Below are 114,348 nucleotides of genomic sequence, written 5' to 3'. Positions count from 1 at the left end.
CCGACGTGTAAGCATGCCATGGACCGACAGTGAGGTGAACTCCTCCGGACCGGCGATTCAGTCCCATCGCTGGGACCGCCCGGCGCGGCCCTTCAGTTGATCAGATGGTCGAAGTCCCCGTCGCGGGCGCCGAGCACGAAGGCGGCGATCTCGTCCACTGTGTAGATCAGCGCCGGACCTTCCGGATGACGCGAGTTGCGGACGGCGATGCCGGCCCCTCCCGGCAGTTCGGCGAGTTCGACGCAGTTGCCGCTCGGGTTGCTACGGCGACTCTTCTGCCAGGTCAGATGGGGCAACTGAGGGATCGGAACGCCATTGGGTGGCTGCTGCATGAGAGGCGTCTTTCTGCTCACGAGCCCGCCGGTGCCCGTGGGAGGAGCGGTGACGCGGCGAGGGTGCGGTATCGGGGTCGGACCGTATGCACGTGCATCTGCTATTGCATCTGCACCGGATGGCGAGCATGATAACGCACGTGATCGGTGCTTATCCGTTCACTTTGCGTTACCCCGAGCGGGGTGATGACCAGGGAAAACTGACACCGACGCGGCAGGCGCGCCGCGCAGACCGGAGGCGGGAGGCGGTCGCGGCGATGGGAGGTCTCCTGCCGGATCCGATGAGCGTTGCCTCCGGCGTCTGTGCGGCGGGTGCCCTGCTCTCCTCCTGGCAACTGCGTCGCCGCGCCGTACGCGCCGAGGCCGAGATCGAACACCTCCAGGCCGAGCTGGCCGCCGAACGCCACGCCGCCAGCCACGACCCGCTCACCGGGCTGCCCAACCGCCGCGCCTTCTACCGTCTCGCGGCCGCCCTGCTCACCAACGCCGACGGTGAGCCGCTGATCGCCATCGTGCTCGACCTCGACGACTTCAAGCAGATCAACGACCGGTACGGGCACGCCGCCGGCGACCAGGTGCTGATCAGCGTCGCGGAACGACTGGCCGGGTTCGCGGGCGACAACCTCGTCGCCCGCCTCGGCGGCGACGAGTTCGCGGGGCTGCTCGCCAGCCCGACCGTCGACCGACGCTGGATCGAGCACGCCACCCGACGCCTCAGCGAGACCGTCGCCGCGCCGATCCGGCTGACCGGGTGCAGTGTCCGGGTCACCGCGTCGGTGGGGCTCGCCCCGGTGACCTGTCCGGCCCAGCTCACCGACGCGCTCAGCCGCGCCGACGCGGCCATGTACCAGGCGAAGAGCCTCTCCGGCCCGCGGGCGCCGCGACAGCTCGTCGACAGCGCCCGCTTCGTGGAGTAGCGGCTCAGGTGGCGCTCGCGCCGAACCACCGGCGCAGCTGACCCACCAGGTCGGTCTGATCGTCACCGACCCACGCCACGTGGCCGTCCGGACGCAGCAGCACACCGGGTACGTCGAACCCGTCACCGACGTCGACGACGTGGTCGACCCGGTCCGCCCAACCGGCGGCCGAGAGGCGACCGGTCGCGTCGAGCAGCAGCCCGCGGCCGGCGCGCATCAGTTCGTAGAGACGTCCACGGGTCAGCCGGACGTCCCGCAGGTGCCGCCCCAGCAGCTCGTGACCCGCGCCGAAGTCGTAGCGGACCCCGATCGCGGTGACCTTCTCGATCAGGTACCGGTTCACGTCCTCGAAGTCCATCAGCTCCGCCAACAGGTGGCGTACCGCCTGCGGCCCCGGATCCGGTGACAGCAGGAACATCTGCGCACGGGTGTTGACGAGGACGTCGGCGGCCACCGGGTGCCGCTCGGCGTGGTAGCTGTCCAGCAGCCCGTCGGGCGCCCAGCCGGCGACCTCGGCGGCCAGTTTCCAACCGAGGTTGACCGCGTCCTGGATGCCGAGGTTGAGGCCCTGCCCGCCGGTCGGTGGGTGGATGTGCGCGGCGTCGCCGGCCAGCAGCACCCGGCCGACCCGGTAACGCTCGGCCAACCGGGTCGCGTCACCGAAGCGGGACAGCCAGCGCGGCGAGTGCACGCCGAAGTCGGTGCCCGCGTACGCCCGCAGTTGCTGTTGGAACTCCTCGATGGTCGGCGGGACATCGCGGTCCTCGGCCACCCCCTCGGCGGGCACGAGGACCCGGTACACGCCGTCTCCGAGTGGCCCGAGACCGAAGCGGAGGTGGGTCCTGCGCACCTCGGCGACCACGTCCGCCACCGTCTGCGGGGATACCCCCACCTCCATCTCGCCCAGCAGCGAGTCGACCCGGCTGGGTTCACCGGGGAAGTCGACGCCGAGCAGCCGACGGACCGTGCTCCGGCCGCCGTCGCAGCCGACCACGAAGCGCGACCGCAACCGCGTCCCGTCGGCCAGCTCCACCGTCACCCCGTCGTCGTCCTGGCGCAACCCGACCACCTCGCTGCCGCGCCGGACCTCGACGCCGACCTCCACGGCGTGCTCCGCCAGCAGGCGGTCCGTGGTGGTCTGCGGGATGCCGAGGACGTACGCGTGGGCACTGTCGAGGCCGCCCGGCGGCGGCTTGGGGATCGCCGCGAAGTAGCCCCCGAGCGGATGCCGCGTACCCAGGGCGAGGAAGCGCTCCAGCAGTCCGCGCTGGTCCATGATCTCGATGCTGCGCGCGTGCAGGCCGAGGGAACGGACGAAGCGGGTCGGCTCGGCATCCCTTTCCAGCACGACAACGCGTACGTCGTGCAGTCGCAACTCACCGGCGAGCATCAGACCGGTCGGTCCGCCGCCGGCAATGATGACATCGATCACGATTCCCCCCGATTTTCCCAGGTTTGGGCTTCGGGTGACGATTCTGCGGCACGACGGGGGTCTTGCCGCAAGACCCCGGGTGCGATATACGTTAGAGGTGGCAGGGAGCCGGATCCCCCTGCCGTTTCGCGTTTCCGGGCCGCTCAGCGCCGTTCGTCGAGGTCACGCAGCGCGGTGTCGGCGAGGGTGACCAGGCCGACCGGCGACACGAGCCCACGGACGATCCGGGCGGCCGTCGCGCGATCGTCGGGGCCGCCGGTGGGGTCCAACGCCTGGCGGGTCCAGTCGCTGAGGTCGTCGAGCGCGCGTACCGCGAGGAACCAGGCCAGCCGCGCCGCGTCGATGTCGACCGCGCCGTACCCGGCGAGCACGGCCCTCTCCTGCCCGGGGGTGATCGGCGCGAAGGCGAGCACCCCGCCCACGACGAACATCAGGTCACACTCGCGCGGGGCGAGCACGGCGTCGTCCCAGTCGATCAACCAGACCTGGCCGTCCGGGCCGAGCAGCAGGTTGCCCAGATGGGGATCGCCGTGGCAGACCACCGCCGACCCCGACCGGTGGGCGGCGAGTCGCTCGACCCCGGCGAGCAGGGTGGACACCCGGTCGGCGTTCGCCGCCCAGCGTGCCGCCAGGTCGGCGACCAGCGGATCGCCCGAGTCGACCTGGTCACGGAGCCGTCCGGCCACGTCCCTGGTCGCGGCCACAATCGAGGGGTACGCGTCACCGCCGCCCGGTAGCAGCCGTTCCAGTTCGCCGGTCACCGGGACCGCGTGCACGGCGGCCAGCAGTTCCCCGTACGCACGCCAGTGCGCCTCGCTCATCGGGCCGTCCAGCGCCCGCAGGTCGGACACCCACGGGACCACGGAGAGGCGTACCCCGTCACGCTCGGCGTACAGCCGCCCGGCACGGGTGCGGACCGGCGCCGCGACCCCGGGCACGCCCCGCTCGGCCAGGTGCGCGGCCACGATCAGGCCGGCCGGCGTACCGCCACCGCTGACCTTGACGGCATACCGCCCACCGTCGCCCGTCCCACCCCGCCACAGCCGAGCCCGCACATCAGCCCCGTGCGGGATCTCGTCCACAACGGACAACCGAAGCCCAAACGCCTCCTGAACCCACTCCACAACCCCCACACCCCACACCCCACACCCCACCCGTGTTGATCAAGAGGTTCGCGTCACGATCGGCTCGTATTCTGACGCGAACCTCTTGATCAACGTGGTCCGGTCCGTCAGTGCAGGGTGGACAGGTGCCGGTCTAGGGCCGCGTACGACTCGGCGGTGCCCTGCGCCATGCCGGCCTCGACCATGCCGTCGCGCTGGGCGGCGGTGTCGAAGCGAGTGGTGCTGGTCAGCAGCGTGCCGCCGTCCAGCTCGGCGAAGACAAGCGTCTCCACCGCCACCTGGCCGGGCATGCCCTCGAACTCGAAGGTCTGCACGATCCGCTCCGGCGCGGTGATCTGCCGGAACTCACCCCGGAAGGCGTAGTCGTTGCCGTCCGGAGCGTGCTCGACGATGCGATAGCGGCCACCCTCGCGGAAGTCGATCTCGACGTCCGCCGGATTGCCCCGGCACCACCATCGCTTGAGGTGCTCGGCCTGGGTGTGCGCGGCGAAGACGAGGTCTCGCGGGGCGTCGAACGAACGGACCGTCGTGATGTCCCGCTCGGAGGACACGTCGACCGTCAGGTCACGGGTCTCGGTCATGGCTGGTCTCCTTCAGGTCGTGTAGATAGTCGTCGAGGGCGTCGTAGCGTTCGGCCCAGAGCCGGCGGTACTGGTCCACCCACTCGGCGACGGTGCGCAGCGGCGTCGGATCGAGGCGGCACCGCCGCCACTGGGCGTCGCGGGTCCGCACGATCAGCCCGGCGCGCTCCAGCACCCCCAGGTGCTTGGAGATGGCCTGGACGCTGATCGGGAACGGCGCGGCCAGTTCGTTGACCGTCGCCTCACCGGTGGCGAGCCGGGCCAGGATGGCGCGGCGGGTCGGGTCGGCGAGCGCGCCGAACACGGCGCTGACCGGGTCCGCTGTCATGTCGCTTTCAACCACCTAGCTAATTAACCGACAGGTTGAATCTACAGCTCGACCGCCGACTGTCAACGGTTTCACCGGACCAGGACCGTGATTCGACCCGACACACGGGTACGGGGAGAACAGCCCGATACGACCGACGAGAGGAACCCCTCGTGGTGAGCGTCCGCGCCCTGGTACTCAACTGCACCCTCAAGCCGTCGCCGGCCCCCTCCAGCTCAGAGCAACTGGGCCGGGAGGTGCTGGCCGAACTGGCCCGTCAGGGCGTGGACGGCGAGATCGTCCGGGTGGTCGACCACGACGTGCGCTTCGGGGTGTCGACCGACGAGGGCAACGGCGACGGTTGGCCCGCCATCCGCGCCAAGCTGCTCGACGCCCAGATCCTCATCATCGCCACGCCCATCTGGCTCGGCCAACCCGCGAGCGTCACCAAGATGGTCCTCGAACGCCTCGACGCCGAGCTGTCCGAGACCGACCACGAGGGACGACTGCTCACCTACGGCAAGGTGGCCGGCGTCGCGGTCGTCGGCAACGAGGACGGCGCGCACCACACCATCGCCGAGGTGCAGGGAGCGCTCAACGAGGTGGGGTTCACCGTCGCCGCCGCCGGAGCGACCTACTGGGTCGGTGAGGCCCTGCACAAGGTGGACTACCGCGACGCCGGCCCCAAGACCGACACCACCGGCCGCACCACCAAGGCCCTGGCGCTCAACAGCGCCCACCTGGCCCGGTTGCTCGCCGAACAGCCGTACCCGCCGCCGGACGCGCAGGGCGCCGCGGTCGGTCCGAGCCGCGAGCCGGCCTGACGGTCCGTCCGGCCGCCGAGGGTACGGTCAGCGCCAGCCGTAGCCGGCGCGCAGCGCCTGCCCGACCCGGTCGAACCGGGGCCGATCCAGCACGGCGCCCTCGCGGCGGATGCTGTCCTCGCGCATGGTGAGCACCCGGTCCAGCCGGACCCAGCTCGGCCGCTTGTCCCGGTCCCACTCGCCGGGGCCGAGCGCGAACCAGTGCCGCTGCCCGTCCCGCTCGCTCTGACTGGACAGCATCAGCCCGAACAGCGTCCGGCTGTGCCGCCCCACCACCAGCACCGGGCGGTCCTTGCCCTGGCGGGGGTCGTCCTCGTACGGCACCCACGTCCAGACGATCTCACCCGGGTCGGCCTGGCCGTCGACCTCCGGCGCGTAGCTCAGCTCGCGCCGCTGCAACGCGTTCACCTGCCGGGGGCGGGCCACCCGCGCCGGTGACGGCCCGGTACGCCGGGGCGACGGAATTGCCGCGCCCACCCGGGAGATGCGTTGCGCCACGTTCCTCAACAGACCAGCCACGGCGGGCAGCCTACCGGCCCCCGCGCGGTCCCCCGGAGCCGGAGCGCTGCGGCAGACTGAGCCGATGGACCACCTACCCGACGACCTGCCGATCCTCGAACGGCGCGCGGTGCGCGTGGTCGTCATCGACGACTCCGACCGGGTGTTGCTGTTCCACACCCGCGACCCGGACCACCCTCGGCTCGGCACCTGGTGGGAGCTGCCCGGCGGCGGCATGGACCCGGGCGAGACGTACCGCGAGACCGCGGTGCGGGAACTGCGCGAGGAGACTGGCATCGTCGTCACCGCCGACCAGGTGGGCGCGCCGACCTGGCGACGGCGGGCCAGCTTCCTGCACCGCCAGTTGCGCCACGTCCAGGACGAGGTGATCGTCGCCGTACGACTGACCGGTCCCGGCCCGGACGTGGACGAGACGGACCGACTCGACTACGAGCGGGAGGACTACTTCGGCTTCCGCTGGTGGCCACTTGCCGACGTGGTGACCAGCGCCGAACGCTTCTATCCCGGTCAGCTCCCTCGGCTGATCACGCCCCTCCTTGCCGGTGAGCGGATCGACGAGCCGTTCGAGCTGTGGTCGTGACCGGGCCGGTGCGGATGCCGGACCGGGTCGCGCCGGGCAGAGTGGAGGCATGACGACCGACCTGCACGGCCCGCTGTCCGCGTACGCCGAACGGCTGCACGCCGCCATCGGCGATCGGCACCACGTCGCCTCCCCGCTCGGCGCCTGGCTGCTGCTCGCCGTCAGCGCCGCGACGACCGAAGCCGCCCAGGCGACCGGCCTGCACACGGCCGACGCGGACGCGGCGAGCGGGCCAGAAGCGGTAGCCGGGTCAGACGCGGCGGCCCGGTACGCGACGGGCGAGCGGCTGGCGGCGGCTCTGGGCACCGATCTGGCCAGCGCGGCCGACGTGGCCCGCACGCTGCTGGACGCGCCGCACCCGCTGGTCGCGTCCGCCACGGCGTTGTGGCTGCGAGCGGTTCGAGGAGTCGACGAGCCGGCCGGATGGCGGGCCACGCTCCCCGCGACGACCGAGGTCGGCCCGCTCCCCGACCAGGCCGGCCTGGACGCCTGGGCGCGCGAGCACACCGACGGCCTGATCGAGACGTTCCCCCTGAAGGTCCGCCCGGACGTGGTGTTCGCCCTGGCCAGCGCGCTCGCCACCCGGATCTCGTGGGCCGAGCCGTTCGACGTCACCGACGCCCGCGCGCTGGGTCCCGGTAGCGCCTGGGCGGGCGACCTCCGTCAGGCGTTGCGCAGCCCGAGCCACGGGCACCAGGGGGCCATCGTCACGACCGAGCGGGCCGGCGACGTGATCGTGCACGCCGCCCGCGCCCAGGCAACCGACGGCGCGGGGCTGGTGGTCCTCTCGGTGGCCGCCGCGCCGCACGTGCCGGCGGGCGATGTGCTCGCCGCCGCGTACCGACTCAGCGTTGGCGCGGCCGACGGCGCGCAACCGACGGGTCGGCGGTCACTGTTCGACCTGCCGCTCGGCGAGACCCCGCTGTGGACGCTGCGCGAGGAGCGGGTCCGGACCCGCGCGCGCGACGGCCGCGAGGAGCGGCATCAGGCGGTACTCCCCTGCTGGTCGGCGCGGAGCGAGCACGATCTCATGGCCGCGACGCTGGGCTTCGAGGCCGCGGCCGGCACACTGGCTCGGGCACTCGGCCAACCGGTCCAGGGCTTCGAGGCGGGTCAGGTGGCGATGGCCCGGTACGGCCGGTACGGGTTCGAGGCGGCGGCGGTGACCGGGATGTTCGGCACGGTCAGCCTGCCCCCGGAGGGAGTCGCCCGTACTGCCGAGCTGCGCTTCGGCCACCCGTACGCCGTGGTGGCCGTCGCCACCGACAGCAGGGCCGACGGGACCACCGGCCCGTGGCACGGGGTGCCGGTCTTCTCCGCCTGGGTCACCGAGCCCGAGGAGCTGCCCGACGCCGAGAGCTGACGCCGTCGATCCGCACCGGATATCACCAATCGCTCGTCGGCCAGGCGGGATCGGGCTCGCTCCCGTCGCGGGGCAGTCGGGCCACCATCTCGTGGAACTCCCGTACGGTCACCGCCTCGCGCAGGGTCGCGAAGACGGCGCCCGTGCCCAGCCGTGCCGTGGCCGCGTCCACTCCGGCACGCTGGCTCACCCGGCGTAGGAAGTCCACCGGACCGGCGTCCATGGGCGGCGGCGTGGCCGGTCCGCCGACGACGAGACCCACCCCGGCGTCGAGCCCGTCACCGTCGGTCGTCACGGCCGGGACCGGGTCGGTCGGGTGGGCGTCCGGGGCGAAGTCGTACAGGTAGCCGTCGACCTGGTCGGGGAGGTGCCCGGCGGGGTCGGGCGAGGCACCGGTGACGCGTTCCGCCATCGTGGTGAGCACCGCGCGGGCGAGAGCGGCAGCCTGCCCGGTCGGTAGGCCGGAACGCCGGGACACCGCGTCGATGAAGTGCCCAAACCCGTCGCCGCCCGCGCTGTCGGTCACGCCGGGGCGGTTACCCGCGCCCGACGGGGGCAAACAGCGCCGGATGCGGGCCGGCGACCCTCATCGCAGCAGGTCGGCCGCCACCAGGTGGTCGAAGATGAGCTGGTCGACCGGGGAGGTGCGGTGCCGGTCGGCGTACCCGAGCCAGGCCATCTCGGCGATCTCGCTGGCCGGCCGCAACCGTCCCCGGTATCCGGCCTGGTAGCAGGTCATCCGCACCGCGACGCCGGCCGCGTGCCCGTGCGCCTGCGCGGTGAACGTGCCCAGGTGCGTCGCCCCGCGCACGTCCACCTCGACGCTCAACTCCTCACCGATCTCCCGGCGCAGGGTCTCCAGATCGCTCTCCCCGGGCTCGCGCTTGCCGCCGGGCAGGTACCACACGTCCTTGCCCTGCGACCGGGTGCTCAGCACCCGCCCGTCCTCGATCAGGATCCACGCCACCTTGTCGATCTCGCGCACGCCGCCTCCCGCCTCGCTGGGAGCGCGCACGCTACCACCTGACGCCGGCGGGAACATTCACGCGGCGAGCAGGTCGAGCAGGAGCGCGGCGGTCCAACCGAACGCCGGTGAGCCCAGCCCGGCCCCCGTGTCGGGATGGAAGTACTCGTGGCAGCCCGCGCCGGCCACCAGATCGATCATCGAACGGCGAAGGCCGGCGGCCAGCTCCGGGTGACCGTGGACGGTCAGCCCGCGCCGCACCAGCCAGCCGATGTTCAGCCAGCTCGGCCCCCGCCAGTAGCGCAGCGGCTCGAAGTCGGGCGCGGTGCGGTCGTAGCTGGGCAGCGGCCGATCCATTCGTTCGGCCACCCCGAAGCGCGCCGACGTCGCCTCGACGACGAGCGCGTCGACCTGCCGGGCAGGCAGGTTGGGCAGCAGCAACGGCGCGAGCCCGAGCACGGTACGCGCGCCGATGAGCCGTCCGGCGCGCAGGTCGCGGGGCTGGAACGTGCCGGTGACCGGGTCGTACAGCCGTCGTACCAACGCCTCGGTGACGCGGTCCGCGCGGAGCCGGTGCGGGCCCGGGTCGAAGCCGGTCAGCCTGGCGATGTCGGCCAGCGCGTGCTCGGCGGAGCCGAACGCGGCGTTGAACAGCGGGCACTCCACCAGGAACGGATGGTCGTCGGCCAGGTGACGGTCGGCGTAGCCGTGGCCGCGGTAGGCCGCGACGATCGCCAGGTAGCGCGCGTAGTCCAGGTCCGTGGGGCGGTGCGCGGCGTCGGCGTGCGCGGTGTCGTGGCGACGGTACGCGCGCATCACGGCCGCCTCGGCGTGGACCGCGGCCATCGGCTCGTCCCAGGCGGGGCTGTTGTCCAGACCGGACTCCCACGGGTGTACGACGCACACCAGCCCGTCGCCGGCCACATCCCGCCGCTCGGCCAGATAGCGCTGCTGGGCGACCAGCGCCGGGTAGAGCCGGCGCAGCGCGGCCAGTCCACTCTGGTCGGGCACCCGCCGATAGGCCAGCAGCGCGGCGAGCGCGTGCACCGGCGGCTGGACCAGGCCGGAGGTGTCGACCCCCGGTGCGCCCGGCACGTCGGCCGAGCGCCACAGGTCCGGGCCGGGGAAGTACGCGCCGACCCGCAGCGCCGGATTGAACACGATGTGCGGTACCCGTCCGTCGGCCCACTGCGCCCGGAACAGACTCGCCAGCTCCCGCCAGGCCCGCCCGGGCCGGACGTGGGCCAGCCCGATCGCGATGAACGCCGAGTCCCAGCTCCACTGGTGCGGGTAGAGCGTGCGCGACGGCACCGTGTGGTCGTGCTCCCAGTTCGCGTCGAGGGTGGCGACGGCCAGCCGGCTCAGCCCGGCCGGCTCGGCCGTACCACCGATGCGGGCCGGTACGGCGTCGGCGGTCATGCGGCGGCCCGGCGGGGCAGCGCGTGCCGCAGCACCGTGACGGCCTCGCCGAGGGCGCGGACGGGGTCGCCGCGGAGCCGGCACTCGAGGGACAGCCAGCCCCGGTAGTCCAGCTCCAGCAGGGTCCGTACGAGCCCGGTCCAGTCGAGGTGCCCGGCGCCCGGCTGGTACCGGTTGGAGTCGCTGACCTGCACGTGCCCGAGGTACGGGGCGGCGGCCCGCAGCGCCCGGTGCACGTCGTCCTCCTCGATGTTCATGTGGAAGGTGTCGGCGACCACCCGGACCGAGGGCAGCCCGAGGGCGGCGCACAGGGCGACCGCCTCGTCGAGCCGGTTGACCATGTGGTCCTCGTACCGGTTGAGGGGTTCGAGGAACAGGGTGACCCCCTCGGCCCGAGCGTGTTCGCCCAGCTCGCCGAGGGCGTCCAGGAGCACCTGCCGGTCGCCGGCCGGCGGGCGTGGCGGTTCGAAGGGCGGCAGCCGCCGGGAGAACATCCCCCAGGCGGCGGGGGTCATCACCCCGATGCCGCCCAGCTCGGCGATGACCGAGAGCTGGGAGCGCAGGTTGCGGACCGCGTCGGCGGACCGGTCGGGGTCGAAGTCGCCGATGAAGTGGGTCATCTCGACGCAGACGGTGGGCATCACCACGCCGGCGGCGCGGGCCCGGCGCAGTTCGGGCAGGCGGCGGGCGAACGCGAGGTCACCGCGACCGCGCAGCTCGATGCCCTGGTAGCCGAGCGCGGTGGCGAGGGCGTACTTCTGGATCAGGTTGGTGCCCGGCAGGAGTTGTTCCTGGCAGGCGAGCGCGATGGTGGTCATCTAGAACCTCAACACCACTTGGAGGACGTCACCGGCGCCGCGGTCGAGCAGCGCGAGGGCGTCGGCGACCGCGCTGGCGTCGACGATGTGGCTGACCAGCGGCAGCGGGTCGACGCTGCGGTCGGCCACCAGCTCCATGAAGGTCTGTGCCACCCGGTCACCGGTCCACCGGCCGGCCATGCCCGGCGCGGGGGTGGGCCCGGAGACCTGGGCGGCCACCAGCTGGATGCGGTTGTGGTGGAACTCCTCGCCGAGGCCGAGCCCGTCGGCCTGGCCCTGGTAGAAGCCGGCGGCCACGACCCGGCCGGCGTGCGCGGTGGAGCGGATCGCCTCGTGCAGCGCCGGGTACGCCCCGGACAGCTCCAGGCAGACGTCCGCGCCCCGGCCGCCGGTGGCCTCGCGCAGCACGGTGGCGGCGGACCGGACCTCGGCGTCCACGGTGGTCCGTGCGCCGTAGTGGGTGGCGTGGGCCAGCCGGACGGGCACCCGGTCGACAGCCACCACCCGGGCGCCGGACAGCGCCGCGAGGCGGGTGGCGAGCAGCCCGATGACGCCCTGCCCGAAGACGCCGACCCAGTCGCCCAGGTGCAGGTCGCCGGCGAGCACGGCGGTCAGCGCGATGGCGCCGGGCCGGGCGAAGACCGCGGCGAGCGGGTCCAGCCCGACGGGCAGGGGTCGGACCGCGTCGGCGGGGAGCACGGCCTCGGCGCGGTGCCCCCAGATGCCCCACACGAGCTGGCCCGGATGCCGGTCGGCGACCTCTGCGGCCACCTCGACGACCTCGCCGACCTCCTCGTAACCGAAGCCGACCAACGGGTACGGCACGGGGGCCTGACGGGGGACGAACATGCGGGCGGTGTCGTCCCAGTCCTTGCGGAGCCGGGGATTGCTGCCCCGGTAGAGGGTCAGCTCGGTGCCGGCGGAGATGCCCGAGTAGCAGGTGCGGACCCGGACCTGGCCGGGACCGAGCGAATCTGGCGGGCAGGGCTCGAGACTGATCTGTCGAGGCCCGGCGAGGGAGACCACCCAGTTGCCCATGTGTCACATCCCGGTAGCACTGGGCTCCAGGATAGCCAAAAAATAGCCATATGTCTTGCTATTGATCAATCGAAGGTGTTGGATCCCTCTTGTACCCTTCGAGAGGAGTGCCACCGATGTCAGCACCTCCGAGGCGGATACTCGCCACCACCCTGATCCTGGCACTGGCCACGTCCACCCTGCTGGCCTGCGGAGACGACGGATCCGACAGCAACAGCAAGAAGATCACCGTGTGGAGCCTGGAGGACGTCGCCGACCGCGTCACCGCCACCAAGGCGATAATCGCCGACTTCACCGCCAAGACCGGAATCCAGGTCGACCTCGTCACCGTCAACGAGGACCAGTTCCCCTCGCTGATCGCCGCAAACGCCGCCGCCGGCGAGCTGCCCGACGTGGTCGGCTCGGTCTCGCTGGCCGGCATCCGTACGCTCGCGGGCAACGAGCTGCTGCACGCCTCGGCGAACGCGGAGGTCGTCGACGCGCTGGGCCGGCAGACGTTCTCCCCCCGGGCGTTGGAGCTGACCTCGGACGACGGCAAGCAGCTCTCCGTGCCCAGCGACGGGTGGGGGCAACTGCTCGTCTACCGCAAGGACCTGTTCGACGCCGCCGGCCTGCCCGCCCCCGACACGTACGAACGGATCGCCGCCGCCGCGACGAAGCTGAACACCGGCGGGGTCGCCGGCATCACCGCCGCCACCTCGGCGAGCGACGTGTTCACCCAACAGACCTTCGAGCACCTGGCCCTGGCCAACGGTTGCCAGCTCACCGACGACTCCGGCGCCGTCACCCTCGACTCCCCGCAGTGCGTCGAGGCGTTCCGCTTCTACGGCGACCTCATCCGCACCAGCTCCGTCAAGGGCGCGCAGGACGTGGACACCACCCGGGCCACCTACTTCGCCGGCAAGGCGGCCATGGTGATCTGGTCGCCGTTCATCCTCGACGAGCTGGCCGGGCTACGGAACGACGCCAAGCCGACCTGCCCCCAGTGCCAGGGCGACCCGGCGTTCCTCGCCAAGAACAGCGGGTTCGTCACCGCGATCAAGGGTCCGAACGGCACCGAACCCGCCCAGTACGGCGAGATCAGCTCGTGGGCGGTGCTGGACGGCGCGGTGACCGACCCGGCCAAGTCCTTCGTGGAGTTCATGCTCGGCGACGGTTACCCGCGCTGGTTCGGCATGTCCCCCGAGGGCCGCTTCCCGGTGCGCAAGGGAACCCCGGCCGATCCGGAGGCGTTCCTGACCGCCTGGACCACCAGCCCGGCCGGCGTGGACACCAAGAAGCCCCTCACCGACGTGTACGGCGACGACGTGCTCGCCACCCTTCGCCGCAGCCCGGACACGTTCGGGCGCTGGGGGCTCAGCCAGGGCCAGGGAAAGCTGGTCGGCGCGATGCTCGGTGAACTTCCGGTGCCCAAGGTGCTGGCTGACCTCACCGCCGGCAAGTCCGACGCGGCGGCCGCCGCCGGTCGGGCCAAGAAGGACGTCGAGGCGATCAAGGCGGGCGTCAATTGACCACCACCGCGCCCGGCCGCTCCCCCACCGAAGAGCGGCCGGAGCGGGCGCGTCGTCGACCGCTGACGCTGCGCCGCCGAGAGTCCCGCGCCGGGCTGGCGTTGGTCGCGCCGACCCTGCTCGTCACCATCGTCGTCATCGGCATCCCGATCGTCTGGACCGTGGTGCTCGCCTTCCAACGGGTACGGCTCGCCACCCTGCGCAAGACCGGCCTGTTCGGCGAGCTGACCCTGGACAACATCGACCGGGTGCTACACACCCCCGGCTTCGCCGACACGCTGTGGGTCACGCTGCTCTACAGCGTCGGCGGCACCGTCGGGTCGATCGTGCTCGGCCTGATCGCCGCGCTCGTCGTCCGCCGGCCGTTCCGCGGTCGCACCCTGGTACGGGCCTCCATGCTGCTGCCGTACGTGGCGCCCGTGGTCGCGGTGACCTTCGTCTGGCAGGTGATGCTCGACCCGCAGCTCGGCATCGTGAACCACTGGGGGCAGCGCCTGTTGGGCTGGGACGCGCCGGTGCCGTTCCTCACCCAGGAGTCGACCGCGCTGGCCACGGTCATCACGTTCGAGGCATGGCGGTACTTCCCGTTCGCGTTCCTGTTCCTGCTGGCCCGACTCCAGGCGGTGCCCGGCGAACTGGAGGAGGCCGCCCGCGTCGACGGGGCCACCCCCACCCAGCGGTTCCGGCACATCCTGCTGCCGCAGCTCCTGCCGGTGATCGCCCTGCTCGGCGTGCTGCGCTTCATCATGACGTTCAACAAGTTCGACGACGTCTACCTGCTCACCGGCGGGGCCGCCGGCACGGAGGTGGTCAGCGTCCGGGTCTACGAGTTCCTCACCGCCCGTACCGACGTCGGGGCCGCCGCCGCGCAGGCGGTCGTGCTGGCCGTGGTGCTCATCGTGTTCGTGCTGATCTATCTGCGCTTCTTCGGACGGAGGGTCGGCTGATGGACCGGGACATGGTCGAGACGGTGAGCCTGCGCTGGCTGCGCCGCCTGGTGATCGCCGCGTTCCTGGTGGTCACCGTCTTCCCCTTCTACTACATGCTGGTGCTCTCGGTACGCCCCATCGAACGGCTGCTGCTCGACCCGGGCGCGCTGGTCGTCGGCTTCGGCGAGCTGACCGTGGCCACGTACGCCGAGGTCCTCAAGGCCACCGACGACGGCGGCCAGGGATTCCTCACCTTCATCCGCAACAGCGCCCTGGTGGCGGTCGCGGCGACCGTCCTCACGCTGCTCGTCGCGATCCCCGGCGCGTACGCGGTGGCCCGGCTGCGGTTCTTCGGTCGGCGGCAGGTCGACTTCCTGTTCCTGGCGGTCTACCTGTTCCCCTCGATCGTCATCGCGATCCCGCTGTTCGTGGTGTTCAGCCTCGCCGGGCTGCGCGGTTCGCTGTTCGGGCTGGTGCTGGTCTACGTCTCGCAGACCCTGCCGGTATCGGTCTACATGCTGAAGAACTACTTCGAGACCATCCCGGTCAGCCTGGAGGAGTCCGCGGCCATCGACGGCGCCGGCCGGCTCGGCATCATCCGCCGGGTCAGCCTGCCCCTCGCGATGCCGTCGATCATGGCGGTCGCGCTCTACGACTTCATGATCGCCTGGAACGAGTTCCTGTTCGCCCTGCTGTTCCTGGTCGACAAACCCGACCGCTGGACGGTGTCGCTCGGCCTGTCGCTGCTCTCCGACGGCGTGGAGGTGCCCAAGACGGTGCTGATGGCCGGGTCGGTCGTCCTCACCCTGCCCATCGTGATCCTCTTCTTCGCCAGTGAACGGCTGCTGACCGAGGGCCTGACCAGCGGCGCGGAGAAGGGCTGAGCCGCCACCGATCGGCGCACCCGCCAGCCCGGCCCCGGCCGACCCGGTTACCGTGGGCCGTATGGCCAACCCGACCCGCTGGGCGACCGACACCGGTCCGGAGCACTCGCAGTGGTACGTCGACCGGTTCCGCAAACTCGCCGCCGAGGGCGCCGACCTGGCCGGCGAGGCCCGACTGGTGGACACCCTGGTCGAGCCCGGGTCACGGATCCTCGACGCCGGCAGTGGCACCGGTCGGGTCGGCGCGGCCCTGGCCCAGCGCGGGCACATCGTCGTCGGGGTGGACGCCGACCCCGTCCTGGTGGAGGCCGCCCGCGCCGATCATCCCGGTCCGCGCTGGCTCGTCGCCGACCTGGCCGACCTGGACCTGCCGGCGATGGGAGAGGGCGAGCCGTTCGACGCCGCCGTGCTCGCCGGCAACGTGCTCGCGTTCGTCGCCGTCGGCACCGAGCCGGAGGTGCTGCGCCGCCTCGCCGGGCACCTGCGCCCGGACGGCGTCCTGGCGGTGGGCTTCGGCACCGAACGCGGTTACCCGCTGACCGCGTTCGACGCCGACGCGGTCGCCGCCGGGCTGCGCCTCGAACACCGCTTCGCCACCTGGGACCTGCGCCCGTGGCGGGACGACGCGCCCTTCGCGGTCAGCGTGCTGCGCCGTCCGGCAACCTGACGCCGGGGCAACGTTGGGACGGGGCGGCGAACGGCCCGAGCGGCGTCAGGACGGGGCGGCGACGGCCCGCGCCGCGGCCGGATCGAGGGTCGCGCCCGCCGGCACGAGACTGACCAGGCCGGCGGGCAGCCGCACCGGTCGCACGTCGCGATACCCGAGCATCGGCAGCACCTCCCGGTCGGCCAGCACGTACCGCCGGCCCAGGTCGGTGACCACCGACACCGCCCCTCCGGACGCGCCGGGCGCCGCGGCGGCCTCGACCACCGCGCCGCCACCGGGCTGCACCACCACGTGGTCGGCCAGCGCCGCGCCGCCGGACGGCGCGGTCCGCGGAACGGCCGCCAGGTCCGGCAGGTGTACGCCCCAGCGCACCTCGCCCGCGTCGTCGTCGCCGACGCGGGTGCAGATCGCCGCCTCGTCGGTGGCGGCGAGCCGGGGCGGGGCGGGCGGCGGAGCGGTCGGGCCGCTCGGGGCGAGGTCGGGCATCGTGGGCAGCGCCGCGAACCGACCCAACGTCATCGGCTCCGACTCCCCCTGCCCGGTACGGGCCAACAGCAGCCCGGCCTGCAACTCGGTGATCCCGGCCAGCCCGTCGTCGAGCGCCACCGCGTACTGCCGGCCGCCGCCGGAGTTGCGGACCAGGTAGACCTGCCCGATGGTGGCGCCCGGCACCCGGGCGGAGGGCCGGCCCTCGCCGGGCAGCGGCGGCGGGGCCAGGTCGACCCCGGCGGGGAGGGCGTTGAGCAGTGCTGGCGCGACGGGCACCGCCCGCGTCCGGGTGGTCGCCAGCGCGGCCAGCACCCGGTTGGGATCGCGGATCAGGTAGCGACGCTGGTGCCACACGAGGTGCAGGTCGCCGTCCGGATGGCGGAGCAGCAGCGCCTCGTCGCCGAGTGGCCGGCCGCCGTCGGGGTCGACGCCGATGAGCAGGGCCGAACGGGCGTCCGCGCCGGCCGTCGTCGAGCAGACCGTCCAGGGCGACTTCGCGAGGCGACCCGGCGCGGGCAACGAGTCCGGCGCGTCGGCGATGCCCAGTGGCAGGCCGCGCGGCACGCCGTCGATCGACCGCCGGGAGACCAGTACCGTCTTCGACCGGTCCGCGCCGACGATCAGCAACGCCGAGGCGTAGTTGAGCACCGGGTGCAGCTTCTGCTCGCGGTACACGAACCGGGCACCGGACTCCTTCTCCACGATCACCGCGCCCGGGTCCCGCCAGCGGGTGCCACCACCGGCGAACAGGCCGTACAGCGCCGCGCCCCCGAGCCCGATCACCGCGACGAGGACGCTGGCCAGGCCCGCGCCCGCCAGCCGTCGGAACGGCGACTGGGCCGGGTCGGTCTCCCGCATCACCAGCGCGGCGACCGCCCGCTGGACGCTGAACTGGTAGGAGTGCAGCTGATCCTGCCGCGACGGCATCGGGTCCCTTCCGCTGGTTCGACCGGGCACAGGATATGCGCTGCGTCGATGTCCCGTGGACCCTGCGTGGCGGGGCGGAACCCGGTCGGTACCATTCGGGGACGAATCCGGCGGCGAGAGGGCACCGTGGGCGCGCGTTTCGAGGAACTGGCCTGGCGGGAGACACCGATCGGCGCGATCAGCCTGCGGCGGCGTCGCGACCCGGCGCTCCAGGTCGAGGTGTACGAGGTCAAGCTCGACGACGAGTACCTGATGTCCAGCCTCTTCCCCGTCGCCGAGATCGAGCTGGCCCGCCTCGGCCTCGCCGAACTGGCCGGCGACACGCTCGACGTGGTGGTCGGTGGCCTCGGACTGGGCTATACGGCGTGCACCGCGCTGGCCGACCCACGGGTACGGGCGCTGCTGGTGGTGGAGGCCATCGAGGACGTCATCGACTGGCACCGACGAGGGCTGCTGCCCTTCGCGGCCGGGCTGGCCGAGGACCCTCGGACCCGGTTCGTCCGGGCCGACTTCTTCGCCGCCGTGGCCGGCGACGAGGGGTTCGACGCCGAGGCCCCCGGGCGGCGCTTCGACGCGGTCCTCCTCGACGTCGACCACTCGCCGCGCAACGTCCTGCACCCGAGCCACGCGCCGTTCTACACCCCGGACGGCCTCCGTCGGCTCGCCGCGCTGCTCCGTCCGGAGGGTGTCTTCGCGCTCTGGTCGGACGACCCACCGGACGACGCGTTCACCGCGGCGCTCGGGAAGGTGTTCACGACCGTACGGGCGCACGTCGTGCCGTTCGCCAACCCGCTGACCGGTGGCCAGTCCGCCAACACCGTCTACGTCGCCCGGCGCTGACGCGCCCTCGCCCTCGCCCCCGCCCTCGCCCTCAACCCCTCGCCGATCTTGCAGATTCTGTTGGTGATATGCGGGCCGAAGTCCTTTTTGCCGGGACAGAAAGTGCAAGATCGCGCAGGGGTGGGCGTCCGGGGGGTGTTTGGGTTTCGCGGGGGCGGGAAGGTGGGGCCCGGGGTCGCCGCATCTCGCGCCGCGACCGAGTTACGGGAGGTCGCGATGCGTGCCCTGCTCTGGGTCGTCGGCGTGGTGGCTGGCGTGCTGATTCTGCTCGGGCTGATCCTCGAGGCCGTCCGCTGGCTGATCATCATCGGTCTGATCGCGCTGGTGATCGTGATCGTCCTGGGTGTGGTCAAGGGGCGGCAGGCCATGCACCATCAGGGCCGTCGACGGTGACGGTCAGAACCAGTCCGCGCGCATGTCGAGCGCGGAGCGGTCGAGGCTGTCCAGCAGGTCGAACTGGGGTCCCGTGCGGGGCAGTTCGACGCTGAAGAAGTAGCGGGCGGCCTGCCGCTTCCCGGCGTGGAAGGAATCGGCGCTTCCGGTGGGCGGCAGCGCCAGCACCTGTTCGAGCCAGATCCAGGCGATCACCACGTGCCCGACCGCCTCGAGGTACGCGCTGGCGTTGGCCAGGGCGAGCACCGGGTCGCCGCCGGCCCAGAGCCGCCGGGTGACGGTGGTGATCCGTCGCACCGCCGTGTCCAGCCGCTCGGCCAGTTCGGCGGCCTCGCCGCCGGCCACCCGCGCCCGCGCGACGGTGTCCCCCATCGTCTCGGTCAGCAGGAGCAGGCCCGCGCCGCCGTGCATGGTCATCTTGCGCCCCAGCAGGTCCAGCGCCTGGATTCCGTGGGTGCCCTCGTGGATCGGGTTGAGCCGGTTGTCGCGGTAGTGCTGCTCCACGTCGTGGTCGCGCGTGTAGCCGGCGCCGCCGAGAACCTGGATGGCCAGGTCGTTCGCCGCCAGGCACCACTGCGACGGCCAGCTCTTGGCGATCGGGGTGAGCACGTCCAACAGCAGGTGCGCCCGCTCGCGGTCCGCGTCGGTCGGCGCGGTCTTCTCCTCGTCGAGCAGCCGGGCGCAGTAGAGCACCAGGGCCAGCGCCCCCTCCACGTAGCTCTTCTGCGCCAGCAGCATCCGGCGTACGTCGGGGTGGTCGATGATCGGCACCTGCGGCGTGGCCGGGTCCTTCGCGCCGACCGGTCGGCCCTGCGGCCGTTCCCGGGCGTACGCCAGGCTCTTGAGGTAGCCGGTGTAGCCCAGCGCGGTGGCGCCGGCCCCGACGCCGATCCGGGCCTCGTTCATCATGTGGAACATCTGGGCCAGTCCCTGGTGGGGCGCGCCGACCAGGTGGCCCACCGCGCCGGGCTGGCCGCCCGGGGTGTGTCCGCCGTCGCCGAAGCTGAGCAGCGCGTTGGTGGTGCCCCGGAACCCCATCTTGTGGTTGAGCCCGACCAGCGCCACGTCGTTGCGCTCCCCCAGCGAGCCGTTCGGGCCGACCAGCACCTTGGGTACGACGAACAGCGAGATGCCCCTCACCCCGGGCGGGCCGCCGGGTATCCGCGCCAACACCAGGTGGACGATGTTCTCGGCCAGCTCGTGGTCGCCACCGGAGATCCACATCTTGGTGCCGAACAGGCGGTACGTGCCGTCGGGCTGCGGCTCGGCCCGGGTGACGATGTCAGCCAGTGAGCTGCCGGCGTGCGGCTCGGACAGGCACATGGTGCCGAAGAACCGGCCCTCGAGCATCGGCCGGACGTAGGTGTCGACCTGCTCGGCGCTGCCGTGAGCCAGCAGCAGGTTGGCGTTGCCCAGGGTCAGCAGCGGATACGCGGAGGTGGCCACGTTGGCCGCCTGGAACCAGGCGAAGCAGGCCGCGGCGACGGCGTGCGGCAGTTGCAGACCACCGACGGAGTCGTCCATCGCGGCGGTGAGCAGGCCCGTCTCGGCAAAGCTGCGCAGTGCCGCCTCGATCTGCGGGATCGTCCGCACGCGGTTCCCGTCGACCGTGGGCTCGGCGAGGTCGGCGGCCCGGTTGTGCGGGGCGAACTGGTCGGTGGCCACCCGCTCGGCGAGGTCGAGGGCGTCGTCGAAGGTCTCCCGGGAGTGCTCGGCGTAGCGGGGACGCTCGACGAGGTGCGCCACCCGCAACCAGTCGTGCAGCAGGAAGTCCAGGTCACGGCGGGAGAGCAGGGTGGACGGCACGGAACTCCTCGGCAGGGCTGGGGTGTGTCGGCTCGGGGCGGCGGCCCGGCGTCGCCCGGTCCCATCCTGACCGATCAGTCGGGAGCGCACCACCGGCGGCCCGGGGCGGTGTGGCTGGCGTACCCGACCCGGTGGCGGGGGCGGTGTTTCGCCGGGGCCGGCACGGGGATACCGCGCCAACGGTGGCGGACCATCGACGGTACGGCGGTGTCGCCCGTCGGGTGAGGAGCGGGCCGATGTCCATGCTTCCCACCGAGGAGGATCCTCGGTTGACACCGGTACTCGTCGAGGACCGGGTCTGCACGGGCGTGACCACGCTGCGGGGGCGCGTCTTCCTGAGCTACCCGTCGGCGGACGGGCCGGGTGTGCAGGTGGTCGAGGCGCTGCCGGACGGCCGTCGCAACCCGTACCCGGACGCCGCCTGGAATGCGCGGGACCAACCGCCGGACGGGACGTTCGTGCACGTCAATGGATTGCGCGCCGGCCCGGACGGTCGACTGTGGATCGTCGACTCCGGGTCGCCCCAGCTCGGCGGCGACCAGGTGCCCGGCGGGGCGCGGTTGATCGTGGTCGACGTGGACGGCGACCGGGTGGACCGGGTCTACCACCTCGACGGCGCGGTGCGTCCGCACAGCTACGTCGACGACGTCCGGTTCCACGACGGCACCGCGTACGTCACCGATGCCGGCGCGCCCGGCCTCGTCGTCGTGGATCTCGACTCGGGCGCGTGCCGACGGGTGTTGGACGGGCACCCGAGCACGGTGGGCAGGCCGGTGGTCGCCGACGGCCGGGCGCTGCGGGATCCCAGCGGGGCCGAGGTGTGCCTGCACACCGACCAACTGGAGGTGTCGCCGGACGGTCGGTGGCTGTACTACCAGCCGGCCTCGGGTGGGATGTCCCGGATCGGCACCCGGTGGCTGGACGACCCGACGCTGTCGGACGAGGAGTTGGCCCGGCGGGTCGAGCCCTGGTCGGACACCCCGAGCACCGGCGGCACGGCCATCGACGCGCGCGGCACCATCTACGTCAGCGATGTCGAGAGCCGCCGCATCCTCGCGGTGGGGCCGGACCGCAGCGTGCGTACGCTCGTCGCGGACCCACGCCTGAACTGGGTGGACGCGATGTGGCTCGACACCGACGGGCAGCTCTGGCTGCCGGCGGCCCAACTGCACCTGACGGCCGGGTTCAACGGCGGGCATCCGGCCGTCGCCTACCCCATCCGGATCTACCGGATGCCGGTCGACGCCGGCCCGCCACCGACGGACCACGCCTGACGGCGATATTCCCTCCCTACCCGCTGCCGGCCCAGATCGCCGCTCACCTCGGCGCGACCAGCACAGGGTAGGAATCGTCGATATCCTGCCTCGCATGCATCGAAGCCGTGTGTACGCGTTGCTCATCGACGCGCCCGAGGCGGAGGCCGCGCGGGCGGCGGAGTTCTGGTCGGCGGCCCTGGGCGTCGGCACCCGGTCCCACCCGGAGGAGCCGCAGTTCGTGGGGCTGCACGAGGCGGTGCCGGGCCTGGTCACCGCCGTCCAGGCCGTCGACGACGCGCCGCGCTACCACCTCGACATCGAGACCGACGACGTGGCGGCCGAGACCGCCCGGCTGGTCGGCCTGGGCGCCACTGAGGTGACGCGGTGGATGGAGTGCCGCATCCTGCGGGCGCCCGGAGGGCACCTGCTCTGCGTCCTGCCGGTCGAGAGTCCACCCGAGGTGTTCGACGCCCAGGCCCGGACCTGGTCGTGACGCGCGCACCTGTCGCAGGGCCGCAGTAGGGTTCCGGCCATGGCTGATCTGGTGTTGGTGGCAGGAGCGTGGCTGGGGTCCTGGGCGTGGGACGAGGTGACGCCGCCCCTGCGGGCCGCCGGCCACCAGACCTTTGCCCTGACCCTCTCCGGTCTCGCCGAGAGGCAGGGAGTGCCGGCCGGCCAGCAGACCCACGTGCGGGACATTGTCGACGAGATCGAACGCCGCGACCTGCGCGACGTGGTGCTCGTCGGGCACAGCTACTCGGGCATCCCGGTGGGGCAGGCCGCCGAGCGGATTGGCGACCGGTTGACCCGGGTGGTCTTCCTCGACTCGGAGGTGCCGGTCGACGGCGGGTCGTTCGCATCCGGCTGGTGGCAGGGGCAGGCGGCGTTCGAGTCGGTGCTCGCCGCCAACGGCGGCGACTGGCCGCCGCTCGCCCCAGCCGAGTTCGACGGTCAGGGTCTCACCGACGAGCAGATCGCGCGGCTGGTCAAGGGCGCCACCCCGCATCCGGGGCGCACGCTGACCGAGCCGGCCGTGCTGAGCGGTTACCTGGGCGACCTGCCGGCGACGTACGTCAAGTGCCTGCTCGACGGGCCCGAGCCCAACGACACGGTGGCGGCGCTGCTCGCCAGCGAGCGCTGGCGGCTCCTCACGATGGCCACCGGCCACTGGCCGATGTTCTCCCAGCCCGCCGAGTTGGCCGCGCTGCTCGCGGCGGAGGCGAGCTGACCGGCGGCCGGTGCCGGCACGCCGTCAAGGTCGGCTCGGGGGCATCGGTGCCATGAGCGTGATGCCTGTGAGTCATCAAGATGACTCACAGGCATCACGCCTCGGGAGGCAGTTGCCTCCAGTCAGGAGCGGCACAAGCCGGGCGACGGCCAGCCAGGAGCGGCACAAGCCGGGCGACGGCCAGTCGGGACGGTCACGGCGTGACGGTGTCGAGGGTCCTGATGTGGCGCACCGGGGACGCGAGCAGCCACAGCACGGCGAGCACACCGCCCACTCCGGCGACGACCAGGGTCGGCCGCAGTCCGAGGGTGGTGCCGAGCACGCCGCCGACCAGCGCGCCGAGCGGCCGGATGCCGTAGTTGACGGCGCTGTACGCGCCCGCTCGACGACCCCGCGCGTCGTCCGGGGTGACGGCGGCGAGCAGGGCGTTGAGGTTGACGTCCATCAGCATCACACCGACGCTGGACACCAACTCGATGGCCGCCAGCATGGCCACCTTCGCCCAGGTCGGGCCGTTGATCAGCGCCGTCAGCGCGAGCGGGGCGGGGAACACCACCGCGCCGATCATCGCCGTACGACCGAGCCCGATGGCGCGCGAGATGCGGGGTGCCAGGGCCGCTCCGGCCAGGCCACCGAGCGCTCCGACGCCGAACGCGACGCCGATCGCGCCGGCCGACAGGCCGAGTTCCCGGTTGGCGTAGAGCACCAGCAGCGCCGACGCGATGAAGGTGAAGAAGTTGACGGTGCTGGTGCAGCCGAGCGCGGCGCGCAGCACCGGATGGCGCAGCACCAGCGCCATGCCCTCGCGGACCATTCCGAGGGTGGACGTCTGCCGTGGCGGTGGCGGGGGTTCGGTGACCGGGATACGACGCAGCAGCAGCGCGGACGCGAGGAAGGACACCGCGTCGACGAGGATCGCCACCGGCGCGCTGAGCGCCTGGACGAGTCCTCCGCCGACGGCCGGGCCGACGATGAACGACAGGGACCGGCTCACGCTGAGTTTGCTGTTGGCCTCCACGTACGCCGAGCGTGGCACCAGGGAGACGAAGAACGCCTGCTGCCCCAGGGCGAACAGCACCGCTGCGGCGCCGGTGAGCAGCGCCACCAGGTAGAGCTGGGTCAGGCTGACCGCGCCGAACAGGTACGCCACCGGGAGGCTGAGCAGCACGGCGGCGCGGACCAGGTCCGCGATGATCAGGAGGCGGCGTTTGTGGGTGCGCTGGTCGACCCACGCGCCGAGGAACAGGCCCAGCAGGTTGGGCAGCCAGATCAGCGCGGTGAGGACACTGACCTGCACGGGCGTCGCGGCGAGCAGGGCGACGGCGATCAGGGGCAGGGCCAGCTCGCTGATCCGGTCGCCGAACGCCGTGATCGTCTGACCGATCCAGAAGGTACGGAAGCGCCGGTCGCGGTGCCGAACCGGCGCGGCCGGGGCGTCGACGACGGTCATGACGCGGACTCGTCGTCGGCGGCCTCGGGCAGCAGGTAGCGCAGCATCCGGACGACCTGCGCGTCGGCCGGCTTCGTGTCGTCGTCCTTGCGCCGCACGTACGGGGCGAGCAGCTCCTCGATCGCCTCCTCCAGCTGGCGCAGCTCGTCGGGGGTGGCGACGAACCGGGTGTCGGCCACCCCGGCCAACGCGCGCCAGGTGTCGTCGAGTCGGGGTTCCTCCTGCAACAGCCACTGCTGCGGCGTCTCCGCGATCCGCGCGAACATCTCGCCGCGGAGCTGCCGCGCCGCGGCCTGCCCCTCGGCGTCGTCCGGCAGGCTGAAGCGGAACCCTCGCGCGGTCGCCTGCCACCAGCGCTCCCGCTTGCTGGTGCTTCCGTCGGCGTCGGCGACCAGGCCGAACGTCGCGAGGTGACGCAGGTGCCAGCTCACCACCGACGGCGTGGCCCCGACGTGCGGCGACAGCCCGGTGGCGGTGGACGGGCCGTGTCGCTGGAGCCGGTCGAGGATGGCCAGGCGGACGGGGTGCGCCAACGCCCGCAGGGCCTGCGGCTCGGTGATCTCGAAATCCCCGTACGGATTCTTGAGAGACATGTTTCGAAAGTAGTCTCTCAAGTCCCTCCGGGCAACCCGGTCAGCTCACCCCCAGGCGAGCGAGCGGCTCGACCAGTTCCCGCTCCTCGTAGCTCAGGTGCGACAGCAGGGCGTCGGTCAGCAGGTTCACCGCGGCGCGCAGCTCGGCCAGCCCGTCCGGCGCGCCGACGTACGCCACCAGCGCCTTGTCGACACCCTCCAACACCTCGTGGATGACGTGGTGCTCCTGCTCCAGCCGGTCGACGACCGGGCGCAGCCGTGGGTCGGCCTGCCGCAGGCGCGGAAAGAGCGCCTGGTCCTCGATGGTGTGGTGGGTGGTGACGATGCGGCAGTAGGACTCGCAGTACGCCCCCAACGTCCACCGGTTCTGCCGCATGGTCATCGTGTTGATCTGCGACCGCGCCGCGCCGGCGTCGATCTCGCCGGCCGCCACCTGCTCGATCAGGTCGTGGATCTGCGCCAACTCGGCGCGCAGTCCGTCGTGCACCTGCACCAGGTGCTGGCCGGTGGCCTGCTCGTGCGCGGTGTAGGTGCGGGTGGGATCGGGCGTCGGCCCGGTGGGGCGGGCCGCCTCGTCCCAGACCTGCCGGTCGCTGAGCCGGCGGCCGTCGTCGGGTGTCGGCACCACCGCGAAGGCGCCGGCGCTCACCCGCGCCCGGGCCCGCGGCGCGGAGGGCGCGACGACCGCCGCCGGCTGCGTGTCCGCAAGGACCTCGGCGGGGGTACGCACCGACGCAGCGTCCCGGTCGCGCTCGGTCGCCACCAGTTCACGCACGGCGGGCGCCACCTCACCGGCGAACCGGCGCAGGTCGTCGGGGTCGTCGCTGGCCAGGATGAACGTGCCGATCCCGTCCCCCAGCGCCAACTCGGTCAGCTCCCGCACCCACTGCTCGACGGGTCCGTGCAACGGGCCACGGCCCACCGTGGCGAAGGTGCCGGAGATGTTGAGCAGCCGGCGGACGTCGGCGGGTGAACGGCCGGCCTCGCGGGCCGCGTCGTCGATGACGGCGTTGCCCCGGGCCAGGTCACCGGGTTCGAGGTAGCCGAGCGAGGGCAGCCAGCCGTCGGCCCGACGACCGGTGAGCGCGAGCATGCGCGGCTTGTACGCCCCGAGCCAGATCGGCACCGCGTGGGCGGGGGCCGGACCGCGCTTCGCGCCGATGACCCGGTGGAACTCGCCGTCGACCCGCACACCGCCGCGTGCCTGCGCGTCCCACGTCTGCCGGAGGACGTCGATGCCCTCCTCCAACGCCCGGACGCCCTGCCCGGGGGTCAGCCGCCGCCCGCCCATGGCCTCGATGGCATCCCAGAAGGCGCCCGCGCCGAGGCCCAACGCGACCCGACCTCCGGTGAGCAGGTCGAGGCTGGCGACGCTGCGGGCGAGCACGGCGGGTGGGCGCAGCGGCAGGTTGGTGACGTTCGCGGACAGGTGCACCCGGTCGGTCCGGGCGGCGATGAAGCTCAGCAGCGTCCAGGTGTCCAGGAACCGTGGCTGGTACGGGTGGTCCTGGAAGGTGACCAGATCCAGCCCGACCTGCTCGGCCAGGACGGCGAGCCCGACGGTGCGGTCCGGGTCGTCGTTGCCGGGCGTGGTGAACGAGCCGAAGACCAGGTCGTGGCCGTAGTCGCTCATGTGCGAGCCTCCTGTCGTACGCGCCGCGTCGCGCGATGCGTCGCGACGCCAACCTTATGTCAGACAGAACATCTGTTGCCAACATGGTCTGTGACTTCGGCTATCGTCGGGGTATGACGGGTGCCACCGACCGGCCGGACCGGCCCGATCCGCTCGACGACGATCTGGGCTGGATGCTGGGGATCGTCTTCCGTGGCTACGTTCGGGCGGCCGAGCACGCGCTGACCGATTTTCCCGGCGGCCCGCGCGGCTATCAGGTGCTCACCGCCTCGGTCACCGGCCCGGGTCGCAATCAGGGCGCGATCGCCGAGGAGTTGGGGATCGACCGCACGGTGCTGACGTACCTGATCGACGACCTCGAACGCCCCGGCTTCGTGGCCCGGCGGGCCGACCCGTCCGACCGGCGCAGCCGACTGGTGGACGTCACCGACGCCGGGCGGGCGGCCTGGGAGCAGCGACGCGAGGCGCTACGACGGGTGGAGGCGCACCTGTTGGGGTCGCTCACGCCGACCGAGTCGACGACCCTGCGCACCCTGCTGCAAAAAGTGGCCTGCTCAACCCAGGCCACCGACCCCCTCCGCAACCTCTGCGAAGCGGTGACCGAAATCCACCCCGCCCCACCCGCAGAACGGCGTTGATCAAGAGATTCGCGTCAGGATTCCGGCCTGCGGTGACGCGAACCTCTTGATCAACAGGGAGGGTGGGGCGGGATCAGCGGACGTGCACGAACACCGGGTTGGAGTAGAACCACAGGTCGTCCCACGGGCTCTCGAGACCGTCCGCGAGGGGCTCGGCCTCGTCGGTGCTGGTGCCGCGCACCCGGGCGTACGTGTCGGCCTCGACGTTGCGCAGGGTGTGCCGGATGACGTAGTCGTGACCCTGCCGACGCCAGTCGCGCGGGCCGAACCGGGCCACCACCTTGGTGGTGGGGTTGGTGTCGGCGTCCAGGTTGGCGCTCGGCCCGGTGATCTGGCCGACGATCAGGTCGACGCGACGGACCTCGGGACGGACCCCGTTGCCGTTCACGCCGTCCTGCGGGCGGAACCGGATCTCGATCTCGACGTCGGTGCGGCTGCGACGGTTGACCGTGATGGTCTCGCCGACCTCGGCCGTCTTGCCCTGCGACGTGGCGGTCACGTCGAGGCTGCGGATCAGGTCGCCGGTGGTCACCCAGATCCGGCCGTTGCGCAGGCCGTCCATGATGTCGCCGTAGTCCTGGCGCGCGTACACGTAGGTCTTGCTGTACTCCCCCGGCCAGAAGTCCGAGCCGCCGCGCGTCCAGTGCACGTGCGAGTCGGACGTCGCGGTGATCCACCAGCGCCGACCCTCGCCGAGGAGCGAGTCCCAGAGGCCACCGACCCGTGCGGTCATCTGGTCGAAGCCGCCGTAGGTGGGGTGGTTGCCGTACCCGCCACGCTTGCCGCCGTTGAGCGGACCGGCCTGGTGACCGGGCGCGCCCTCGAAGCCGATGTACACGTCGGGCGCGGCGTTGTTGCCGTTGCGGAACTCGCGCGGGGTGTCCTGGCCGTAGACGCCGAGGCCGGGCGCCGAACGGGAGGCGTGGTGGGCGATCACCAGCGGCTTGTGCGGCATACCCCGGGCGACCTTGAGGAACTCCACCATTTTGGCCTCGGTGTCGCGGGCCGGGTCGGTGGGGAACGCGTCGTACTTGGCGAAGCGGCTCTCCAGCTCGAAGAGCTGCTTCGCCTCGTCGTCGTGGCGCGGGATCATCAGCGTGTGGTGGTCCAGCGAGGGCGCGTCGAACTCCATGCCCCAGAACTGGAGCACCTCGGGGACGAGCTTGCGCGAGCGCAGCAGGTCGGGGTACGCCTGCTCGATGTTGACCTTCGAGTGCGTCGGTCCACCGTGGTCGGTGCACATCGCCCAGGTCAGGCCGAAGTTCTTGGCCATGATGGCGTTGGTGACGATCGGGTAGACCGCGTCCGCGCCCTTGTGGAAGACGATCGGGCTCCGGGTGGTGTCGAACTCGCCGCTGTACTCGGAGTGGACGTGGTGGTCACCCGCGCGCCACGACCGGTTCTTGACGCCGCCCCGGTCGCCCTCGTCATCGCCGGGCCGGCGCTCCTCGTCGGCCCACGCCGCGCCGCCGCCCACCAGGGGACTCGCGGCGGCCAGCGTCGCGCCGACACCCGCGTACTTGACCAGCTTGCGCCGCGACAACTGCGCGCGCTCGACCTCTTCGGCTTGCTTGTCTCTCACGTCAGAGCCTCTCCTCGATCAAGCGAATGCTCTTTCGATCAAGGAGCCTCGGAGAGGTCGGTGAACGCCCGCCGTACGGCGGACGGGTACCCGGTGAACTCCCCGGCCGAGCCCGTTGAAGGGCACGGCGGCGCGGCGCTGGGTGACGAAACGACAGCGGGGCGACAGGATCAGGGGCGTTGGCGCCCCCGCTCCACCCGTGCCGATTCGGCCGTCGACGGCGCGGCGGGCGCGGTGACCAGCGTCGGCGCGACGTCGACGGCGGGCAACCCGGTCCGACCGGCGACCGGCAGGACCAGTTCGCTGCGCCCGAGGTCGACCCGGACGGTCGCGTCCCGGTCCTCGGCCATCGTGAACTCCGGGTCGCTCTGACCGAGCACCAGGCCGAGGACGTGCCCGGCCGGCACCACCGCGTCGTACGCGTTCAGCGGCACGGTGACCGTGTACCACCGGTCCGCCCGCAGCGGCGTGGTGAACCGCAGCGAACGATGGTGCGCGGCGTCGAGCCAGCCCCGGGCCAGCACCGCGTGGTCGGAGACCTCGGTGATCTCCTCGGTGTCGTGGTAGCAGGCGTCGTCGGCCTGGGTGGACGCACCCCAGCAGGACTCGGTGTCCAACGTCCGCACCGCCCCGAACCAGCTCCGCTCGGCGGTGCCGTAGTCGACCAGGCGGGCGCTCAGCTGCGTGGTCGGCCGATCCACCCGGACGCGCAGTCGCACCGACGCGCTGCCGGAGATCCGCAGCGCGGCGTCCAGCGGAGCGGAGAGGAAGACCAGCCGGCCGGCGGTCGCGCTGTTCGGCTCGGCGACCACCGCGTCCTCGGTCAGCGCCTCGTCGACGTACTCCCGCTCCTGGCCCGGCCGCGCGGCGCGGCCGCCGAGGGTACCGGTGACGCCGTCCCCGACGCCGAGGTGAACCCGCATCTCCCGGCTGCCGGGCGCGGGCCAGTCGCGCTGCGTCGTCCACCTGCCGGGCGCGGTCTCCAGGTCGACCCGCGGTTCGCCCATCACCCCGTTCGGCAACCCCTGCAACCAGTAGTCGAACCAGCGGTGCAGGGTCGCCACCCACTCGGCGCGTCGCACGTCGAACGGATCCTGGTGGCCGGCCTGGGAGAGCCACAGCTTGCGGGGTACGCCCCGCTCGGCCAACTCCTGCCACCAGCGGGCGAACTGGTTCGTGGTGACGTTCAGGTCGTTGAGACCGTGTGCCACGAAGACGCTGGCCCGCACCCGATCGGCCGACGGTCGGTAGTCGCGCTGCGCCCAGAACCCGTTGTAGTCGCCGGTCTGCTCGGCGCTGTCCGCCCGCAGCCGGGCGAGCACTGTCGCGCAGGCGGACTCGGGGCGGCTGCTGACGTCCGAGTGCAGCCAGCCGGGATAGTCGGTCGACACCAGCGTCCCCTGGTATCGCATGTAGTCGTACCAGCTCGAGATGGCCGAGACCGGCACGATGGTGGCCAGGCCCGGCACGCCCGTGGCGGCGACCCCGTTGGCGACGGAGCCGTCCCACGACTTGCCGATCATGCCGACCCGGCCGGTGCTCCAACCGGCGTCGACCGGTCGTCCGTCGGCGGTGTACGCGCGGGCCCGGCCGTTGAGCCAGTCCACCACCGCCCTGGCGCTGCCCACCTCGACCGGGCCTCCGACGTCCTCGCACCCGGTCGAGCGGGCGGTGCCGGCGAGGTCCACGGCGAGGAAGGCGTAGCCGCGCGGGACGAAGTAGTTGTCGTAGAACAGGGGCACCGAGGCGATGACGCCGGACGCGTCGTACGCCTTGAGCTCGCCCTCGTTGCCCCGGCCGCAGCAGAGGTAGTAGGGCGACGCCTCCATGATGACCGGTACCCGGATCCCTGCGGCGGCGGCCTCCCGGGGCCGGACGATGTCCACCGCGACCCGGTCGCGGACGCCGTCGCCGTCGCTGTCGGCGCGGGTCTCGACCCAGACGCTCTTCCGGATCGCCCTGGCGTAGGAGTAGGCCGGGACCGTACCGGTGCCGACGACGTGGGGTGGGGTCGGACGATGCCGGTCGGTCGGGTCGGCGGTGGCGGGCGCGGCGGCGAGCGCCGCGACCAGTAGGCCGGCCAGGGCGGCGGCGCTTCGTGCGCGGGTTCGGGCGGTCGGCATCGGTGTCCTCCCGGGTGCGGCGCGTCCAGGACATTCCATCGTATCGATGCCTCTTTGCCCAGTGGCCACGGCGGCGCGCCGTCCTCAGATCCGGGCGCGGGGCAGCCAGCCCAGGAAACGGTGTCGCGCGTTGGGCAGAGGCAGCGTCGGCAGGTCCTGGGCGGCGGCGACGAGGCACGAGCCGAGGTAGACGGCGAGGGAGGCGCGCGCCCCGCCGAACTCGGCGAGCAGTTGGCTCTGCTTGGTCGCGCAGGGCCACTCGCGGCCGCAGCCGGTACACGTCCAGCTCGGCGGGTTGGGCAGGTGCTCGGGGAGCTTGGCGCGGCGATAGCGGCCCACGACGCTGTTGTCCGCGCGGACGTCGCGTCGCCGGCGCTCGGGCCCTTCGTTGCGTCGTCCGGGTGGCCGGGCGGCGGGCAGGTAGCGCCGGACGGTGCCGAGGAGCGCCCCGACGCGTACCAGGGCGTCCGGCCCGACGTGGTGGGCCAGCAATGCCGTGAGCAGGTAGTGCCCGAGCAGGTCGAACGAGTCGCGGTTGAGCCGTAGGTCACGGCACAGGTCGACGAACTCGGGCGTGGTCAGCGGGACGCGGTCGTCGAGCGCGCGGCGCAGCACCTCCCGCAGCGCGACGCCGAGGCTCATCAGCGCGTCGCCCTCGCCCAGTCCCAGGCTGTCCTCGTCCGCCACCCGCGCCAGCGCCTCGGCCACCGCCAACCGTACGACGCGGTCCGGATCGGTACCGTCCAACGACTCACCCCCGCCTGTCGGCCGGATCTCCGGCTGTGGCCCGGACGTCGGGACGCCCGGGGGATCATGAACAAGATTTCGCTGCCGCACCGGAGGCGACTAGGACAGCGGGCGCAGGATCGCCGCGTGCGCTAGCCGGAAAGCGAAGTCGGCTCGGCAAAACGGCGGATCGACGGACGTGCACGGCCGGTTGCCGTATGGTGGAATTCCCATCAATGGATATGTGATTTGCTGGGAATGACGCCACCACCACCGCCGAACCCGGTCGGCTACGCGCCGCGATCACCGGCACGTGCGCCCAGCCACGTCCCGACCCCACCGCCGGCCCCGATCCGACCGGCGGTCTCCTCTCGGACGGAGACAGCGGATGACGTCACCAGTGCAGGCCCGAGCATTCGAGAGTCACGACCCGGCGGCCATCCACCGCTTCCTGGCCAGCACGTACACCGCGGACCTGCGTATCCACGCGGGCGAGACCGGCTACCACCTCGTCCACCAGCGCGTCGACGCCGGGCCGTTCGCCCTCGCCACAACCGGCCAGAGCGCCCATCTCGACATCGAGGTGGGCGACATCGACGGGCTGATCGTCTGCCGTACCCGCAGCGCCCTGATCAGCCGTACCGCTCAGGGGGAGACCCACCGCTTCGGCCCCGGCGACGTGTTCCTGACCAACCGGCCGGGCGAGCCGTTCAGCCTGCGGTGGGAACCCGGCGAGGTGGAGCTCTGCGTTCTGGACCTCGGGGTACTGAGACAGGTGGCGACCGCCACGCCGGCTCGGCGGCCCGGCCCGATCCGTTTCACCGACCTCGGCCCCGTCGACGCGACCCTCACCCGGCAGTGGCGACGGACCACCAGGTACGTGAACGACGTCGTCCTGAACAGCCCGACCGCCAGCGCCCAGCCGCTGGTGATCGGCAGCGCCGCCCGCATGCTCGCCGCGGCGGCGCTCGCGATCTTTCCCAACACGGCGTTCACCGACGAGACCGCCCGGGACCGCCACGACGCCAGTACCGCGACCCTGCGTCGCGCCATCGCCTTCATGGAGGAGAACGCCGACCGGGACATCGGCGCCGCCGACATCGCCAACGCCGCCGCGGTCTCCCTGCGCGCGGTGCAGCTCGCCTTCCGTCGCCACCTCGGCACCACACCGATGGCGTACCTGCGCCGGGTCCGGCTCGACCGGGCGCACCACGACCTGGTCCGGGCCGACCCTCGACGGGAGACCGTGTCGGCCATCGCCAGCCGTTGGGGGTTCGCCAGCCACAGCAGGTTCACCGCCTGGTACCACGCCAGCTACGGGGTGCCGCCCCGCGAGACGCTGCACGCCTGAGGTCGCCCCGGCGCCGACCTTGTGAACACGTCCTGGTGGCGACGAAAATCGATGCTGTGAGGCTTCCGTCGAGGTTCGCCCGGCCGCTTGTGTGCCTGCTGCTCCTCACCGGCTGCGGCACCTCGCCCGGGACCACCGACGGCCCTACGGGCGACCCCCCGTCCCCGTCCCCGTCCCCGTCCCCGTCCCCGGCAACCTCCGTCTCCCCCGCCGCCTTCGACAAGGCGCTGCACGACGAGTTGATCGCGATGCTGGAGCGCGACCAGGCCGACCGTGCGGGCACCCCGCAGACCGAGTCCGACCAGGCGCGCACCCTCCGGCTGAAAGAGATCATCCGTACCCACGGCTGGCCGACCTTCGCTCTCGTGGGCGAGGACGGGGGCAACGCCGCCTGGGCCATCGTCCAGCACTCCGACCTGGACCCCGCCTTCCAACAGGAGGCGCTGGACCTGCTGCGCGCGGCCGTCGCCGCCCGCCAGGCGTCGCCGGGCAACCTCGCCTACCTCGAGGACCGCGTCGCTGTGGCAAAGGGCGAGCCCCAGGTGTACGGGACACAGATCCGCTGCGGGCCGGACGGTCCCGTCCCGGCGACCCCGATCAGGGACGAGCCGGGCGTCGAACGCCGCCGCGCCGAGGCTGGCCTGCCTACCCTCGCGAGCTACCTCGCCGAGATGACCACGATCTGCGCCCAGGACACCAACTAGGCGGGTGCCCGTCCAGCGCGTGACGGCCCCTCAGGGCCGCTCCCGCTCGCGGGCGGCCCGCACCTCGGGCACCGAGGCTTCCAGCAGGTCGGCGAGGCCACGGAGCTGCTCGGCGACCCGGACACCGAGCGGGGTGAGCGTGTACTCGACGCGCGGCGGGATCGCGGTGAGCACCTCACGGGTGAGCATCCCGTCACGCTCCAGCGTCTGCAGGGTCTGGGAGAGCATCCGCTCGCTGACCCCTTCGATGCGCCGCCGCAGGGCGTTGAACCGGTAGCTGCCCTCGCCGAGCGCGAGCAGGGCGAGCGAGGCCCACTTCGACGTGACGTCCTCGAAGGCGGCACGGGAGGCGCAGCTCCGCGCGAAAACATCGCTGACGAATTCCTGGGTAGGCCCCGCCGGGTCGTGGGCCGGCACGTCGGTCACGTCACCAGCCTACCCGAGGCTTACTCAACGACTTGTGCTGTAGGTTCGTAAGTGCTTACTAGAAGTAACCGCCCATCGGAGGTCCCCATGCCCACCTATGCCGTCACCGGCGCCACCGGCCGTCTCGGCCGGCTGGTGATCGAGCACCTGCTCGACGCCGGTGTGCCCGCCGCCGAGATCGCCGCCGTCGTCCGCAGCCCGCAGAAGGCCGCCGACCTGGCCGCCCGCGGCGTCGAGATCCGGCAGGCCGACTACGACGACCCCTCGACGCTGCCCGGCGCCGTGGCCGGCGTACGCCGCCTGCTGCTCATCTCCGGGGACACCCCGGGGCAGCGGGTGCCCCAGCACACCGCGGTCATCGACGCCGCCCGGCTCGCCGGGGTCCAGCGCCTGGTCTACACCAGCATCCTGAAGGCCGACACGACCACGAACCCGCTCGCTCCCGAGCACAAGGCCACCGAGGAGGTGCTGGCCGCGTCGGGCCTGTCGTACACGGTGCTGCGCAACGGCTGGTACACCGAGAACTACACCGATCAGCTCCCGCAGTACCTGGCGAGTGGCACCATCCTCGGCGCCACCGGCGGCAGCAAGGTCTCGGCCGCTCCCCGGACCGACTACGCGGCCGCCGCCGCGGCGGCGCTGACCCGGGACGAGGGCGGCAACGCCGTCTACGAGTTGGGCGGCACCGCGTTCACCTTCGACGAGCTGGCCGACGCCGTCACCGAGCTCACCGGCACGACCGTCGTGCACCGGGACATGTCGACCGCCGAGCTGGCCTCCGCGCTGCGGAACGTCGGGCTCGACGCCGGCACCGCCGGGTTCGTGGCCGCGCTCGACCACTCGATCGCCATCGGCGAGCTGGCCACCGACAGCGACGACCTCAGCCGGTTGATCGGTCGACCCACGACCGGGCTCCGCGACGCCATCCGCGCCGCGCGCGCCTGACTCGGGCCCGGGTTCGTTGTGCTGGCGGGCGACGAGGGCACGCCCTCCGTCGCCCGCCCGTTCAATCGGCGGACGCCGGCGTCAGCAGGCCGGTCAGCAGGCTGCGCAGCGTCCGCTCGAAGAGGTCCGTCGGGGGCGTCGGCGGCCCGACCCGGCCGAGGGCCGCGACGAGATGTGGGTACGCCCCGAGGTCGACGCCCGCGAAGCCGGGTGACCCGGCGGCGGCCTCGCTGCGGGCGAACAAGCTCACCACGCCGGTCAGCACGGCGATCGCCTCGAACTTGGCGCTGACGGCGCAGCGCACGGGTTCCAGGATCCGGATGCAGTTGTCGAACCAGGCCAGACTCTCGGGACCGACGCCCGACGGCCGTTGGATCACGTCCACCAGCCACGGGTGGGCGCGGAACAAGCCCAACTGCCGGCGGGCAACCAGCAGCATCTCGTCCCGCCAGTCGGCCTGCTCCGGCGGGTACGGCCGCAGCTCCCCCACGACCCGGTCGGTCATCAGGTCGAGCAGGTCGTCACGGGACGACAGGTAGCGGTAGAGCGATCCGGCGCCGGTGCCCAGCGCCGCGGCGACGGCCCGCATCGACACCGCGGCGAGCCCTTCGGTGTCGGCCAGGGTGATCGCCGCCGCGACGATCGCCTCCCGGCTGTGCGTCGGCGCGGGGCCACGGGTTCCCCGTTCGGGTCTGGCCCAGATCGGCTGCCGGCCGGCCTCGCGGTCTCCGGACCTCCCGGCTGCGTCGGTCACCGACCCACTCTAGAGCCGCTGACGGGGTCCGCCCGGCAGGCGCCGCGCGGGGTCGCGCGGTGGGCCACTCCTTACGCGGGGGTTTCTCGGGCCGGAACCCGACCGCTACCGCTACTCCCAGAACCGACGAATACGAATGCGAATGTCAGTCCGATCGGACAGATCGGCTTGGGTTATTGTCCCAATTATCCCTCATTGGACCATTTGACGTGATGTGGTGGTCAGCGCGCTTCATCGGCGTCATTCAGGCCGTATCACGCAGGACGCCACTCGTTGGACGTCTCCTGCGAGTAGTACCCACGGAGGGTGTTCTGTGACAGCTAAACCCAAGAATTGGCTACGGCGGCGGGTGGTCCTGCCGTCGCTCGCGACTGGCGCAGCCGCCACGGTGGCAGCCAGCCTGCTGCTCTTCAGCTCGACCGCAGCAAACGCGCAGGAAGCACCGGTCAACCTGGGGACGGCGGCCGACTTCTCCGTCCTCGCCGGAGCGGAGCCCACCAACACCGGCCCCAGCTTCCTGGCCCAGAGCCTCGGGCGCTTCCCCGGAAACACCGCGTCCGGCTTCGGAACGGCCACCATCGGCGGGGAGGTGCACCTCGGCGACGCGGTCGCGCTCCAGGCTCAGAGCGACCTGACCACCGCCTTCAACGACGCCGCCGGCCGGACCCCGTTCACCAACCTCCCGGCGGAGCTGGGTGGCAACACACTCAACGAAGGGGTCTACCGGATCGGGGCCGCCCAACTGACCGGAACGTTGACGCTCAACGGCCAGGGCGACCCGTCGGCCGTGTTCATCTTCCAGGTCGACTCCTCGCTGACGACGGCGTCGAACAGCAGCGTCGTCCTGACCAACGGGGCGTCGGCCTGCAACGTGTTCTGGAAGATCGGCAGCTCGGCGACGATCGGCACCGGCACCACCTTCGTGGGCACCATCATGGCTCAGGCCGCGATCACGATGGCCACGGGCGCGACCCTCCAGGGCCGCGCGCTGGCGCGCACCGCCGCCGTCACCCTCGACACCAACGTCATCAGCGCACCGATCTGCGCCGGGCCGACGGGCCCGCCTGGACCGACCGGCCCACCCGGGCCCACCGGCCCATCCGGCCCGCCCGGCCCGTCCGGCAGCCCCGGAGCACCGGGGAGCCCTGGCGCACCCGGCAGTCCTGGAGCACCCGGCAGCCCTGGAGCACCGGGGAGCCCCGGCGCACCCGGCAGCCCCGGAGCACCCGGCAGCCCCGGCGCACCCGGCAGCCCCGGAGCACCGGGGAGCCCTGGAGCACCCGGCAGCCCTGGCGCACCCGGCAGCCCTGGAGCACCCGGCCCGTCCGGCGCACCCGGCAGCCCCGGAGCACCCGGCAGCCCTGGAGCACCGGGGAGCCCTGGCGCACCCGGCAGCCCTGGAGCACCGGGGAGCCCTGGCGCACCGGGTAGCCCCGGCGCACCCGGCAGTCCTGGCGCACCCGGTAGCCCCGGCAGACCTGGTGGGGGCGGCGAGCAACCCATCCTGCCGGTCACCGGCGGCGGTGCAGTCCCGGCCATGACCGGCGTCGGAGGTGTGATGGTCGTCCTGGGCGCGGTCGCGTTCTTCCTCGCCCGGCGTCGCCGCCTGGAGTCCTGATCGGTGGGCCCGGCCGGTGTGATCCCGGCCGGGCCACCTCCCGTTGTCGGCCCGCTCCCCACCAGGGGCGGGCCGACGACGTGTTCGCCATGGACCGTCAGCCGGTGAGCCTCAGCTCGCGCATGAGGGCGTCCTCGCGCTCGTGCGGGAGGTAGCGCAGAATCCGTGGCGGTCGCCGTCGCAGCGCACCAGGTAGGTCTGGGCGAACTGCGGGCTGCCGGCCCTGCCCTGCGGCGTCGCGAAGTCCAACGTCCACTCGGTCGGTACGAGAACGTACCTTCGGTGCGAGATCGAGAACGTCCAGGACCGTCACCTGGGCTCCGGTAAGCCCAGCTGTCAGTCGTTCCAGGCCACCGTCACTATCACCGCGCTACGCCAATGGTTGTGGACCTTTGAAAACGCGGCCTAGGGTGGTCGCCATGCTTCCGCGCCGCCACCACGACCAAGGGTGGGTCTTGGCGGTGACCCTGGCACGTTCCGACAGATCGGCCGCCTGGTGAGCGGTGCGCCCGCTCCCGCGCAGCGAGGTGATCGGTCACGCCCCGACCGTCGCCGGCCCACGGTCGCCGACGCCTGCGCGCGGCTCGCCCGGTCGCGTCCCTTCGAGATCGGCATCGTCGTCGTCATCCTCGCCAACGGGATCGTCCTCGGTGTGGAGACGTACGAGGGGCTGTTCCCCGCGAGCGGCGCGCTGCACGGGCTGGAGCTGTTCTTCCGCGCCGTCTTCACCATCGAGATCGGCGTCCGGTTGGCCGCGTACGGCCGGCGTCCACAGGACTTCTTCCGGCACGGTTGGAACGTCTTCGACTTCCTCGTGATCGCCGCCATCTTCGTTCCGGGCCTGCACGGCGACGCGGCGCTGTTGCGCGTGGTGCGGGTCGCCCGGATGGTCCGGCTGGTGCGGTTCTCGCCGGGCCTGCGGACCATCGTCTCCGCGCTGTGGCGCAGTCTGCCCGGCGTCACCGGATTCCTCGCGCTGGCCGTGGTGACGCTCTACGTGTACGGGATGGCCGGCTGGCTGATCTTCGGCGACCGGTATCCCGACGAGTACGGGGACATCGGCAGGTCGTTGCTGACGCTGTTCGTGCTGCTGTCGCTGGAGACGCTGCCGGACCTCATCGAGCAGGGGCTGGCCATCTCGCCGTGGACGCTGCTCTACTACGTCAGCTACGTGGTGATCACCGTCAACCTGCTGCTCAACATCCTCATCGCGGTCATCGTGAACTCCATGGAGGAGGCCCGTCGGCTGGAGATGACCGAGCGGTTGGCCCCCGGCTACGACGAGGACGGTGACGGCATCCCCGACGAGGTGGACCGCATCGCGCTCACCCAGCGGCTGGACGACCTGCGCGCGGTCATCGGCGCGTTGGAGCGGGAGTTGCGGATCGACCGGGAGGACGCGCACGGCCGGCCGCATCGCGTCCAGGCGCGCTCCGAACGCTGACCCCGCGATCGTTCCCCGCGCGTAGCGTGGAACCGTCATGGACACCGACCCCAGCGCGATTCGTGCGGATCTGCACCGTCGACGCGACGAGACCACCGCCGAGATCGCCGCGCTCGAGGGCGACCTGCGGAGCCTGTTCGAGGCGTCCCGGTCCTCGAACGCCGACGACGAACACGACCCCGAGGGCAGCACGATCGCGTTCGAGCGGGCACAACTGAGCGCCGTGCTGGCCGCGGCCCGTCGACGCGTCGCCGAACTGGACGAGGCGCTGAGCCGCGTCGCGGCGGGCACCTACGGCGTCTGCGAACGGTGCTCCCGCCCGATCCCCGCCGAACGGCTCGCGGCCCGCCCGTCGGCGCGTACCTGCGTCGCCTGCGCCAGCCGACGGTGACGGTGGCGACGCCCGCGGACCCGGTGCCCGGCGGACGCCGCGGGGGTGTCCGCGCACGGACGGGTTCCGGTCAGACGACGGTGGGACTGCGGCGTTCCAGCAGCACGACGTCACGCCAGCGGTCGCGGTGGCGGCCGATCCGTTCGCGTACGCCGATGACCCGGAAGCCGGCCCGGCGGTGCAGGGCCAGGCTGGCGGTGTTCTCGGGGAAGATGCCGGACTGGATCGTCCAGATGCCGGCGCCCTCGGTCGAGGTGATCAGCGCGTCGAGCAACAGCCGGCCGACCCCGCGCCCCTGAGCCGCCGGGTCGACGTAGACGGAGTGCTCGACGACGCCGGCGTAGACCGGACGGCTCGACGTCGGCGTGACGGCGACCCAGCCGAGGACGAGGCCGTCGGCGACCGCCACGAACCGGTGCGCGGCGATCCGGCTGGCGTCGAACGCCGCCCAGGTCGGTGCGGTGACCTCGAAGCTGGCGTCGCCGCCGTCGAGGCCGAGTTGGTAGATCGCCAGGACGCGGTCCGCGTCGCCGGGGCTCATCGGTCGCAGGGTCGTCTCGGCCACGGGTGGGCTCCGATCTTCTCTCCATGATGTCGCGGGTCTGGTGTGTCAGACAGTTGTACCGTGCGGGGACACCGGCCTTCCGCCGCGCTCACCGGCGTCCCGCACGTCCCGGCGTCCGCTCGTCGAAAGATGTGATGTATCGATTCGATGGTGGCAGCTCGCCGCGTCGGTTCAACCGGCCGCGATTGTGAACGTCGAACCTTCCCCGCAACTCGCAGGTTCCCTTACCGCAACCGGACCGCAACGGCGTGAGCCGCCGGGAGCAACCGGCGCGGTCCGTCGCGGAGAGCGCGAGGAAACGTTGGATGTCTATGCGTATAGGCCCGACGGCGTCGTTGACGCATCCAAACCGCCCTCCGTATACTCCGAATGATCATCTGATCTTTAGCCGAGCCGGGCGAGGAGCGCATGCCGCAGATCACTGGCGTCACCGTCGAGGACGTCCGCTTTCCCACCTCGCTGACCGCTGACGGGTCCGACGCCATGAACAAGGACGGCGACTACTCGGCGGCCTACGTCATCCTGCACACCGACGGCGTCGACAGCGCCGGCGTACCGCTGGCGGGTCACGGCCTCACCTTCACCATCGGTCGGGGTAACGACATCGTCGTGGCGGCGGCGGCCCACCAGGCCCACCGCCTGGTCGGCCTGGACGTCGCCACGATGGCCGCCGACATGGGCGCGGTCTACCGCCTGCTCACCTCCGATACCCAGCTGCGCTGGCTCGGCCCGGAGAAGGGCGTCGTCCACCTGTCCCTGGCGGCCGTGCTGAACGCGGCCTGGGATCTGGTCGCGCGACTGGCCGACAAGCCGCTGTGGCGGCTGCTCACCGACATGTCCCCCGAACAACTCGTCGACATCGCGGACCTGCGTTACCTGTCCGACGCGCTGACCCGGGACGAGGCGCTGGCCATCCTGCGGGCACAGCAGAGCACGAAGGCCGACCGCCTCGCCGAGCTGGCCCGCACCGGCTACCCGGCCTACACCACCTCGGCGGGCTGGCTCGGGTACGGCGACGACAAGCTGCGCCGGCTATGCCAGGAGGCCGTCGACTCCGGCTACGGTTACGTCAAGCTCAAGGTGGGCGCCGACCTCGACGACGACATCCGCCGGTGCACCATCGCCCGGGAGATCCTCGGCCCGGACCGCAACCTGATGCTCGACGCCAACCAGGTGTGGGACGTCGACCAGGCCATCGAGTGGGTCAGGGCGCTGGCCCGTTTCACCCCACTGTGGATTGAGGAGCCGACCAGCCCGGACGACATCCTGGGCCACGCGGCCGTGCGCCGCGCCGTCGCTCCCGTCGGCGTCGCCACCGGCGAGCACTGCCACAACCGGGTGATGTTCAAGCAGCTCTTCCAGGCCGAGGCCATCGACTTCTGCCAGTTGGACACCGGCCGGCTGGCCAGCGTCAACGAGATTGTCGCGGTGCTGCTGCTCGCCGCGAAGTTCGGCGTCCCGGTGTGCCCGCACGCGGGCGGCGTCGGGCTCTGCGAGATGGTCCAACACGTGTCGGTGCTCGACTACGTCGCGGTGTCGGGGGATCTCACCGGCCGCGTCACCGAGTTCGTCGACCACCTGCACGAGCACTTCACCGATCCGTGCGTCATCCGGGACACCGGTTGGGGCAGCGGATACGTCCTGCCCCACGCGCCCGGCTACTCCACCCGTATGCACCCCGAGTCGATCGAACGGTACCGGTTCCCGGACGGCCGCTACTGGGCCTCGACCGAGGCGGCTACCGTGTCATCTCCGGAGCCGTACGTCATCGCGGGTGGAGCCGCCACCCCCGCCGGCCGCTAGGAGGTGTCATGTCCCGCACCGACGAGGTCGTGAACGGCATCAAGCGGATGATCCTGGAAGGGACGTTCAAGCCCGGGGACCGGCTGCCCATCGAGAAGGACCTCGCCGAATCCCTCGGCGTCTCGCGGGGCTCCCTGCGCGAGGGGATGTCCGCGCTGTCGATCCTCGGCATCGTCAACATCCGCCAGGGTGACGGCACGTACGTCACGAACCTCGACGCGCCGCAACTGCTGGCCCCGATGGGCTTCGTGGTCGACTTCCAGGGGCAGGGCGACGGACGGCACATCCACACCGTCCGCCGCCTGCTCGAATGCGAGGCCGCCCGGTTGGCCGCGACCAGGATCACCGACGAGGCCCTGGCGCAGGCCGCCGAACTGCTCGACGAGGCGGCCCGGATCGCCGGCCGGTCACCGCAGGACCACGAGCGCATCATGGAAATCGACATCGCGTTCCACCGGATCATCGCCGCACAGGCCGACAACCCGGTGCTCATCGGCCTGATCGAGGCGTTCGCCGGGCGCACCCTGCGCGGGCGGCTCTGGCGGAGCCTGCACGAGGAGGGCGCGGACCGGCGTACCCACGACGAGCACGTGGCGATCCTGAAGGCCCTCCGGGCGCGCGACCCGGAGCGGGCCCGCACCCGGATGGCCAACCACCTGATCGGTGTGGAGGAGTCGCTCCAGGGGTTGCCCGACGAGGGCTGACCGCCGCCGTCGATTGATCGCCCGCCCGTGCCGCTCGTCGGTGGCACCGTTCCCGGTGCACCGCGCGCGCTCACGGGCGGGCGACCCCCCGCCCTAGTCCCGCTCCGAGCCCTTGCTTCCGGTCATCGCCGCGACCAGATCGTCGGTGCTGACCTCGTCGGCACGCAGCCGAGCCGCCCGCCGGCCGAGACGCAGCACCTCCACCCGGTCGGCGATCTCCAGAACCTGCGGCATGTTGTGGCTCACCAGCACCACCGACATGCCCGCCGCACGAGCCCGCCGCACCACGTCGAGCACCCGCTCGGTCTGCACGACGCCCAGCGCCGCGGTGGGCTCGTCGAGGATGACCACGTTCGTCGCCCAGATGATCGCCCGTGCCACCGCGACGCACTGCCGCTGCCCGCCGGACAGCATCGCGATCGGCGTGGTGACCCGTGGGATCCGTACGCCCAACTCGTCGAGCGCCACGGCTGCGCCGTGGCGCATGGCGCGCTTGTCGAGCAGCCCCAGCCGACCGAGCGGCCCGGACCGCAGGATCTCCCGCCCGAGGTAGAGGTTGGCGGCGACGCTGAGGTCGTCGGCGACCGCGAGATCCTGGTAGACGGTCTCCACCCCCGCGCGCCGGGCGTCCACCGGAGTCGAGAAGTGGACCGGGCGGCCACCGACCCGGATCTCGCCCTCGTCCGGCGCGTGCACGCCGGAGAGCGTCTTGACCAGCGTGCTCTTGCCGGCGCCGTTGTCACCGATGAGGGCGACGACCTCGCCCCGGTGGACCGTGAAGTCGGCGCCGCGCAGCGCCTCGACGTGGCCGAACCGCTTGACGATCCCCCGGGCTTCGAGCACCGGCGGCTCCTCGGGAGACCGCCGCTGGTCGTTGTCGGTCGTCGGCGCGGAGGTCGTCGCCATCACTGCACCGGGGGGTTGGCGCAGCTGGGCTCGAGCACCGCCTTGATCTCCGGCGAGTCGATGTTCTTCTTGGTGACGAAGGTGACGCCGGTGTCCGCCGACGCCAGCGGCGCCTTGTCCCGGAGGTGCTTGACCATCTTGTCGACGCCGAAGTAGCCCATCTTGAAGGGATTCTGCACGACCAGCGCCGAGATCTGGCCGTTGCGCAGTCCGGCGATCTCGTCCGGGGCGGCGTCCCAACCGATGATGACCACCTTGCCGGACTTGCCCGCCGCCTGGATGGCCTGCGCCGCGCCGAGCACGCTCGGCTCGTTGGCGGCGAAGATGCCGGCGAGGTTGGGGTTCGCGGTGAGGATGTTCTCGGTGACCCGCCGCGCCTCGTTGACGTCGCTGCGGCTGGGCTGCTGGCCGACCAGCTTGAGGTTGGGGAACTGCTTGAGGCCCTCCTTGAAGCCGTCGACCCGCTCGGTGTTGGTCTGCGAGCCGGGCTGGAACTCCACCAGCGCCACGTCGTGGTTGCCGGAGCCCAGCTCGGTGGCGAGCAGCTTGGCCGCCTCGACGGCCGAGGCCTTGTTGTCGGTGGCGAAGAGCGGCACGCTCGACGGCTGCGGGCTGGTGCCCGAGTCGATCATCGCGACCGGGATGTTCGCGCCGATCGCCTGGTCGGTGGCGGGTGCCAGCGCGCGGGAGTCGGTGGCCGCGTAGACGATCCCGTCGACCTTCTTGGTGACGAAGTTCTGGATCAGGTTGACCTGACCCTCGACGTCGGTCTCGGTGGTCACCCCGTCCCACTGGACGGTGACGTTGCCGGCGCGCTGCGCGGCGCACTCGGCGCCCGCCTTCACCGTGTTCCAGTAGTCGGCCCCGACGGCCTTGGGCACGACGGCGAGCTTCAGCGGCCCGGAGGCGTCCTTGGTCGCGCCGTCGCCTCCGTCGCGGACCTCGACTCCGCCGCAGGCGCTGAGCAGCGCCGCCGCCACGGCGGCGGCGAGGACGGCCTGCGCGCGCAGGAGGTGACCCCGGGGACGTCGGCGGATGGTGGTGTGTGCCATGGTGTGCGTCCTTCCTCTGGTGAGCTGCGGGAACGGCAGATCAGCCCCGTGACTCCAGCCGCCGACGGCGGTACTGGTCGAAGTAGACGGCAGCCCAGATGATCAGGCCGACGATCACCTGCTGGTAGTGGATGCTGATGTCGAGCAGGACGGCGCCGTTGCGGACCAGGGCGATGAGGAAGGCGCCGATGATGGTCCCGACGATCCGGCCCTGCCCGCCGAATAGGCTGGCGCCGCCGATGACCGCCGCGGCGATGACGTCGAGTTCCAGCGAGATGCCGTAGTTCGGCTGCCCGGAGTTGACCCGGGAGGCGGCGATCATGCCGCCGAGGCCGACCAGGACACCCGCCAGGACGTACACGTAGGTCAGGTAGCGCCCCACCGCGATGCCCGAGCGGCGGGCGGCCTCCAGGTTGGAGCCCATCGCGTAGGTGTACTGCCCGAAGCGGGTCTGCGAGAGCAGGAAGGCGACCCCGACGGCGACCAGGGCGGTGATCACGACCGCGAACGGAATGCCGATGATCTCGCCGTTGCCGAGCAGCTGGAACGACTTGGGCAGCCCGTAGACGCCGACCGCGCCGGTGATGATGAAGACCAGTCCTCGGCCGACCGACATCGTTCCCAGCGTCGCGATGAACGGGGGTATCCGGGCGACGGTGACCAGCAACCCGTTCAGCAGTCCCGCCAGAGCGCCGACACCGATCGCGACCGCCGTGGCCGCGAGGAGCGGAAAGCCCAGGTCCCGTACGACCATCGCGCCGGCCACGCCGGCGAGCGCGGCGACCGAACCGACCGACAGGTCGATTCCCTTGGTGATGATGACCATCGTCTGCGCGGCGGCGATGATGGCGATCACCGCGGTCTGCGCGCCGATGTTGAACAGATTGTCGGCCGTCAGGAAGTAGGGACTGGCGAAGCTCAGCGCGACGAACAGGACGACGAGCGCGGTCGCGGCGGTGAACTCGGACAGCGCGTGGGAGATCCGCTCGCGCAACCAGTCGTTGAGCGCGCCGCCGTGGGCCTGGTCGGTCGCCTCGACGGCGCTCATCGCCGGGCCCGGCCGTCGTCCACTGTGTCTCCCCCGGCTCGGCACGCGCCGCCGCCGGTGATTGACGCTCTCGCTCGCAACCGGACCTCCCCAGGAAGTCACGCACGGGCCACGCCCCGTAGCGCCCGCACGATAGATCAGATGTTTGCAATGATCAGGCGTTACCTTGCCATGGTCACACTCGTGTTGCCAAGGTCTTACCGGCATGTTGTGGCATCGTTATTCGCACCTCGGGCACGATACGTCCGACCAAAAGACCCGCTAACCGTGTCCGGTCCGGGACGGCGACCGACGTCGTCAACGGAGGGGTCTGCCGCACGGCCACCGGTCGCCTTGAGCATGTTATCGATAACATGCTATGTTCCGCCAAGGAGTCGAGGGCACGTCCCTCCCGTTCGGAACCACCGGCACCTCGAAGGGCATCGGGTCCCACGACCCGGTCGACGGCCGGTGAGCTGTCCAAGCCACACCTGTCCGGCGTACGTCATTCCCGCGTCCGCGCACGCGGCAGTCCATCGTGACGTTTACCCCGCAGGCAGCACCGTTGTCGACCCGTCGGACCGTCCCGGGCACCGCCGAATCTCGCCCCGCACGACCCCCGGCAGCCCTTCGCCGATCGGGCAGCCCGACCTCGACTCCGCCGCCACCATTTGTCGAAAGGCAGGACCATGGACAAGATCCCCGACGAACGCACACCGCGACCCCTCCTCCGGGGCCGTCGGGTGCTGGTGCCGCTCGCGGCCACCCTCGCGGCGGTCGCCGCGACGGTGGCGGTGACCTCGGCCGCCAACGCCGGCACCACGCTGGGTGCCTCGGCGGCCGAGAAGGGCCGCTACTACGGCGCCGCGGTACCCGCCTTCAAGCTGTCCGACAGCCAGTTCGCTGGCATCGTGAACCGGGAGTTCAACCAGCTCACTCCCGAGAACGAGATGAAGTGGGACGCCACCGAGCCGCAGCAGGGCCGGTTCAACTACAGCGGCGGGGACCAGATCGTCGCCCACGCCCAGTCGCACGGCATGATCGTCCGCGGCCACACGCTGCTGTGGTACCAGCAGCAGCCGGGTTGGGCGCAGGGCATGTCCGGCACCGCGCTGCGCAACGCCGCCATCAACCACGTCACCCAGGTCGCCACCCACTACCGGGGCAAGATCTACGCCTGGGACGTGGTGAACGAGGCGTTCGCCGACGGCGGCAGCGGCGGTCGACGCGACTCGAACCTGCAGCGCACCGGCAACGACTGGATCGAGGTGGCGTTCCGCGCCGCCCGCGCCGCCGACCCGGGCGCCAAGCTCTGCTACAACGACTACAACACCGACGGCATCAACGCGAAGTCCACCGGCATCTACAACATGGTCCGCGACTTCAAGTCCCGCGGCGTGCCGATCGACTGCGTCGGCTTCCAGTCCCACCTGGGCACCTCGGTGCCGGGTGACTACCAGGCCAACCTGCAGCGCTTCGCCGACCTGGGCGTCGACGTCCAGATCACCGAGCTGGACATCGCCCAGGGCTCCAACCAGGCCAACGCCTACGCCCAGGTGACCCGGGCCTGCATGGCCATCGCCCGCTGCACCGGCATCACGGTGTGGGGGGTCCGGGACAGCGACTCGTGGCGCGGTAACGACAACCCGCTGCTGTTCGACCGGTCGGGCAACAAGAAGGCGGCGTACACCTCCGTCCTCAACGCCCTCAACGCGGGCATCGGCACCCCGACCACGCCGCCGCCCACCACCCCTCCGCCGACCACTCCCCCGCCGACCACCCCCCCGCCCACGACGCCGCCGCCGACCACTCCTCCGCCCACCGGTAGCGGCTGCACCGCCTCGGTGTCGCTGAACTCCTGGAACGGTGGCTTCGTCGCCACGGTCAAGGTCAACGCCGGCTCGACGGCCGTACGGGGTTGGTCGGTCCGGATCACGCTGCCCTCGGGCGCCGCGATCACCAACACGTGGAGCGCGCAGGCCAGCGGCTCCTCGGGTGCGGTGGACTTCCGCAACGTCGAATACAACGGCCAGATCGGCGCGGGCGGCAGCACCGAGTTCGGTTTCCAGGGCACCGGCGCCGGTCCGTCCGCGACTCCTACCTGCACCGCGAGCTGACCCGTCCCCTCTCAGCTCACCCCCTGAGCGCCCCCGGGGCCGCGCGGACCACCGCGCGCCCCGGGGGTGCTCGCCGTCCTGGGGGGTGCGCCTACCCCGCGTCAGGCGTCGAGGCAGGAGCGGACCGCGGCGGTGAGCCGGTTGGCGCGCTCGTCGCCCGCGCCGTACATCTGGTTGACCACGTAGCCGAACCCCACCTCGTGGTACGCGTCGGCGAAGGCGAGGTTGCCGCCGGCCCCGTCGTGGCCGAAGCTGCGCTCCCCCAGCAGCGGCCGGGCCGGCTCGGAGTGCAGCAGGAAACCGGTGCCCCAGCGCTGGCCGGTGTCGGGCGGGCCGTGCCGTTGCTGGCCCCGTGAGCGGACGATGACCGCGTCGTCGACCGAGGCCCGGGTGAGCAGGGGTCCATCGCCCACGTCGGACACGCAGGCCGCGTAGAGGCGCGCGAGGCCGTCCGCGGTGCTCACCGCTCCCGCGCCCGGAATGCCGGCCGCCTGGATGTCCGGGTCGTTGAAGCTGACCAGACCGTCGGCGTCGGCGGGGAAGGCGAACGCGCCGCCCATGGTGATCCCCCGTTCGGCGACCGGGTCGACGAAGGGATCGGCGTCCGGTGGTGGGGCCAGATTCCAGGCGACGCCGTCGCGTTCGGCGGCGGGCAGCCCGAGCCAGGTACGCAGTCCCAGCGGGCCGGCGACGGTGTCGCGGAAGTACGCGCCGGGGAGCTGACCGGTGACGCGGTGGATGACCTCGCCGACGAGCCACCCGTAGGTCATCGAGTGGTAGCTGTGCGCCGTACCCGGCTCCCACAGTGGGGTCTGCGCCTCGATCGCCGCGATGACCGGGTCCCACGCGAGCACCTCGTCAAGGGTCAGCGGCCGGTCCAGCGCCGGCAGGCCGGACTGGTGGGTGAGCAGCCACCGTACGGGGATGTCGGCCTTGCCGTGCTGGCCGAACTCCGGCCAGTAGCGCGTCACGGGCGCGTCGAGGTCGAGGCGCCCCTGCTGGACGAGCAGGTACGCGCAGATCGCCAGGATCCCCTTGGTGCAGGAGAAGACGACGACCGGCGTGTGCGCCGTCCAGGGGCGTCCGGTGCGGGTGTCGGCCAGACCGCCGTACAGGTCGACGACCTTGCGACCCCGCACGTAGAGGGTGACCGCGGCGCCGACCTCACCGCGGAGGGTGAAGTTGTCGCGGAACGCGTCGGCGACGCGCCTGTAGCGCTCGTCGACGTCGCCGTGGATCTGCGGCTGCGTGGCCACTGCCTATCCCTTCAGTGAGCCCTGGATCAGGGCCTTGATGAACTGTCGCTGGAAGATCAGGAACACGATGAGGGTAGGTGTGAGGATCAGCAGCGAGCCAGCGCACAGCAGCACCAGGTCGGTGCCCCACTGGCCCTGGAACGCGCCGAGCGCTCCGGCCATCGTGCGTTTGGTGGCGTCGTCGACCAGCACGATCGCGAGCAGGAACTGGTTCCACGTCCAGAGGAACATCAGGATCGTCAGCGACGCGATGGCCGGGCGGGCCAGCGGCACCTGGACCCGCCAGAACAGCTGCCAGGTGCTGCTGCCGTCCACCCGGGCGGCCTCGGACAGCTCGACCGGCACGTTGGTGAAGTGGGCGCGCATCCAGAACACCGCGAACGGCATGTAGAGGCCGATCAGCGGCAGGATGATGGCCCACCGGGTGTTGAGCAGGCCGAGGTCCTGCATCTGGTAGTAGAGCGGGGTGACGACGGCCTCGAAGGGCAGCGTGAGGCCGAGCAGCAGCAGACCGAAGACGAGCCGGCCGCCGGGCACCCGCAACTGACCCAGCCCGAAACCGGCCATGGTGGCGATGAGCACGGACACCGGTACGACGCCCGCCACGATGAGCAGGCTGGAGCGCAGCAGTGCGCCCATGTTGGCGGCGGTGAACGCGTCGGCGAAGTTGCCCCACTGCGGGTCGGACGGCCAGGCCAGACCGTCGGGCACGGTGCCGCGCGGTTGCAGGGCGGCCGAGAGCATGCTGACGAACGGCAGCAGGGTCACCAGGATCAGGGCGATCAGGAAGACCCGACCGGTCAGCTGCTCGCGTCGGCTCAGGTTCACGGCTTCTCCCCCCGGGTCAGTCGCTGGATCGGCAGCACGAAGGCCAGCACCAGAAACATCAGTACGACCGCGAGCGCCGAGGCCAACCCCACCTGACGCTGCGAGAAGGCCAGCCGGTAGATCTCCAGACCGGGGACGGTGGTCTGCAGTCCCGGGCCGCCGCTGGTGGAGATGTAGACGATGTCGAAGCTGGCCAACGCGGCGATGATCGTGACGGTGAGGCAGACCCCGATCTCCTGACGCAGGCTGGGCAGGGTCACCGCGAGGAACTCGCGGACCGGCCCCGCGCCGTCCAGCCGGGCGGCCTCGTAGAGCGCCGGATCGATCTTGCTCATGCCGGTCACCAGCAGGATCGTGCAGAGGCCGAGCAGGACCCACGCCCCGATCACCCCGACGGCGGGCAGCGCCGTGTCGAAGTCGCCCAGCCAGGCGCGGGCCACGCCACCGAGCCCGACGGCGCGCAGCACCTGGTTGACCAGACCGTTGGTCGAGAGCAGCCAACTCCACGCGATGCCGGCCGCCACCAGGGGAATGACCTGGGGCAGGAACAGGATCGTCCGGACCACGGTGCCGAACGCGCCGGTGGTGATCCGGCGGACCACGCTCGCCACCAGCAACCCGAGCGCGACCGGGATGAGGCTGAAGAAGACGATCAGGACGATCGCGTTGGAGATGATCTTCAGCAGGTCGCTGTCGGTGAAGACCGTGACGTAGTTGTCCAGGCCCGCCCAGCGGGCCACCCCGATCCCGTTCCAGTCGTAGAGCGAGTACTGGACGGTCAGGGCGAGCGGCCGCAGGACGAAGACCGCGTACATCACGAAGGCGGGCAGGACGAACAACCAGCCGGTCCCGGCCGCGCGGGCCCACCGGCGTCGGTGGGCCCGCGCGGACGCGGGACGGGCGGGACGACCCACGGACGACGCCCGGCCGTCCCGCCCTGGTGGTGCGCTGCCGAGGGCAGACGTCATCGGGACAGTTCCTTCTCGTACTCGGCCTGGACCGCCTTGACGTACCCCTCGGGCGTCTGCTGGCCGGCGACCAGCTTCTGCATCTCGGGCGTGATCGCGGCGGCGAAGATGCCACCGGTCGCGTTCGCGGTGAAGTCGACCGCGCCGTTCTCGGCCCCGAGCTGCTGCGCCGCCTTGAGGGTCTCGGCCAGCACGGTGTTCGGGGCGGCGGCCGGCACCGGAAGGTCGCTCGGGCCACCCGGGCTGGACCCGCCGACCGTCACGGCGATCTCTCGCGCCTTGGCGTCGGTGTGGACCCAGTTCAGGAAGAACGCGGCGGCGTCCGGGTTCTTGGCCTTGGCGGAGACCCCGAAGGTGTTGGGGGCGGACATCGCCACGTGCTTGGCGCCGGCCGCCTCGCCGGGGAACAGGAAGAAGCCCACGTTGCCGGCCATCGTCTTGTCGAGGTTCGCCGACTCCCAGTCGCCGTTGAACATGAACAGACCGTTCCCCTTCTGGAACTGCCCGACCATGCCCGCGTAGTCCAGGGCGTTGGCGTCCTTGGTGAAGTAGCCGGCCTGCGCCCACTTCTGGATGGTCTGGGTGGCCTTCAGCGCGGCCGGCGTGTCGAAGGTGGCTCCCGGCTTCTGGAAGATCCAGTCGGCGACCTGCGCCGGGTCGCCGAACTGGTTCTGCAGCGCCTGGTGCGGGAAGTTGATGCCCGCGGTGTTCTTGTTGAACTGCATGATCGGCTGGACCCCGCTGGTCTTCGCCTTCGCCAGCACCTGCTCGAACTCCGCTACCGTGGCCGGCGGCTGGGACATGCCGACCTGGGCGGCCAGCTTTTTGTTGTAGAAGACTCCGGTGACGCTGTAGCCGAGCCCCATGCCGTAGAGCGATCCCACGCCCCGCGTCTCGTCGCCGACGCGCAACTGCACGAGCTGCGAGGCGGGGAACTTGTCCCAGCCGTACGCGGTGACGTACGGGTCGAGGTTCTTGAGCAGGTCGTCCTTCACGAGGTCGACCATCGTGGGAAGCCGGATGATGTCGGGCGCGTTGTCCGAGGCCATCACGCGGGGGGCGTTCTCCACGATGACCGTGAACTGGTCCTCGCGGATATTGAAAGTGACGTTCGGGTGCTGCTTGGAGAACTCGTCGGCCAGCGCCTTGGCCAGCGGGAAGCCGGTCTCCGCGTACATCTGGAGGGTGACCGGCCCGGTGCCCAGGTCCGTCTTGACGGCGGCGTCGGGCCCGGCGGTCGACGACCGGTCGGCTCCGGGCGCGCTGCACGCCGTGGCGGCGAGCCCCAGCACCAGCAGCGGTCCGAGGACCAGCGCGCCGCGTCGCGGGAATGTCGTCAGCGTTTGTGCCATGTCATGACTCCTATGTTTCCTCCGCGCGTCCCACGACCCACGGCCGCGCGACGGCTCCACCGGGACCTTCGCGACGGGCGAGCGGCCACGACACGTACGCCGTGACCATCTCGCGCCGCCGCGCTCGCGTACCGACTCAGCAGGCGACCGACGGCGTCTACCGACGCGCCAAAAGTGGCCGCTAAACTGATTTAGCAGAGCATGCGCGTGACACCGGAGGCTGTCAAGGACAACCTGGCAACGGTCCGGAAACATCGGGTTCACACCACGCCCGACCCGACCGGGGCCGGGCTCCGTGCGCCGACGCATCATGATGGGCGGGAGCGGGAGCCCGTGGCGCCGCGCCTGATTCGGAGGACAGATGGGCCGCAACAGAGCAACCCTGGCCGACGTCGCACGGCGGGCCGGGCTGTCCAAGACCGCCGCGTCGATGGTGCTGAACGGCAGGGAGGGCACCCGGCTCTCGGCCGAGGCACACCAGCGCGTGTTCGCCGCCGCCGAGGAGCTGGGCTACCGGCCCAACCTGGCGGCACGCAGCCTGCGTACCCGCAAGACGGCGACCATCGCGTTCGTCTCCGACATCGTCGCCACCACCCGCTTCGCCGGCGGCCTCATCCGCGGCGCGCTCGACGCGGCCCGGGAACGCGACCACGTGCTGCTCATCACCGAGACGCAGGGCGATGCCACCTTCGAGCAGTACGCCATCGAGGCCATGCTCGACCGGCAGGTCGACGGGGTGATCTACGCGGCGATGGCCACCCGGCGACTCACGGTGCCCCCCGCCATCCTCGGCGGCCCGGTGGTGCTGCTCAACGCCACCAGCTCGGACAATCTGCCCTGCGTGCTTCCCGACGACGACCGGGCCGGTCGCGCGGTCGCCACCGCCCTGCTGGAGTACGGTCACCGCGACGCCATCGCGCTCATCGGCCGCAACCGGATCAAGGAGGGCGACCAGGAGATCTCCCTCGCCGCTCGGGCCCGCCTGCACGGCATCCAGCAGGCGTTGAGCGACGCGGGCGTCACCCTCCTGGCGGAGTCCTTCTGCACCGAGTGGCTGCCCGAGCACGGTTACGCCGCCACGCGCGCCCTGCTGAACCGAACCCAACGGCCAAGCGCCATCATCTGCATGAACGACCGGCTGGCGTTCGGCGCCTACCAGGCACTCGGCGAGGCGGGCCTGACCGTCCCGGACGACATCTCGGTGATCTCGTTCGACGACGATCCGATCGCCGCCTGGCTACGTCCCAGCCTCGCAACCACCGCGCTACCGCACGAGCAGATGGGGAGGCGCGCGGTCGAACTGCTCCTGGATGGCGGGGCCGCCGAGCGGTCGCTCGTCGCGATGCCGCTGCGCCGACGCCGGTCCCTCGCGCCTCCCGCCTCCTGATCCGGGCACCCCCTCCGCGGGCGGGCCCGTACCGGCACGCGCCCGCGCCCGGCGCGGCGGGGCCGGACGACGACAGGTCCGGGCCGGGGCCGTGCCGCCGCGGTCCGGACCTGTCGAGCTGTCAGCGCGGTGTGGCTAGCGCCGGGTCCAGCGTTGGTTGGAGGCCCCGGTGCAGGTCCACAGGAGCACCGTGGTGCCGTTGGCCGTCGCGTTGTTGTTGACGTCGAGACAGAGGCCCGACGACGCTCCGCTGATCGTGCCGTTCGAGTTGAACGTCCACCGCTGGTTGGCGCCGCCGTTGCAGTCCCAGATCTGGACCTTGCTGCCGGCGCTGGCGTTGGTGGGCGCGTCCAGACACTTGCCGAGCGCCTGGAGGGTCTGCCCGTTGGCCGTCCACCGCTGGTTGGCGGCCCCGTTGCAGTCCCAGATCACCGGCTGGGTGCCGTTGGTGGTGTTGCTCTGCGGGACGTCCAGGCAGCGGCCGGAGGCAACGCTCGACAGCGCGAAGGAGGTGGTCGGCGGCGGCGTGGTGGTCGGCGGCGGCGTGGTCGGCGGCGGGGTGCTGGTGTCGCCGCCACTGACCCGGTACACCACCGTGCCGTGCGCCGGAACGCTGGCGGAAATGGAGCCGGTGCTCGTGCTGGTGGTGTTGCTCCAGGCGTCCACCAGGGTGAAGGAGCTGCCGGACTTGCCGACGGCGGCGGCCGTCGTGGAGATCGTCGTCGTCGAACCGCTCTGGTTGAACAGCGCGACCGCGACGTCACCGTTGGCCAGCCGCTTGGCCAGCACGCGACGGGTGCCGTCGAACGACACCTGGCCGGCCTGCAAGCCCAGGGCGTCCTGGTTGATGCCGATCAGGTTCGCGTTCTTGAGGATCGTCTGCGTCGCGGCGTTCATGTTGCGGACGTCGTTGCCGGCGATCAGCGGCGACGCCATCATCGCCCACATCGCGAAGTGGCTGCGCATCTCGGTGTCGTTCATGCCGCCCCGGCCGACCTCCATCATGTCCGGGTCGTTGAATCCACCCGGGCGCGCGTACGAGGCCAGCGGGACGGTCACGTTGATGATGTTCTGGATGCCCATCGGGTAGCCGTTGGTCTGCCCGGTGTCCCACGCGTTGGTGATGTCCTCGGTGGTGCGCCACATGTTCGCCACGTCGCCCCAGTTGCGCTGCGGGCCGGTCTTGGCGTGGATGCTGTTGGAGTTGATGCTGTAGACGATCGGCCGGCCGGTCGCGGCCAGCGCGTCGCGCATCTTGGCGAACGTGGTGACCTGGTCGTTGATGCTGCCGTTCGGGGAGCACCAGTCGTACTTGAGGAAGTCGACGCCCCAGGCGGCGAACTGCCGGGCGTCCTGCGCCTCGTGGCCCTGGCTGCCGGTCGCGCCGGGGTAGCTGTTGAAGTACTGCGCGCAGGTCTTGTCGACGGGCACCTGGTAGAGACCGAACTTCAGCCCCCGGGCGTGCAGGTAGTCGCCGAGCGCCTTCATCCCGCTCGGGAAGCGGGTCGGGTCGCCCTGGAGGTTGCCGGAGCTGTCGCGGTTCGGGTTGAACCAGCAGTCGTCGACCACGACGTACTGGTAGCCCAGATCGCGCATTCCGTTGCTGACCATCGCGTCGGCGGTCTGCCGGATCAGCCCTTCGTTGATGTTGCAACCGAAGGAGTTCCAGCTGTTCCACCCCATCGGGGGTGTCCGGGCGACGCCGTTCTCCAGCGCCTGGGCCCCGGGTGCCCGCAGGCCCACGAGGGCGGCGGCCACGAGGAGCCCGGCCGCCGCTGCCCGCCCCCAGTGACGGGCTCGGATTCGCTTCATTCGGGAGCGTCCTTTCGGTAGTGCCATCCACGGGGGACGGCAACCCGGATGAGGCGGGCACCGTCGTGTGCGCGACCACTGTTAGCGTTAACAGCAGACGCCGGTCATATTACGGAGCCGTTTCGTCGAATTCAACTACTTCCATGTCTCGACGTATCGGCGAGCGGACCCACCAGGGCAGGCGCAGGCCCCGTCGGTCACGGATGACCGACGGGGCCCATTCCCGCCGCAGACGGCCGGGGGTACGGCCGGTCGGGGCGAGCCCGCCTCAGCTACGCAACTGCCACTGCTGGTTGGTGCCGCCGTTGCACGACCAGAGGATGAGCTTCGTGCCGTTCGCCGTTGCGGCGCCGTTCGCGTCCAGGCAGAGGCCCGACTGCACGCCGGTGATCGTGCCGTTGGCGTTGACGTTCCACTGCTGGTTGGCCTGGCCGTTGCAGTCCCAGATCACCACCTTGGTGCCGTTGGCGGTGCCGGCACCGGAGGCGTCCAGGCACTTGTTGCCGTACACCATGAGCTGCCGGCTTGCGGTCACCGTCCACCGCTGGTTGGTGGCTCCGCTAATGCAGTCCCAGAGCTGGGCCTGCGTGCCGTTGGTGGTGACGGATCCGCCGATCTCGGCGCAGCGACCCGACTGGACGCCCACGATCTGCCCACTCTGCGGGTTGGTGCTGCCGCCGCCCTGGACGCCGGCCGCCGCGATCACGGACTGCGCGCCCGACGGCCAGTTTCCGTTGGAGACCGTGACGTTGCTGTTGACCACGTTGCCCCGGTCGCCGTTCGTCACGTTGGTGCTGCCGTTGGTCGACCAGTTGTTGGTGACGGTGAAGTTGCCCATGTTCTCCGCGTAGTAGTAGTTCGCGGTGGCCCAGGTGCCGGTGGAGGAGAACACGTTGTTGCGGGCGGTGTAGTAGCGCGAGCCCTCGTCGAAGTAGAGCCCGAACCAGCCGTTGGTTCGCAGGCAGTAGTTCTGGTTGATGGTCCCGCCCGGGTTCGCCGAGAGCGTGTAGATGCACCCGCCGTCGGTCATCTGCTGCATCACGTCGTGCACGTAGTTGCCGATGACCTGGTTGTTCGACGCGGTCGTGGCCGTGGAGTAGCGCGGCTGGTAGTTGTAGAGGCCCCGGTTGGCGTAGTGCTGGCTGCCACCGGCGTCGTTGGCGCCCCAGCCGTAGCCGACGGACAGCCCGGTGTACGGCATGTTGTAGACCTCGTTCTGCGAGACCAACGAGGTGCTGACGTAGGTGGTCAGGATCGACACCACGCCCCGGTACTCCACGCCCAGGTCGTGCACCCGGTTGTTGCTGATGGTGACGTTCCGGTTGACCATCCGCTGGTCGCCGGGGTGGTGGGCGTCGGCGCGCACGCCGCCGACCACGATGCCGCCGGCCGAGTTGCGGGCGATCTCGGAACGGGTGACCGTGATGTTGCTGGTACCCAGGCCGACACCGCTCGCGTGGGCGTTGGCGTCGTTGCCGATGCCGATGGCCGTCTGACCCAGGTTGACGAACTGGGAGTCGCTGAAGGAGATGGTGTTGGCGGCCGACACCTGCACGGCGGCGGGCATCTGGGCCCAGCTCGGCCGGGTGGCCTCGAACAGCGGGCAGCCCTCCTGGCAGGAGGTCAACGCGTCGGACGGGCGGGCCCAGGTGCCGACGATGTGCGCGCCGGTCTGCTGGTCGGCGAAGCCGTTGCTGCTGCTCGGGCCGAGCCAGCTCGTACCGGTGAAGGTGACGCCGCTGAACGAGATGTGGTGCGCGGGCGCGTCGTACGTGCCGCCCACGTTGACCAGCGACTGGAGCTGCGGCAGCTCCACGCTGACGCTGTTCATGTTCTGCCCGGCGAGCGGGATGTAGTTGAGCTGCCCGCTGCCCGGGTTGAGATACCACTCCCCCGCCGAGTCGAGGAACTCGTACGCGTTGGCCAGGTAGAACGGGCCGGCCCGGTGCGGACGGGACAGGGTGTCGAAGCCGAACGTGTTGTTGTTCCAGGCCGGCTGCTGCATCGTCAGGAAGTTCCCGCTGATGCTCTGCACGGGCGAGTACCGGTCGGTGAACGAGCCGACGCTCTCCACCTCGACCCGGCTCTGGTTACCGACGTTGTTCAGGTAGCTCAACGCGCTGTTGCTGAACCGCATGCCGGTCGTGGTGAAGGTGAAGTCGGCGCGGTTGACGGCGGTACGCGCCCGGGTGGCGATGGCGCCGTTGACGTAGAGCTGGCGGCTGTCCAGCCCGGTGGGGACGCTGGCTCGCCAGATGTTCTTCGCGGAGTCGACAAGCGACCAGCCGGTGACCGCCCGCGCGCCGCTGATCGTCGGGTGGGCCGAGGCGGCCGCCCGCCAGATCACCTGGTAGCCGTTGGTGCCGGAGTCGGCGGCGGTCAGCCGCAGCGGCGAGGTGAGCCGGTACACGCCGTCGGCCAGTTCCACGACGATGTCGCCGGACATGGAGCTGTTGAGCGTCCGGACGGCGGCCTGCGCGCCGGCAAGCGAGCACGGCTGGCTGGCGGAGCAGGTGCTCCCGCCGCCCGACGGGGACGCGTAGAGGGTGGTGGTCGCCGCGGCGGCCGGTGTGGCCGCGGCGGTGACGGCGACCATTGCGGTCAGTGCCGCCGTGGCGGCGCCGGCGAGGAGCCGGCGCGCCACGGCGATGGATGAGACGGACACTGGACGGTCTCCTGGGGGGGTAGAGGTGGGGTGGTGGGGTTAGCGCTAACAACATGGGCGTGCCGACGCCCGGTCAGGCGACGACCTTGCGGAGGTGGTGCAGGCCGTCGACCGCGAGGCGGTCCTGGGTGGGGGCCAGGGGCCGCCAGATCGACGCCGCGGTGGCGATGGTGGCGTTGTCGGCCGTGAACGACTCGATGCAGACCGCGCCCCGGTAGCCGGTGCCCCGCAGGACGGAGAAGAAGCGCGGCCAGTCGAAGTGGTCCGCGCCGGGAGCGCCCCGATCGGTGCCGCTGACCTGGACGTGCTTGATGTGCGGACCGGCCAGCGCGAGGGCCGCGTAGGGGTCTGCCTCCTCGATGTTCATGTGGTACGTATCGATCATGATGCCGACGCTCGACGGCAGGCCGTCGATCGCCTCGATCGTCTGCTCGACGGTGTTGAGCACGCTCGTCTCGTAGCGATTCAGCGCCTCGACACCGATGCTCACGCCACACTCGCCGGCCCGGTCGGCGACCGGCGCGAGCGCCCGCCGGAAGTCGGCGTAGCAGGCCGCGCGGGCCGCCGCCGACATCCGCCAGGTACGCCCGACGGCCGCGTACACCGGACCGCCGACGCAGGGCGCGCCGACCGCCGCCGCGCTCGCCACACACCCCATGAGGTACGCGACGGTCGACTCGACGACGGCCGGCGGGGCGTCCACCAGATCCCGCCCGGGCGGGGTGACCGCGCAGACCCCGGCCGCGGCGAGACCGTGCTCGGCCAGCAGGTCCCGCGTGCGGACGGGATCCCAGTCACCGGGCTGCTCGATCGGCAGTTCGACCGCCTCGAACCCGAACGAGGCGATCCGCGGGATCAACCGGGCGAGGGCCTCGTCGTCGACCGGCGAGGCCCACACCCAGGGGTTGACGCCAATGGCGTACACCGCAACCTACTTCCAGCGCTGGGGGTAGCCGGGCAGGTCACGGCAGCCGCACATCGCGTAGTGCAGCGGCGGCATGCTCGCGTCGAGGTACTGGTCCAGGTTGTCCTGGGTGATCGTGGGCTGCGGCAGCTTCCACGGGCTGGACACCTGCTTGCCGTCGAGGATGTCCAGCGCGGCGATGATCGGCGTCCGCCACTGGTACGTCGGGTAGGTCGGCGCGATGGCGGTGAGCTGCTTGTCCTTCCAGAGCTTCAGGAAGTCGAGCTGGTCCTCGCCGTTAATCGGCGGTACGGGCTTGCCGGCGTCCTGGAACGCCTCGACCGCCGCCACGGCGACCGCTCCGGCGTCCATCCAGACCCCGTCGATCGTGCCGTACCGCTGGATGTAGTCGTTCACGATCTTCTTGGTCTTGGCGGGGTCGCCGTCGGTGAACTCCACGCCCACGACGTCGACCTTCGCCTTGTCCAGCGCGATCTTCGCGGCCGACCAGCGGGTCTCCAACACGTCGACCCCGGGCAGGATGCGCAGCGCCAGCAGCTTGCCGCCGGGCTTCATCTTCTGGCTGACGAACTCCGCGCCGACGTGGCCGAAGCCGTAGCCACCCACCGGGTTGATGAACGTCACCGGGCAGGTCGTGTTGACGCCCCGGTCGAAGACGACCACCGGCAGGCCGGCCTTGCAGGCGGCCTCGACGGCCGGGGTGAGTGTGGCGGTGGTGTTCGGCGACACGATGAGCGCGTCGCAGCTCTTGCCGAGCAGATCGTTGATGTCGGCGATCTGCTTCTGGTCCTTGCCCTCGGCGTCGACGTGCACGAACTCGCTGATGCGGGACTTCTGCGCCTCGACCTCGGCCTGCATGGTCTTGAAGCCGACCTGCCGCCACGGGTTGTTCAGCGCCGCGTTCGAGAAGCAGATCTTGTGCGGACCGGCCTTCTTGAACTTGGCGGTGTCCACCATCTTCGGGTTGAGCACCTGCTCCCACGGCTTGTCCGCCGGGCCCGTAGGGGCGGCGTCGAGCAGGGCCAGCTCGTTGTCGTAGTCGGCCTGCACGAAGAACTTGGACTGCTCCCCGGTGCCGGACCCCGCGGCGGCGGACGCGCTGCCGGACGGGGACGCGGTCGGCTCGTCGGTGGCGCATCCGGCGGCGGCCAGCGTCAGCACACCGGCCGCAGCCAGGGCGGTCATGGATCGTCTCATCGAATCACCTTTATCTTGAGGAGGAGGAACGCGAAGCCGAGACCGCCACGGCGAGCAGGATGATCAAGCCTTGGACGGTCGATCTGAGGGCACCGGAGACGCCGGTGAAGTTCATCAGCGCGAAGAGCGTCTCGAGGGTCAGTGCGCCGAGCATCGCCCCGACGACCGAGCCGCGACCGCCGCCGAGGGCGACCCCGCCGAGCACGACGGCGGTGATCGCGGCGAACTCCAGGCCGACTCCGGCCTGGAACGACACACCGCTGTACCCGCCGAGCAGGATCGCCGCGACCGCCGCCGCGACACCGCTCAGCACGAACGCGATCGTCTTGGTGAGACCGACGCGTACGCCGCTCAACTCGGCGGTGCGCGGATTGTCCCCGACGGCGACGAGCGTGCGGCCGAAGTCCGAGCGGGTCAGCACCACGGCGATCGCGGCGACGACCACCAGCACGAGCAGCGCGTACGGGATCCGGCCGAGCAGCGGCACGTCCTCGATGGCCCGTCGACCGAACCGACGGAACTCCTCGGAGAGGCCGCCCTTCGGTGCGCCGTCGGACCACAGGTAGACGGCGCCGACGAGGATCAGGAACATGCCCAGGGTGGTGATGAAGGAGGGCACCCGCAGCACCGTGGTGACCAGACCGTTGACCAGCCCGACGAACGCGCCACCGACGAGCAGCAACGCGACCACCGGCCAGGTGCGCGACGGGTCGCTGTCGATGAGGCGGGCAGCCACGACGACCTGCGCCGTGACCAGGGAGCCCACCGAGAGGTCGAACTCCCCGCTGACGATCACGAAGTACTGACCGGCGGCGAGCAGGATGATCGGCGCGGAGCGACCCAGGAACGACATCAGCGACCCGGGGGCGAGGAAGTCGGGTTGCACGAACGCGATGATGATCAGCAGCACCGCCAGGAGCGCGGCGATCGGCGCGATCCCGTCGAGGCGGATCCGGAGGGTGAGCGGACGGCGCTCGGCGACCCGCATGGTCAGGACCCCGCCTTTCGCATGGCCCGTCGGGCGTAGACGGCGACCGCGGCGATGATGATCACGCCACGGATCACCTGCTTGAAGAACGCGTCGACCTCGAGCTGGTTGAAGACCGCGTCGATGCTGGCGAGCAGCAGCACGCCGCCGATCGTGCCGAGGACGCCCCCGCGCCCGCCCGCGAGGGCGGTGCCACCGAGGACCACCGCGGCGATGGACTCCAGGTCGTAGAGCCCCTCGGTGCCCACCCGCGGGGCGCCGGAGCCGAGCCGGCTGGCCAGGTAGACGCCGGCCAGCCCGGCACAGAGGGAACACAGCACGTGGGCCGTGACGAGGACCCGGTCGTTGCGGACGCCGGAGAGCCGGGCGACCTCCGGATCACCCCCGACGGCCACCAGGTGGTGGCCGAACCGGGTACGCGAGAGGACGAACCAGGCCGCCGCGGTCACCGCGAGCAGCAGCAGGAAGGACACCGGCACCGGGCCGACCCGCTGGTAGCCGAGCGTCCGGACGAGAGCGGGCGCGCTCTCGCCGGCCGGGCCGTCGTAGCCGTTGTCGAGGTAGCCCTTGAGCAGCAGTCCGACGCCGAGGGTCGCGATGAACGCGTTGATCCGCAGCTTGGTGACGAGCAGCCCGTTGAGCAGTCCGACGCCGGCGCTGACCGCGAGCGCCAGCCCGATCGCCGGCAGCAGGGCGCCGTCGCTGCCGTTCATCGCCTCGGCCGCCACCAGGGTGCTGAGGCTGATCACGAACGCCACGGAGAGGTCGAGCGACCCACCGAGGATGACCAGGGTCTGCCCGACGGCGACGAGGCCGAGGCCGGCGGCGACGTGCAGCAGGCTCACCGTCGTCGACTGGTTGAAGAGCTGACCACCGTCGAGCATGACGATCAGCCAGCCGACCACGAGGGTGAGGGCAAGGGCCACGTACACGCCCGGCACGGCACGGCGGGCGGGACGCAGCGACAGGGCGGTCATGAGACAGCCTCCCGGACGGTGGTGGTGCCGACGGCCAGGGCGACGACGTCCTCCTCGGTCGCGCCGGCGGGCAGCTCGCCCGCGATCCGACCGTCGCGCAGGACGACGATCCGGTCGCTCATACCGAGCAGCTCCGGCAGCTCCGACGAGATCATCAGCACCGCCGCGCCGTCGCTGGCGAGGCGGCGGACGAGGTCGTGGATGGCGGACTTCGCCCCCACGTCGATGCCCCGGGTCGGCTCGTCGAAGATCAGGATGCGCGGGCTCAGCGCCAGCCAGCGGGCCAGCACGACCTTCTGCTGGTTGCCGCCGGAGAGGAAGCGGATCTCCTGGTCGTCGCCGGCCGAGCGGACCTCCACGGCGGCGAGCAGCTCGCGTACCCGTGCCGTGCGGGCGGCGCGACCGGACCGTGTCGCGAAGGCGGCCCGGCTGGCCAGCAGCGCGTTGTCGAGCACCGATTGCCGTGCCACGATGCCCTCGCCCTTGCGGTCCTCGGTGACGTACGCGATGCCGGCCCGCATGGCGGCGCGCGGCGAGCGCAGCCGCACCGGTTCGCCGTCCAACTCGACGGCGCCGGTCGTGAACGGCGCCACGCCGAAGAGCGCCCGAGCGAGCGCGGATCGTCCGGAGCCCTGTAGGCCGCCGACGCCGAGCACCTCGCCGGCGCGCAGCTCGAGGTCCACTCCCCGCAGCTTGCGGTTACCCCCGTCGCGGACGGTGAGCCGGACCGGCCCACGGTCGTCGGGACCGGCCCGCTCGGGGTAGTAGCTGGACAGCTCGCGGCCGACCATGTGCCGGACCAGCTCGTCGGCGGTCGTGCTCGCGGTGTCCACCGTGGTCACCCGGCGACCGTCCTTGAGCACGGTGATCCGGCTGGACAGGTCGAAGACCTCGGTGAGCCGGTGCGACACGTACAGCAGACCGATCCCGCGCTCCTGGAGGCGGCGTACCAGCCCGTAGAGCAGTTCGACCTCCTGGTCCGCGAGGGCCGCGGTCGGCTCGTCCATGATGAGCAGTCGCGCGTCCAGGGCGAGCGCCTTGGCGATCTCGACGACCTGCTGCTGGGCGACGCCGAGCCGGCCGACCCGGGCGTCGGCCGGCAGGGCGGTCTCGCCGATCGAGGTGAGCAGGTCGCGGGTGCGGTCGAGCATCGCGCGGCGGTCCACCAATCCACGCCGGACCGGTTCGTGGCCCAGGTAGACGTTCTCCGCGACGGTGCGCTCGGGCAGCAGGTTGAATTCCTGGTGGATGATGCCGACGCCGGCGCGCTGGGCATCACGGGGGCCGTGGAACGCGCGCGGTTGGCCGGCGAACTCGACGGTGCCCTCGTCCGGGGCGTACCCGCCCGAGACGATCTTCATGAGCGTCGACTTGCCGGCGCCGTTCTCACCGACGACGGCGTGCACCTCGCCCGGCGCGACGTCGAGGTCGACGCCCTCGAGGACGCGTACACCGAGGAACGACTTGCCGATGCCCCGCAGGGCCAGCAGCGGTGCCGGTGGTGGATCTGACATCCCGATAGCCCTTACAGATAGTAGTCATCGACGAGGTCAGCACAGCCGCCGGTAGGCCGTTCGACGCGCTGAGTGACGCACTTTCGCAGCTTGCTGAAGAACTTGCGTTTTTATGGTGCAAACATTTCCTTGACATCGAGGAAACATCACACGTATGAAGATAGATGTTTGGATGCGGGTCCGCAATCCTCGATCTGCGGCGACAGCCAGGCCCAGCACTCGATCGGCACGAGTGCGGGCATGGACCGGTCAGGCCCGACTACCCCTACCCGGGGGTAACATCAGACGCTCGACGTTATATTGACAGTCCTCAATGGATGATTCATCCTGACCTCGCAGACCATGGACGAGATCACAGCCCACATCACGCTGTGTGACATCCAGCGGGGCTGACTGCCGTCTCGGCGTACGGCACGACGACCGCGACCAGCACACCCGTGGCTCTCGCGCGCCCAGGCACGACCTGACGCGCTGTCGGCCCGTGCTCGCAATCGCCAGTTGCCCGCCCAAACCTAGGAGACGGCATGCGTCGCCCCACAATGATCATTGGATTGATCGTCGGCCTGTTGGTGGCCCTCGGCCTGGCCCCGCCAGCGTCGGCCGCCCCGGCGTTCCGCGCCCTGTTGTTCACCAAGACCGCCGGCTACCGGCACGACTCGATCCCGGCCGGGATCTCGATGATCCAGCAGCAGGCCGCCGCGAACAACTTCGAGGTGGTGGCGACCGAGGACGCGAGCGTCTTCACGGCCGCCAACCTCGCCACCTTCGACGTCGTCATCATGCTCCAGACCTCCGGCATGGTCTGGACCTCGGCCTCCCAGCGCCAAGCCATCGAGGGCTACCTCGCCAGTGGCAAGGGCATCGTGGGCGTGCACAACGCCACCGACATGGGCATCGAGTCTGAGTACCCGTGGTGGGACCAGATGATGAACGGCGGCGCCCACATGCCCGAGCACTCCCCCGGAGTCCTCGCCGGCACCGCCATCGTCGCCGACAAGCAGCACCCCTCGACGGTCGGCCTGCCGGACCGCTGGAGCCGCAGCGAGGAGTGGTACAACTTCGACTCCAACCCGCGCGGCAACGTGCACGTCCTGGTGACCGCCGACGAGCGCACGTACAACCCGGGCTCGCGGGCGATGGGCCCGGACCACCCGATCTCGTGGTGCCGCAACACCGGTGGCGGACGGGTGTGGGCCACCGCGATGGGCCACGCCATCGACTCCTACAGCGAGACCTACTTCCGCAACCACGTCCTGGGCGGCATCAAGTGGGCCGCCGGCAACCTGCCCGGCGACTGCGGCGGCACCGTCTGGGGCAACTTCGAGAAGCGCACGCTCGACGACAACACCGCGGACCCGATGGCGCTGTCCGTGCTGCCGGACGGTCGCGTCCTGTACGTCCAGCGGGGTGGCCAGGTCAAGATCTTCAAGCCGAGCACGAACAGCACCGTCACCGCCGCCACGCTGAGCGTCTACACCGGCGGTGAGGACGGCCTCACCGGCGTCGCGATAGACCCCGCGTTCGCCAGCAACGGATACGTCTACCTGTACCACTCACCAGCGAGCAGCTCGACCGACGTCAACCGGGTGTCCCGCTACACGCTCTCCGGTGACACGCTCAACCTGTCCACCGAGGCCCGGATCATCGACATCCCCGCTTACCGGGACCGGACCTTCGCGGAGCCCGGACACACCGGCGGCTACATCGACTTCGGCCCGGACGGCAACCTCTACATCGGCACCGGCGACGACACGCCGCCCAACCTCGACCCCAACTGGCAGGGGTACGCCCCGCTGGACTGGCGCTCGGGCAAGTCCAACCTGGACGCCGCCCGCTCCGCCGGTAACACCAACGACCTGCGCGGCAAGCTGCTGCGCATCAAGCCCTCGGCCAGCGGCGGGTACACCATCCCGACGGGCAACCTCTACCCCCAGGGCACGGCGCAGACCAAGCCCGAGGTGTACGCCATGGGCTTCCGCAACCCGTTCCGCTTCTCGATCGACCCGGTCACCGGCTGGGTCTACCTGGCCGACTACGGGCCGGACCGCAACCCGCCGACGACCAACCGCGGCCCGGAGGGTCTCGTCGAGCTGAACGTGATCAAGACGGCCGGCAACTACGGCTGGCCGTTCTGCCACGGCAACAACCAGCCGTACGCGCCGTTCAACCCGGACACCGGTGTGGTCGGGGCGAAGTTCAACTGCAGCGCGCCGGTCAACAACTCGCCCAACAACACCGGCCTGGTCAACCTCAAGCCGGTCGTCTCGCCGAACATCTGGTACGGCTACCCGGCCTCGACGACCTTCCCCGAGCTGGGCTCCGGCGGGTCGGCCCCGATGGGCGGCCCGGTGTACCGGTACAACGCGAACAACCCGTCGGCGACGAAGTTCCCGCCGTACTACGACGGCGTGCACTTCTTCTACGAGTGGGCCCGCAACTACGTCAAGGAGGTCCACTTCGACTCCTCGACGGCGGTCACCCGGACCAACCCCTTCCTGCCCGGCGGCAACTTCAACAAGCCCATGGACATGGAGTTCGGCCCCGACGGTTCGCTGTACCTGCTGGAGTGGGGCTCGAACTTCGGCGGCGGCAACAACGACTCCGGGCTCTACCGGATCGACTACATCCAGGGCGGCCGGTCACCGATCGCGAAGGCCGTCGGCACGCCGACCAGCGGCAGCGCCCCGCTGACCGTCCAGTTCAGCAGCGCCGGCACAAACGACCCGGACCCTGGCAACACCCTCAGCTACCAGTGGACCTTCGGTGACGGTGGTACGTCCACGGCAGCCAACCCGACACACACCTACACGACCAACGGCGACTACACCGCACAGCTGAAGGTCACCGACAACACCGGCAAGACCGGCTTCGCCAACGTGCAGATCACCGTCGGCAACACCGCCCCGGTGGTCACCATCAACGTGCCGCCCAACGGCGGCATGCTGAACTTCGGCGACAAGGTCTCGTACACGGTCAGTGTCTCCGACCCCGGCGGCGCGGCCATCGACTGCACCAAGGTGTTCGTCAACCCGGCCCTCGGCCACGACGACCACGCCCACGAGACCACCGAGTACCCGGGCTGTTCGGGGACCATCTCCACCGACCTGCTCGGTGGGCACCCCGAGGGCGCGAACCTGTACTACGTGCTCAACGCCCGCTACACCGACAACGGCGGCTCGGGTGGCGGCTCGCCGCTGACCGGCTACGCGCAGGCGATCCTGCAGCCGAAGCACAAGCAGGCCGAGTATTTCAGCAGCCAGTCGGGCATCCGGGTCGTCGACCAGAGCGCCGCGGAGAGCGGTAAGCGCGTCGGTGACATCTCCAACAACGACTGGGTAGCGTTCAACCCGATGAGCCTGTCGAACATCAGCACCGTCAGCTACCGGCTGTCCTCGCCCAGCGGCGGCGGAAGCATCGAGCTGCGGGCCGACTCGCCGACCGGCACCCTGCTGGCCACCACGTCGGTGCCCAGCACCGGCGGCTGGGACAACTACCAGTCCACGGCGGCGACGAGCGTCGCGGCCCTGTCCGGGACGCACACCCTCTACATGGTGTTCAAGGGCAGCTCGTCCAACTGGTTCGACCTCGACGCCTTCACCTTCGGCGGCAACGGCGTGGGGGTGCCCGGCGGCAGCGACCCGGGTACCGGTGGCGTGGCCGGGAAGACCTGGACCCTCACGGCCCAGCACAGCGGCAAGCTGATGGACGTCAGCGGGGTCTCCACCGCCGACGGCGCCCAGGTCGTGCAGTGGGCGGCCACCGGGGGCAACAACCAGAAGTGGCAGGCGGTGGACGCCGGCGGCGGCGCCGTCTACCTCAAGGCGGTGCACAGCGGTAAGTGCCTCGACGTCGTCGGCGGCTCGACCGCACAGGGCGCCTTCCTGCAACACACCACCTGCAACAACTCCAACCAACAGAAGTTCACCGTGACGGCGACCGGCACCACCGGGGTCTACACGGTCAAGAGCGCGCTGAGCGGGCTCTGCCTGGACGTCAACGGCGCCTCGACCGCTGACGGGGCCCGCCTGCTGCAGTGGGGCTGTCACAGCGCCGCCAACCAGCAGTGGCGGTTCACCCAGGTCTGATCACCGGACCTGGCGCGAACGAAGCGCCGGCCACCCGCTCCTGACGACGGGTGGCCGGCGCTCCGGCTTTTCAGCGCCGCGCCGTCAGCGGAGCAGTCCGGCGTCGCGCAGCGCCACCCACAGCCGCTCCGGGACGTCCGCGTCGAAGCGGCGCAGGGTCTCGGTCACCTGGGCCTCGTCCCGCAGGCCGACCACCGTCGAGACCACCACCGGGTGCCGGCGGACGAACGCCAGCGCCGCCTGGGGCAGCGTGACGCCGTGCTCCTGGCAGACCGCCGCGATCCGGCGGGCCCGTTCGATCACCTCGGGCGGCGCCTGCTGGTAGTTGTAGGTCGCGTCGGCCGGCGGCTGGTCACGGGCCAGCAGCCCGGAGTTGTAGACCCCGGCGATCACCACGCCCACCCCCGCGGCCTGCGCGGCCGGCAGCAGGTCGTCGGCCGCGCCCTGTTCGAGCAGGGTGTAGCGGCCGGCGCACATCACCACGTCGATGTCGGTCTCCTGGACGAAGCGGGCCAGCATCGCCGACTGGTTCATGCCGGCGCCGATCGCGCCGACGACCCCCTGGTCACGCAGCTCGACCAGGGCCGGTACCGCCTCGGTCGCCGCCTGCTCCCAGTGCTCGTCCGGGTCGTGCAGGTAGACGACGTCCACGCGGTCCAGGCCGGTGCGGTCCAGGCTGGCCTCCAACGACCGCAGGACGCCGTCGCGGCTGAAGTCCCAGACCCGCCGGTGGTCGGCCGGCACGTCGAACCCCTCGGGGTCGCGGTCCCGCGCGCCCTCGGGCGAGGGTACGAGCAGCCGCCCGACCTTCGTCGACACCACGTACTCGTCGCGGGGCCGAGACCGCAGCGCCGCCCCCAACCGCCGCTCGGACAGGCCGAGACCGTAGTGCGGCGCGGTGTCGAAGTACCGGATGCCGGCGTCCCAGGCGGTGTCGACGGCCGCCGCGAACTCCTCGTCCGACGTCCCCCGGTACAGGTTGCCGCCCTGCGCCGCGCCGAAGCCCAGCGTGGTGAGGCGTACCCCCGGTCGCCGGGGCAGCTCCCGGCCCGTCACGGCTCCCCCAGCCCGTACGCGCGGGCGGCGGTCTCCCGCCAGATCGACGCCTGCTCCGCGTCGGCGAGCGGTTCCAGCAGATCGGCGAGGACGCCGACCCACCGGGTGTAGGAGCTGGCGAGCAGGCACACCGGCCAGTCGGAGCCGAACATGAGCCGGTGCGGTCCGAACGCGTCGAGCGCGTGGTCGATGGCGGGGCGCAGGTCGGCAGCGGACCAGGACGAGCCGTCCACCTCGGTCACCAGGCCGGAGAGCTTCGCGGTGACATTCGGCTCGGCGGCGAGCGCCCGCAGGTTGGCGGGCCAGTCGCCCAGGTCTCCCCTGCCGAGCGACGGCTTGGCGAGGTGGTCCAGGACGAACGACACCTCGGGCAGGTCCCGGACGAGCCGCGTGGCCGCCGGCAGTTGATGGTCGCGGACCAGCAGGTCGTAGGCGAGACCGGCGGCCCCGACGGCCGCGATGCCCCGCCGAACGTCGCGCCGGTCGAGGTACGCCGGGTCGGGCTCGGACTGGACCAGGTGGCGGATGGCGACCAGCCGCTCCCCGCCGCGGGCGGCGCGCAGGCGGTCGAGGCGCTCGTCGATGTCGTCGGCGGCGAGGTTGACCCAGCCGACGACGCCGCCGATGAGGGGATCGTCGGCCGCGATGCCCAACAGGTGTTCCGTCTCCGCCACGGAGGCGATGGACTGCACGACGACGGTCTCGGTGACCCCGGCGGCCCGCGCCGCCGGAGCGAGATCCGCCGGGGTGAAGTCGTTGTCGATGGCCGCCATCGTGTCCGGGTCGATCCACGGTTGCGGGTGCCGGGCGCGGACCCAGAGGTGGTGGTGCGCGTCGATGATGCCGGGACGCCCGGTCGGCGTGGGCCCGGTCATCGGCCCAACCATCCGCCGTCGACGGGCAGGACGGTGCCGTGCACGTAGTCCGACGCGCTGGCGGCCAGGAACACGGTGGCGCCGGCCAGGTCGTCGGCGCGTCCCCACCGGCCGGCCGGGATCCGACCCAGGATGGCGTCGTTGCGTACCGGGTCGTCGCGCAGCGCCTGGGTGTTGTCGGTGGCGATGTACCCGGGCGCTATCGCGTTGACGTTGACGCCGTGTCCGGCCCACTCGTTGGACAGCGCCTTGGTCAGCCCGGCGAGGCCGGACTTGGCCGCCGTGTAGCTCGCGACGTTGATGCCGCCCTGGAAGCTCAGCAGCGAGGCGGTGAAGATGACCTTGCCGTGGCCCCGGTCGACCATCCGCCGGCCGATCTCCCGGGTCAGCACGAACTGGCTGGACAGGTTGACCTGCACCACCCGGTCCCACATCTCGTCGGGGTGCTCCACGGCCGGCGCCCGGGCGATCGTGCCGCCGTTGTTCACCAGGATGTCCACCGGCGCGACCGCCTCGGCCTCCTCGGCCAGCCGGTACACCGCGGCCCGGTCGCCCAGGTCGGTCCGGATGGCGGTGAACCGACGACCGGCGGCCTCGACGCGCCGTTGGACCTCACTGCCCTCCGGTTCCAACTGCGCCGACACCCCGATGATGTCCGCGCCGGCCAACGCCAGGGCCTCGGCCATCGCCAGGCCGATCCCCCGCCGGGCCCCGGTTACCAGGGCGGTCCGTCCGGTCAGGTCGAACAGGACGCTCATCGCTCCTCCTCCCGCCAGTCGAGCAGCACCTTCATGACACCTCCGCCGGACTCCAGGGCCGTGAACGCGTCCGTGACGCCGGCCACCGGGAGCACCCGGGAGATCAGCTCCTGGGCCGGGATGACGCCCGCCGCCACCAGCCGGATCGCCTCGACGACGTCCTCGCGCCGGTACAGCCGCGCGCCCAGCAACTCCAGTTCCCGCCAGAAGAAGCGGTGCAGGTTCACCGGACGTGGCTGCGGGTGGATCGCCACCATCACCAGCCGGCCCCGGGTGGTCAGCACGTCCACCGCCGTGCTGACGCCGGCGGCCGAACCGGACACCTCGAACGCGACGTCCGCGCCCGCGCCGCCGGTCCGTTCGTTGACCAGCGCCACCACGTCGGTCGGCCCCGGGTCGACGGCCTCGATGCCGATGCCCGACGCGACTCCGCGCCGGAAACCGTCCGGTTCGACGAGCAGGACCTGGGCCCCCCGCTCACGGGCGACGGCGGCGATGAGGACGCCCACCGGGCCCCCGCCGACGACGACCACGTGCTCGCCGGACGCCACCTGCGCCCGGCCGACGTCGTGCACCGCCACGGCGACGGGCTCGACGAGCGCCGCGCGGTCCAACGGCAGGTCGTCGGGGAGCGGCAGCACCAGGTCGGCCGGCACCGTCCAGGACGACTGCATCGCGCCGGGCGAGTCGATGCCGAGGAAGTCCATCGCGTGACAGATGTGCGAGTGGCCACGACGGCACGCCGGGCACTGCCCGCAGGCGCGCGTGGGCATCACGGTGACGGGCTGCCCGACCCGCAGATCGGTCACGCCGTCGCCGACCGCGGCGACGCGCCCCGACATCTCGTGTCCCAGGACCGCCGACGCGCCGACCCGGGCGTCCATGTCGCCGTGGAAGATGTGCAGGTCCGTACCGCAGATCCCGGTGTACGCCACCGCGATCCGTACCTGGCCGGGGCCCGGCGGTTCCGGTGCGCGGTCCTCGATCCCGAGGTCCCGTGCTCCCTTGTAGACAACTGCCTTCACTGCTGCTCCGTCTCGACGTGGTTGGTACGTACGGTGCGGGTGACAGGGCGGCCGGAGCCGCGTCCGCGGTGTCGGCGCCACGGACACGGTAATCATCCGACCAATTGCGGTCCAGTGCGGATACGGTCCGTGCCGGCTCAGTGCCGCAGCGGCGCCACGTCGTTCGGGGACGTGACCGCGTCGACGAGCAGGGCCTCGACCCCGGCCGGCACGGCGGCGACCGGGTGCTCGGCCACGGCGAGCAGCCGCTTGCCGGCTCGCTCCGGACGGACGTTCGGGCTGTCGGCGGTCGGAGTCCCCGGACGGTGTCCGGCGGCCGCGATCGCCGCCTCGTCCACCCGTACCCCGAGGCCGGGTGTCTCACCCAGGACGAACGCGCCGTCCTCGACGTGCAGGTCGAGGCCGATACCCGTCGGTGGTCGGAGATCCTGCAACTCGCTGACCAGGTGGTTGGGCACCGAGGTCGCGGCGTGCAGGAGACCGACGGGGATGTTGCCGATGGGGCTGACCGGTAGGTCGTTGGCGTGCGCCAGCGCCGCCACCCGCAGGAAGTGGGTGACCCCCCAGACCGCGGCCGTCTGCACGATGTCGACCGCGCCCGCCGCGATCAGCGGCCGGTACTGCTCCAGCCCGGTGAGGTTCTCACCGGTGGCGATCGAGGCCCGTACGCCCCGCCCCACGGCGGCCAGGCCCTCGGCGTCCCAGCGGCGGACCGGCTCCTCGATCCAGATCAGATCGAGGGTACGTTCCAACTCGGCCACGTGGCGCACGGCCTGCTTGCGCGACCACGCCTCGTTGACGTCGAGCATCAGGCCCGGCCGTCGGCCGTGACCGGCCTCGGTCAGCACCTCCCGGACCAGGCCGAGCCGGTGCCGGTCCCGCTCGATGTCGAGACCGCCCTTGAGCTTGGCGGCCCGCAGGCCGTACCCGGCATAGACCTCGTACTCCGCGACCAGTTCGTCGTCGGTCAGCCCGATGTCGAGACCGGAGGCGTACGCGGGAACGCGCCGGTCCCGCCCGCCGAGCAGGCGCCAGAGCGGCTCGCCGGCGATCTTCGCCTTGATATCCCACAGGGCGGTGTCCAGCGCGCCGATCGTCCCGAACACCAGGCCGGCGTGCCCGGCCTTGAACGTCTGCCGCAGCATCCGGTCGTACAGGGTGGACACCGCGCGGGGATCTTCCCCTTCGATGGCCGGGAAGATCTTGTCGATCTCCACGTGCGGCCCGAGGCCGATGCCGTCGATCCCCTCGTCGGTCTCGACGATGGTGATCGGCAGTGTCGTCACGCCGTCGGGGAACACGCCGTTGGCGTCGCCGACGGGTCGGCCCCACTCCTGGACCGTCGTCAGGGTTCGATACCCGGTGATGCGCATGTCAGCCTTTCGTGGAACCAGCGGCGACGCCGTCGGCGATCTGGCGCTGAAGGAACAGGTAGACCGCCAGGACCGGGATCGCGGCGATGAGCACCCCGGAGGCGAAGGTGGGAATGTCCTCGGAGTACTGCCCCCGCAGCGAGGTCACCCCGACCATGAGGGTCCGGTGGTCGGCCGACGGCATCAGCAGCAGCGAGATGAGCACGTCGTTCCAGCAGAACAGCGTGTTGAGGATGCCCACGGACAGCAGCGCCGGAGCGCCCAGCGGCAGCATGATCCGCCGGTAGACGCCGTACACGGTGTTGCCGTCGATCCGGGCCGCGTCGACGATCTCCGCCGGGATGGTGCGGTAGTAGCTGGTCATCAGGAAGACCGTGAAGGGCAGGAACTGCGCGACGTACGCCAGGATCAGCCCCGGGTACGTGTCGACCAGACCGCTGTCGGCCATCACCCGGGCCAGCGGCACCATGATCACCTGGAAGGGGATGAAGAGCGCCGCGAGGCAGCCGATGAACAGCGCCGTCGAGCCCCGGAAGCGCAGTTGGCTCAGCGCGAAGCCGGCCATCGACCCGAACAGCAGCAGCAGGAACACCGCGCAACCCACCACGAGGATCGAGTTGGCGGTGTACCGGCCCATGCCGACGCTGGTCCACGCCTTGGTGATGTTCTCGAAGTGCAGGGAGTCCGCCAGACCGAAGCGGTCGAGGATGTACTCCCGGCGGGTCTTCATCGCGACGTTCGCCGTGAACAGGAGGGGGTAGATCGTCGCGACCGCGAGGAGCCCCATCGGGATCACGAGCAACCATCTGCCCAGTCGGACGCGGGACATCAGTCCTCCCTCCCCGCGCGTCGGAGCAGCTTGAGCTGGAGCAGCCCGACGACGAGCATGATGACGAACAGAACGGTGGACGCGGCCGACGCCAGGGCCGGTCGGTTCATCCGACCCTGCTGGATCCAGATGTAGTACTCCGGCAGGTAGGTCGAGCCCTCCGGACCGCCACTGGTCATGACGTAGAGCAGGCCGAACATGGACGTCAGCATCCCGATCATCGTGGTCACGAAGACGAACTGGATGGTGCGGGTCAGGCTGGGGATGATCACGTGCCAGATCACCTGGGCCAGGGACGCGCCGTCCACCCGGGCGGCGTCCAGCAGGGCCGCGTCCAGGGTCGCGAAGCCCGCGAGGAAGACGACCAGGGCCATTCCGAAGGTCGCCCACACGTGCACACCGACGACCGCGAACATGGCGACGTCCGGATCACCGAGCCAGTCCACCGGCCCGATGCCCACCGTGGACAGGACAACGTTGACAGGACCGTCAAACGAGAGCAGCAGATTGAAGATCGCGCCGACGATGACCGGGGACAGCACGGCCGGGAAGAAGTAGACGCTGCGGTAGAACCGGTGCCCCGGCACGCGCAGGTAGATGAACGTGGCGAGTAGACCCGGAATGGCCACCGCCACCGGCAGGAGCAGGACCAGCAGTCCCACGTTGCGCAGCGCCTGCTGGAACAGCGGATCCTGGAGCAGGTGGACGTAGTTGTCGAAGCCGACCATCGCCCCGTCGCGGTCGCCGTCGCCGGTGAAGGAGAAGTTGACACCGAGCGCGAGCGGGTACAGCCGCAGCAGCACGAGGATCAGGACGGCCGGGGCGACCAGCACGAAGGGCGCCAGTTGCTCGGCGCGTCGGCCGCCGGCGGCGCGCCGCGAGACGGCGCGGTCGCGAGGCGGCGGTGCGGAGGGCGGGACCCCGCCGGCCCGCCCGGCCGAAGCCGAGCGGACCGACGGGAGCGACTTGCCGATCGTCACGAGATCAGCCCGCCGTGTCCGAGGCGGCCATCTGCTTCACGACCTCGTCCACGCTGATCGAGCCGCTGAGCAACTGCTGCGAGAGGCGGCCCATCAGGTCGAGCGACTTCGAGGAGAGCGCCACGTGCACCGCCGGCTTGCCGGTCTTGAGCGCGGAGACGATCGTGGTGACGGCCGGCCCACTCGCCGACACGTCGATCGTCGTGTCCGCGGTGATCGCGCCGGCGTTGGCGTAGAACGCCTTCAGCGCCTCGGTGGAGCTCAGCGAGCGCACCAGGTCGGCGGCCACCTTCGGGTCCTTGGTCCACTTGGCGACCGCGTACCCGATGCCGCCGTCGTACGGCAGGCTGGGGGTCACGCCGCTGGTCACCGTCGGGGCCATCATCACGCCCAGCTTCTCCGGCGTGATGAACTCGTTGAAGTCCTTCCAGTGCCCGATGTCGGACATGAGGCCGATCATGTGGGCGGCCTTGCCGGACTGGAACACGGCGAACGCGTCGTTGAACAGGGCGGTGGAGTTCGCGCCGTCGTTGTTCAGCTTGGCGGTGCCGGTCTCCTTCCACAGCTCGAAGAGCCGCTTGACGTTCGGCGACTTCCAGTCGCGCTTGCCGGCGATCCAGTTGTCGTATTCCTGCGGGGTCAGCACGCCCGATGCCATGGCCGACAGGAAGAACTGGATGCCGTAGCCCTCCTTGTTGCCGACGGAGAAGCACTTGGCGCCGGTCTGCTTGGTGATGACACCGCAGTTGGCGACGAACTCCTGCCAGGTCGTGGCGGGCTTCGCCGGGTCGAGACCGGCCTTCTCGTAGAGCGTCTTGTTGTAGTAGATCGGGTGGCCCTGCAGCGTCACCGGAGAGGCGTACGTCTTGCCGTCCTTCGCGAACGCCTCCCAGCCGGCCAGCCGCTGCCGGTCCTCGCCGACGTACTCGTCGAGCGGCTGGAGCGAGGCCACCCGGTCGCGGATCTGGCCGCCACCGTTGAACAGGATGACGTCCGGCCCCTTGCCCGACTGGAGGGCCGCGCCCAACAGCGTGTAGTACTCCTCGAACGGCTGGGCGACGAACTCGACCTTGACGTCCTTGTGCTTCTTGGCGAAGTCGGCCTTGGCCTTCTCCACGTACTGGGCGGAGCTGGCCTCGCCGGACTTCCAGTCCCAGACGACCAGCTTCTTGTCCGAGCCTTCGGACGATGAACCCGAACCTGTCGCGCTTCCACAGCCTGTCAGGGCCAGCCCTGCAACGAGGACCGCGGACCACACTGCTCGTTGCTTCATCGTTGCTCACCTTCATATGGGGAGTGGCCGAGACGCCGGCCGTCGATGCAAGATTGACGAGAACGTAACTCGTATGACGTCTGACGTCAACGGTTGCCCGTACACTGGGGCGGACTTGTGGGCCCGCTCCCGCGGCCACGCGGAGGTGAACGTGACGACATCGAACCAGTCGGCCGTCAACGGCACGGCGACACCGAACTGGACGCGTCGCCCGACGAATCTGGCCCAGGCGATCACGGCCGAGTTGGTGACCCGCATCGTCCAGGGAGCACACCCCTCGGGCACGCCACTGCCCCCCGAGCCGGTGCTCTGCGAGACCTTCTCGGTGAGCCGCACCGTCATCCGGGAAGCGGTGAAGATCCTGCAGGAGAAGGGGCTCGTGCAGGTCCGCCAGGGCAGCGGAACGCTCGTCACCCCACCCTCGTCGTGGGACATGCTCGACGAACTCGTCCTCGCGGCGACCATCGCCGAGGACGACACCCTGGCGATCCTGGACGACCTGGTGGTCACCCGCCGGGTGCTGGAGTCCGACATGGCCAACGTGGCGGCCCGCCTCGCCGACGAGGCGGCGATCGACCGGCTACGCGCCCTGGTGGACCGCATGGACGAGCTGGTCGACGACCACGTCACCTACCAGGAGCACGACCGCGCCTTCCACGACACGGTCATGCAGGCGTCCGGAAACCGCATCGCCCGGGGTGTCGTCCGGTCCCTGGAGAGTCAGGTCGTCAACACCGCCCGGTACATGGGTCAGCCTGAGCGGGCCATGTGCGTGGCGTCGAACCAGGGGCACCGGCGCATCTACGAGCGCATCGCCGCCCACGACCCGGACGGCGCCGCGCAGGCGATGTTCACGCACATCACGGAGGCGTGGCTCGTACGCCGCAGCGGACCGGGGAGCCCCACCCGGTTGCAGCGCTGACCGCTCCACCGACCCCTGGTGCGGCCCCCACGCCGCCCCGTCCGTGAGGCCGGAGCGAAATCCAGGTCCATCCATCGCTTGAGAATGTTAGCGATAACAGACTACCCTCGGGCCGCAGAGGCGAAGGGCACGCTTCACCGCTCCACTCGATCCACCGAGGTCGATGGAGTAGTGCATGACCAACGCCCGCTGGTGGGTGACCGGGCCTCCCCTCAGGGACGTTGACCACCGCCGTCGACGTACGGCGGGCCGCCGCACGCGGGAGCCAGGGTGGACACCCGATCCCCTCCTGCCGTGCTCGCGGCACCGCCGCCGCCCCACCCGAGCGACCCGCGACGACACCCGCGACACGCCGCCAGCGCACGCGGCGGGCCGCCCGCCCGTCGTGACCCACCCTGGAGGTACCGATGCACCCCACACCGCCACCACGGACCACGACCCGGCTCCGGCGCGGTCTCGCCTGGCTCACGAGCCTGCTGCTCGTCTCGACGCTGATGCCGGCCACGGCCGCCCGCGCGGACAACCCCATCGTCCAGCACATCTACACCGCCGACCCGGCGCCCCTGGTCCACAACGGACGCGTCTACCTCTACACCGGCCACGACGAGGACGGCTCCTCGTACTTCACGATGAAGGACTGGCGGGTGTGGTCGTCCGCCGACATGGTCAACTGGACCGACCACGGCTCGCCACTGAGCCTCGCCACCTTCAGCTGGGCGAGCGCCAACGCGTGGGCCGGCCAGGTCGTCGCCCGCAACGGCAAGTTCTACTGGTACGTGCCGGTCACCGCCCGAGCGACCAACTCGATGGCCATCGGCGTCGCGGTCGCCGACAGCCCCACCGGGCCGTTCCGGGACGCCATCGGCCGCCCCCTGGTGGGCAACGGCGAGATCGACCCCACGGTCTTCATCGACGACGACGGTCAGGCGTACCTGTACTGGGGCAACCCGAACCTGTGGTACGTCCGGCTGAACGCCGACATGATCTCCTACAGCGGCAGCGCCACCAAGATCCCGCTCACCACCGCCGGGTTCGGCGCCCGCAGCGGCAACGCGAGCCGGCCCACCCTCTACGAGGAGGGCCCCTGGGTCTACAAGCGCAACGGCACCTACTACAACGTGTTCGCGGCGGAGTGCTGCTCCGAGTTCATCGGATATTCGACCGCCACCGGCCCGACCGGCCCATGGACCTATCGCGGCACGGTCATGCCCCGCCAGGGCGCGAGCTTCACCAACCACCCGGGAGTCATCGACTTCAACGGCGGCTCGTACTTCTTCTACCACAACGGGGCGCTGCCGGGCGGTGGCGGTTACACCCGTTCGGTGGCCGTGGAGAAGTTCACGTACAACACCAACGGCACCATCCCGACGATCAACATGACCACGACGGGCGCGCCGCAGATCGGCACGCTGAACCCGTACGTGCGGCAGGAGGCCGAGACCATCGCCTGGGGCTCCGGCATCGAGACCGAGCCGGCCAGCGAGGGCGGGATGAACGTCGGGTGGATCGAGAACGGGGACTACATCAAGGTCAAGGGCGTCGGCTTCGGTACGGGCGCGACGTCCTTCTCCGCGCGGGTCGCCTCGGCGACGTCGGGCGGCACCATCGAACTGCGCCTCGGTAGCCCCACCGGCACCCGGGTGGGCAGCTGCGCGGTACCCGGCACCGGTGCGTGGCAGACGTGGCAGACCGTCTCCTGCCCGGTCTCCGGCGCCACCGGCACCCAGGACCTGTACCTGCGGTTCACGGGCGGCAGCGGCACCCTGTTCAACCTCAACTGGTGGCAGTTCCAGGCCAACGGCACCACGCCCACTCCGACGCCCACCCCGACGCCGAGTCCGACCGCGGACCCGACGCCGACGCCCATCCCGACGCCCACGACCACTCCCACGCCGACGAGCCCGGCCGGGACGTCCTGCGCGGTCACCAACGCCGTGGTGAACACCTGGCAGGGCGGGTTCGAGGGACGGCTGACAGTCACCAACTCCGGATCGTCGGCGCTCAACGGCTGGCGGGTCACCTGGACGCTCGCCAGCGGGCAGACGGTCTCCCAGGTCTGGAACGGCACCCTCACCCAGTCGGGTAGCCAGGTGACCGTCGCGAACGCCGCCTACAACGGCCAGCTCGCGCCCGGAACCTCGACCACCGCCGGCTACCTCAGCTCCACCACCTCAACCAGCCCTCCGACCACCACCCCCACCTGCACCCCCGCCTAACTCCCCCGGGTTCCCACCCCCAAAAACACCCCCACCCCATCCCCACACCCGTCCGCCGCCGACGTCGATCATGAAGTCAATGCCCCCGATACGCCGATAGGGGAGCAACAACTTCATGATCGACGGGGCGGGGCCGGGGGTGGGGTGGGGGTTCTAGAAGTCGTCGTCGAAGGCGACCGTGCCGGTCACCCCGACCTGGTACGCCGACACCCGCCGCTCGAAGAAGTTGGACAGCTCCTGCACGTCCTGCAACTCCATGAAGGCGAACGGGTTGGCCGACCCGTAGTGCGGCGCGATCCCGAGCTGGGCGAGCCGGCGGTCGGCGACGTGCTGCAGGTACTGGCGCATGTCCGCCAGGGTGAGGCCGGGCACCCCCTGGCCCACCAGGTCCTCGGCGAACTGGACCTCGCACTCGACCGCCTCGGTGAGCATCCGGCGGACCTGGTCGGCCAGGTCGTCGTCGAACAGATCGGGCTCCTCGGCGCGTACGGTCTCGACGACGTCGAACGCGAACGCCATGTGCATGGACTCGTCGCGGAACACCCAGTTGGTCCCCGACGCCAGCCCGTGCAGCAGGCCACGGGAGCGCAGGAAGTAGACGTACGCGAACGCGCCGTAGAAGAACAACCCCTCGATGCACGCGGCGAAACAGATCAGGTTGAGCAGGAAGGTCCGCCGGTCCTCGCGGGTACGCAGCTCCCGCAGGTCGTGCAGGGAGTCGATCCAGCGGAAGCAGAACTCGGCCTTGCGACGGATCGACGGGATGTTCTCGATGGCGGCGAAGGCTGCGAACCGCTCGGTCTCGTCGGGCACGTACGTGTCGAGCAGGTTCAGGTAGAACTGGACGTGCACGGCCTCCTCGAACAGCTGCCGCGACAGGTAGAGCCGACCTTCGGGGCTGTTGACGTGCTGGTACAGGTTGAGCACGAGGTTGTTGGCGACGATCGTGTCGCCGGTGGCGAAGAACGCGACGAGGCGGCTGACCAGGTGCCGCTCGGCCGGCGACAGACGGTCCAGGTCGGCGAGGTCGGCGTGCAGGTCGACCTCCTCGACCGTCCACGTGTTGCGGATGGCGTCCCGGAACCGGTCAAAGAAGTGCGGGTAGCGCATCGGACGGAGAGTCAGGTCCATCCCGGGGTCGAGCAGCATGTGCGTGGTCCTCGCGTCGGTGGTGCTGTCCGTGGTGGTGTCGGCGACGGTCACTGGCACGCCTCGCACGACTCGGGGTTCTCCAGCGAGCAGGCCAGCGCCTCGGCGTCGACCGCGACGGGGAGGACGGGCGGCACCGCGCTGACGGTGGCCTGCTGGATCCGGGTGGCCGGCCGGGACCGCAGGTAGTAGGTGGTCTTCAGACCGGTCTTCCAGGCGTACAGGTACATCGAGGAGAGCTTGCCGATGGTGGGCGAGGCCAGGAACAGGTTCAGCGACTGGGACTGGTCGATGAACGGCGCGCGGGCGGCGGCCAGGTCGATCAGCGCCCGCTGCGGCAGCTCCCAGGCGGTACGGAACAGCTCCCGCACGTCGGCCGGCAGCTCCATGACGGACTGCACCGAGCCCTCGGCCCGCTTGATCGCCGACCGGATCTGCTCGGTCCACAGACCACGAGCCTTCAACTCGCGTACGAGAGCCGTGTTGACCTGGAGGAACTCCCCCGACAGCGTCTCGCGCTTGAACAGGTTGGACACCTGCGGCTCAACGCACTCGTAGCAGCCGGCGATCGACGCGATCGTCGCGGTGGGCGCGACCGCCACCAGCAGCGAGTTGCGCAGCCCGTACTCCCGCACCCGCTGACGCAGCGCGGTCCAGCGCGCGGTCTGCGTACCCTCGACACCCCACAGGTCCGGTTGCAGGCGCCCCCGCGCGGCCCGGGTCTGCGCGAACGCCGGGTGGGCGCCGAAGTCGCGGGCCAGGTCGGCGGACGTCTCCAGCGCGGTCAGGTACAGCTCCTCGCTGATCCGGGTGGACAGCTCCCGCGCGGCCGGTGCGTCAAACGGCAGCCGCAGCGCGAAGAACACGTCCTGCAGCCCCATCAGCCCGAGCCCGACCGGCCGCCAACGGGGGTTGCTCGCCGCCGCCTGCGGGGTCGGGTAGTAGTTGATGTCGATGACCCGGTCGAGGAACGTCACCGCCGTACGCACCGTGGCGCGCAGCCGTTCCCAGTCGATGCCCTCATCGGTCAGGTGGGCGGCGACGTTCACCGAGCCAAGGTTGCAGACTGCGGTCTCGTCGTCGCTGGACACCTCGATGATCTCGGTGCAGAGGTTGGAGAGGTGCACCGCGTTGCCCGGCTCGGCCGTCTGGTTGCACAGCCGGTTGGCCGCGTCCTTGAAGGTCATCCAGCCGTTGCCGGTCTGGGCCAGGGTCCGCATCATCTTCCCGTACAGTTCGCGGGCCGGCAGCTGCCGCACGTAGCGGCCCTGCGCCTCGGCGGCCCGGTACGCGGCGTCGAACCGCTCGCCCCACAGATCGGGCAGTTCGGGCACCTCGTCGGGGTCGAACAGCGACCACATCTCGTCGGCCTCGACCCGGCGCATGAACTCGTCCGGGACCCAGTTGGCCAGGTTGAGGTTGTGCGTACGCCGGGCGTCCTCGCCCGTGTTGTCCCGGAGCTGGAGGAACTCCTCGATGTCCGGGTGCCACGGCTCCAGGTAGACGCAGGCCGCGCCCTTGCGCCGCCCGCCCTGGTTGACCGCCGCGACGCTCGCGTCCAGTGTGCGCAGCCACGGCACGATGCCGTTGGACTGCCCGTTCGTGCCCCGGATCAGCGCGCCACGGGACCGGACCCGGGAGAACGCGATGCCGATGCCACCGGCGAACTTGGACAGGTTCGCGACCTGGGCGTAGCGCGCGTAGATCGAGTCCAACTCGTCGCGCGGCGAGTCCACGAGATAGCACGAGGACATCTGGGTGTGTCGGGTGCCGGAGTTGAACAGAGTCGGCGAGCTGGGCAGATAGGCGAGGCTGGACATCAGCCGGTAGAAGTCGACCGCCTCGTCCGGCGTACGGGACAGGCCGCAGGCCACCCGCAGCAGCCAGTACTGCGGCGTCTCCAGCACCAGCCGGGTGGTGGGGTGACGCAGCAGGTACCGGTCGTAGACGGTGCGCAGGCCGAAGTACTCGAAGCGGCGGTCGCCGTCAGGGTCGACGGCGTCGTCGAACGTCTCCGCGTGCGCGGCGACGAACGCGGCGGTCTCGTCACCGATCAGACCCTCGGCGTGGCCGGCCCGGATCGCCGCACTGAACGAGGTGATGCCCTGGCGCCGCACCTCCTTGTCGACGTAGCCGGCCAACAGCCGCGCGGCCAGGCGCGAGTACTGCGGCTCCGTACCGATCATCTCGGCCGCCGTCTGGATGGACAGCCGGTCCAGCTCGGCGGTGGTCGCGCCGTCGTAGAGGCCGCTGATCGTGCGGGTGGCCACCCGCATCGGGTCGACCTCGGTCAGGTCGTCGGCCCACCGCTCGACCGCCCGGACGATCTTGTTCACGTCCACGGCCTCGGTGCCGCCGTCGCGCTTGCGCACCTGCATCGGGGTCCGCCGCGCGGCCTCGCCGCTGACCGGGACCACCTGGGTGACTGTCACCACTCACTCCTCGGGAGTTCGAGACCTCAAGGGCCCTCGGACGCGGGGAGACGGACGCCGTCGACGCCAGGCCAGCGCGGGCGTGGGCGAGGTGGCGTCAGCCGTTCCGCGCGGCCTCGGACCGCCGCGCACCCGAGGGTCGGGTACGCGGCGCGCTGGCAGGTCTTCGGACTCGCGGGCGCGACCGGGCCTGCCCGGTCACCTACTGGCCGTCGCTTCCCAGGCCGTTGGCCCAGTGCTGATGACGGCGGTCGTTCCCACTCACCGCTGCGGGACAGTCCCGGACTTGCACCGGGTTCCCTCTTGCCTCGACCACTCACCAGGAGTGGACGAACCAGCTGCGGTCGACACCATATATAGGGGCGAGCACGTTTGTCACACCCCACATGTCGGGTCCCGGCGTGTCGCGGTCGCCGATGACGACCCTCGTCGATCGGCTCGGAGCCGGCCGACGAGGCGGTGCCGCCCCGACCGTCGCCATCGGCTTGACCGAGGCGAACCGGCACCGATACGGTCGACCCACTATCTGCGGCGACGCGAGGGAAGCCGGTGAGAATCCGGCGCGGTCGCGCCACTGTGAGCGGCCCCCAGCCCGGGGGGCGCGAGCCAGGACGCTCGGTCGTCCGCAGCCTTGCGATGGGGACGCGTCATCCCCGAGGAGGTTCGTTCACGCATGTCCAGCTCCACGTCCAGCCAGCCGCTGTCGCACCCCGCTGTCCCGACCCGTCTCCTCTGGACGGTCCTGGCCACCGTCGCCGTGCTCGCCCTGCTGGCCTACCTCGTCGCCTTCGATCAGGGGGCGGTCTCGCGCAGCGGGATGTACCTGCACGAGCTGATGCACGACGGCCGGCACCTGCTCGGTGTCCCGTGCCACTGAGCGACACCGGCACCGCACCCACGTTCGTCACGGTCCTGCTGCGCGGGCTGCTCGCCGGCCTGGTGGCCGGCCTGATCGCCGGGACGTTCGCCTACGTCGTCGGCGAACCACACGTCGAGGCGGCCATCGCCATCGAGGAGGCGGCCACGCACGCGGAGGCCGCCGCCGACGGGCACCAGCACGCCGAGGAGGCCGCCGAAGGGCACCAGCACGGCGAGGAGGCCCTGATCGGCCGCAACGGCCAACGCGGCGGCCTGTTCCTGGCCACCGGCCTGTTCGGCGCCGCCATGGGCGGCCTGTTGGCCAGCGCGTACGTCCTGCTGGCCCGTCGTCGGCGGACCGCCGACGACGGGCGGTCCGGGCTGTTGCTGGCCGGCGGTGCGCTGCTCGGCGCGGTGATCGTGCCGTTCCTCAAGTACCCGCCGAATCCGCCGGCCGTCGGCGACCCGTCCACCATCAACCAGCGCACGGTCACCTACCTGCTGATGGTGGTACTCGGCCTGGTCGCGGTCTGGTCCGGTTCGCTCGGCTACCGGTCGGTGGGTGAGCGCGCGCCCGTGTGGCTGCGGGCCAGCGCGGCGGTCGGCGGTTTCCTGCTGGTCACCGTCGTGTCCTATGTGGCGCTGCCGTCGTTCCAGGAGGTCCCCGGCGACTTCCCCGCGACGCTGCTGTGGAGCTTCCGCCTCGCCTCGCTCGGCACCCAGATGGTGCTGTGGACCGGGATAGGCCTGCTCTTCGCCGCCCTGATGCACCGCCAGCGCGCGGTCGCCGACGCACGACTGGCCGGGTGAGCGCCACCAGCCTGCGGCTGGTCGCCCACGGTCACACCGCCGCCCTGCGGCAGGCCCGGTTCGGCGGGAACGACAGCCTGGACGAGGGCGGCCGGCGTGCCGCCCTCGCCCTGTCCCCCGCCGCTGCGGGCCGTCGTGCAGGCGACGCGGTGGCGTGCCTGTCCAGCCCCGCGGCGGCGGCCGTCGAGACCGCCGATGTTCTCGGGCTCGCGCCCACCGTCGAGGCGGCCCTGGCCGACTGTGACTACGGCGACTGGTCGGGCCGGTCCCTCGCGGAGATCGCCGCGACGCGGCCGGACGCGCTGCGCGAATGGCTGTCCACGCCGGACGCCGCGCCGCACGGCGGTGAGTCGATCCTCGCGGTACGCCAGCGCGTCGGTCGGTGGCTGGACGCGCAGCGCGACGTCGGCCGACGGGTCACCGCCGTCACGCACCCGCTGGTGATCCGGGTCGCGCTCGTGCACGCCCTGGATCTGCCGCTGGCCACGTACCGGCAGTTCGACGTCGCGCCGCTGGCGATCGTCCGACTCACCGGCCACGGCCCGAGCTGGCAGTTCCGCCTGGACGCGGCGCCGGCACCGGCGAACGGGTGACGAGGGTCTACCACGGCTCCTGTCGAGCTGCCCCAGATCCGGGGCAGCGCGGTCGAGCGGGCCCGGAACGGGTGTCGGGCGGGCCTTGGAGCACGGCCCGCCCGACTGATGTGCTTCCGGCTTACTTCGTGACGGTGACCGTGAACGGTCGGGACACCGTCGCCTCCGAGCGGGACCCGGACAGCGTCACGCTGGTGACCCCGGGCTCCGTCGCATCCGGGACGCCGACGGTCCCGCCGGCGACGATGCCGTCACCGTTCGCGCGTACCGTGCCGACCCGACGGCCGTCGCCGAGGCTGACCGTGATCTCCTCGTTCGGCGCGAAGCCGGAGCCGTCGACCGTGATCGACGTGCCGCGCGGCGCGGACGGCGTGGGCAACGACAGGCGCGGCTGGTAGGCCGGGTCCGTCGAGCCCACGGTCAACTGCACGGTTGCCGTCGCCGGCGTACCGGAGGACGCGCCGGTGGCGCGGACGGCGTACCGCCCCGGTGGCGTGTCCCCGGAGGTCGCGACGGTCGCGCGGACCGTGCCCGTCGCGGACGCCGAGACCGTCACCTCGCGGGTCGTGCCGGCCGCGAGGCCCACCGTCACCCGCTCGCCGGCGGCGAACCCGCTGCCGACGACCGTGACCGCGTCCCCAGCGGCGACCGACTGCGTGCCGGACACCGCGAGGGTGGTGGCCGCCCCGGCCCGCCGGACGGTCACGGTGAAGCTCGCGGTGCTGCTGGACACCGTGTCCCACGCGGTGACGCGCACCGTGTAGGCGCCCGCACGGGCGTAGGTGTGCCGGCCGCTCAGCGCGCCGTCCGCACCGATCGTGGCGTCGTCCGGAACCGTGCCGTCACCCCACTGGACGCGGGCGTGGTAGCCGGTCGGGTCGGGAAGACCGCCGGTCACCGATCCGAGGTTCGCCGTGAGGACCTGCCCGGCGTCGACGCTCTGGTCGCCCGGGGCGGCGGTCACCAGCGCGGCGGCCGGCGTGCCGTCGTCGGCGACGGCGAACACGTGGATCCGGCCCGCCGAGCGCGGGTCGCCGGTCTGCGTCGGCAGGGTCACCGAGACCAGCGTCCTACCCGCCGGGATCTGGTACGGCGTGGTGGCGAACAGGAACGGCTGGGCGCCGTCGCGGCTCGTGCCACTGAGCCGGTACGCGGACTTCGCGACGACGATGTTGCCGTAGGACGGCGTCCCGTTGGCGTTGCCGCCCAGCGTCCAGTCACTGAACTGGATCGGAATGCTCGCGGTGCTGCCGTCGCTGAACGTCGCCGTGCCGGTCGTTGCCTGGTTGCCCTGCGTACCGGCACCGATGAACGAGATGCTCTTGGCGTCGGCCGGCAGGCGCAGCGCGATCGTCGCGCCGTTGCCGGTGGCGTTGTCCGGCTGCCCGGCCGGGACCTGCGGCAGGGTGAAGCCCAGCGCGGTGCCCGGCACCTGGTGCCGCTGCCCCTGGGTCACGCCGGCCGCCGCGAGGGCCGCCCGCGAGTACGCCCACGACTTCGCGTCGCAGTCCGCCGCGAGGGTGCCCTCGTCGCCGACACACACGCTGTCGAACGCCGCGGTGAGGCCGGAGTTCGCCGCGTACGCGACGTCGACGCCGACCGTCACCGAGCCCTGACCGACGCCGTCGGTCACCGTGACGCTCGCCTGGTGGTAGCCCGGCGTGGCGTAGGTGTGCTCGCCGCTGACGCGGTAGACCTCCCGGGAACTCAGCGTCAGGGTGCCCTCGGTGGCCGGTGACCCGTCACCCCAGTCGATCGTGGCCCGGTAGTCGTCGGCGACGCCACCGGTGACCGTGGCCAGGGCCACCGTGGCGGGCGCGCCGGAGCGGGCGTGCACGCCATCGGTGGCGGTCACCGTGATGTCACCGCCGCCCAGGTCGAGGTCGCCCCCGGCGAGCAGCTCGATCTCGGCGAGGGTCGGCTGGGCCGCGCCGACCGTCTTCGTCACGACGAGGCGGAACTGGGAGTACCGTCCGGGCTTGTCGATCCGGAACGGCCGGGTCTGGTTGCGCCAGCGGAACACCTCGCCCGCCCGCGCGTCCAGCGTGCTCCAGGTCAGGCCGTCGGTGGAGCCCTGCAACCGCCAGTCCGCCGGGTCGCCCGCGGTCGCGCCGGAGGTGATGGTGTAGTAGGTCGGCTTCTGCCGTCCGCCACGGCTCGTCCAGCCGATCTGCGGCGTGCCCGACGACGTCGTCAGCTGGGTGGTGGACGAGTCGTCGAACAGCGTCGACGCGTCCGGACCGCCGCTGACGGTGGCGGTGCCGAGGCCCGGCCCGGTGACGTCCTGCAACGGCTGCGGTACGGCGTCGCCCCTGGTCAGCGACGGGGGTGTGGCGTCGCGACCGGTGCCCCACGACGACGGGTTCGGTCCCATCTGGAAGTCGATGGTTCCGCCCCTGGCGAGCGCGGACACCTCGACGGAGACGTCGCGCTGCTTCTTGCCGTTGACCTTCACGCTCTGCACGTACACGTTGCGGTTGTTGTTGTTCGCGGCGTTGACCACGATGTCGCCGGTCGGGCGGTGGACGGTCATCCGGGTGAACTGCGGCGAGCCGATCGCCCAGTGGGTCGACCCGGCCTGCAACGGGTAGATGCCCAGCGAGCTGAGGACGTACCAGGCCGACATCTCGCCGTTGTCCTCGTCGCCCAGGTAGCCCTGACCGATCTCGCTGCCCACGTAGAGACGCCGCAGGATCTCGCGCACGGCCGCCTGGGTCTTCGCCGGAGCGCCGGCGACGTCGTACAGGTACGGGATGTGGTGCGACGGCTGGTTGCTCATGCCGAGCTGTCCCATCCGCACCGCGCGGGCCTCGATCATCTCGTGGATGACGCCGCCGTAGCCGCCGGGGTGGTCGGCGTTCTCGGGCGTCGCGAAGAAGGTGTCGAGCTTGTCCCGCAGCGCCTTCTGCCCGCCGTACAGGTTGATCAGGCCCTGGGGGTCCTGCTGTGCGGTGAACGCGAAGTTCCAGCCGTTGGTCTCGGTGTAGACGCCACCCCAGTCCAGCGGGTCACCGGCGAGGAACGTGCCGGCCGCGTCGCGGCCCTGGAAGAGCTTCGTCTTGGCGTCGAAGAGGTGAACGTAGTTGCGGGCCCGCTCCAGGAAGTACCGGGACTCCTCCTTGAGTTGGTCGCGCCGCGACTTCGGCGTGGCCGGGTCCTTGGCGAGCGCGGCGGCCATGTTGCCGATGCCGTAGTCGTTGATGTACCCCTCCAACGCCCACGACACCGACTCGCCGGTGCTGGTCGGCGTGTAGCCGAGGAACAGCGACGTCTCGATGCCCTTGCGGCCGACCGCGCCGCGTCCGGACGCGACGGTCGCGTCCTTCACGGCCGCGTCGTACGCCGCGAGCGGGTCGGGCAGCTTGACCCCGGTGAGGTACGCCTGCGCCAAGGCCACGTTCGCGCTGGTGCCGGTCATCAGGTCGGCGTAGCCGGGCGACGACCAGCGGGCGATCCAGCCGCCGTCGCGGTAGTGCTGGACGAACCCGTCCGAGATCTTCGCGGCGACGTCCGGGTAGAGCAGCGAGTACGCGGGCCACACCGTGCGGTAGGTGTCCCAGAACCCGTTGTTGACGTAGATCTGCCCGTCGACGATCTTCGCGCCGGTCCGGGTGGCGGTCGACGTGCCGGTCGGCGCGGACACCGGGCTGGCGTACTGCCAGTGGGGGGCGGCGGCGGTGCCGGTGTTCTCCGACTGCGAGTTCGGGTAGAGGTTCAGCCGGTACAGGTTCGAGTACATGGTGACGAGCTGCGTCTCGGTCGCGCCCCGCAGCTCGACCCGGCCGAGGCGGTCCTTCCAGGCGGCGGTGGCGGCGTCGCGGATCGCGTCGAAGGTCCGGCCGGTCACCTCCAGGTCGAGGTTGCGACGGGCCTGCTCGACGGAGAGGAACGAGGTCGCGATCCGCATCGTCACCTGACGATTCGCCGAGACGTCGAAGGTCGCGGACGTCGCCGTGACGGCTGCCGGCGCGCGGTCGAACTCACCGGACACGAACATCCGGCTACGTCCGGCCGAGAGGCCGCTTCCGTTGTCGACCCAGCCGGTGAACGTGCTGTCGGTACCGAGGGTGAAGGTGCCCTTGGCGAAGACGAGACTTCCGGTCGACGGTCCCGGCCCGAAGGTGAACCGCATGATGCCGGCGTGGTCGGTCGGCGTCATCTCGGCGACCAGGCCGTTCTGTAGCGCGACCCGGTAGAGGTCCGGCCGTGCGGTCTCGTCCTCGTGCCGGAAGGCCAGCGCCCGACTGGCGGGTGCTCCGGTGAGAGGGCCGTCGCCGGCCACCGGCATCACCGACATCTGGTTGCGGTCGCCCATCCAGGGGCTGGGCTCGTGGGAGATCGCGAGGCCCTGCAAGGTGGGCAGGTTGGCGGCGTTGTTGGCGCGGTGGTAGTCGTACTCCCAGGAGTCCGAGGTCGCGTCGGTCACCGGGGTGAAGAAGTTGAACCCGTTGGGTACGGCGGTGATCGGCAGGTTGTTGCCGCGCGAGAACCCGCCCGTGGAGTTGGTGCCGCGGCGGGTGTCGACGTAGTTCGTCAGCCGGGAGCCGTCGATCGTCGCCGGGTTCGGAGTCAGTTCGACGTCGTCGAGCCACCCCTGGAAGAGGGTCTCCTCGGTGGCCTGCGGGTCGTCGTACGCCAGCAGGACGCGGTCGATCGTCTTGCCGCGCGCGACGGCGCCGACGTCGGCGCTGACAGCGTTCCACTGGTCGGCGAAGAGCACCTTCGAGGCGCCCTGCCCGGCCGGGGTCAGCGGGTTGCCGTGCTGGTCGACGGCCGAGCGTCCACTGAGGTAGCTGCCGTCGGTGAAGTGCAGGTCGACCGAGGCGTAGGTGGACGGGTAGCGGGCGTCCTGGCCGGTGAACTCGGGGAAGATCCGGTACGACAGGCGGGTGTTCGGCCCGACCGGGATGTCGACGTCGAACAGCTTGTTCGTCGCGTACGAGCGGCCACCGGTCTGGGCGCCACCGTAGTAGCGCAGCGCGGCCAGCCCGGTGAAGCCGACGCCCGGCTTCGTCGTGTAACCGCCGGCCGGGCCGGGGCCGATCTCGGTGACCATGGGCGTGGCCGGCGGTCGGACGTCCGAGCCGTCGCTGATGTCCCAGCTGGCGAGCTGGGTGAGAGTGTCGCCGGAGTTCGCGGAGACCACCAGCCGGTACCAGCCGTAGGCCGTCGTGTTGGTGACGCCGTACCTGTTGGTGGCGAACCGCTTGGCGAAACCCTGCTTCGTCTGGCGGTCCAGGTCGACCCAGGCGCTGCCGTCGGTGGACCCCTGGAGGGTGAAGTCGCGGGGGTCGCGGCCCGGCTCGTCGTCTGCCGAGGTCAGCGCGTACCGCTTGACGACCGCCGGCTTGGCCAGTTGGTACGTCACCCAGGCGGTCGATTCGAACGCCAGCCACTTGGTCGACGGCTTCCCGTCGGCGAGGTTCGCCGCGATCTCGTTCGGCGGGTTCTGGGCGCTCGCGGTGACGGCCTCGACCTGGCCGAGCAGGCTGCCGGGCAGGTTCGCGTCGCTCGATCCGCTGAGGTTGCCCTGCACGGGCCGACCGGAGCGGTCGACCTCGACGGTGCTCGGGGCGGGCTGCGGGTCGGCCGATTCGAACGAGGAACGGAAGGCGCCCGGTGGCGGGGCGCTCGGCGCGGCGCTGGCCAGCGGCGCGGCGACGACCATCCCCAGGGGCAGCAGGACGGCGGTTGTCGCCACGGCTATCCGCAGGGAGACGGCGCGCGTACGGGGGAGATACGGCATGGGGGCGGGACCTTTCGACTCGATCCGGTCGAGTACGTCGAGCGTCTGGGTGGCAGTGGAGGGTGGACCGGCTCTGACATCGTTGTCATCGGGCGTGCCTGACAAGCGAGGGCAGATCCGGTGGATGTTGGCCAGATGTTTCCGGGCAACCAACGGCCTGTCAATGGGTTGATCGCCGCGAAACGCGCCCAGCGCTTCCAGTTCGTAAGGAAGGGCACCTTCCTATACACGAGGCGTTAGGAAGGTGCCCTTCCTTACTCGGCCTTGGCGAGGCGCAGGTGGACTCGCGGCCGCTCAGCGACCGCCCGCCGCCAGCTCGGCCAGCATTCCCTCGCAGCTACGCACGACCACCTCGGCACCGCGCCGCTGGGTCAGTGGGAGCAGCGGATCCTCCGCCCGGTCCCGCCACCGCCACTGGGCGTCGGCGGCGGTCTCCCAGAGCCGTTGGGTGGTCGCCTCGTGCTCGACACCGAGCCGGGCGGCCAGGGAGACGCCCTCGCCGCCGACCAGCCGCCGCGCCTCGGCGGCCAACTCGGCGTCGAAACCGAGACGGGCGTTGCGCAACGCCACCAGCAGGCGCAACTCACGGAACTCGTGCGCGCCCGCCAGGATCTGCTCGATCGCGCCGACCAACTCGTCGCTGCCCCGGACCGGCTCGGCCCGCACCAGGGACTCCACCGCGGCCAGCGCCGAGCGCGCCTTGAGCGCGTCGCGCCGATCGACGAAACAACGGGTCATCGACTCGCGCAGCTCGGTGAGGCCGCTGCGCCGGATCAGCTCGGCCGACATCGCCACCCGGGTGTCGAACCCACCGCGGACCAACGTCGTGGCCAGCCGGATACCGAAGAGGCCGAACCGGTCCAGCAGGCCCGCGCGCACCTCGGGATCGAGGCGCACCGGAAGGTCGCCACGGACGAAGCGATCGGCGGAGAGCAGGTGGGGCTCCAACCCGGCGCGGGGCACCCCGGCCAGCGTCGCCAGCGCGGCGAATTCGGACTCGCTGAGCAGCCGACCCGCGAGGCCGACAGCTCCACTGCACGCCACCACGTTGACGGCCAACGCGCCCACCCGGGGATCGCGGTGGTGCCGACGGGCCAACTGTCGGGCGGTGAGCAGCCCGTCGATCCGGCCACCGCCGACCTCGTCCGCCCGGGACAACACCATGATCACGTTGACCGGGGCGGCCTGCCCGACGGCACTGTCCCGACCGGACTCCAACACCCGCAGATCGCTGTCGCGGCCGTCCCGGGTCAGGAACAACACCGCGTCCGCGTCGGCCAGCACCCGGTCCAGCACCGGCGCGTGCCCCTGCTCGTCGACCGTGCTGAGCGCCGGGGTGTCGACGAGCGTCACCTGCCGCAGCGCCCGCGTCGGCCACCGCACCACGATGTCGCGTACCTCCCCGGCACGCCAGCCGAGATCCACCCGCATGCCGGTCGCCGACTTGACCACCGTCAGCTCCTGCGGAGGCTGCCCCACCGGGTAGGCGGTGGCGCCCGGCGACGCGCCGTCCTCGTACCAGGTGAACGCGCCGTCGGCGCCCTCGACCGGCGCGACCTCCTCCCCCATCAGCGCGTTGAGCACCGTCGACTTGCCCGCACGCCACGGCCCGGCGACCGCGATCCGCAGCGGCTGCTCCAACCGCGCGATCTGGTGCCGCAACCGCCCGACCGCCCGCGCGTCGTGCTGGTAGACCTCCAGCGCCTGGTGCAGCAGCCCCCAGGCCGCCTCGTCCAACCGCACCCCGACAGTCATGCCCCGGGCTCCAACAGCACCGGGGTCGACCGGGCGGCGGTCAGGTGCTGGGACTGCTCGTAGAGCGCGGCGAGGCGGGTCATCTTCGACCGGATCTCCCGCTGCCGCTGCTCGCGCAGGGCGACGTCGGTGTCGGCCTCCTGCTTCGCGCTGCGGAACGACTGCACGATGGCCTCCTGCAACTCCTCGGTCAGACCCGTGAAGTGGTCGCGCAGCATCCGTTGCACCTGCCGGGTGGCGTCCCGGCAGTCCCGGACCATCCGGACGAAGAACTCGTCGACATGCCGCTGGATGGCCGTCTTCACGGTCGCCTGCCGGCGGCGCAACATCTGCTTGCTCTCGTCGCGGATGCTCTTGCCGCCGAAGAGGGCGCCGATGCCGACCGAGACCGGGTTGATCATCGGCATCCCGGCCAGGGTGGTCGCGAGGCCGAACATCAGCATGCCGCCGTACGAGCCCTTCATACCGGTGAACAGCTTCTGACCCGTCGTGAACCGGTCGATCCGCGGCCGTTCCAGGTCCGGCAGCCGGTCGCCGAGATCCTCCGGCATCGTCATCGACCAGGGCGGCAGCACGTCGTAGCCGTACCGGTTGAAGTGGGCGGCCACCCGGCGGGCGATCCAGTCGCAGCGCTGGACCAGCCACTCGTGGTTGGCCTCCGCGGCCTCGACCAGGCTGCGTGACAGCCACTCGTCGAAGGTGTCCCAGGCGACGAGCGGGTCGGCCTCATCGAACGCCTCGTCGACCGCCCGCAGGATCTGGCGCGTCCGGTCCCGCAGGTCGTACTCGATGTCGGAGAGCAGGTCGGCCATCTCGTCGTTGAGGGTGTTCTGCCAGCGGGTCGAGCAGCGCCGCAGCTCGTCGACCTCCCGCTGGGCCGCGTGCAGCCGCGAGATCGGCCCGGACTGCTCCGCCGCCTCCTGCGTCGCCAACTCGGCGCGCAGCGGCGCGGCCAGTTGCTCCACCACCGTACGGGCCACCGCCTGCACCGACGCCCGCGCCAGGTGGTCGGCCTTGCCGGCCAGGTCCCGTTGCAGGCGGGCGATCAGCGCCGGAAAGCCGGACTCGGCGTTGAGACCACGGTCGTCGGCCGCCGCCGCGCGCAGCCGCAGCGTCGCCGACACCGGGATCAGCGGCGCCGCGACGCCGGCATCGGCGAGGTGTTGCCGGTTGCGCTCGGCGACCGTCCGCCAGTCCGCCACCAGGTCGGTCTTGCTCTGCACCACGACCACGTTCGGTTGCGAGCGCATGACGTGCAGCAGCATGTTCAGCTCGGCCACCGAGAGCTCCCTCGTGGAGTCGGAGACCAGCAGCACGGCGTCCGCGCGGGTCGAGGCGGCCACCTCCACGGCCGCGCCGAGCGCGGTGACCTCGTCGGTACCCGGAGTGTCCACCAGCACGAGTCCGGCGGCGAGCAGCGCCCGGGGCAGGCCGACCTCGACGTACGCCGGACCGCCCCCCGGCCGACGCCCGACCGCGCCGGACACGCCGGCCGCGACCTGGTCGAGCGCCAGGGAGGTCCGCTCGGCGAGCGTCACCGCCGGCCCTCCCGCGGGTCGTCCGGCCGACGCCTGGACCATCGTGGCGCAGGCGGATTCGGCGTGCTGCACCACGGTCGGCAGGACCGTGGTGCGACCGTCCCCGACCGGGCAGGCCGGCGCGTTGATGATCGCGTTGATGAGCTGACTCTTGCCCTGGTTCGGCTCGCCGACGACCAGGACCCGCAACGTCGGTTCGAGCAGTTGGGCACGCTTCTGCCGGACCGTCTGCAGCAGATCGCCGCGACCGTGTGTCGTACACGTCCGGGCGATCTCGTCCAGTACATCCAGCCAGATCCCCGCCATCACCGCACCAAGTGTGCGGATTTCGGCTTAATTAGCAAGAGGTGTCGGAGAGGAAACCGGGAAGGGCCGGGCCGCTCGACGCGACCCGACCCCCCGCTTCCGACGGAAAATCCCGTCAGAGCAGACCGCCGGTGATGCCCAGCAACCCGTGGTCCGACGAGGCGGGCCCCCCGTCGTGCGAGTCGCCGGTCACACCGTCGGTGAGCCCACCCGTCACGTCGCCGACCGTGCCGGTGACCCCGGGAAGGAGACTGTCCACGTGGTGCGTGACACCGCCCACCACGGACGGAACGTCCACCGGCGGCACCACGCCGCCGACGGCGCCCTCGCCGAGGCCCAGGCCACCCAGGGTGTCGTGGACACCGAGGGAGCCGACGATGCCGTCGACCTGACCGTGCACGCCGGAGAGGACGCCACCGGTCACGTCGCCGCCGAGCACCGGGTCGGTGACGCCGAGCACGCCGGTCGGGTCGCCGACCGTGCCGGTCGCGCCGCCGAGCACCGGGTCGACGATCCCGTCGACGGGCTGCACCACGTCCGCGTCGAGCGTGTGCGCCACGTCGGACACCCCGGTCAGGTCGGTGTCGAGGCCGCTCGGCCCGACACCCAGGCCGACACCCGGCAGCACGCTCACCCCGGCGGCGACGGTCGACGGGTCGACCGCGATGGCGCCGAGCACACCGGCCTTGACGTCCACACCGGACGGCGAGCTGGTGACGCTGATCTGCTGCGCCACGCTCTGCAACTGACCGACCACGTCGGTGGCGTCGGTCACCAGCGGGTCGAAGCCGAGCTGCCCGACCACCGGGGCCAGCGGCGCGAGGCCCTGCCCCGGCGCGTAGTCGACCACCAGCGGCACCACGTCCTGCACGTCGGCGGCGGTGATGTCGCTGAGCCCCGCGGCGTGCAGCGCGCCCTCCGGGTCGAGGTCGAACGCCGACCGCGCGTCGGGGTTGGTCAGCAGGTCGAGCACGAAGTCGTGGAGGGTCTGTTGCGAGTCCATGTGCCGGTTCTCCTCGGATTGGCATCGGCGACCGTCGTTCGTCGAGAGGAACGCTATGGCGGGGGGCGGCCCCGGACATCGGGGCTGCGCCCGCAATCGATCACGCCGCGTTAGGGCGTTCGCCGGCTCCCCCGTTAGGGGGACTGGGGGAAACCGTCCCGGTCAGATTAGGGTGCCGACCACGCAGTGATCTCTGGTACGAACGTAGGGGCCCGCGGGTTTCGCCGGGGGTGGGTCGCCGGACAGCGCCGACGCCATCGCCATCAGCCGGCCACTCGCGGAAAGAGAAGAGACGGATGCCGTACGTCCTGGGGATAGACATCGGAAGCACCAACACCGCCGCCGCCGTCGCTCGGCGCGACGGCCGGACCTGGACGCGTCCGGAGGCTGTCCCGCTGAACGCCGGCTCGCCGCTCGTACCGTCGGTGCTGCACCTGGCCGAGGACGGCGCGCTGCACATCGGCGGGCCCGCGACCGACGACGGCAGTCGCACCAGCAGGGATTTCGTCCGCCGGATCGGTGACGACGTGCCCCTGCTGCTCGGTGGCGAGGCGTGCGCGCCGCAGACCCTCACGGCGGAGTTGGCGGCCTGGGTGGTGGAGCAGGCGCACGCCGCGGAAGGCGGCCCGGCCGAGGCGGTGGTGCTCAGTCACCCGGCCGGCTGGCGGCCGTACCGCCGGGAGCTGCTGCGCCGCGCGCTCGTCGACCTCGGGCTGCGCACGGTGACGCTGCTCCCCCGTACGGTCACGGTCGCGGAGAGTCACGCGGCGCGTGGCTTCGCGGGCACCACGGCGGCCGTTTACGCGTTGGGCGGCGCCAGCTTCGAGGCGGCCCTGGTCCGGCGCACCCCGCGCGGCACCTACGAGAGCTTCGGCACGCCCCAGGGTCTCGACCCGATCGGCGGGGCCGACTTCGACGAGCTGCTGGCCAGCCACGTCCGTACCGTGCTGTCCCGGGAGCTGGCCGCCATCGGGCGGCGGGACCACCACGCCGCCCTGCGCGGCCTGCCGGCCGAGTGCGACCGGGTCAAGCGGGCGCTGACCGTCGAGCCGGCCGCCGACGTGGTGTTGAGCCTGCCGACCGGTCCGGCACGCATACCGGTGACCCGCGCGCAGTTCGAGGCGATGATCCGCCCCACCGTGCAGGCCACCGTGGACCTCCTGCTGCGCGCCGTGCAGGGCGCCGGCCTGACGCCGACACAGCTCGACGGCGTCCTGTTGGCCGGCGGCTCGACCCGCATCCCGCTGGTCACCGAGCTGATCAGCACGGCGCTCGGTGTGCCGGTCGAGGTCGAGCCGGACGCGCAGCTCACCGCCGCCACCGGAGCGGCGAGCGCCGCCTGCCAGGTGGTGTCACCCCGGCCGCGCCCTCGACCCCCGGCCCCGGTCCGCGATCCGGCGCCGGTCCCGGGTGAGGGCCGGGCGAGCCTCCCGGCCCTGCGGCGACCCCGGGACCACGCCACCGATCCGGGCGAACCGCCACCCCGACCGCCGGTCCGGATCCTCCCCCTCGACCTGCCGAAGGCGTCCCGCCTGGCACTGACGCTCAGCCGGGGACGCGAAGGATGACCACAATGATCATGAATAACCTCGTCGACTCCCGACTGGTGCTGGGCCGGGCGTCCAGGGCCCTGTTGGACCGGGTCGCCGACGATCCGGTCGCGCCGCTCACCGTCGGCCTGGCCGGCCCCGCCGGGCACGGCAAGACCGCCCTGCTCACCGAGCTGACGAACATCCAGCAACGGGCCGGCGTCACCGTGCGCACGGGTGTTCCCGGGCCCGGCGAGCCCGTCGACCCGGACGACCTGATCCTGGTCGACGACGCGCACCTGCTCGACGACGAACGGATCGGCGTGCTGCTGCGCCTGGTCGCCACCCGCCGGCACCGGCTGGTCGTCGCCCACCGCCCCTGGCCCCGGTCGGCAGCCCTCACCGAGCTGGTCGACACGCTGCGCCGCGACGGGCAGGCCGTGCTGCTCGGGCCGTTCACCCGGGAGCAGACCGGAGCCTGCGTCGCCGCCGTCCCCGAGCTGACCCAGCGCGCCGAGCTTGTCGACTTCGTACACGCGCAGACCGGTGGCGTCCCCCGCGACGTCGAGCGGCTCACCCGCGGCCTGCGCGCGGCACCGAGCCTGACCACCGCCCCGACCGAGCCGCCCCGACCCGTCGTCCTCGAGTTCGCGCCGGAGCTGGAGATCCAGCCCGCCCCCGTACGACGACTGTTGCTCGCGGTCGCGGCCGGCGTACCGCTGCCGGTGGCCATGCTCGGCCCGCTCCTGGATCAGGAGCCGGAGGCGGTGGACGAGCTGATCGCCACGACCCGGGCGGCCGGGCTGATCGGCGCGGACGGCCGGCTCACCCCGCTGGTCCGCCGGGCCGTCACCACGCTCAGCCCGGCCACCGAGCGCAGCGCCGTCTGGCGTCGCCTCACCGAGTTGCAGCTCGCCCGGGGTGGTCCGGTGCTACCGCTGGTCCGCTCGCTGCTCGCGGTGGGCGTCCTCGGCGACTGTCCGGCCCCGACACTCGCCGCGGCGGCCCAGGAGGCGCTTGCCGACGAGCCGGCCTTCGCCGCCGAGCTGTTCGCCGCCGCCACCGCGGCCGGGCACCCGACCGGCGCCCGCCAGGCTCTCGCGGCCGCGCTCGCCGGTGACCTCGACGACGCGCTGCGCCTGGCGGACCGGTTGCTGACCACCGCCGACCCGGCGGTCCGCGCCGAGGCGGCCGCGGTGGCGGCGACCGCGCTGGCGCACCGGGGCCACGCCGGCCGCAGCGTCGAGCTGTACCGGTGGTCGGGCACCGCCTCGTCGGTGGCGTTCGCCGCCGTGGGCGGGTTCGCCATCGGCGACCTGACCGCCGACGGGCCGCGCGTGGACGAGCCCACCGGCGCACCGCCCACCCTGCACGCCAGCGCCGCCCGGCTGATGGCCGACGGAGTACGCGAGGGCGTCACCGGCACGCCGAGCGCGGCGCTCTCCGCGCTCGTGCAGTCCGCCGCCCTGCTGGAACCGGACGGTCGGGCGGCCCTCCTGCCGGACAGTCCGGCGGCGCTGGCCGCGCTGACCGCCGTGCACTGTGGCGAGCTGGACATCGCCGAGCGGGTCCTGCACCGCGCGCAGGCCGGCGGTGTCGGCGGCCCGCTGATGGCCCGCCGGCATCGGCTGTTGCAGGCCTGGATCCTGATGGTTCGAGGTCAGACGCTCGCCGCCGCCGAGCGCCTCGCCACGGTCACCGCCGACGAACGCCCGTTGGAATCCCGCGACCTGCTCTTCGCCGCCGCGCTGCGGATGGGCATCGCCCGGCGCACCAGCGACCTCGGCGCGCTCAAGCGGGGGTGGGGCCAGGCGCTGGAGGCGGTGGTCCGCCACGGGGTCGACCTGTTCACGCTGCTGCCGCTGGGCGAACTGGCCATCGCGGGCGCGCGGCTCGGTGACGTGGCCCGGTTGGCGCCCTACCTGCGGGAGGGCGCCACCCTGCTCGAACGGCTCGACACACCGACGCTGTGGAGCGTCCCGCTGCACTGGAGCGGCCTGCACGCCGCCATCCTGACCGGCGAGCCGACGGCCGCCGACGACCACGTCGCCGCCCTGCTCGCCGCCGCCGAGCACAGCCGCTACGCCGGTGTGGTCGCCGCGGCCGCCGAGAGCTGGGTCGAGGTGCTACGGGGTGTGGTCGACCCGGTACGGGTCGAGGCCGCCGCCCGGGGCCTGCACGACACCGGACTGTGTTGGGACGGCGCCCGCCTCGCCGGTCAGGCCGCGATCCGCACCGCGGACCGACGGGCGATGACCACCCTGCTCGAGTGCGCCCGGGTGCTCCAGGGTCGGGCGGCCGGCGCGACCGGTGGGCAGCGCCCGATCGACGGCGCGACCGCCACGCCGGCCGCCACCGCGGCCGGCCCCACCCAGCAGGGGCTGAGCGACCGCGAGTACGAGGTGGCCGAGCTGGTGCTCGCCGGGCTGACCTACCGGGAGATCGGTGACCGGCTCTTCATCTCGGCCAAGACCGTGGAGCACCACGTGGCGCGCATGCGCAACCGGCTGCACTGCGCCAATCGGGCGGAGCTGCTGGCGTTGCTGCGGACCATGGTCGCCGACCGGGCCAGCGACGCCGCCGGGCAGCCGTGGCCGCAGCGGTCGGCCCGATGAGCCGGCGCACCCGGCGGAGCGCCACGTGACGCGCGCACGACGACCTGGGGTCCGGCTCGTCGCGACGGCGGCGGTGCTGCTCGCGTTGTGGTCGTACGCAGCCTGTCTGACCGGCCAGGACGCCCTCGACCTGCTGCGGGTGCGGGCCCTGGCCGACACCCTGGGCCAGCCCATCGACCGGCTGGTCCTGAGCCTGCAGACCGAGCGCCGGGCGACCGCCGAGACGCTGGCCGACGCCGCGCCCGCAGGGGCCACGCTGGCCGGGGCGCGGGCGGCGACCGACGTGGCAGCGGCGCAGGTCCGGGCGTTCGGAGACGGACACGACCTGCGCCTGCTCAGCGCGGGGGCGGTCCGCGACCGGGCCGAGACCCTGGTCCGGAGGCTGAACGGGCTGGGGGCGATCCGGTCCCGGGTGGACGACAGGCAGCTCGACCAGGCGGGCGCGGTCGACGGGTACGACCAGCTCGTCGACGCCGCCTTCGACGTGTACGGACCGGAGTGGGGCGCGCACGAGAGCAGGCTGGCGGTCGACACCCGCGCGGTGATCGCGTTGGCCCGTGCCCGTGAGCTGCTGGCCCGGGAGGACACCCTGGTCACGGCGGCCGTCCTGAGCGGTCGACTGGGCGTCGAGGAGCGCCGCCGGCTGGTCGAGCTGGTGGCCGTCCAGCGGTACGCCCGGGCCGAGGCGACGGCCGGCCTGCCGGGCGACGGCCAGGGCGCGTACCAGCGACTCGTGGCGGGACCCGAGTTCGCGGGCCTGCTCGCCGTGGAGGACACGCTGCTGCGCACGGACCGGGTCGACGCGCTGCGTGGGGTCAGCGCGCAGAAGTGGCGCGCGGCGGCGGACGCCGCCCTCGGCGCGCTGCACGAGCTGGTGACGACGACCGCCCGCGCGAGCGTCGAACGGGCCACACCCGGCGCCGCGGTGATCGTGGGGCGGACCGGCGTGGTGGTGGGTCTCGGGCTGATCGCCGTAATCGCGGTGCTGTTGGGCTGGGCCAGGGCCGTACGCCGCGGGCCCGAGCACGAGACGCCGCCGGGCGCCGACGAGCCTCGGTCGGAACCGCCGACCGCACCCGTCGACCGGCTGCCGCCGGTTGCCGAGAACGGCGGCGATCAGCAGGGTGGCGGGCCGGCGCGGGAACGTCACGCGGCCGACCTGTTGCTGGGGATCACCCGGCGCAACCAGGTTCTGCTGCGCGACCAGCTCGACCTGCTCGACGCGATGCAGCGGCGGGAGCAGGACGCCGCGGAGGCCGACGAGCTGTTCCAGCTCGACCATCTCACCACCCGTATCCGCCGCAACGTGGAAAAGGTGATCACCCTCGCCGGGGCGCGGCCCGCGCGCCGCTGGCGACGCCCGGTCCCCCTGCTCGACGTGACGCGCGGCGCGGTCGCCGAGGTGCCGGAGTACCACCGGGTCCTGGTGGCGCCGCACTGGCCGTGGTCGCTCGCCGGCCCCGCCGTCACGGACGTCGTGCACCTGCTGGCCGAGCTGATCGAGAACGCTCTGACCTTCTCGACGACCGACACCACGGTCCGGGTCACCGGCGAGCACCGGCCACACGGCTGCGCGATCGTGGTGGTCGACGACGGTCCCGGCCTCGACGCCACCGCGCTCGACGAGGCGAACCGTCTGCTCGCCAGCCCGCCGAACGACCCGCCGAGCGACGCCGGAGGGTTGTACGCGGTCGCCCTGCTGGCCGCCCGGTGCGGTGCCCGGGTCGTCCTGCGGCCCAGCCGACGCGGCGGGACGGCTGCCATCGTGCACCTGCCGGCCGAGCTGGTCACCGTGACCGGCGGCCCGGACGCGACGTCGCCGGGGCCCGCGTACCGGCCGCTGCCCGGAGCGGTCGAGGTGCCGGACGCGAGGCCGACGGGCAGCGCCGACGGGCTGCCGATGCGGATCCGCCAATCCGGGGCGCCCGTGCCCGGCCCCGGCAACGCCGGCCCCGAGACCGTCGAGCTGCCGATCACGAGAACAACGAGGAGACATCGATGACGCACGCAGTGGTCACCGAGGACAGCCTGACCGGCGCGCTGGACCGCCTGGTGGACCGGGTACGCGGTGCGGAGTTCGCCGTGGTGCTCTCCCCGGACGGGCTCCCGCTCGGCGGTTCCCGGCAGGTGCAGGCGAAGCTGGCCGAAGAGATCTCCGGGATCGTCGCCGGCCTGTTGGCGCTGGGACTGGCCGCCACCCGGACGTGCGACGCGGGCGGGCTGCGCCAGATCGTGGTGCAGATGTCGCGGGCGTTCCTCTTCGTCGCCACCATCTCGAACGGGACCATCCTGACCGTGCGGATCTCCGGCGACGAGGTCGAGGTGGGCGACATGGCGTACGAGGTCGCGCTCTTCGTCGGGCAGGCCGAACGGCACCTGCCGATCCGCCTGGAGACCGCCGCCGCGGCGAGGAGCGGAGATTCTGGTGCCCAGCGCCGGCTCAGCTGACGAGGCGTGGTACGACGACGACGCCGGCCCGGTCGCCCGTCCGTACACGATGACCGGTGGGCGTACGACGTCCGAGCGCGGCCGATTCGACCTGATCTCGCTGGTCGTCGCGCGGCGGTCGGCGACGTCGCCCACGTCGCTCTTCCCCGAACAGGCGCGGATCGTCGAGCTGTGTCACCATCCAGTGTCGGTGGCTGAGGTCAGCGCCGAGCTGGATCTGCCCCTCGGCACCGTTCGGGTCCTCCTCGGTGACCTGCTGGGGGCGGGGTTGGTCGAGACGCACGAACCGCCGTCGCTGTCGGATCTGCCGTCGCAGGAGCTGCTCGAGTCGATACTCGTCGGGCTGCGCGCCCTGTGACCGCTCGGGTGCCACCGCGACCGAGCGGTCGCGGGCGGGCGTCCGGCGACGAAGTGAAGGGGAGACAGGCAGTGCCGGCAACACCGCCGCAGCCACGGCGTACTGTGGCGATCATTCTGCTGGACCGGATCGTGGCCGCTGCCGCAGCCGCACGGCGGGTGGTCACCGGCCGGGCCGACGTGTCGCGGGCCACCTGGGTCGCCGTATTCGCGGCGCTCGGGGTGGTGGTGGCGACGGTGGTCTCGATCGTCAGTGTGGTGCGTACCCCGGAGCGGCTCGCGCCGGTGACCCTGGACGCGCCCCCGTCGGTGGACCAGTTGGGCACGCCGGGCCCCGGTACGCCCCGGGGGCAGGCACAGCCGGCCGCCACCAGCCCGACCACCGTGGGGTCGCCCTCGGCCAGCGCCGCGCCGCCACCCGTCGAGCCGCCGTCCAGCGCGCCGGCCGTGACCCCCTCGTCGGCCTCCCCGACCCCGGCCGCCCTCGCCGCCGACTTCGTCGTCGAGGACAACGCGCTGCTCAGCTACGGCGCGACCGTGACGATCAGCAATCCGGGGCCGGTGCCGGCGACGCGGTGGACGCTGACCATCACGCTGCCCCGGGAGTCGCTGCGGGTCAGCGCGGTCGAGGGCGCGCGGGCCACCCAGGACGGCGCGGTGTGGACGTTCGTGCCGGACGGCAGCGTGGGGCAGGTGCCGGGCAGCGCCTCGACGCGGGTGACCTTCCGGGTCAACGGCGCGGTGGTCGGCGCGACGCCGACGGCGTGCACGATCGACGGGGTCGCCTGCGGCGGCCTGTCGAGCTGAGCCCCGGCCGCCGAGTCGGTCCCGACGGCGGCCCGGACGCGGTGGCGAGCATCGCTCATGCTGAAGGGGTGATTCGCTTCGTCCTGAACGTCCTGTGGCTCATCTTCGGCGGTGGCCTCGTGCTGGCGATCGGCTACGGCTTCGCCGCGCTGATCTGCTTCCTGCTGGTCGTCACCATTCCGTTCGGCGTCGCCGCGCTGCGCCTCGCCGTCTACTCGCTGTGGCCCTTCGGCCGCACGCTGGTGCCCAAACCGGGCGCGGGCGTCGGCTCCGGGCTGGCGAACGTGCTCTGGGTGGTGCTGGCCGGTTGGTGGCTGGCCCTGTCCCACATCCTCGCCGGCATCGCGCTCTGCGTGACGATCATCGGGATCCCCTTCGGCATCGCCAACTTCAAGCTCGTCCCGGCCGCCTTCTGGCCGCTGGGCCGGGAGGTCGTCGAAGCGCCGTGACACGTCGACGGGTCGCCCGTTTCCGAGGCGGGCGACCCGGTCGGGGCCGACGCCGTCGATAGTGGACAATCCGGTTCACCCCGACGGACCCCTCGATAGGAGCCTGGCATGGCCGGCCCGGACGCCGAACTCACCGCGACGCTTCAGCCCGACGTGCCGCACGCGGCACGGATCTGGAACTACTGGATGGGCGGCAAGGACAACTTCCAGTCCGACCGGGCGGCCGGTGACGCGGTCGCCGAGGTCTACCCGGAGATCGTCCTGATGGCGCAGCAGTCCCGCCGCTTCCTGGTCCGGGCGGTCCGGTACCTGGCCGCCGAGGCCGGCATCCGGCAGTTCCTGGACATCGGCACCGGCCTGCCGACCATGCAGAACACCCACGCGGTCGCCCAGGGCATCACGCCGGACGCGCGGGTCGTCTACGTCGACAACGACCCGATGGTCCTCGTGCACGCCCGCGCGCTGCTGGCCAGCACGACCGTCCAGGGTGTCACGACGTACGTGCCGGCCGACTACCACGACCCGGAGGCCATCCTCGCCGAGGCGGCGCGGACGCTCGACTTCGACCAGCCGATCGCCGTCATGTTCATGGGCGTGCTGGGGTACGAGCCGGACCTGGAGGTGGTGCGCTCGATCGTCGGGCGGACGATGGACGCGACGGCGTCCGGCAGCCACCTGGTGCTCTGGGACGGCACCAACACCAGCCCGCAGGTGGTCTCCGGGGCGCAGCGGCTGGCCGAGAACGGCGGTGTCCCGTACATCCTGCGCAGCCCGGCGGATCTCGCCGGCTGCTTCGCCGGGTTGACGCTGGTGGAGCCCGGTCTCGTGCCGATCCCGCTGTGGCGTCCGGACGAGGCCGACGCCCGGGGGATCGACGCCTACGGCGCGGTGGCCCGCAAGCCCTGACGCGACGCCGACCCCCGGGTACGTCGCCCGGATCAGCGCGCGCAGGTCAGCGTCAGCCCGGCCGGCGGCGCGCTGGCCGTCGCGAGCAGACCGAACGTCGTCGACCCGTCCGGCGCCAGCGTTCCGTTGTACGGTGCGTTGCGCACCACCACGTCAGCGCCGGCCGGGTCGACGACACCGCCCCACACCGCCTGGATCCGCTCGTCGCCGGCCCAGCGCCAGGAGACGCGCCACTGGTCCAACGGCTGCGTGCCGACGTTGCGGACCGTCACGGTGGCGACGAATCCGGTGCCCCAGCGCGAGTCGATGGTGGCGGTCGCCCGGCAGGACGTCAGCGCGGCGGTCCGGCCGCTCCCCCCGTAGTAGGGCTCCCACCGGCCCTCGGAGTCGCGGAACCCGAACCAGTACTCGGTGTCGGGGGTCAGCCGGTCGAAGGTGACGGTGCCGTCACGCTCGGCGGAGACCAACTCGGCCACCGGGTTCCGCCACGCGTAGGCGTCCTCGCGGCTGGCGAAGAGTCCGACGGTGATCGGCGGCCGGTAGCCGCACGGCGGGCTGAGCGCGATGAAGTAGACGACGGTCAGGCTGGTGGTGGTGGCCGCGGACACCCGACCACCGATGGGCAGTGCCGGCGGGCAGACCGGGGTGGGTGTCGGCGCCGCCGTGACCGACGCCGTGGGTGTCGGCGCCGCCTGGGCGACGCCGGTGGTCGCGGCCCAGCCGGTCGTGGCGGTGGTCAGGGCGATGGTCGTGAGAGCCAGGAAGATGCGACGCATCCGTACCTCCGAGAAGCCGTCGCCGTCGCGGCCACGGATGGGCAGCCGACCGTACGGGTCCGGACCTGCGCGGCGGCCGCCCGACGGCGATCGGCATGCGGCCGCTGACGGGGACTGCCCGCGCGCGGGTGGTGGGGCCACCTCGCGCGTCCCCGACTCCGGAGCAGAGATCGACCACGCCGGCTCCCGAGCGCGGCCGAACCACAGCATCGCATTCGACGGTTGTCGATACAAGCGGGGTGTCGCGAGCCCGTCGGACGCCCGCCGCCTGCCCGTCGCCGCGAGGACACGCGCCGGGCCCCCGGATCGACGATCATCCATAGTGGTATGTCACTTCGACGCGGGAGCACACACCATGCGCGACAGGAGCAACACGAACCGGCGGGTGACGAGGGCACTGACGGCGGCGGCCACCGTGGCGGCGCTGACGCTGGCCCCCCTCACGACGCCGTCACCCGCAGCCGCCGCTCCCAGCCGGGCCGACCTGGCCCTGCGCTGGGCGCCCATCCACTACCAGGACGTCGACGCCACCGGCACCCACGCCCTGGGCGGCCGGAGTGACTACGTCACCGCCGTGGACTTCGACGGCGACCTGAACGGGCGCAACAACTGGGACCGCACCGGGGCGTCCGGCACGTCGCTCGCCGCGCACGTGTACTACTCCGTCGTGGAGACGAGCACGCACTGGTACATCACGTACCTGTTCTTCCACCCCCGGGACTGGACCGACCACCCGTTCTTCGAGACCGAGCACGAGAACGACGGCGAGGGCGTCCTCTTCGCGATCGAGCGGGACGGCTCCGCGTACGGCGTCCTGCGCGGGGCGGTCACCGTCGCGCACAGCGACTTCTACTCGTACACCCCGGCCGGCAGCAGCTGGACCAGCGGCCGGGAGAGCGTCGACGGCACCCTGCAGTTCCAGTCCTCGCCGCACGACTCCTTCACCCACCCGGTCACCGCCCAGGAGGCGCAGGGCCACGGACTGAAGGCGTACCCGCAGTACGCCATCAACGGCGACGGCCTGGTCTACTACCCGTCCACGGTGGCCGAGACGCCGGAGAACGGCGACGACCGGGACGTCCGTTACCAGCTCATCGACATCTTCGCCGCCGGCGGCCTGTGGGCGCAGCGGACGAACGCGAATCTCTTCGCCAGCCTGGGCACCTTCGCCGGCGACACCTCCGGCGACTGCGGCGTCGGCACCTGGAGCTGCTCGTCGAACTCCGCGAACGCCCCCTGGGGCTGGGACGACGGCAACGACGTACCCGCCCGTGGCGAGTTGGCGAGTGACCCGGCGAAGCTGTCCGCCGATTACTTCACCGTCCCGGCCGGGTTGGCGCGCAGCTACAGCTACAACCCGTACGCCACTGCCGCCAAGGCACTGGCTGAGGCGGCCCGCACGGCACCGCCGACCGTCGACTGACCCGATCCGCGCAGGTGCGCGGCCGACCCGTTCGGCCGCGCACCCACGCCCACCGGCGGTCGCGCCACGCCGGATCGACACGTAGCCTGCGCAGATGCGACACACCCTCGCACCGGACGACAAGACCCTGCACGGCCACTTCTCCCCCGACCTCGCGCCGGTGCTCACCATCGACTCCGGCGACACCGTCACCTACCGCACCCTGGACTGCTGGTGGTCGGCCGGCCCGTACCCCGGCGGCGCGAACCGGGACCGCCCCCGGGTCCCGCAACGCCGGCCCGAGGACGGGCACGCGCTCGTCGGACCGGTCGCGGTCCGCGGCGCTCGCGCCGGCCAGACCCTCGCGGTACGCATCGACGCGATCGTCCCGGGCACCTGGGGTACGACGGTGGCGGGCGGGTGGCCGAGCGCCTTCAACGAGCGCTACGACGTCGAGTCGACACAGGTGGTACACGCCTGGGAGCTGGACCCGGCGACGATGACCGGCCGCAACCAGCACGGCCACACGGTGGCGTTGCGTCCCTTCATGGGGGTGCTCGGCATGCCGCCGGCGGAGCCGGGACGGCACTCCACCACCCCACCTCGCGAGTGCGGCGGCAACCTGGACTGCAAGGACCTGACCGCCGGGACCACGCTGTTGCTGCCGATCACGGTCGACGGAGCGTTGTTCTCGGTCGGGGACGGGCACGCCGCCCAGGGCGACGGCGAGGTGGGCGGCACGGCGATCGAGTGCCCGATGGACGAGGTGACGCTGACCTTCGACGTCCGCGACGACTTCCCGGTCACCGGCCCGGTGGCCCGTACCGCCGACGCCTGGCTGACGCTGGGCGTGGGAGCGACCCTCGACGAGGCGACGCTCCGTGCCCTGGAGGCGATGATGACCCTGCTGCAACGGCTGCACGGTCTCAGCCGGCCGGACGCGGTGGCGCTGGCCAGCGTCCTCGTCGACGTACGGGTGACCCAGATCGTCAACCAGACCGTCGGCGCGCACGCCGTGCTGCGCGACGACGCGCTGCGCTGAGCTGACGCCGGTCCGGGTCGTGGTCAGCGCAACCGGCGGGCCGTGAACCGGGCCGGCGGCTCGGCGATCGCGTCCTGCGCGGCGATCAGTTGGATCTCCCGGGTGCCCGCCGCGAGGGTCGCTTCGAGGACGGCGAAGACCGAGGAGACGGTCCGCTCCAGCGCGGTGGCCGGTGAGCCGGTGGTCGACAGGTGCGCCAGGTACAGCGCCGCCGTGACGTCGCCGCCGCCGTTCGGGTTGATCGGCAGCAGCGGGGTGGTGACCGCCCAGGCCCCCTCGTCGGAGACCGCCACCACCTCCAGCGAACCCGCCGCCACGTCGTCGTGCAGCACGCTCGTCACCAGGGCGTGCCTCGGCCCGGTGGCACGGACGACGTCGACCGCCTCCAGCACCTGGGCGAGGGTGGTGGTCGTACGGCCGGCGAGGAAGTCCAGCTCGAAGTGGTTCGGCGTGATGATGTCGGCGCGCGGCACGACGGTGTCGCGCAGGTACTCCGGGATGCCGGGCCGGACGAACATCCCCCGGCCGACGTCGCCCATCACCGGGTCGCAGCAGTACACGGCGGCCGGGTTGGCGGCCTTGACCTGGGCGACGGCGTCGAGGATCACGGCGCCCATCGCCGGGTCGCCCTGGTAGCCGGACAGCACCGCGTCGGCGCTGCCGAGAACGCCCCGGTCGGCGATGCCCGCGATCACCTCGGCCACGTCGGCGGCCGCCAGCAACGGGCCGCGCCACGCGCCGTACCCGGTGTGGTTGGAGAAGTGGACGGTCAACACCGGCCACACCTCGTGCCCGAGACGCTGCAGGGGGAAGACGGCGGCCGAGTTGCCGACGTGGCCGTAGGCGACCGACGACTGGATGGACAGGATCTGCACGGACCCATTCTGGCCGCCCCGTCCGCCCCGGGACGCGCGGGCCACCGATTCTGTCGGCTGGCCCACTGCGGTTCGCCCGGACGCCACACGGCACTTGGGGGCGGCCCGGACCGCCGAAATCCGGGCCGCCCCCTCGTGCCGCGCGGTCAGCCGCCGAGGCTCGCCGCGGCCGAGGCGATCGACGAGGCGAAGTAGCTCACCTGGGTGTAGACGCCCGGGTAGTTGGGTCGGGCGCAGCCGTTGCCCCAGCTGACGATGCCGACCTGGATCCAGGCGTTGGTGGCGTCGCGGCGGAACATCGGGCCACCCGAGTCGCCCTGGCAGGTGTCGGTGCCGCCGCTGGCGTAGCCGGCGCAGATCTCCTCGGCCGGGATGAGGTCGCCACCGTAGTTGGAGTTGCAGGTGGAGTCGCTGACGAACGGCACGCTCGCCTTGAGCAGGTACCGCTGCTGCGCGCCGCCCTCACGGGCCGCGCCCCAGCCGGCGACGGTGAAGGTGCCGCTGTCGTACGCGGTCGTGGTGGCGATCTTCAACGTGCTCAGCCCGGTGACGGGGGTGGCCAGCCGGATCAGCGCCCAGTCCTTACCGTTGCCGTTGTAGCCGGGCGCGCGGTAGACGTAGTTGGACCGGACGGTGATCCGGCTGGACGACTGGAGGTCGACCACCCCGAGGGTCGCGGTGATGCTGGTGTTGGTGCCGGTCGCGCCCACGCAGTGTGCGGCGGTGAGCACCAGCCGGGAGCTGTAGAGGGCCCCGCCGCAGCCCATCGAGAGCCGCACCATGAACGGGAACTCGCCCTGGGCGGCGCGGGTGCCGCCGACCACGTTCGGCGTGACGGGGTTGTCGGCCGCGGCGGCGGGTGCCGCGAGGGTGAGGCTGGCCGCGGCCAGCGCGGCGGCCACCAGGCCGGTGAGGGTACGCCAGCGAACCATGCATTCCTCCGCTTCGGTACGGCACGCCTTGTGGGCGCACCTGATCGATAGCGGCTATCGTATTGATGGGAATATATGTTCCGGGTCATCCCCTCTGGGTCGTACTCCAGGGTTATGGATCGCGCTAGACATCGCGGTCCCGCCGACGGCGACGCCCACGGGCGGCGACGACCGCCATGAGGCTGACCACCGCGGCGGCCAGTTGCAGCACCGCGCCGAGCAGGTCGACCAGGCTGGAGAGGGCGGTAGCGTCGGGGACAAGGTCCATCGCGGCCTCCGGGTTTCGACCCCCACCATCCGCGCCTTGCGGAGGGCTTCCCCCGGGCCCACGGACATCGACGGGCGCCACCACCATTATGGCAGCGGCCGGCGAGCGCACCAACCCCGGATTCCGAGGCGGTGACCGGACGGCGGCCGGCTCACCGCGGAACGGACTCCTGCCCGGCCAGCACCACCAGGCCGTCGGCCGGAACGGAAACGGAAGCCGTCGCGCCGTCGGGCCAGACGAGGTAGCCCACCGGTGGCCCCGCCGATCCCCATCGCGCCCCGACGATCGTGGCCAGTCGCGCGTCGTCCGCCCCCGCGACACGTCGTACCCGGGTGCCCGGGGCATGCCCGTCGTCGGCCACGATGAGCAGCGCGTCGAGGATCTGTCCCACGCCGGCGGCCGGCAGTCCCGGCACGTACGGCTCGTCCACGGAGCCGAGGCGCGGCGTCATCATCGTGCGCAGCAGCGCGGCCTGGCGGACCGCCGCGTGGCGGAGCTGCCCGTCCACGCCAGCCTCGACGACGGCCAACGCCTCCTCGATCGCCGACCAGAGCCGCGTCGGCGTCTCGTCGAGCAGCCGGCGGGCCTCCCGGTCGACATCGGAGCAGGCGGTGTCGACCGCCGTGTCCTCGCCCAGCTCCGCGATCCAGGCGACGTCCCCCACCTCCGGGAGCAGTCCGGGCGACTCGGCCGCGACCACGAGGTACAGCATGGCGAGCAACTCCTGCCGACCTTCGCCGTGGTAGAGCCGACCGACGCCGGAGCCGGCCGGCCCACGGCTGGGCGGGAAACGTTCGACGAGGTGCGCGGCGCGGCCCTCCGGCAGCGTCGCCGCGCGGCGCGTGTCGGCCACCCGTTCGCCGAACGAGCGCCGTTCGCGGCGGTCGACGAGGGCCTGACGGTACGGGTCGGCGCTGGTCGGATAGATCGTCCGGCCGTACCTGGCGAGGGTTTCGCCGGGCTTCAGACCGGCCGAGTCGAGTTGCCGGGCGGCCACCGAGTAGCCGACGCCGGTGCGGGCCGCCTCCTCCCGGATGGCGCGCCTGCGGGCGCGGCCCGCGACGGGGGAACGGTGGGACGGGTGATCGGACATGACGCCTCCGGTGCAGCCCCACGCGCTCCACGGAGCGGGCGACGTGACCGGCACGCCGAGAATCGACACGACCGCGCGGAGTCGGCGACTCTTGGCCCAGGTATGTGGTCGGGCGTGGGCCACCACATCGGGCGCGGGCAGGCGCTCTGCCGCCGCCAGCATATCGCGACGCCCGCGCCGACGGCCGCCCTCGCGTCGGCACGGTGTCGGCCCGCGTCGGCGGGGCTGTCAGCGGCGTGTCGGGGCCGTGTCAGGCGCGCCGCGCACGCTGGTCGGCATGACAAGCGATCTGGTGATCGAGGCCGAGGGCCTCGTCAAGACCTTCGGGAAGACGAGGGCGCTGCAGGGCGTGGACCTCGCCGTACCCCGGGGGACGGTGCTCGGGGTACTCGGCCCCAACGGCGCCGGCAAGACCACGGCCGTCCGCATCCTCTCCACCCTGCTGGCCCCGGACGCCGGAAGCGCCCGGATCGGCGGCTTCGACGTCGTCCGCGACGCCGGGCGGGTCCGGCAGCGTATCGGCCTCACCGGCCAGTACGCCTCGGTCGACGAGGATCTGACCGGGCGGCAGAACCTGGAGCTGTTCGGCACGCTGCTGGACCTCGGTCGCGCCGGTGCCCGGCGGCGGGCCACCGAACTGCTCGAATGGTTCGACCTGACCGACGCCGCCAACCGGCCCGCCAAGACGTACTCCGGGGGTATGCGCCGACGGCTCGACCTGGCCGCGAGCCTCGTCGGCTCGCCGGACGTGATCTTCCTGGACGAGCCGACGACCGGGCTGGACCCGGCCAAGCGCGAGGACATGTGGGACGTGGTCCGGTCGCTGGTGACCAACGGCTCGACGGTGCTGCTCACCACGCAGTACCTGGAGGAGGCCGACGCGCTCGCCGACGCGATCACGGTGATCGACCACGGCCGGGTCATCGCCCACGACACACCCGACGGGCTCAAGCGGATCGTCGGCGGGCAGACCCTCGAGGTCCGGCCGACCGACCCGGCGCAGCTCCGCCGAACCGCGGCGATCCTGACCGAGGTCGGCTCGGGCGGGCCGGCCGACGAGATCCGCAGGGGCGTCCTCGCCGTGCCGGTCGCCGACGACACGGCGCTGACCGAGAGCGTCGCGCGCCTGGCCTCCGCCGGCATCGCCGTCACCGAACTCTCCCTGCACCTGCCCAGCCTCGACGAGGTGTTCTTCACCCTCACCGGGCGTACGGCGTCCGAGGACGACACCACTTCGCGTACGGAGGTAGCGGCATGAGCACCCTGGTCGGCGCACCAACCACACCGAACTCCACACCGTCGACGGCAGCGGTGAACCCACGACCGTTCCGGCTGGTGCGGCACTCGCTGGCGCTCGCCAAACGCAGCCTGATCAAGACCTGGCGTACGCCCGAGGCGCTGATCGATGTCACGCTGCAACCGGTGCTGTTCCTGGTCATCTTCGTCTACATCTTCGGCGGCGCGGTCGCCGGCTCCACCCATGACTACCTGCAGTTCCTGCTGCCGGGCATCCTGGCGCAGACCATCGCCACCGGGGCGATCGCGATCGGCGTGAACCTGAACACCGACATCGCCAAGGGCATCTTCGACCGGTTCCGGTCGCTGCCGGTCCCCCGTTCCGCACCGCTTGTCGGCGCGGTCCTCGGCGACGTCGTCCGGTACGTGATCGTCACGGTCTCGACCCTCGCGATCGGCTACCTGATGGGTTTCCGGATCGACACCGACCCGTTCCGGGCGATCGCCGGCTGCGTGCTCGCGGTGTTGTTCGCGCTCTGCCTGAGCTGGCTGCCGGTCTGGGTGTCGATGAAGGTGCGCACCCCGGGCGCCGTGCAGGGCCTGATGTTCGCCCTGATCATGCCGCTGAGCTTCGGGTCGAACGTGTTCGTCGGCACCGACACCCTGCCCGGCTGGATGCAGGCCTTCGTGAAGGTCAACCCGATGACCCACCTGGTGGCCTCGGTACGCGGCCTGTTCCTCGGCACCCCGCTCGACGCGCACGTGTGGTGGACCCTCGCCTGGTGCGCCGGCTTCGTGGCGGTGTTCATGCCGATGGCGTTGCGGGCCTACCGCAAGAAGGTCTGACCCGGGCTAGGCGAGCAGGTCCTCCATCAGCTCACGGACCCGGGTGACGGCCGCGGCCACCGGCCGGGCACGCCAGACGGCCAGCAACGACTCACGCTGCTCCTCGTTACCGAGGGCGGCGTCGAGTCGTTCGCTGCGTTCGCTCGGGAAGAACAGCTCCATGTGCGTCCCGAGCCGCTTGGCGAGCGCGGACAACTCGCGGGTGGTGGCGATGTCGTCCCGGTACGCGGCGAGGTCCGCGCCGCCTGACGCCCACGCCCCGATCACCGGCAGGTCCTTCGAGTTGAGCGCGTCGTCGCGGGCGAGCGCCAACAACGTGGCCGCCTGGCGGGCGGCGTCGGTGCCCGATGCCCCCCGCGCCTCGGCCACCCGCAGGTACAGGACCGCCACCGAGGCCCGCAGCATCACCCGCGGCTGCGGTGGCGGGCCGGTCCAGCCGGCGAGAGTGCGGTTCACCTCGTCGGCGTGGGCCAGTGCCTCGTCATAGCGCTCGCGCTGCCAGGCGAGGTGCGCCAGGCCGAGAAGCGCCTGCGCGACGTCCATCTGCTCGGCCTGGCCCGGCGTCGCCGTCTCACCGAGTCGCCGTTCCGCGTCCGCGTCGCCGGTCAGGGCGAGCTGCACGTCCAGCCGCACCCGGATCGACCGCGCGTCCTGCTGTGCGCCGATCATCTCCATGTGCCGGACGCTGCGCGCCAGCCACTCGGCCGACCGCCCCTCCCTGCCAGGGAGCAGGAACTGCCCGACGGCACCCGCGGCCATCGCCATGCCCCAGTGGTCGCCCGCCACCTCGAAGCGGTGGTACGCCTGCTCGGCGTCCTCGATCGACGCCTCCGGCAGGCCGTTGTTCTCCCGTACCGCCGCGCGCGCGATCAGGCCGAGCGCCTGCACGTACGGGTCCGGGTGCGCGATCAACTCGGTCGCGGCCTTCAGGCTCTTCTCCGGGTCGGACTCGTCGAAGCCGGGCAACGCCACCGCGAACGCGGTCAGCCGCGGCGACACCTCGGCGGGCCGCTCCGCGAGCAGCGTGCGCAGGGCGCGCCGCGCGAGCACGGCGGGCCGCAGGTCGGCGCTGATGCCGCCGTTCGCGCTGATCAACAGGCACGTCCAGGCGAGTCGGTCCCCGTGCGGCAGGGGCCGGCCGCTGGCCCGGCCCCGCAGGATCGCCGAGCGTCGACGCCGATGCGGCTCGTCGACGTGCAGCATCCCGCGTGCCCAGACGAGGACTTCCAGGTGCAGGCCGCGCACCGTCCAGAGGTGCAGCAGCGCGGTGGCGACGTCGACGGCGGCCGGCTCGTCGTCCTGACCCAGCGCCCACCGCAGGCCCGCGACCAGGTTGTCCTGCTCGACGGCGCAACGGTCGAGCGCCTCCACCTGGTCGGGGCCGACGAAACGGTCGCCGAGCGCGACGGCCTCGTCCCGGCACCACCCCGCCAGGCCGGCCATCGCCGCGTCCCGGTCGCCGGACGCACCGAGTCGGGCCTCGCCGTACTCGCGGACGGTCTCCAACATCCGGTAGCGGGGCGGCCCGTCCCCCTCAACCAGGGTCAGCAGGGACTGTTCGACGAGCCTCGCCAGACCTCGCCGTACGTCGGGGGTCCGCGCGACCGCGGCGGCGA

At 71.7% G+C, this 114,348-nt stretch carries 98 protein-coding genes and 2 riboswitches (1 of these 100 only partly in view); of the genes, 42 read left to right on the top strand and 56 right to left on the bottom strand.

Features of this window, described 5'->3' with window-relative positions; all coding sequences use genetic code 11:
• Positions 1–92 precede the first annotated feature (92 nt).
• The gene (locus AB0B55_RS17130) at positions 93–332 is read right to left on the bottom strand and encodes a DUF397 domain-containing protein (protein ID WP_355050003.1); all 240 of its coding nucleotides are present in this window, start codon (positions 330–332) and stop codon (positions 93–95) included.
• Positions 333–601: 269 nt separating this feature from the next.
• Here AB0B55_RS17130 and AB0B55_RS17125 point away from each other — a divergent pair, with 269 nt between their 5' ends.
• On the top strand, positions 602–1,249 hold the full coding sequence (locus AB0B55_RS17125; RefSeq protein WP_357122169.1) for a GGDEF domain-containing protein: 648 nt from the start codon (positions 602–604) through the stop codon (positions 1,247–1,249).
• Positions 1,250–1,253: 4 nt separating this feature from the next.
• On the opposite strand, the gene rox is transcribed toward AB0B55_RS17125, so the two are convergent.
• The 4 genes from rox to AB0B55_RS17105 all read right to left on the bottom strand — a co-directional run bounded on the left by rox (position 1,254) and on the right by AB0B55_RS17105 (position 4,714).
• Complete coding sequence (rox, locus tag AB0B55_RS17120) at positions 1,254–2,681, bottom strand: rifampin monooxygenase (protein ID WP_357121455.1); 1,428 nt, start codon at positions 2,679–2,681, stop codon at positions 1,254–1,256.
• 143 nt (positions 2,682–2,824) lie between these two features.
• Complete coding sequence (locus tag AB0B55_RS17115) at positions 2,825–3,763, bottom strand: phosphotransferase (protein WP_357121452.1); 939 nt, start codon at positions 3,761–3,763, stop codon at positions 2,825–2,827.
• Between the two features lie 149 nt (positions 3,764–3,912).
• Complete coding sequence (locus AB0B55_RS17110; protein WP_357172163.1) at positions 3,913–4,386, bottom strand: SRPBCC family protein; 474 nt, start codon at positions 4,384–4,386, stop codon at positions 3,913–3,915.
• Positions 4,370–4,714, bottom strand: coding sequence for a metalloregulator ArsR/SmtB family transcription factor (locus AB0B55_RS17105; protein WP_355050007.1), 345 nt, complete (start codon positions 4,712–4,714; stop codon positions 4,370–4,372). Before AB0B55_RS17105 ends, AB0B55_RS17110 begins: the two co-directional genes overlap by 17 nt.
• Positions 4,715–4,866: 152 nt before the next feature.
• Between AB0B55_RS17105 and AB0B55_RS17100 the strand changes: the two genes are divergently transcribed.
• Positions 4,867–5,517, top strand: a complete 651-nt coding sequence (locus AB0B55_RS17100) for an NAD(P)H-dependent oxidoreductase (protein ID WP_357172162.1) — start codon at positions 4,867–4,869, stop codon at positions 5,515–5,517.
• 27 nt (positions 5,518–5,544) lie between these two features.
• On the opposite strand, the gene AB0B55_RS17095 is transcribed toward AB0B55_RS17100, so the two are convergent.
• A complete protein-coding gene (locus AB0B55_RS17095) occupies positions 5,545–6,036 on the bottom strand; it encodes a type II toxin-antitoxin system PemK/MazF family toxin (protein WP_355050009.1) in 492 nt (163 codons plus the stop codon).
• A 64-nt stretch (positions 6,037–6,100) separates the two neighbouring features.
• Between AB0B55_RS17095 and AB0B55_RS17090 the strand changes: the two genes are divergently transcribed.
• Together AB0B55_RS17090 and AB0B55_RS17085 are read left to right on the top strand one after the other, a co-directional pair.
• Positions 6,101–6,616 carry an NUDIX domain-containing protein gene (locus AB0B55_RS17090; protein WP_357172161.1) on the top strand — a complete coding sequence of 172 codons (516 nt, stop codon included), beginning with the start codon at positions 6,101–6,103 and terminating at the stop codon, positions 6,614–6,616.
• Positions 6,617–6,665: 49 nt separating this feature from the next.
• The gene (locus AB0B55_RS17085) at positions 6,666–7,979 is read left to right on the top strand and encodes a hypothetical protein (protein ID WP_357172160.1); all 1,314 of its coding nucleotides are present in this window, start codon (positions 6,666–6,668) and stop codon (positions 7,977–7,979) included.
• Positions 7,980–8,001: 22 nt separating this feature from the next.
• On the opposite strand, the gene AB0B55_RS17080 is transcribed toward AB0B55_RS17085, so the two are convergent.
• The 5 genes from AB0B55_RS17080 to AB0B55_RS17060 are packed head-to-tail and all read right to left on the bottom strand — an operon-like array spanning position 8,002 to position 12,218.
• The gene (locus AB0B55_RS17080; RefSeq protein ID WP_357172159.1) at positions 8,002–8,505 is read right to left on the bottom strand and encodes a DUF2267 domain-containing protein; all 504 of its coding nucleotides are present in this window, start codon (positions 8,503–8,505) and stop codon (positions 8,002–8,004) included.
• Positions 8,506–8,565: 60 nt separating this feature from the next.
• Positions 8,566–8,964, bottom strand: coding sequence for an NUDIX domain-containing protein (locus AB0B55_RS17075; protein WP_357172262.1), 399 nt, complete (start codon positions 8,962–8,964; stop codon positions 8,566–8,568).
• Between the two features lie 57 nt (positions 8,965–9,021).
• Positions 9,022–10,362, bottom strand: coding sequence for a hypothetical protein (locus AB0B55_RS17070; protein WP_357172158.1), 1,341 nt, complete (start codon positions 10,360–10,362; stop codon positions 9,022–9,024).
• Complete coding sequence (locus tag AB0B55_RS17065; protein ID WP_357172157.1) at positions 10,359–11,180, bottom strand: sugar phosphate isomerase/epimerase family protein; 822 nt, start codon at positions 11,178–11,180, stop codon at positions 10,359–10,361. The genes AB0B55_RS17070 and AB0B55_RS17065 overlap by 4 nt, the downstream gene beginning before the upstream one ends.
• A complete protein-coding gene (locus AB0B55_RS17060) occupies positions 11,181–12,218 on the bottom strand; it encodes a zinc-binding alcohol dehydrogenase (protein ID WP_357172156.1) in 1,038 nt (345 codons plus the stop codon).
• Positions 12,219–12,334: 116 nt separating this feature from the next.
• Here AB0B55_RS17060 and AB0B55_RS17055 point away from each other — a divergent pair, with 116 nt between their 5' ends.
• From AB0B55_RS17055 to AB0B55_RS17040, 4 genes are all read left to right on the top strand, one after another.
• Entirely contained in the window at positions 12,335–13,729 is a 1,395-nt protein-coding gene (locus tag AB0B55_RS17055; protein ID WP_357172155.1) for an extracellular solute-binding protein, read from the top strand.
• Positions 13,726–14,676, top strand: coding sequence for a sugar ABC transporter permease (locus tag AB0B55_RS17050; protein ID WP_357172154.1), 951 nt, complete (start codon positions 13,726–13,728; stop codon positions 14,674–14,676). The genes AB0B55_RS17055 and AB0B55_RS17050 overlap by 4 nt, the downstream gene beginning before the upstream one ends.
• The gene (locus AB0B55_RS17045; protein WP_357121417.1) at positions 14,676–15,542 is read left to right on the top strand and encodes a carbohydrate ABC transporter permease; all 867 of its coding nucleotides are present in this window, start codon (positions 14,676–14,678) and stop codon (positions 15,540–15,542) included. Before AB0B55_RS17050 ends, AB0B55_RS17045 begins: the two co-directional genes overlap by 1 nt.
• A 61-nt stretch (positions 15,543–15,603) precedes the next feature.
• Entirely contained in the window at positions 15,604–16,209 is a 606-nt protein-coding gene (locus tag AB0B55_RS17040) for a class I SAM-dependent methyltransferase (protein ID WP_357172153.1), read from the top strand.
• 45 nt (positions 16,210–16,254) lie between these two features.
• Here the strand turns inward: AB0B55_RS17040 and eccB are convergent, their stop codons facing one another.
• On the bottom strand, positions 16,255–17,625 hold the full coding sequence (eccB, locus tag AB0B55_RS17035) for a type VII secretion protein EccB (protein WP_357172152.1): 1,371 nt from the start codon (positions 17,623–17,625) through the stop codon (positions 16,255–16,257).
• A 126-nt stretch (positions 17,626–17,751) separates the two neighbouring features.
• Between eccB and AB0B55_RS17030 the strand changes: the two genes are divergently transcribed.
• On the top strand, positions 17,752–18,465 hold the full coding sequence (locus AB0B55_RS17030) for a spermidine synthase (protein WP_357172151.1): 714 nt from the start codon (positions 17,752–17,754) through the stop codon (positions 18,463–18,465).
• 216 nt (positions 18,466–18,681) lie between these two features.
• Positions 18,682–18,858 carry a hypothetical protein gene (locus AB0B55_RS17025; RefSeq protein WP_357121405.1) on the top strand — a complete coding sequence of 59 codons (177 nt, stop codon included), beginning with the start codon at positions 18,682–18,684 and terminating at the stop codon, positions 18,856–18,858.
• A 3-nt stretch (positions 18,859–18,861) separates the two neighbouring features.
• Here AB0B55_RS17025 and AB0B55_RS17020 read toward each other — a convergent pair whose 3' ends face one another.
• Entirely contained in the window at positions 18,862–20,664 is a 1,803-nt protein-coding gene (locus tag AB0B55_RS17020) for an acyl-CoA dehydrogenase (protein WP_357172150.1), read from the bottom strand.
• 236 nt (positions 20,665–20,900) lie between these two features.
• Here AB0B55_RS17020 and AB0B55_RS17015 point away from each other — a divergent pair, with 236 nt between their 5' ends.
• The 3 genes from AB0B55_RS17015 (at position 20,901) to AB0B55_RS17005 (ending at position 23,148) form a co-directional block, all read left to right on the top strand.
• Complete coding sequence (locus AB0B55_RS17015) at positions 20,901–21,938, top strand: L-dopachrome tautomerase-related protein (RefSeq protein WP_357121400.1); 1,038 nt, start codon at positions 20,901–20,903, stop codon at positions 21,936–21,938.
• A gap of 94 nt (positions 21,939–22,032) precedes the next feature.
• Entirely contained in the window at positions 22,033–22,413 is a 381-nt protein-coding gene (locus tag AB0B55_RS17010) for a VOC family protein (RefSeq protein WP_357121397.1), read from the top strand.
• 39 nt (positions 22,414–22,452) lie between these two features.
• A complete protein-coding gene (locus AB0B55_RS17005; RefSeq protein WP_357121394.1) occupies positions 22,453–23,148 on the top strand; it encodes an alpha/beta hydrolase in 696 nt (231 codons plus the stop codon).
• A gap of 193 nt (positions 23,149–23,341) precedes the next feature.
• Here the strand turns inward: AB0B55_RS17005 and AB0B55_RS17000 are convergent, their stop codons facing one another.
• From AB0B55_RS17000 to AB0B55_RS16990, 3 genes are read right to left on the bottom strand one after another with little or no spacing between them, the layout of a single operon-like run.
• Positions 23,342–24,598: an MFS transporter gene (locus AB0B55_RS17000; protein WP_357172149.1), complete on the bottom strand. Its 1,257-nt coding sequence runs from the start codon at positions 24,596–24,598 to the stop codon at positions 23,342–23,344.
• Positions 24,595–25,191 carry a helix-turn-helix domain-containing protein gene (locus tag AB0B55_RS16995; RefSeq protein WP_357172148.1) on the bottom strand — a complete coding sequence of 199 codons (597 nt, stop codon included), beginning with the start codon at positions 25,189–25,191 and terminating at the stop codon, positions 24,595–24,597. Before AB0B55_RS16995 ends, AB0B55_RS17000 begins: the two co-directional genes overlap by 4 nt.
• Positions 25,192–25,231: 40 nt before the next feature.
• Positions 25,232–26,824: an LLM class flavin-dependent oxidoreductase gene (locus AB0B55_RS16990; RefSeq protein ID WP_357172147.1), complete on the bottom strand. Its 1,593-nt coding sequence runs from the start codon at positions 26,822–26,824 to the stop codon at positions 25,232–25,234.
• A gap of 113 nt (positions 26,825–26,937) precedes the next feature.
• Between AB0B55_RS16990 and AB0B55_RS16985 the strand changes: the two genes are divergently transcribed.
• Complete coding sequence (locus AB0B55_RS16985) at positions 26,938–27,462, top strand: MarR family transcriptional regulator (RefSeq protein ID WP_357172146.1); 525 nt, start codon at positions 26,938–26,940, stop codon at positions 27,460–27,462.
• A gap of 73 nt (positions 27,463–27,535) precedes the next feature.
• On the opposite strand, the gene AB0B55_RS16980 is transcribed toward AB0B55_RS16985, so the two are convergent.
• The 3 genes from AB0B55_RS16980 to AB0B55_RS16970 all read right to left on the bottom strand — a co-directional run bounded on the left by AB0B55_RS16980 (position 27,536) and on the right by AB0B55_RS16970 (position 31,914).
• The gene (locus AB0B55_RS16980) at positions 27,536–29,044 is read right to left on the bottom strand and encodes a phosphoesterase (RefSeq protein WP_357172145.1); all 1,509 of its coding nucleotides are present in this window, start codon (positions 29,042–29,044) and stop codon (positions 27,536–27,538) included.
• Positions 29,045–29,214: 170 nt separating this feature from the next.
• Entirely contained in the window at positions 29,215–31,167 is a 1,953-nt protein-coding gene (locus AB0B55_RS16975) for a Xaa-Pro dipeptidyl-peptidase (protein ID WP_357172144.1), read from the bottom strand.
• A gap of 84 nt (positions 31,168–31,251) precedes the next feature.
• A complete protein-coding gene (locus AB0B55_RS16970) occupies positions 31,252–31,914 on the bottom strand; it encodes a hypothetical protein (protein ID WP_357121374.1) in 663 nt (220 codons plus the stop codon).
• Between the two features lie 367 nt (positions 31,915–32,281).
• Here AB0B55_RS16970 and AB0B55_RS16965 point away from each other — a divergent pair, with 367 nt between their 5' ends.
• Positions 32,282–33,244, top strand: a complete 963-nt coding sequence (locus AB0B55_RS16965; RefSeq protein ID WP_357121371.1) for an AraC family transcriptional regulator — start codon at positions 32,282–32,284, stop codon at positions 33,242–33,244.
• 56 nt (positions 33,245–33,300) lie between these two features.
• Entirely contained in the window at positions 33,301–33,948 is a 648-nt protein-coding gene (locus AB0B55_RS16960; protein WP_357172143.1) for a DUF6624 domain-containing protein, read from the top strand.
• 30 nt (positions 33,949–33,978) lie between these two features.
• Here AB0B55_RS16960 and AB0B55_RS16955 read toward each other — a convergent pair whose 3' ends face one another.
• The gene (locus AB0B55_RS16955) at positions 33,979–34,374 is read right to left on the bottom strand and encodes a helix-turn-helix domain-containing protein (protein ID WP_357172142.1); all 396 of its coding nucleotides are present in this window, start codon (positions 34,372–34,374) and stop codon (positions 33,979–33,981) included.
• 87 nt (positions 34,375–34,461) lie between these two features.
• Between AB0B55_RS16955 and AB0B55_RS16950 the strand changes: the two genes are divergently transcribed.
• The gene (locus tag AB0B55_RS16950; RefSeq protein ID WP_357172141.1) at positions 34,462–35,319 is read left to right on the top strand and encodes an SDR family oxidoreductase; all 858 of its coding nucleotides are present in this window, start codon (positions 34,462–34,464) and stop codon (positions 35,317–35,319) included.
• Positions 35,320–35,380: 61 nt separating this feature from the next.
• Here the strand turns inward: AB0B55_RS16950 and AB0B55_RS16945 are convergent, their stop codons facing one another.
• Positions 35,381–36,073 carry a TetR/AcrR family transcriptional regulator gene (locus AB0B55_RS16945; protein WP_357172140.1) on the bottom strand — a complete coding sequence of 231 codons (693 nt, stop codon included), beginning with the start codon at positions 36,071–36,073 and terminating at the stop codon, positions 35,381–35,383.
• 313 nt (positions 36,074–36,386) lie between these two features.
• On the opposite strand from AB0B55_RS16945, the gene AB0B55_RS16940 reads away from it, so the two are divergent.
• From AB0B55_RS16940 to AB0B55_RS16930, 3 genes are all read left to right on the top strand, one after another.
• Entirely contained in the window at positions 36,387–37,691 is a 1,305-nt protein-coding gene (locus tag AB0B55_RS16940; RefSeq protein WP_357172139.1) for an ice-binding family protein, read from the top strand.
• A 496-nt stretch (positions 37,692–38,187) separates the two neighbouring features.
• Positions 38,188–39,135 (top strand): ion transporter, encoded by a 948-nt coding sequence (locus tag AB0B55_RS16935; protein ID WP_357172138.1) that lies wholly within the window; start codon positions 38,188–38,190, stop codon positions 39,133–39,135.
• Positions 39,136–39,172: 37 nt separating this feature from the next.
• Positions 39,173–39,526: a TraR/DksA C4-type zinc finger protein gene (locus tag AB0B55_RS16930; protein ID WP_357121349.1), complete on the top strand. Its 354-nt coding sequence runs from the start codon at positions 39,173–39,175 to the stop codon at positions 39,524–39,526.
• 70 nt (positions 39,527–39,596) lie between these two features.
• On the opposite strand, the gene AB0B55_RS16925 is transcribed toward AB0B55_RS16930, so the two are convergent.
• Positions 39,597–40,091 (bottom strand): N-acetyltransferase family protein, encoded by a 495-nt coding sequence (locus AB0B55_RS16925; RefSeq protein WP_357121345.1) that lies wholly within the window; start codon positions 40,089–40,091, stop codon positions 39,597–39,599.
• Positions 40,092–40,499: 408 nt separating this feature from the next.
• Here AB0B55_RS16925 and AB0B55_RS16920 point away from each other — a divergent pair, with 408 nt between their 5' ends.
• Both AB0B55_RS16920 and AB0B55_RS16915 read left to right on the top strand, forming a co-directional pair.
• Positions 40,500–41,894: an enolase C-terminal domain-like protein gene (locus AB0B55_RS16920; protein WP_357172137.1), complete on the top strand. Its 1,395-nt coding sequence runs from the start codon at positions 40,500–40,502 to the stop codon at positions 41,892–41,894.
• 8 nt (positions 41,895–41,902) lie between these two features.
• On the top strand, positions 41,903–42,598 hold the full coding sequence (locus AB0B55_RS16915) for a FadR/GntR family transcriptional regulator (protein ID WP_357172136.1): 696 nt from the start codon (positions 41,903–41,905) through the stop codon (positions 42,596–42,598).
• A 93-nt stretch (positions 42,599–42,691) separates the two neighbouring features.
• Here AB0B55_RS16915 and AB0B55_RS16910 read toward each other — a convergent pair whose 3' ends face one another.
• Genes AB0B55_RS16910 through AB0B55_RS16900 form a run of 3 tightly spaced genes read right to left on the bottom strand, consistent with a single transcriptional unit; the run spans position 42,692 to position 45,604 of the window.
• The gene (locus AB0B55_RS16910; RefSeq protein ID WP_357172135.1) at positions 42,692–43,504 is read right to left on the bottom strand and encodes an ATP-binding cassette domain-containing protein; all 813 of its coding nucleotides are present in this window, start codon (positions 43,502–43,504) and stop codon (positions 42,692–42,694) included.
• Positions 43,504–44,556, bottom strand: coding sequence for an ABC transporter substrate-binding protein (locus AB0B55_RS16905; protein WP_357172134.1), 1,053 nt, complete (start codon positions 44,554–44,556; stop codon positions 43,504–43,506). Before AB0B55_RS16905 ends, AB0B55_RS16910 begins: the two co-directional genes overlap by 1 nt.
• A gap of 40 nt (positions 44,557–44,596) precedes the next feature.
• Entirely contained in the window at positions 44,597–45,604 is a 1,008-nt protein-coding gene (locus AB0B55_RS16900) for an ABC transporter permease (RefSeq protein WP_357121332.1), read from the bottom strand.
• 668 nt (positions 45,605–46,272) lie between these two features.
• On the opposite strand from AB0B55_RS16900, the gene AB0B55_RS16895 reads away from it, so the two are divergent.
• Positions 46,273–47,700 (top strand): endo-1,4-beta-xylanase, encoded by a 1,428-nt coding sequence (locus tag AB0B55_RS16895; protein WP_357172133.1) that lies wholly within the window; start codon positions 46,273–46,275, stop codon positions 47,698–47,700.
• Positions 47,701–47,801: 101 nt separating this feature from the next.
• Here AB0B55_RS16895 and AB0B55_RS16890 read toward each other — a convergent pair whose 3' ends face one another.
• From AB0B55_RS16890 to AB0B55_RS16875, 4 genes are read right to left on the bottom strand one after another with little or no spacing between them, the layout of a single operon-like run.
• Entirely contained in the window at positions 47,802–48,956 is a 1,155-nt protein-coding gene (locus tag AB0B55_RS16890) for a serine hydrolase domain-containing protein (RefSeq protein WP_357172132.1), read from the bottom strand.
• A gap of 3 nt (positions 48,957–48,959) precedes the next feature.
• Positions 48,960–49,784: a carbohydrate ABC transporter permease gene (locus tag AB0B55_RS16885; RefSeq protein WP_355050051.1), complete on the bottom strand. Its 825-nt coding sequence runs from the start codon at positions 49,782–49,784 to the stop codon at positions 48,960–48,962.
• Positions 49,781–50,752 carry a sugar ABC transporter permease gene (locus AB0B55_RS16880; RefSeq protein WP_357172131.1) on the bottom strand — a complete coding sequence of 324 codons (972 nt, stop codon included), beginning with the start codon at positions 50,750–50,752 and terminating at the stop codon, positions 49,781–49,783. Before AB0B55_RS16880 ends, AB0B55_RS16885 begins: the two co-directional genes overlap by 4 nt.
• Complete coding sequence (locus tag AB0B55_RS16875) at positions 50,749–52,104, bottom strand: extracellular solute-binding protein (RefSeq protein WP_357172130.1); 1,356 nt, start codon at positions 52,102–52,104, stop codon at positions 50,749–50,751. The genes AB0B55_RS16880 and AB0B55_RS16875 overlap by 4 nt, the downstream gene beginning before the upstream one ends.
• A 361-nt stretch (positions 52,105–52,465) precedes the next feature.
• Between AB0B55_RS16875 and AB0B55_RS16870 the strand changes: the two genes are divergently transcribed.
• A complete protein-coding gene (locus tag AB0B55_RS16870; protein WP_357121317.1) occupies positions 52,466–53,491 on the top strand; it encodes a LacI family DNA-binding transcriptional regulator in 1,026 nt (341 codons plus the stop codon).
• Positions 53,492–53,626: 135 nt separating this feature from the next.
• Here AB0B55_RS16870 and AB0B55_RS16865 read toward each other — a convergent pair whose 3' ends face one another.
• From AB0B55_RS16865 to AB0B55_RS16835, 7 genes are all read right to left on the bottom strand, one after another.
• A complete protein-coding gene (locus tag AB0B55_RS16865; RefSeq protein ID WP_357172129.1) occupies positions 53,627–55,303 on the bottom strand; it encodes a ricin-type beta-trefoil lectin domain protein in 1,677 nt (558 codons plus the stop codon).
• Between the two features lie 268 nt (positions 55,304–55,571).
• On the bottom strand, positions 55,572–57,968 hold the full coding sequence (locus AB0B55_RS16860; protein ID WP_357172128.1) for an RICIN domain-containing protein: 2,397 nt from the start codon (positions 57,966–57,968) through the stop codon (positions 55,572–55,574).
• Between the two features lie 73 nt (positions 57,969–58,041).
• Positions 58,042–58,893, bottom strand: a complete 852-nt coding sequence (locus AB0B55_RS16855) for a sugar phosphate isomerase/epimerase family protein (RefSeq protein ID WP_357172127.1) — start codon at positions 58,891–58,893, stop codon at positions 58,042–58,044.
• 6 nt (positions 58,894–58,899) lie between these two features.
• Complete coding sequence (locus AB0B55_RS16850) at positions 58,900–60,090, bottom strand: substrate-binding domain-containing protein (RefSeq protein ID WP_357172126.1); 1,191 nt, start codon at positions 60,088–60,090, stop codon at positions 58,900–58,902.
• Positions 60,091–60,100: 10 nt separating this feature from the next.
• Positions 60,101–61,078: an ABC transporter permease gene (locus AB0B55_RS16845; protein WP_357121302.1), complete on the bottom strand. Its 978-nt coding sequence runs from the start codon at positions 61,076–61,078 to the stop codon at positions 60,101–60,103.
• Positions 61,079–61,080: 2 nt separating this feature from the next.
• Complete coding sequence (locus AB0B55_RS16840) at positions 61,081–62,055, bottom strand: ABC transporter permease (protein ID WP_357121299.1); 975 nt, start codon at positions 62,053–62,055, stop codon at positions 61,081–61,083.
• Positions 62,052–63,569 (bottom strand): sugar ABC transporter ATP-binding protein, encoded by a 1,518-nt coding sequence (locus AB0B55_RS16835; RefSeq protein ID WP_357172125.1) that lies wholly within the window; start codon positions 63,567–63,569, stop codon positions 62,052–62,054. Before AB0B55_RS16835 ends, AB0B55_RS16840 begins: the two co-directional genes overlap by 4 nt.
• Before the next feature lie 524 nt (positions 63,570–64,093).
• On the opposite strand from AB0B55_RS16835, the gene AB0B55_RS16830 reads away from it, so the two are divergent.
• The gene (locus AB0B55_RS16830; RefSeq protein ID WP_357121293.1) at positions 64,094–67,654 is read left to right on the top strand and encodes a ThuA domain-containing protein; all 3,561 of its coding nucleotides are present in this window, start codon (positions 64,094–64,096) and stop codon (positions 67,652–67,654) included.
• An 84-nt stretch (positions 67,655–67,738) separates the two neighbouring features.
• Here the strand turns inward: AB0B55_RS16830 and AB0B55_RS16825 are convergent, their stop codons facing one another.
• The 8 genes from AB0B55_RS16825 to AB0B55_RS16790 form a co-directional block, all read right to left on the bottom strand.
• The gene (locus tag AB0B55_RS16825) at positions 67,739–68,710 is read right to left on the bottom strand and encodes an aldo/keto reductase (protein WP_357172124.1); all 972 of its coding nucleotides are present in this window, start codon (positions 68,708–68,710) and stop codon (positions 67,739–67,741) included.
• Positions 68,707–69,585: an amidohydrolase family protein gene (locus AB0B55_RS16820; RefSeq protein WP_357121287.1), complete on the bottom strand. Its 879-nt coding sequence runs from the start codon at positions 69,583–69,585 to the stop codon at positions 68,707–68,709. The genes AB0B55_RS16825 and AB0B55_RS16820 overlap by 4 nt, the downstream gene beginning before the upstream one ends.
• Positions 69,582–70,343, bottom strand: coding sequence for an SDR family NAD(P)-dependent oxidoreductase (locus AB0B55_RS16815; protein WP_357121284.1), 762 nt, complete (start codon positions 70,341–70,343; stop codon positions 69,582–69,584). Before AB0B55_RS16815 ends, AB0B55_RS16820 begins: the two co-directional genes overlap by 4 nt.
• Entirely contained in the window at positions 70,340–71,368 is a 1,029-nt protein-coding gene (locus AB0B55_RS16810) for an alcohol dehydrogenase catalytic domain-containing protein (protein ID WP_357172123.1), read from the bottom strand. The genes AB0B55_RS16815 and AB0B55_RS16810 overlap by 4 nt, the downstream gene beginning before the upstream one ends.
• 137 nt (positions 71,369–71,505) lie before the next feature.
• Positions 71,506–72,741, bottom strand: a complete 1,236-nt coding sequence (locus AB0B55_RS16805) for a mandelate racemase/muconate lactonizing enzyme family protein (RefSeq protein WP_357121278.1) — start codon at positions 72,739–72,741, stop codon at positions 71,506–71,508.
• Between the two features lies 1 nt (position 72,742).
• Positions 72,743–73,570 (bottom strand): carbohydrate ABC transporter permease, encoded by an 828-nt coding sequence (locus tag AB0B55_RS16800; protein WP_355050068.1) that lies wholly within the window; start codon positions 73,568–73,570, stop codon positions 72,743–72,745.
• The gene (locus tag AB0B55_RS16795; RefSeq protein ID WP_357121272.1) at positions 73,570–74,550 is read right to left on the bottom strand and encodes a sugar ABC transporter permease; all 981 of its coding nucleotides are present in this window, start codon (positions 74,548–74,550) and stop codon (positions 73,570–73,572) included. Before AB0B55_RS16795 ends, AB0B55_RS16800 begins: the two co-directional genes overlap by 1 nt.
• A gap of 4 nt (positions 74,551–74,554) precedes the next feature.
• The gene (locus AB0B55_RS16790; RefSeq protein WP_357121269.1) at positions 74,555–75,823 is read right to left on the bottom strand and encodes an extracellular solute-binding protein; all 1,269 of its coding nucleotides are present in this window, start codon (positions 75,821–75,823) and stop codon (positions 74,555–74,557) included.
• A gap of 151 nt (positions 75,824–75,974) precedes the next feature.
• Between AB0B55_RS16790 and AB0B55_RS16785 the strand changes: the two genes are divergently transcribed.
• Positions 75,975–76,745 carry a FadR/GntR family transcriptional regulator gene (locus AB0B55_RS16785; protein ID WP_357121266.1) on the top strand — a complete coding sequence of 257 codons (771 nt, stop codon included), beginning with the start codon at positions 75,975–75,977 and terminating at the stop codon, positions 76,743–76,745.
• A gap of 407 nt (positions 76,746–77,152) precedes the next feature.
• Entirely contained in the window at positions 77,153–78,961 is a 1,809-nt protein-coding gene (locus tag AB0B55_RS16780) for a family 43 glycosylhydrolase (protein ID WP_357172122.1), read from the top strand.
• 153 nt (positions 78,962–79,114) lie between these two features.
• Here the strand turns inward: AB0B55_RS16780 and AB0B55_RS16775 are convergent, their stop codons facing one another.
• Both AB0B55_RS16775 and AB0B55_RS16770 read right to left on the bottom strand, forming a co-directional pair.
• Positions 79,115–80,110 (bottom strand): ribonucleotide-diphosphate reductase subunit beta, encoded by a 996-nt coding sequence (locus AB0B55_RS16775; RefSeq protein WP_357172261.1) that lies wholly within the window; start codon positions 80,108–80,110, stop codon positions 79,115–79,117.
• Positions 80,111–80,160: 50 nt separating this feature from the next.
• Positions 80,161–82,488 (bottom strand): ribonucleoside-diphosphate reductase subunit alpha, encoded by a 2,328-nt coding sequence (locus AB0B55_RS16770; protein ID WP_357122160.1) that lies wholly within the window; start codon positions 82,486–82,488, stop codon positions 80,161–80,163.
• Positions 82,489–82,681: 193 nt separating this feature from the next.
• Positions 82,682–82,896, bottom strand: a riboswitch (cobalamin riboswitch).
• Between the two features lie 187 nt (positions 82,897–83,083).
• A riboswitch (cobalamin riboswitch) is annotated at positions 83,084–83,157 on the top strand.
• A gap of 58 nt (positions 83,158–83,215) precedes the next feature.
• Between AB0B55_RS16770 and AB0B55_RS16765 the strand changes: the two genes are divergently transcribed.
• From AB0B55_RS16765 to AB0B55_RS16755, 3 genes are read left to right on the top strand one after another with little or no spacing between them, the layout of a single operon-like run.
• Positions 83,216–83,419, top strand: a complete 204-nt coding sequence (locus AB0B55_RS16765) for a CbtB domain-containing protein (RefSeq protein ID WP_357172121.1) — start codon at positions 83,216–83,218, stop codon at positions 83,417–83,419.
• Positions 83,410–84,210, top strand: coding sequence for a CbtA family protein (locus tag AB0B55_RS16760; protein ID WP_357172120.1), 801 nt, complete (start codon positions 83,410–83,412; stop codon positions 84,208–84,210). The genes AB0B55_RS16765 and AB0B55_RS16760 overlap by 10 nt, the downstream gene beginning before the upstream one ends.
• Positions 84,207–84,803, top strand: coding sequence for a histidine phosphatase family protein (locus tag AB0B55_RS16755; protein ID WP_357172119.1), 597 nt, complete (start codon positions 84,207–84,209; stop codon positions 84,801–84,803). The genes AB0B55_RS16760 and AB0B55_RS16755 overlap by 4 nt, the downstream gene beginning before the upstream one ends.
• Positions 84,804–84,924: 121 nt before the next feature.
• On the opposite strand, the gene AB0B55_RS16750 is transcribed toward AB0B55_RS16755, so the two are convergent.
• The 4 genes from AB0B55_RS16750 to AB0B55_RS16735 all read right to left on the bottom strand — a co-directional run bounded on the left by AB0B55_RS16750 (position 84,925) and on the right by AB0B55_RS16735 (position 95,151).
• Positions 84,925–90,549, bottom strand: coding sequence for a GH92 family glycosyl hydrolase (locus tag AB0B55_RS16750; RefSeq protein WP_357172118.1), 5,625 nt, complete (start codon positions 90,547–90,549; stop codon positions 84,925–84,927).
• A gap of 294 nt (positions 90,550–90,843) precedes the next feature.
• The gene (locus AB0B55_RS16745) at positions 90,844–92,304 is read right to left on the bottom strand and encodes a GTP-binding protein (RefSeq protein ID WP_357121248.1); all 1,461 of its coding nucleotides are present in this window, start codon (positions 92,302–92,304) and stop codon (positions 90,844–90,846) included.
• Positions 92,301–94,148: a dynamin family protein gene (locus AB0B55_RS16740; protein WP_357122157.1), complete on the bottom strand. Its 1,848-nt coding sequence runs from the start codon at positions 94,146–94,148 to the stop codon at positions 92,301–92,303. The genes AB0B55_RS16745 and AB0B55_RS16740 overlap by 4 nt, the downstream gene beginning before the upstream one ends.
• A 115-nt stretch (positions 94,149–94,263) precedes the next feature.
• Entirely contained in the window at positions 94,264–95,151 is an 888-nt protein-coding gene (locus AB0B55_RS16735) for an IniB N-terminal domain-containing protein (RefSeq protein ID WP_357121244.1), read from the bottom strand.
• Between the two features lie 296 nt (positions 95,152–95,447).
• On the opposite strand from AB0B55_RS16735, the gene AB0B55_RS16730 reads away from it, so the two are divergent.
• From AB0B55_RS16730 to AB0B55_RS16695, 8 genes are all read left to right on the top strand, one after another.
• Positions 95,448–96,719, top strand: coding sequence for an Hsp70 family protein (locus tag AB0B55_RS16730; RefSeq protein WP_357172117.1), 1,272 nt, complete (start codon positions 95,448–95,450; stop codon positions 96,717–96,719).
• Positions 96,720–96,724: 5 nt separating this feature from the next.
• The gene (locus AB0B55_RS16725; protein ID WP_357172116.1) at positions 96,725–99,295 is read left to right on the top strand and encodes a LuxR C-terminal-related transcriptional regulator; all 2,571 of its coding nucleotides are present in this window, start codon (positions 96,725–96,727) and stop codon (positions 99,293–99,295) included.
• Between the two features lie 25 nt (positions 99,296–99,320).
• Positions 99,321–101,297 carry a nitrate- and nitrite sensing domain-containing protein gene (locus tag AB0B55_RS16720; RefSeq protein WP_357172115.1) on the top strand — a complete coding sequence of 659 codons (1,977 nt, stop codon included), beginning with the start codon at positions 99,321–99,323 and terminating at the stop codon, positions 101,295–101,297.
• Positions 101,294–101,743, top strand: a complete 450-nt coding sequence (locus tag AB0B55_RS16715; RefSeq protein WP_357121231.1) for a roadblock/LC7 domain-containing protein — start codon at positions 101,294–101,296, stop codon at positions 101,741–101,743. Before AB0B55_RS16720 ends, AB0B55_RS16715 begins: the two co-directional genes overlap by 4 nt.
• Positions 101,721–102,101, top strand: coding sequence for a DUF742 domain-containing protein (locus tag AB0B55_RS16710; protein WP_357121228.1), 381 nt, complete (start codon positions 101,721–101,723; stop codon positions 102,099–102,101). The genes AB0B55_RS16715 and AB0B55_RS16710 overlap by 23 nt, the downstream gene beginning before the upstream one ends.
• 104 nt (positions 102,102–102,205) lie before the next feature.
• Positions 102,206–102,907, top strand: coding sequence for a cellulose binding domain-containing protein (locus AB0B55_RS16705; RefSeq protein WP_357121225.1), 702 nt, complete (start codon positions 102,206–102,208; stop codon positions 102,905–102,907).
• Between the two features lie 68 nt (positions 102,908–102,975).
• Complete coding sequence (locus tag AB0B55_RS16700; protein ID WP_355050086.1) at positions 102,976–103,356, top strand: YccF domain-containing protein; 381 nt, start codon at positions 102,976–102,978, stop codon at positions 103,354–103,356.
• 108 nt (positions 103,357–103,464) lie between these two features.
• The gene (locus AB0B55_RS16695) at positions 103,465–104,262 is read left to right on the top strand and encodes an SAM-dependent methyltransferase (protein WP_357121219.1); all 798 of its coding nucleotides are present in this window, start codon (positions 103,465–103,467) and stop codon (positions 104,260–104,262) included.
• A 32-nt stretch (positions 104,263–104,294) separates the two neighbouring features.
• Here AB0B55_RS16695 and AB0B55_RS16690 read toward each other — a convergent pair whose 3' ends face one another.
• Positions 104,295–105,038 (bottom strand): cellulose binding domain-containing protein, encoded by a 744-nt coding sequence (locus AB0B55_RS16690; RefSeq protein WP_357121215.1) that lies wholly within the window; start codon positions 105,036–105,038, stop codon positions 104,295–104,297.
• Positions 105,039–105,393: 355 nt separating this feature from the next.
• Here AB0B55_RS16690 and AB0B55_RS16685 point away from each other — a divergent pair, with 355 nt between their 5' ends.
• Both AB0B55_RS16685 and AB0B55_RS16680 read left to right on the top strand, forming a co-directional pair.
• A complete protein-coding gene (locus tag AB0B55_RS16685) occupies positions 105,394–106,461 on the top strand; it encodes a hypothetical protein (RefSeq protein WP_357172114.1) in 1,068 nt (355 codons plus the stop codon).
• A 94-nt stretch (positions 106,462–106,555) separates the two neighbouring features.
• Positions 106,556–107,482: an acetamidase/formamidase family protein gene (locus tag AB0B55_RS16680; RefSeq protein ID WP_357121209.1), complete on the top strand. Its 927-nt coding sequence runs from the start codon at positions 106,556–106,558 to the stop codon at positions 107,480–107,482.
• 23 nt (positions 107,483–107,505) lie between these two features.
• Here the strand turns inward: AB0B55_RS16680 and pdxY are convergent, their stop codons facing one another.
• From pdxY to AB0B55_RS16660, 4 genes are all read right to left on the bottom strand, one after another.
• Positions 107,506–108,357, bottom strand: coding sequence for a pyridoxal kinase PdxY (gene pdxY / locus AB0B55_RS16675; RefSeq protein ID WP_357121206.1), 852 nt, complete (start codon positions 108,355–108,357; stop codon positions 107,506–107,508).
• A 146-nt stretch (positions 108,358–108,503) separates the two neighbouring features.
• Positions 108,504–109,289, bottom strand: coding sequence for a serine protease (locus AB0B55_RS16670; protein ID WP_357121203.1), 786 nt, complete (start codon positions 109,287–109,289; stop codon positions 108,504–108,506).
• A 124-nt stretch (positions 109,290–109,413) separates the two neighbouring features.
• A complete protein-coding gene (locus tag AB0B55_RS16665) occupies positions 109,414–109,557 on the bottom strand; it encodes a hypothetical protein (RefSeq protein WP_357121200.1) in 144 nt (47 codons plus the stop codon).
• Positions 109,558–109,708: 151 nt separating this feature from the next.
• Positions 109,709–110,650: a hypothetical protein gene (locus tag AB0B55_RS16660; RefSeq protein ID WP_357172113.1), complete on the bottom strand. Its 942-nt coding sequence runs from the start codon at positions 110,648–110,650 to the stop codon at positions 109,709–109,711.
• Positions 110,651–110,927: 277 nt separating this feature from the next.
• Here AB0B55_RS16660 and AB0B55_RS16655 point away from each other — a divergent pair, with 277 nt between their 5' ends.
• Both AB0B55_RS16655 and AB0B55_RS16650 read left to right on the top strand, forming a co-directional pair.
• The gene (locus tag AB0B55_RS16655; RefSeq protein WP_357121194.1) at positions 110,928–111,908 is read left to right on the top strand and encodes an ATP-binding cassette domain-containing protein; all 981 of its coding nucleotides are present in this window, start codon (positions 110,928–110,930) and stop codon (positions 111,906–111,908) included.
• Positions 111,905–112,732 carry an ABC transporter permease gene (locus tag AB0B55_RS16650; RefSeq protein ID WP_357121190.1) on the top strand — a complete coding sequence of 276 codons (828 nt, stop codon included), beginning with the start codon at positions 111,905–111,907 and terminating at the stop codon, positions 112,730–112,732. Before AB0B55_RS16655 ends, AB0B55_RS16650 begins: the two co-directional genes overlap by 4 nt.
• A gap of 6 nt (positions 112,733–112,738) precedes the next feature.
• Here the strand turns inward: AB0B55_RS16650 and AB0B55_RS16645 are convergent, their stop codons facing one another.
• On the bottom strand, positions 112,739–114,348 hold the 3' portion of the coding sequence (locus AB0B55_RS16645) for a BTAD domain-containing putative transcriptional regulator (protein ID WP_357172112.1). 1,570 nt of this gene lie beyond the right edge of the window; the window shows 1,610 of its 3,180 coding nt (coding positions 1,571–3,180); the start codon falls outside the window, past its right edge; the stop codon is at positions 112,739–112,741.

The organism is Micromonospora sp. NPDC049107 (genome assembly GCF_040648595.1).
Lineage (GTDB): Bacteria > Actinomycetota > Actinomycetes > Mycobacteriales > Micromonosporaceae > Micromonospora.
This window is presented reverse-complemented; position numbering and strand designations above follow the sequence as displayed.

Excerpts from the sequence above, each read along its gene's own strand:
- AB0B55_RS16875 (WP_357172130.1), bottom strand. The coding sequence starts at position 52,104 with ATGGCACAAACGCTGACGACATTCCCGCGACGCGGCGCGCTGGTCCTC.
- AB0B55_RS16990 (WP_357172147.1), bottom strand. The coding sequence starts at position 26,824 with ATGAGCGACTACGGCCACGACCTGGTCTTCGGCTCGTTCACCACGCCC.
- AB0B55_RS16665 (WP_357121200.1), bottom strand. The coding sequence starts at position 109,557 with ATGGACCTTGTCCCCGACGCTACCGCCCTCTCCAGCCTGGTCGACCTG.
- AB0B55_RS17055 (WP_357172155.1), top strand. The coding sequence starts at position 12,335 with ATGTCAGCACCTCCGAGGCGGATACTCGCCACCACCCTGATCCTGGCA.
- AB0B55_RS16820 (WP_357121287.1), bottom strand. The coding sequence starts at position 69,585 with ATGACCGGGCCCACGCCGACCGGGCGTCCCGGCATCATCGACGCGCAC.
- AB0B55_RS17090 (WP_357172161.1), top strand. The coding sequence starts at position 6,101 with ATGGACCACCTACCCGACGACCTGCCGATCCTCGAACGGCGCGCGGTG.
- AB0B55_RS16840 (WP_357121299.1), bottom strand. The coding sequence starts at position 62,055 with ATGACCGCCCTGTCGCTGCGTCCCGCCCGCCGTGCCGTGCCGGGCGTG.
- AB0B55_RS16995 (WP_357172148.1), bottom strand. The coding sequence starts at position 25,191 with ATGTCTCTCAAGAATCCGTACGGGGATTTCGAGATCACCGAGCCGCAG.
- AB0B55_RS16750 (WP_357172118.1), bottom strand. The coding sequence starts at position 90,549 with ATGCCGTATCTCCCCCGTACGCGCGCCGTCTCCCTGCGGATAGCCGTG.
- AB0B55_RS17065 (WP_357172157.1), bottom strand. The coding sequence starts at position 11,180 with ATGACCACCATCGCGCTCGCCTGCCAGGAACAACTCCTGCCGGGCACC.
- AB0B55_RS16670 (WP_357121203.1), bottom strand. The coding sequence starts at position 109,289 with ATGGTTCGCTGGCGTACCCTCACCGGCCTGGTGGCCGCCGCGCTGGCC.
- AB0B55_RS16780 (WP_357172122.1), top strand. The coding sequence starts at position 77,153 with ATGCACCCCACACCGCCACCACGGACCACGACCCGGCTCCGGCGCGGT.
- AB0B55_RS16715 (WP_357121231.1), top strand. The coding sequence starts at position 101,294 with ATGACGCACGCAGTGGTCACCGAGGACAGCCTGACCGGCGCGCTGGAC.
- AB0B55_RS16740 (WP_357122157.1), bottom strand. The coding sequence starts at position 94,148 with ATGGCGGGGATCTGGCTGGATGTACTGGACGAGATCGCCCGGACGTGT.
- AB0B55_RS16800 (WP_355050068.1), bottom strand. The coding sequence starts at position 73,570 with ATGTCCCGCGTCCGACTGGGCAGATGGTTGCTCGTGATCCCGATGGGG.
- AB0B55_RS16870 (WP_357121317.1), top strand. The coding sequence starts at position 52,466 with ATGGGCCGCAACAGAGCAACCCTGGCCGACGTCGCACGGCGGGCCGGG.
- AB0B55_RS17040 (WP_357172153.1), top strand. The coding sequence starts at position 15,604 with ATGGCCAACCCGACCCGCTGGGCGACCGACACCGGTCCGGAGCACTCG.
- AB0B55_RS16845 (WP_357121302.1), bottom strand. The coding sequence starts at position 61,078 with ATGCGGGTCGCCGAGCGCCGTCCGCTCACCCTCCGGATCCGCCTCGAC.
- AB0B55_RS16695 (WP_357121219.1), top strand. The coding sequence starts at position 103,465 with ATGGCCGGCCCGGACGCCGAACTCACCGCGACGCTTCAGCCCGACGTG.
- AB0B55_RS16725 (WP_357172116.1), top strand. The coding sequence starts at position 96,725 with ATGATCATGAATAACCTCGTCGACTCCCGACTGGTGCTGGGCCGGGCG.
- AB0B55_RS16805 (WP_357121278.1), bottom strand. The coding sequence starts at position 72,741 with ATGCGCATCACCGGGTATCGAACCCTGACGACGGTCCAGGAGTGGGGC.
- AB0B55_RS16900 (WP_357121332.1), bottom strand. The coding sequence starts at position 45,604 with ATGAGCGCCGTCGAGGCGACCGACCAGGCCCACGGCGGCGCGCTCAAC.
- AB0B55_RS16965 (WP_357121371.1), top strand. The coding sequence starts at position 32,282 with ATGACGTCACCAGTGCAGGCCCGAGCATTCGAGAGTCACGACCCGGCG.
- AB0B55_RS17110 (WP_357172163.1), bottom strand. The coding sequence starts at position 4,386 with ATGACCGAGACCCGTGACCTGACGGTCGACGTGTCCTCCGAGCGGGAC.
- AB0B55_RS16685 (WP_357172114.1), top strand. The coding sequence starts at position 105,394 with ATGCGCGACAGGAGCAACACGAACCGGCGGGTGACGAGGGCACTGACG.
- AB0B55_RS16920 (WP_357172137.1), top strand. The coding sequence starts at position 40,500 with ATGCCGCAGATCACTGGCGTCACCGTCGAGGACGTCCGCTTTCCCACC.
- AB0B55_RS16835 (WP_357172125.1), bottom strand. The coding sequence starts at position 63,569 with ATGTCAGATCCACCACCGGCACCGCTGCTGGCCCTGCGGGGCATCGGC.
- AB0B55_RS16680 (WP_357121209.1), top strand. The coding sequence starts at position 106,556 with ATGCGACACACCCTCGCACCGGACGACAAGACCCTGCACGGCCACTTC.
- AB0B55_RS17045 (WP_357121417.1), top strand. The coding sequence starts at position 14,676 with ATGGACCGGGACATGGTCGAGACGGTGAGCCTGCGCTGGCTGCGCCGC.
- AB0B55_RS16930 (WP_357121349.1), top strand. The coding sequence starts at position 39,173 with ATGGACACCGACCCCAGCGCGATTCGTGCGGATCTGCACCGTCGACGC.
- AB0B55_RS16790 (WP_357121269.1), bottom strand. The coding sequence starts at position 75,823 with ATGAAGCAACGAGCAGTGTGGTCCGCGGTCCTCGTTGCAGGGCTGGCC.
- AB0B55_RS16815 (WP_357121284.1), bottom strand. The coding sequence starts at position 70,343 with ATGAGCGTCCTGTTCGACCTGACCGGACGGACCGCCCTGGTAACCGGG.
- AB0B55_RS16910 (WP_357172135.1), bottom strand. The coding sequence starts at position 43,504 with ATGGCGACGACCTCCGCGCCGACGACCGACAACGACCAGCGGCGGTCT.
- AB0B55_RS17005 (WP_357121394.1), top strand. The coding sequence starts at position 22,453 with ATGGCTGATCTGGTGTTGGTGGCAGGAGCGTGGCTGGGGTCCTGGGCG.
- AB0B55_RS16650 (WP_357121190.1), top strand. The coding sequence starts at position 111,905 with ATGAGCACCCTGGTCGGCGCACCAACCACACCGAACTCCACACCGTCG.
- AB0B55_RS17000 (WP_357172149.1), bottom strand. The coding sequence starts at position 24,598 with ATGACCGTCGTCGACGCCCCGGCCGCGCCGGTTCGGCACCGCGACCGG.
- AB0B55_RS16770 (WP_357122160.1), bottom strand. The coding sequence starts at position 82,488 with ATGCAGGTGCGCAAGCGCGACGGCGGCACCGAGGCCGTGGACGTGAAC.
- AB0B55_RS17025 (WP_357121405.1), top strand. The coding sequence starts at position 18,682 with ATGCGTGCCCTGCTCTGGGTCGTCGGCGTGGTGGCTGGCGTGCTGATT.
- AB0B55_RS16830 (WP_357121293.1), top strand. The coding sequence starts at position 64,094 with ATGCGTCGCCCCACAATGATCATTGGATTGATCGTCGGCCTGTTGGTG.
- AB0B55_RS16775 (WP_357172261.1), bottom strand. The coding sequence starts at position 80,110 with ATGCTGCTCGACCCCGGGATGGACCTGACTCTCCGTCCGATGCGCTAC.
- AB0B55_RS16865 (WP_357172129.1), bottom strand. The coding sequence starts at position 55,303 with ATGAAGCGAATCCGAGCCCGTCACTGGGGGCGGGCAGCGGCGGCCGGG.
- AB0B55_RS16985 (WP_357172146.1), top strand. The coding sequence starts at position 26,938 with ATGACGGGTGCCACCGACCGGCCGGACCGGCCCGATCCGCTCGACGAC.
- AB0B55_RS17130 (WP_355050003.1), bottom strand. The coding sequence starts at position 332 with ATGCAGCAGCCACCCAATGGCGTTCCGATCCCTCAGTTGCCCCATCTG.
- AB0B55_RS16660 (WP_357172113.1), bottom strand. The coding sequence starts at position 110,650 with ATGTCCGATCACCCGTCCCACCGTTCCCCCGTCGCGGGCCGCGCCCGC.
- AB0B55_RS17085 (WP_357172160.1), top strand. The coding sequence starts at position 6,666 with ATGACGACCGACCTGCACGGCCCGCTGTCCGCGTACGCCGAACGGCTG.
- AB0B55_RS17060 (WP_357172156.1), bottom strand. The coding sequence starts at position 12,218 with ATGGGCAACTGGGTGGTCTCCCTCGCCGGGCCTCGACAGATCAGTCTC.
- eccB (WP_357172152.1), bottom strand. The coding sequence starts at position 17,625 with ATGCCGTCGCGGCAGGATCAGCTGCACTCCTACCAGTTCAGCGTCCAG.
- AB0B55_RS16850 (WP_357172126.1), bottom strand. The coding sequence starts at position 60,090 with ATGAGACGATCCATGACCGCCCTGGCTGCGGCCGGTGTGCTGACGCTG.
- AB0B55_RS16895 (WP_357172133.1), top strand. The coding sequence starts at position 46,273 with ATGGACAAGATCCCCGACGAACGCACACCGCGACCCCTCCTCCGGGGC.
- AB0B55_RS16730 (WP_357172117.1), top strand. The coding sequence starts at position 95,448 with ATGCCGTACGTCCTGGGGATAGACATCGGAAGCACCAACACCGCCGCC.
- AB0B55_RS16735 (WP_357121244.1), bottom strand. The coding sequence starts at position 95,151 with ATGGACTCGCAACAGACCCTCCACGACTTCGTGCTCGACCTGCTGACC.
- AB0B55_RS16975 (WP_357172144.1), bottom strand. The coding sequence starts at position 31,167 with ATGCCGACCGCCCGAACCCGCGCACGAAGCGCCGCCGCCCTGGCCGGC.
- AB0B55_RS16655 (WP_357121194.1), top strand. The coding sequence starts at position 110,928 with ATGACAAGCGATCTGGTGATCGAGGCCGAGGGCCTCGTCAAGACCTTC.
- AB0B55_RS16905 (WP_357172134.1), bottom strand. The coding sequence starts at position 44,556 with ATGGCACACACCACCATCCGCCGACGTCCCCGGGGTCACCTCCTGCGC.
- AB0B55_RS17105 (WP_355050007.1), bottom strand. The coding sequence starts at position 4,714 with ATGACAGCGGACCCGGTCAGCGCCGTGTTCGGCGCGCTCGCCGACCCG.
- AB0B55_RS16745 (WP_357121248.1), bottom strand. The coding sequence starts at position 92,304 with ATGACTGTCGGGGTGCGGTTGGACGAGGCGGCCTGGGGGCTGCTGCAC.
- AB0B55_RS16690 (WP_357121215.1), bottom strand. The coding sequence starts at position 105,038 with ATGCGTCGCATCTTCCTGGCTCTCACGACCATCGCCCTGACCACCGCC.
- AB0B55_RS16880 (WP_357172131.1), bottom strand. The coding sequence starts at position 50,752 with ATGACGTCTGCCCTCGGCAGCGCACCACCAGGGCGGGACGGCCGGGCG.
- AB0B55_RS16915 (WP_357172136.1), top strand. The coding sequence starts at position 41,903 with ATGTCCCGCACCGACGAGGTCGTGAACGGCATCAAGCGGATGATCCTG.
- AB0B55_RS16765 (WP_357172121.1), top strand. The coding sequence starts at position 83,216 with ATGTCCAGCTCCACGTCCAGCCAGCCGCTGTCGCACCCCGCTGTCCCG.
- AB0B55_RS17070 (WP_357172158.1), bottom strand. The coding sequence starts at position 10,362 with ATGACCGCCGACGCCGTACCGGCCCGCATCGGTGGTACGGCCGAGCCG.
- AB0B55_RS17015 (WP_357121400.1), top strand. The coding sequence starts at position 20,901 with ATGTCCATGCTTCCCACCGAGGAGGATCCTCGGTTGACACCGGTACTC.
- AB0B55_RS16950 (WP_357172141.1), top strand. The coding sequence starts at position 34,462 with ATGCCCACCTATGCCGTCACCGGCGCCACCGGCCGTCTCGGCCGGCTG.
- AB0B55_RS17010 (WP_357121397.1), top strand. The coding sequence starts at position 22,033 with ATGCATCGAAGCCGTGTGTACGCGTTGCTCATCGACGCGCCCGAGGCG.